Source organism: Carboxylicivirga agarovorans (assembly GCF_050589845.1).
GTDB lineage: Bacteria > Bacteroidota > Bacteroidia > Bacteroidales > Marinilabiliaceae > Carboxylicivirga > Carboxylicivirga agarovorans.
In genome coordinates this window covers 1-94543 of record NZ_JBNGPA010000024.1, presented here as the reverse complement: position 1 = coordinate 94543, position 94543 = coordinate 1, and the positions used below count along the sequence as shown (strand labels likewise).

The 94543-nt window shown below is 39.9% G+C and carries 64 protein-coding genes and 1 tRNA gene; 47 read left to right on the top strand and 18 right to left on the bottom strand.

Features of this window, described 5'->3' with window-relative positions; translation table 11 throughout:
* Positions 1-476: 476 nt before the first annotated feature.
* Positions 477-550, bottom strand: a tRNA-Arg gene (locus ACRD69_RS18865).
* Positions 551-989: 439 nt separating this feature from the next.
* Between ACRD69_RS18865 and ACRD69_RS18860 the strand changes: the two genes are divergently transcribed.
* From ACRD69_RS18860 to ACRD69_RS18830, 7 genes are all read left to right on the top strand, one after another.
* On the top strand, positions 990-1886 hold the full coding sequence (locus ACRD69_RS18860) for an ABC transporter ATP-binding protein (RefSeq protein ID WP_430816688.1): 897 nt from the start codon (positions 990-992) through the stop codon (positions 1884-1886).
* Positions 1883-5215 (top strand): golvesin C-terminal-like domain-containing protein, encoded by a 3333-nt coding sequence (locus tag ACRD69_RS18855; RefSeq protein ID WP_430816687.1) that lies wholly within the window; start codon positions 1883-1885, stop codon positions 5213-5215. The genes ACRD69_RS18860 and ACRD69_RS18855 overlap by 4 nt, the downstream gene beginning before the upstream one ends.
* Positions 5216-5236: 21 nt before the next feature.
* Entirely contained in the window at positions 5237-6712 is a 1476-nt protein-coding gene (locus ACRD69_RS18850; RefSeq protein WP_430816686.1) for a TolC family protein, read from the top strand.
* A 38-nt stretch (positions 6713-6750) separates the two neighbouring features.
* Positions 6751-7827, top strand: coding sequence for an efflux RND transporter periplasmic adaptor subunit (locus ACRD69_RS18845; protein WP_430816685.1), 1077 nt, complete (start codon positions 6751-6753; stop codon positions 7825-7827).
* A gap of 99 nt (positions 7828-7926) precedes the next feature.
* Positions 7927-11028 carry an efflux RND transporter permease subunit gene (locus ACRD69_RS18840; RefSeq protein WP_430816684.1) on the top strand — a complete coding sequence of 1034 codons (3102 nt, stop codon included), beginning with the start codon at positions 7927-7929 and terminating at the stop codon, positions 11026-11028.
* Positions 11029-11037: 9 nt separating this feature from the next.
* Positions 11038-15753, top strand: a complete 4716-nt coding sequence (locus tag ACRD69_RS18835) for an efflux RND transporter permease subunit (protein WP_430816683.1) — start codon at positions 11038-11040, stop codon at positions 15751-15753.
* 4 nt (positions 15754-15757) lie between these two features.
* Entirely contained in the window at positions 15758-16483 is a 726-nt protein-coding gene (locus tag ACRD69_RS18830) for a hypothetical protein (protein WP_430816682.1), read from the top strand.
* 114 nt (positions 16484-16597) lie between these two features.
* Here the strand turns inward: ACRD69_RS18830 and ACRD69_RS18825 are convergent, their stop codons facing one another.
* Positions 16598-16867, bottom strand: coding sequence for a DNA-binding protein (locus tag ACRD69_RS18825; RefSeq protein ID WP_430816681.1), 270 nt, complete (start codon positions 16865-16867; stop codon positions 16598-16600).
* 262 nt (positions 16868-17129) lie between these two features.
* Between ACRD69_RS18825 and ACRD69_RS18820 the strand changes: the two genes are divergently transcribed.
* The 3 genes from ACRD69_RS18820 (at position 17130) to ACRD69_RS18810 (ending at position 20029) form a co-directional block, all read left to right on the top strand.
* Complete coding sequence (locus tag ACRD69_RS18820; RefSeq protein ID WP_430816680.1) at positions 17130-17564, top strand: VOC family protein; 435 nt, start codon at positions 17130-17132, stop codon at positions 17562-17564.
* A 132-nt stretch (positions 17565-17696) separates the two neighbouring features.
* Complete coding sequence (locus ACRD69_RS18815) at positions 17697-19031, top strand: DEAD/DEAH box helicase (RefSeq protein ID WP_430816679.1); 1335 nt, start codon at positions 17697-17699, stop codon at positions 19029-19031.
* 20 nt (positions 19032-19051) lie between these two features.
* Positions 19052-20029, top strand: coding sequence for a diacylglycerol/lipid kinase family protein (locus ACRD69_RS18810; protein WP_430816678.1), 978 nt, complete (start codon positions 19052-19054; stop codon positions 20027-20029).
* Between the two features lie 236 nt (positions 20030-20265).
* Here ACRD69_RS18810 and yidC read toward each other — a convergent pair whose 3' ends face one another.
* Both yidC and pyrG read right to left on the bottom strand, forming a co-directional pair.
* Positions 20266-22110 carry a membrane protein insertase YidC gene (gene yidC, locus ACRD69_RS18805; RefSeq protein WP_430816677.1) on the bottom strand — a complete coding sequence of 615 codons (1845 nt, stop codon included), beginning with the start codon at positions 22108-22110 and terminating at the stop codon, positions 20266-20268.
* A gap of 21 nt (positions 22111-22131) precedes the next feature.
* Complete coding sequence (gene pyrG / locus ACRD69_RS18800) at positions 22132-23733, bottom strand: CTP synthase (RefSeq protein ID WP_430816676.1); 1602 nt, start codon at positions 23731-23733, stop codon at positions 22132-22134.
* A gap of 291 nt (positions 23734-24024) precedes the next feature.
* On the opposite strand from pyrG, the gene ACRD69_RS18795 reads away from it, so the two are divergent.
* A complete protein-coding gene (locus ACRD69_RS18795; protein ID WP_430816675.1) occupies positions 24025-26592 on the top strand; it encodes a phosphoenolpyruvate carboxylase in 2568 nt (855 codons plus the stop codon).
* Positions 26593-26663: 71 nt separating this feature from the next.
* On the opposite strand, the gene ACRD69_RS18790 is transcribed toward ACRD69_RS18795, so the two are convergent.
* The 5 genes from ACRD69_RS18790 to ACRD69_RS18770 form a co-directional block, all read right to left on the bottom strand.
* Entirely contained in the window at positions 26664-27917 is a 1254-nt protein-coding gene (locus ACRD69_RS18790; protein ID WP_430816674.1) for an alginate export family protein, read from the bottom strand.
* Between the two features lie 84 nt (positions 27918-28001).
* The gene (gene nrfA / locus ACRD69_RS18785; protein ID WP_430816673.1) at positions 28002-29516 is read right to left on the bottom strand and encodes an ammonia-forming cytochrome c nitrite reductase; all 1515 of its coding nucleotides are present in this window, start codon (positions 29514-29516) and stop codon (positions 28002-28004) included.
* A gap of 107 nt (positions 29517-29623) precedes the next feature.
* Positions 29624-30208 carry a cytochrome c nitrite reductase small subunit gene (nrfH, locus tag ACRD69_RS18780; protein ID WP_430816672.1) on the bottom strand — a complete coding sequence of 195 codons (585 nt, stop codon included), beginning with the start codon at positions 30206-30208 and terminating at the stop codon, positions 29624-29626.
* 190 nt (positions 30209-30398) lie between these two features.
* The gene (gene hcp, locus ACRD69_RS18775; RefSeq protein ID WP_430816671.1) at positions 30399-32030 is read right to left on the bottom strand and encodes a hydroxylamine reductase; all 1632 of its coding nucleotides are present in this window, start codon (positions 32028-32030) and stop codon (positions 30399-30401) included.
* 169 nt (positions 32031-32199) lie between these two features.
* On the bottom strand, positions 32200-33171 hold the full coding sequence (locus ACRD69_RS18770; RefSeq protein ID WP_430816670.1) for an ATP-binding protein: 972 nt from the start codon (positions 33169-33171) through the stop codon (positions 32200-32202).
* Between the two features lie 118 nt (positions 33172-33289).
* Between ACRD69_RS18770 and ACRD69_RS18765 the strand changes: the two genes are divergently transcribed.
* The 9 genes from ACRD69_RS18765 to rimO all read left to right on the top strand — a co-directional run bounded on the left by ACRD69_RS18765 (position 33290) and on the right by rimO (position 41505).
* Positions 33290-33955, top strand: coding sequence for a Crp/Fnr family transcriptional regulator (locus ACRD69_RS18765; RefSeq protein WP_430816669.1), 666 nt, complete (start codon positions 33290-33292; stop codon positions 33953-33955).
* 2 nt (positions 33956-33957) lie between these two features.
* Positions 33958-34659 (top strand): N-formylglutamate amidohydrolase, encoded by a 702-nt coding sequence (locus ACRD69_RS18760; RefSeq protein WP_430816668.1) that lies wholly within the window; start codon positions 33958-33960, stop codon positions 34657-34659.
* 216 nt (positions 34660-34875) lie between these two features.
* Positions 34876-36114 carry a M48 family metallopeptidase gene (locus ACRD69_RS18755; protein ID WP_430816667.1) on the top strand — a complete coding sequence of 413 codons (1239 nt, stop codon included), beginning with the start codon at positions 34876-34878 and terminating at the stop codon, positions 36112-36114.
* 108 nt (positions 36115-36222) lie between these two features.
* The gene (locus tag ACRD69_RS18750) at positions 36223-37470 is read left to right on the top strand and encodes a competence/damage-inducible protein A (RefSeq protein WP_430816666.1); all 1248 of its coding nucleotides are present in this window, start codon (positions 36223-36225) and stop codon (positions 37468-37470) included.
* Positions 37471-38021: 551 nt separating this feature from the next.
* The gene (gene rpmB / locus ACRD69_RS18745) at positions 38022-38264 is read left to right on the top strand and encodes a 50S ribosomal protein L28 (protein ID WP_430816665.1); all 243 of its coding nucleotides are present in this window, start codon (positions 38022-38024) and stop codon (positions 38262-38264) included.
* A 12-nt stretch (positions 38265-38276) separates the two neighbouring features.
* Positions 38277-38465, top strand: a complete 189-nt coding sequence (rpmG, locus tag ACRD69_RS18740) for a 50S ribosomal protein L33 (RefSeq protein ID WP_200465062.1) — start codon at positions 38277-38279, stop codon at positions 38463-38465.
* A 12-nt stretch (positions 38466-38477) separates the two neighbouring features.
* Positions 38478-38630, top strand: a complete 153-nt coding sequence (locus tag ACRD69_RS18735) for a DUF4295 domain-containing protein (protein WP_200465063.1) — start codon at positions 38478-38480, stop codon at positions 38628-38630.
* 493 nt (positions 38631-39123) lie between these two features.
* Entirely contained in the window at positions 39124-40074 is a 951-nt protein-coding gene (gene ftsY / locus ACRD69_RS18730; RefSeq protein WP_430816664.1) for a signal recognition particle-docking protein FtsY, read from the top strand.
* Positions 40075-40200: 126 nt separating this feature from the next.
* Positions 40201-41505: a 30S ribosomal protein S12 methylthiotransferase RimO gene (gene rimO / locus ACRD69_RS18725; RefSeq protein WP_430816663.1), complete on the top strand. Its 1305-nt coding sequence runs from the start codon at positions 40201-40203 to the stop codon at positions 41503-41505.
* 33 nt (positions 41506-41538) lie between these two features.
* Here the strand turns inward: rimO and ACRD69_RS18720 are convergent, their stop codons facing one another.
* From ACRD69_RS18720 to gldB, 3 genes are read right to left on the bottom strand one after another with little or no spacing between them, the layout of a single operon-like run.
* Positions 41539-42081, bottom strand: coding sequence for a 5-formyltetrahydrofolate cyclo-ligase (locus tag ACRD69_RS18720; RefSeq protein WP_430816662.1), 543 nt, complete (start codon positions 42079-42081; stop codon positions 41539-41541).
* On the bottom strand, positions 42074-42871 hold the full coding sequence (locus ACRD69_RS18715) for a nitrilase-related carbon-nitrogen hydrolase (RefSeq protein WP_430816661.1): 798 nt from the start codon (positions 42869-42871) through the stop codon (positions 42074-42076). The genes ACRD69_RS18720 and ACRD69_RS18715 overlap by 8 nt, the downstream gene beginning before the upstream one ends.
* Positions 42872-42882: 11 nt before the next feature.
* Positions 42883-43884, bottom strand: a complete 1002-nt coding sequence (gldB, locus tag ACRD69_RS18710; protein WP_430816660.1) for a gliding motility lipoprotein GldB — start codon at positions 43882-43884, stop codon at positions 42883-42885.
* Between the two features lie 129 nt (positions 43885-44013).
* Between gldB and ACRD69_RS18705 the strand changes: the two genes are divergently transcribed.
* The 3 genes from ACRD69_RS18705 (at position 44014) to ACRD69_RS18695 (ending at position 47143) form a co-directional block, all read left to right on the top strand.
* Positions 44014-44655, top strand: coding sequence for an outer membrane beta-barrel protein (locus tag ACRD69_RS18705; RefSeq protein WP_430816659.1), 642 nt, complete (start codon positions 44014-44016; stop codon positions 44653-44655).
* Between the two features lie 35 nt (positions 44656-44690).
* Positions 44691-46340 carry an NAD+ synthase gene (locus tag ACRD69_RS18700; protein ID WP_430816658.1) on the top strand — a complete coding sequence of 550 codons (1650 nt, stop codon included), beginning with the start codon at positions 44691-44693 and terminating at the stop codon, positions 46338-46340.
* Between the two features lie 95 nt (positions 46341-46435).
* Entirely contained in the window at positions 46436-47143 is a 708-nt protein-coding gene (locus ACRD69_RS18695; protein WP_430816657.1) for a Crp/Fnr family transcriptional regulator, read from the top strand.
* Between the two features lie 65 nt (positions 47144-47208).
* Here ACRD69_RS18695 and fdxA read toward each other — a convergent pair whose 3' ends face one another.
* From fdxA to ACRD69_RS18680, 3 genes are all read right to left on the bottom strand, one after another.
* Positions 47209-47376 (bottom strand): 4Fe-4S ferredoxin, encoded by a 168-nt coding sequence (gene fdxA, locus ACRD69_RS18690; protein WP_430816656.1) that lies wholly within the window; start codon positions 47374-47376, stop codon positions 47209-47211.
* A gap of 177 nt (positions 47377-47553) precedes the next feature.
* Entirely contained in the window at positions 47554-48738 is a 1185-nt protein-coding gene (locus ACRD69_RS18685; protein WP_430816655.1) for a M20 metallopeptidase family protein, read from the bottom strand.
* 130 nt (positions 48739-48868) lie between these two features.
* Positions 48869-51187 carry a family 20 glycosylhydrolase gene (locus tag ACRD69_RS18680; RefSeq protein WP_430816654.1) on the bottom strand — a complete coding sequence of 773 codons (2319 nt, stop codon included), beginning with the start codon at positions 51185-51187 and terminating at the stop codon, positions 48869-48871.
* 329 nt (positions 51188-51516) lie between these two features.
* On the opposite strand from ACRD69_RS18680, the gene ACRD69_RS18675 reads away from it, so the two are divergent.
* From ACRD69_RS18675 to lpdA, 5 genes are all read left to right on the top strand, one after another.
* Positions 51517-52602 (top strand): DUF1573 domain-containing protein, encoded by a 1086-nt coding sequence (locus ACRD69_RS18675; RefSeq protein WP_430816653.1) that lies wholly within the window; start codon positions 51517-51519, stop codon positions 52600-52602.
* A 77-nt stretch (positions 52603-52679) separates the two neighbouring features.
* Positions 52680-53792, top strand: a complete 1113-nt coding sequence (gene meaB / locus ACRD69_RS18670; protein WP_430816652.1) for a methylmalonyl Co-A mutase-associated GTPase MeaB — start codon at positions 52680-52682, stop codon at positions 53790-53792.
* Positions 53793-53926: 134 nt separating this feature from the next.
* On the top strand, positions 53927-55027 hold the full coding sequence (locus ACRD69_RS18665; protein ID WP_430816651.1) for a redoxin domain-containing protein: 1101 nt from the start codon (positions 53927-53929) through the stop codon (positions 55025-55027).
* A gap of 152 nt (positions 55028-55179) precedes the next feature.
* Entirely contained in the window at positions 55180-56277 is a 1098-nt protein-coding gene (locus ACRD69_RS18660) for a redoxin domain-containing protein (protein WP_430816650.1), read from the top strand.
* A gap of 197 nt (positions 56278-56474) precedes the next feature.
* Complete coding sequence (lpdA, locus tag ACRD69_RS18655; RefSeq protein WP_430816649.1) at positions 56475-57866, top strand: dihydrolipoyl dehydrogenase; 1392 nt, start codon at positions 56475-56477, stop codon at positions 57864-57866.
* A 49-nt stretch (positions 57867-57915) separates the two neighbouring features.
* Here the strand turns inward: lpdA and ACRD69_RS18650 are convergent, their stop codons facing one another.
* On the bottom strand, positions 57916-59391 hold the full coding sequence (locus ACRD69_RS18650; protein ID WP_430816648.1) for a sensor histidine kinase: 1476 nt from the start codon (positions 59389-59391) through the stop codon (positions 57916-57918).
* Between the two features lie 187 nt (positions 59392-59578).
* Here ACRD69_RS18650 and ACRD69_RS18645 point away from each other — a divergent pair, with 187 nt between their 5' ends.
* From ACRD69_RS18645 to ACRD69_RS18605, 9 genes are all read left to right on the top strand, one after another.
* A complete protein-coding gene (locus ACRD69_RS18645; RefSeq protein ID WP_430816647.1) occupies positions 59579-61354 on the top strand; it encodes an alanine/glycine:cation symporter family protein in 1776 nt (591 codons plus the stop codon).
* Between the two features lie 7 nt (positions 61355-61361).
* Positions 61362-61889, top strand: a complete 528-nt coding sequence (locus ACRD69_RS18640) for an RNA polymerase sigma-70 factor (RefSeq protein ID WP_430816646.1) — start codon at positions 61362-61364, stop codon at positions 61887-61889.
* Positions 61890-61967: 78 nt separating this feature from the next.
* Entirely contained in the window at positions 61968-62954 is a 987-nt protein-coding gene (locus ACRD69_RS18635; RefSeq protein ID WP_430816645.1) for a FecR family protein, read from the top strand.
* Between the two features lie 167 nt (positions 62955-63121).
* The gene (locus ACRD69_RS18630; RefSeq protein WP_430816644.1) at positions 63122-66493 is read left to right on the top strand and encodes a TonB-dependent receptor; all 3372 of its coding nucleotides are present in this window, start codon (positions 63122-63124) and stop codon (positions 66491-66493) included.
* Positions 66494-66512: 19 nt separating this feature from the next.
* The gene (locus ACRD69_RS18625) at positions 66513-68015 is read left to right on the top strand and encodes a RagB/SusD family nutrient uptake outer membrane protein (protein ID WP_430816643.1); all 1503 of its coding nucleotides are present in this window, start codon (positions 66513-66515) and stop codon (positions 68013-68015) included.
* Between the two features lie 49 nt (positions 68016-68064).
* Positions 68065-68886 carry a DUF4843 domain-containing protein gene (locus ACRD69_RS18620; protein ID WP_430816642.1) on the top strand — a complete coding sequence of 274 codons (822 nt, stop codon included), beginning with the start codon at positions 68065-68067 and terminating at the stop codon, positions 68884-68886.
* A gap of 142 nt (positions 68887-69028) precedes the next feature.
* The gene (locus ACRD69_RS18615; protein WP_430816641.1) at positions 69029-69349 is read left to right on the top strand and encodes a LysO family transporter; all 321 of its coding nucleotides are present in this window, start codon (positions 69029-69031) and stop codon (positions 69347-69349) included.
* A gap of 2 nt (positions 69350-69351) precedes the next feature.
* On the top strand, positions 69352-69957 hold the full coding sequence (locus tag ACRD69_RS18610; RefSeq protein WP_430816640.1) for a LysO family transporter: 606 nt from the start codon (positions 69352-69354) through the stop codon (positions 69955-69957).
* 146 nt (positions 69958-70103) lie between these two features.
* Positions 70104-72731, top strand: coding sequence for a M6 family metalloprotease domain-containing protein (locus tag ACRD69_RS18605; protein WP_430816639.1), 2628 nt, complete (start codon positions 70104-70106; stop codon positions 72729-72731).
* Positions 72732-73083: 352 nt separating this feature from the next.
* Here the strand turns inward: ACRD69_RS18605 and ACRD69_RS18600 are convergent, their stop codons facing one another.
* Entirely contained in the window at positions 73084-73539 is a 456-nt protein-coding gene (locus ACRD69_RS18600) for an META domain-containing protein (protein WP_430816638.1), read from the bottom strand.
* Between the two features lie 82 nt (positions 73540-73621).
* Here ACRD69_RS18600 and ACRD69_RS18595 point away from each other — a divergent pair, with 82 nt between their 5' ends.
* On the top strand, positions 73622-74161 hold the full coding sequence (locus tag ACRD69_RS18595; RefSeq protein WP_430816637.1) for a DUF8685 domain-containing protein: 540 nt from the start codon (positions 73622-73624) through the stop codon (positions 74159-74161).
* A 558-nt stretch (positions 74162-74719) separates the two neighbouring features.
* Here the strand turns inward: ACRD69_RS18595 and ACRD69_RS18590 are convergent.
* The gene (locus ACRD69_RS18590; RefSeq protein ID WP_430816636.1) at positions 74720-77536 is read right to left on the bottom strand and encodes a helix-turn-helix and ligand-binding sensor domain-containing protein; all 2817 of its coding nucleotides are present in this window, start codon (positions 77534-77536) and stop codon (positions 74720-74722) included.
* A gap of 389 nt (positions 77537-77925) precedes the next feature.
* Here ACRD69_RS18590 and ACRD69_RS18585 point away from each other — a divergent pair, with 389 nt between their 5' ends.
* The 9 genes from ACRD69_RS18585 (at position 77926) to ACRD69_RS18545 (ending at position 94131) form a co-directional block, all read left to right on the top strand.
* Entirely contained in the window at positions 77926-80994 is a 3069-nt protein-coding gene (locus tag ACRD69_RS18585) for a SusC/RagA family TonB-linked outer membrane protein (RefSeq protein WP_430816635.1), read from the top strand.
* 19 nt (positions 80995-81013) lie between these two features.
* A complete protein-coding gene (locus tag ACRD69_RS18580; protein ID WP_430816634.1) occupies positions 81014-82582 on the top strand; it encodes a RagB/SusD family nutrient uptake outer membrane protein in 1569 nt (522 codons plus the stop codon).
* A 19-nt stretch (positions 82583-82601) separates the two neighbouring features.
* Positions 82602-83681: a LamG domain-containing protein gene (locus ACRD69_RS18575; RefSeq protein ID WP_430816633.1), complete on the top strand. Its 1080-nt coding sequence runs from the start codon at positions 82602-82604 to the stop codon at positions 83679-83681.
* A gap of 202 nt (positions 83682-83883) precedes the next feature.
* On the top strand, positions 83884-85848 hold the full coding sequence (locus tag ACRD69_RS18570) for a glucoamylase family protein (RefSeq protein ID WP_430816632.1): 1965 nt from the start codon (positions 83884-83886) through the stop codon (positions 85846-85848).
* 24 nt (positions 85849-85872) lie between these two features.
* Positions 85873-87213, top strand: coding sequence for a glucoamylase family protein (locus ACRD69_RS18565; RefSeq protein WP_430816631.1), 1341 nt, complete (start codon positions 85873-85875; stop codon positions 87211-87213).
* A gap of 47 nt (positions 87214-87260) precedes the next feature.
* Positions 87261-89585 (top strand): beta-glucosidase BglX, encoded by a 2325-nt coding sequence (gene bglX / locus ACRD69_RS18560; protein ID WP_430816630.1) that lies wholly within the window; start codon positions 87261-87263, stop codon positions 89583-89585.
* 290 nt (positions 89586-89875) lie between these two features.
* Entirely contained in the window at positions 89876-90979 is a 1104-nt protein-coding gene (locus ACRD69_RS18555) for a DNA polymerase III subunit gamma/tau (RefSeq protein WP_430816629.1), read from the top strand.
* Positions 90980-91227: 248 nt separating this feature from the next.
* The gene (locus ACRD69_RS18550; RefSeq protein WP_430816628.1) at positions 91228-91605 is read left to right on the top strand and encodes a DUF8493 domain-containing protein; all 378 of its coding nucleotides are present in this window, start codon (positions 91228-91230) and stop codon (positions 91603-91605) included.
* 297 nt (positions 91606-91902) lie between these two features.
* On the top strand, positions 91903-94131 hold the full coding sequence (locus tag ACRD69_RS18545; protein WP_430816627.1) for an NADP-dependent isocitrate dehydrogenase: 2229 nt from the start codon (positions 91903-91905) through the stop codon (positions 94129-94131).
* Positions 94132-94543 lie beyond the last annotated feature (412 nt).

Here is a 94543-nt window from a genome sequence, read left to right as displayed (position 1 = left end):
TCTCCTTAATCTTTGATTCGGCACTTTGCTTCTTCTGTTTCATTATTGAACTTTTATTGGTTGATAAATTAAGAATTCATCTCTTAACTTTTATACCAATCTGTCCAAATTAAGCTGAAGACCTACATCGGTTTTTATATAATTCGCTTAGTAATTCATCAATTTTATCGAATCTTGGCATGCTATTTTTTAACTTAAAGTTTGTGTTTACCGCAAAACTTATTGGACAAATCGAAGCTTAAAAATAAAAGATAGTTTTAGTTCTGCAAATAGCTAAATTATGTTGATAATGAAGAACTGTTGGAATTGTTGAAAACTCAAAGCGTGTTCAATAGCTGGCAGAAAGTAGTTTAGGCGTGACAGATGTGAAGTTCTCCCACCATCGTTCGTGTAAAATTTACGACTGAACCCAGAATCAAGTTGATATCACTAAAACGCAAAAAGCCTGTAAATCAAATGATTTACAGGCTTTCTTGTGATCCCGGCGGGATTCGAACCCACGACCCACAGCTTAGAAGGCTGTTGCTCTATCCAGCTGAGCTACGGGACCATCCTTAGTGCTTTTTCTCAAAAGCGATGCAAAGATAGTTATTCAACTAGTTCTATCAAATAAAAAGGAATGTTTTTCTAATATTTTTTTCTGATGAAAGCCAGAGCAGATGCTAATTATCACAGATTCAGTATATAAAGATTTTAATAAAAAATGTGCGCCGGAAAGTCATTTTTCTGACGTCTATTTAATAGTTGAAAGGGGATAAGTACCAATTGTCAAAACTTGGATAATGTTCATATTCGAACAGTAAATTGGACTTATTGACCTTTATTTAAGATATTTAATGGAAGTAGTCAATAAGTGTACGTAAACGTGCAATTTGTTACGAATCCGAACACATTGATGTTTACGCTTTGGTGTTAATGTCTTTATTATTAGTGAAATGATTATATTGGTATGTTTTTGGATGCATGCCAACAACCTAAACTCATATATTTTGAATATTCAGATTAAAGATCTCAGTCAGGTATATAAAAACGACTTCAGAGCACTTAATAAGGTTAATTTAGATATAGAACCAGGCATGTTTGGTTTGTTGGGCCCCAATGGTGCCGGTAAATCAACCTTGATGCGTATTCTGGTTACCCTTCTTAAGCCAACTCATGGAGATGTGTTTGTAAATGGAAAGCCTTTATCGGCCAACAGGTCAGAGGTTCGCTCCATGCTCGGGTATTTACCCCAGGACTTTCGTTTTTTCGCTAAGTTACGTACATGGGAGTTTTTAGATTATGCCGCATCCCTGGCTGGAATAAAGCGTAAAAAGGATCGTTTACATGCCGTTGATGATTTGCTGGAGCAGGTAGGCTTGTTTGATGTCCGCAACCGTTATGCCAATAAGTTGTCAGGCGGTATGAAAAGGCGCCTTGGTATTGCACAGGCATTGATTGGTGATCCTAAAATTGTAATAGTCGATGAGCCAACCACGGGTTTAGATCCTGAAGAGCGTATCAGGTTCCGTAATATTCTTTCTAACCTTAGTCAAAAGGAAGTGATTATTATATTATCGACGCATATTGTGGGTGATATTTCATCAACGTGCCGGCAAATGGCCTTGCTGAACAGGGGACAGGTGCATTTTCAGGGCTCTCCTGAAGACTTTATCAATCAATCGTCGGGACATGTATTTAAAACCAGTGTATCATTTGAACAAATGAAACTGATCAGTGAGCAGTATCCGGTTATTACATCTGTTCCGGGAATGAATGGTTATGAGATAGAATTTGTGGCTAACGAGGTGAACGGTTGGGAAACAACCCTTGTTGAGCCAAATCTGGAGCATGCTTATGTGTATTTTATGGAATATGTAGCTAACGAAAAATTCCAGTATCAATGATTTCTTTCTTTAATATATCTACCGTCTCTCGCTTCGAATCCAAAACATTATTCAGAAGCTGGTTCTTTCGCATTTTTGCCATCATTATCCTGGGATTCATTTTAATGTTCAACATCTTTGGTGTTGCAGCTGTGGCCGATGGTGGCTGGCCGGGGCGCGTACTTCCATCAGGAGCACCATATTTTAATATGTGGTTGCTCAATATAGCACAGGCTATTATTGCCGTCTTCTTATCAGCCGATTTTCTGGGGCGTGATAAAAAGCTTGATACCACAGAAGCCTTTTATGTGCGAAGCATGTCAAATGTGGAGTATGTCATAGGAAAAACCTTTGGTGTTCTCAAGGTATTTGTTGTTTTGAACATCCTGGTCTTGCTTAGTGCCATGTTATTTTCACTGATCGGTAATGAAGCACCCATTAACTTGACGACCTATATTTATTATCCCTTGCTGATCTCACTGCCTACACTTGTGTTTATCCTGGGGTTCTCATTTTTTACCATGACCCTGATACGCAACCAGGCAGTAACATTTGTATTGCTTCTGGGTTTTATCGCTTTGTCTTTATTTTACCTGGGCAATAAACACTTCAGGTTGTTTGATATTCTGGGTTTCTATACTTCTTTTATGCGATCTGACTTCACAGGGTTTCAGGATGCATATGGACTTATTCAGCACCGTATGTTGTACCTGGTATTAGGAGTCGCTTTTATCCTGGCAACGATATGGCGCTTACCCCGCCTTGAACAACAGAAGTTTAGTCGCCCATTGTTAATGACAGGTATTTTAGCTTTAATGGGTGTATCAGGATTAATTATTGGAGATATACTGGTTAAATCAACCGAAACAAGAGATATGCAGGAGCATATTATTCAGTTGAACAAGCAATTGACACCATCCGATTTCAGTATTGAAACTGCTGATCTTGAATTGATCCACAAGGAGTCTTCCATTGAATGCAGGGCGCTTATGCAGGTGTCCAAAATCAGGGAAGGAAACAGAGAGCTAAAACTGGTCTTAAATCCGGGTTTAAACATAACAAGCTGCAGCATCAATTCCAGTCCTGCGACTTTTAAACGCGATGCTCATATAGTTACGGTTGAAACAGGAATGCTAAAACCGGGTAAATTTACACTTCAACTCAGTTATGCTGGTGGTATTAACGATGATGCCATGTACCATGATATTACTGAAGAGACGAAGATGTCCGAAAACCGCTTAGACCCTTTGTTAGCAGGCAAACAATACAGTTTTGTGCAGGATAATTACCTGTTGTTAACGCGTGAAGCTGCCTGGTATCCTGTGATCGCAACGAAGCAATACTGGGTTAGCTATCCCTTTTTACCGATGGACATGCAGGTTACAACAAAACCTGGTTTAGAAATAATTACCCAGGGGAAAAAGGATAGTTTGAGTGCTGGGTCCTATAGTTTTACGGCTGAAAATCCTTTAAATGCCTATAGTATAATAATTGGGGATTATGAGCGGCATACCACATTGGTTGACAGTGTTGAATTTAACCTGTATCATCATAAGAACCATGTGTTCTATAAAGATTATTTCAATGAAATAGGAGACACTGTATCGCATGTCATCAAAAACATAAAGGATGATCTGGAGCGTAAGCTGGGTGTCAGTTATCCCTTTGAACGATTCACAGTGGTTGAAACACCAATTAATTTCTATAGCTATTTGCGAAACTGGTCGTTGGCTACAGAAAGTGTAATGCCCGGGATTGTCTTATTCCCCGAAAGTGGTGGTGGAACATGGCAAAATGACCTTGAAAACGTGCGAAGAAGAGTAGATCGCAGAACAGATCGTTCAAATGAGGAGCGTTCGGAGAAGGATTTGCAGGTAGAGGTGTTTAAAAATTATGTTGGCGATAACTTTATTTCGCCTTCCCGATTCTTTTTTGGCCGCCGGCAAGAAGGTGAGCGACACGTTGATAATTGGGGACGACACCAGGTGTTTCCCATGTATTTTACCTATAGTAATCGAATTGAAGAAGATGGTTATCCTCTGTTGACAATAGCCGTTGAGAATTATTTACACCAACGTATGGGAGAAGCTGGCAGAGGTGATTTAGGCGGCTTATCCAGTAATGATGAAGTGATTCTCAAGCTGAGGGATAATAGTCTGAAAGAATTAATCGAGAAGGAAGATGTCAATACCTTAGGAAACGTTTTTGCTTCAAAAGGGAGCCAGTTATTCTCTAACCTGAAGGTCAATGTCGGCCAAACCAGTTTTGATTCTCAGCTGGACGAACTGCTGAGCGATACCAGGTTCAAAAATCAGCAGGTAACAGAGTTCAATAGTTTATTGAGTGACATTAGTAATACCGATTTCTCTACCACATACAGTAACTGGCTCAACGAAGCCTATAACGCCGCTTTCCTGTTCAGCTCAGTTGATGTATACGAGGTAAAGGAGGGGAACCGCATGAGGTACTTTTTGAAGTTAAGCGTAGCCAACAATGGCGATGCTGATGGCATTATCAGTTTTACCGTTCGTGAAGGTATGCAGCGCGGAGGCAGGGGACGATTCCGCTCACGCTTTCAGATGGATGCAGAACAGGATAACCAGCAGAGTTACCAGGTAAAGGCCGGTGAAACAATCGATATAGGCTTCTTACTTGATGAAGAGCCGCGTGATGTGCGGGTCAATACCTTTTTGGCCGCCAATATTCCTTCCAATCAAACCTTAACACTTAATGATGTTAACAGGAACAATAAGAAGGTGAAGTTTTTCGAAGGTCCGCTTGAATCATCTAAAAAACTGAGTTACAAAAGTTCGTCAGAAGTTATTGTTGACAATGAAGATGAAGGTTTTGAGCTTATTAATACCGGTGAAAGCCGCACTGTAAAGGATTGGTGGGTGTCAATGCAAAATGAAGAGGAAGAAGATGAAAGTTATGGCATGGTTCGCTTCTGGAATCCTCCTGTGAGTTGGAAGCCTGTTGCAGGTGATCAGTTTTTTGGTAAATATCTGAAATCGGCTGTATACAAGCGCAAGGGCAGCGGTGAAGGATATGTTAACTGGAAAGCTGAATTGAAGGAATCGGGTATGTATGAAGTATATGCTTATGTGCCAAATGTTACAACACGTTTCAGGCGTCGTCGTGATTCAAATAATAAAGATGTTAACTATAATTTCACAGTATACCACGATGATGGGGAAGAACAGGTTGAAGTACTGGTTAACAATGATAATAATGGCTGGATGTACCTTGGGGAATACTACTTTTCAGAGGGTGCAGCCAATATAAAACTATCTGACATTACTAATAATGAATATGTTATTGGTGATGCTGTTAAATGGGTGAAAAAATAACTTGACAATAATATCTAATTCATGAAGAAGATACTTTTTACTTTGCTTATGATGCTGTTGATGGTGCCCTCGCTGTTGGAAGCTCAGCAACTGATGACTCTTTCACAATCGGTGGAAGAAGCTCTGAAAAACAGCCCGCAAATAGTGCGTTCACGCCTGGGTCTGGAGCGTACTCGTGAGCTTTTAAATGCACAACGTGCAGCCTTACGTTCCAATTTCAGATTAAACCTTAATCCTTATGTGTATTCCAACAACAGGCAATATGATGAGTTTAACCAGCAATGGTTTACATCAGAAAGTACGCAGAGTAACGGAACCTTGAGTATTACACAGCCCGTTATATGGACCGATGGAACCATTTCACTGGATAACACCTTTGGTTACCGTGATAACTACAGTACATCATCAGCCAATTCTTTTGAAGGATTCAGTAATAATCTGCGCCTTTCCATTGATCAGCCCTTATTTACATATAACCGCACAAAAATGACGCTTAAAGAGCTGGAGTTTGATCATGAGAACGCCAAACTTAATTACGCACTGGAAGCTTTAAATGTTGAACAGCAAATTACCCAATACTTCTACCAGATATATCAAAAGCAGATGGAACTGATCACCTCGCGTGAAGAGTGGGAAAATCGCAAAAAGAGTTATGATATTATTAGTAACAAGGTAGCGGCCGGATTAACAGCTAAAGAAGAACAGCTTCAGGCTGAGCTGGATATGATGACGAGTGAGTCAACCGTTCAGAATAATGAAGTTGAGCTTGAAAATATTAAGGATAACTTCAAGCAAATGTTGGGACTACCATTGTCGGAAGAGATAATGGTCATTGCTGAAGTATCTGTGTTGCCGGTTGATATTGATCTTAGCATGGCCACTAACTTTGCACTGGCTAATCGCATGGAGATACGCCAGCGTCAGATCGATATTGAAACGGGAAAGTTTGAGTTGATTAAAACCAATGCAACCAATGAGTTTAAAGGTAACTTTAACGTTTCGGTAGGTTTGTTTGGTGAAAGTGAAGAGATAGGAAATATCTACCAAAACCCAACTGACAATGAAGATTTGAGGTTTAGCCTTGAAGTACCACTCTTTGATTGGGGAGAAAAGAAAGCACGCATGCGGGCTGCTGAGGCTTCGTTAAAAACAAGTGAGTACAATCTGCAGGATGAGCAAAAGAACATTCGTTTGAATATTCGTAAAATTGACCGCAGTATTAGAAATACCCTTATACAGATTGATATCGCCCGTAAGAATGAGGAAAATGCTCAATTAACCTATGAGATCAACCTGGAGAAGTATCGCAACGGAGACCTGACCAGTATGGATCTGAACCTGTTTCAGAATCAGCTTACACAAAAGAAAAACGCCCTGACCACAGCTTTGATCAATTATAAGTTAGAGTTGCTGAACATGAAGCTGCAGACCCTTTATGACTTCGAGTTTCAACGAAGCATCATTGATGATGTGATGAAATATGAAATGATACAGTAAGACCAGATATACTAACCGAAAATTTAAAGATGACAACCATGATAGTTCATAAACAAGCAATAAAATATTCAAAGATCCTGGTCTTTACTTTAGGCCTTTTCTCAATCGTTTCATGTCAAAATGAGGCGACCAGTTTTAATACTGACGTTGCTGTTAACGTAAGTGTTGAAGAAGTGAAAAAAAAGCCCATTGAGCAAACCCTAATTACAACCGGTTCGATAAAGCCGGAGTTTGAAGTTAACCTGAAAACAGAACTGGCAGCTCAATACCATCTTCAAAAGAATCCTCGCACGGGTAAGCCTTATAAAATGGGTGACCTTGTTAAGAAAAATGAGCTGATTATTTTGCTGGAAGATCAGGAATATACCAATAATGCCAATTTAGAAGGTGCTGAGCTGGATATGGAGATATCGGAGATGGAGTATGAAAAGCAGCAGGCTTTGTTTGAAAAGGGAGGTGTAACAAAGCGGGAGCTGGTAAACTCTGAGAAAACACTGCTGACCTCAAAACAAACTTATGAAAATGCTGAGCTTAGCATTGAAAAGTTAAGTATACGTGCACCTTTCAATGGTATTATCACCGACTTGCCATATTTCTCGCCGGGTATACGCGTTGATAACGGACAAGAAGTATTCAGCATGATGAACTATTCTACCATGCTGATGGATTTGAGTATGCCTGAAAACCTATTGGGACAGGTTGAAATAAATCAACAGGCCAATATCATGAATTATGCTTTACCCAATGATACATTGAAAGGTCGTATTACTGAATTATCACCGGCTATTGATATGGAGGCACGCACCTTCAAAGGACGATTAAAAGTAAATAACCGCGATGAACTGTTGAAGCCAGGTATGTTTGTAAAAGCTGAAATTGTGGTCGATCAGCGCGACAGTGCTTTGGTTATTCCCAAGGATGTGGTTCTGACAGAGGGAAACAGGAAGGTTGTTTTTGTAGCTGTAAACTCGGCTGCTCAAAAGCGCTATATCAGGACTGGAATTGAAACACTGACTGAGGTAGAAGTGCTGGAGGGAATAAAATCCAATGAACGATTGATTGTTAAAGGCTTTGAAACGCTAAAGGATCGCTCCAAGGTAAAGGTGGTAAAGTAGTTATAAATCAGATTGTTGATTTGGTAATTTGTTGATTAATTGTGTAAACACCATCAATCCGACAGGATCAATCCAACATCATAAATCATATATGAAAATATGAAAGCAATCTCACGCTTTTCAGTTAATTACCCGGTTACAGTGCTGATGATAGTATTGGGCATCATCTTACTGGGCGCTATTTCCCTTTCGCGCTTAGGAACCGACTTATTTCCTGATTTACAAAATCCAAGAATATATGCCGAAATCGTATCAGGTGAACGTTCGCCTGAAGAGATAGAAAAACGATTTGTTGAACAGGTCGAAGGACTGGCAGTCAGGCAAAGTGGTGTGCTTAATGTGTCATCGGTCAGCCGTGTTGGTTCTGCTGTTGTAACCGTGGAGTATGACTGGGGTAAGGATATTGATGAAGCGTTTCTTGACCTTCAGAAAGCACTGACACCTGTAAGTCAGGATGAAGATGTGGAAGAATTGAACATCACCCGTTTTGACCCCAATGCGTCGGCCGTTATAAAAGCTGCCTTTAGCAACGATGATATTAGCGATATGAACAGTCTGCGTAAAGTAGCAGAAAACTACATTCGTAACGAGTTAATACGAATTGAAGGAGTGGCCGATATCCGTATTTCGGGTGAAGAAACTGCAGAGGTAATGGTGGTCGCTGACCCGCAATTATTAAGTGCCAATGGCTTAACCACGTCTTCTCTGTTAAATACCATTACGAGCTTTAACCAGAATGTGTCGGGTGGTTCGATAGAAGAAATGGGGCAACGTTATATCATAAAAGGATTGAGCTCCTTAACACAAATACATGACGTGGAGAACCTGGTTGTGAAATTAAACCAGTCTTCCACTGATGAAACAGCAATGTCGTCCTCATCGCAAGAGGCATCGCAGCAAACATCACCAGTATTGCTGAAAGACGTAGCAACGGTACAATTGCAAAACAGAGAACCGGAAAGCATTGTTCGCCTCAACGGTCAGCGTTGCCTGGGGATATCAATCTATAAAGAAACACGTTACAATACAGTAGCAGCTGTTGAAAAACTGGAAGAGGCTTTTGTTGGTATTCAGCAACGATTACCCGGTTATAAATTGCAGGTGGTCAATAACCAGGGAGCTTTTATTCAAAGTGCCATTGGTGAAGTACAGGAAAGTGCTTTGTATGGTATTATCCTGGCTGTATTTGTTTTATTTATCTTCCTGCGTCGTTTTGGTGTAACGCTGATTGTCAGCCTGGCTATCCCGGTTTCAATAATTGCAACCTTTAACCTGATGTATTTTAATGGTTTGACTCTCAATATTATGACTTTGGGAGGCCTGGCGCTTGGTGCCGGTATGCTTGTGGACAATGCCATCGTGGTGGTTGAAAACATAGTGAGGAAAATAGAAGAAGGTATTCCGGTTAAACAAGCTGCCATTGAAGGGACATCTGAAGTGGGAGGTGCTTTAACGGCTTCCACATTAACAACAATAGTTGTTTTCTTACCTATTGTCTACCTTCATGGTGCATCGGGCGAATTGTTTAAGGATCAGGCCTGGACAGTGGCTTTTTCATTATTGTCATCATTGGTGGTCGCCTTATTGGTGATTCCTGTATTAAGCAAATTTGTTTTTAAGAACAGCAAATCGAATGTGCCTGCCGAACCCAAAGAAACAGGTTTTAAAGCCTATCATAACTTCCTGACAACCATGCTTGAGAAACGGGTGTTGGTGTTAATGGGAGCGCTTGGTGTTATTACCTTGACAGCATTGATTGTTCCGCGTGTTGGTAGTGAATTTATGCCCGAGGTTCAGTCAAATGAAATAACCATCGAGACTGTTTTTCCGGCAGGTACTGCATTGAGCAGAACCGATGCCACGCTGAATCAGATGGAACAAATGGTGATGGATGCATTTGGCGATAAGCTAAAATGGATTTATACGCATGCCGGTCCCGAATCATCAGGAGAAAGCGTGTCAACATCTGAGCAAGGTGAAAATACTGGTTATATAAAATTGGTTCTAAACGATGATGTTAATGCTTCATTTGCCGATCTGGTAACTGCTTTGAATAATTTGTACGGAGGTATAAAAGATCTGGAAATGCGTTTCGTTCAGGAGCAGTCAGCTATTCAAACCCTACTGGGTACAGATGAGGCACCTCTGGTGATTGAAATTGAAGATAATAACAGTGAAAACCTTGAAGAGTCAGCCTTGATCCTGACCGAAGCTGTTCGTCAGAATGCGGAGATCTACAATGTTAAAAGTTCCTTTGAAGATGGGGCTCCTGAAGTGAATGTTGTGATAGACCGTGTGAGAGCGGGCATTTTCAACCTGGACGTGTCAACCATCATGTCAAACCTGTCGGATTACCTGTCAAAAAAGGATGGAGGCAGTATGGAACTGAAGGGTGATCTGACGGATATTAGCCTTGAAACACCTGATGTCAGACTGGAAGAGCTGGCTGACCTGAAAATATCGCAGGGAGATAAGGATGTTTTATTATCAGAAGTATCAACAATAACAGTAGGAAGAGCACCGCGCGAAGTATTGCGCAATAATCAAAAGCGTGTTATTCGTATAAGTGCAATGGTTGCTGATAAGCGTCCTTTTGATCACTTTGTGGCAGATCTGGAGGAATCGATCAGCCAGTTGAATATCAACCCGACATCGACGGTTAAAATTCTTGGGGAAGAAGAAAAGCGGAAAGATGCCTTTGGTAACCTTCAGTTTGCCTTGATCCTTTCCATTGTTTTGGTATACATGGTCATGGCATCACAGTTTGAATCACTCTTACATCCCTTTACCATTATGCTTACGATTCCTTTAGCCGGAGTGGGGGCGGTATGGGCTTTTTATATGCTGGGTCATACATTTAATATCATGGCCTACATTGGTATTGTAATGCTGGCTGGTATTGCCGTTAATGACTCCATCATATTGGTTGACGCCATTAATCAATACAAAAAAGCAGGTTTAAAACTCAAAGAGGCCATTGTGGCTGCAGGACAGCAACGCGTTCGCCCTATTTTAATGACCAGTTTAACAACTATACTTGCCCTGGTTCCATTGACATTTGGTTTTGGTGATAGTGCTTCTTTAAGGGCTCCCATGGCCATTGCGGTAATTGGTGGATTGGTGACGTCAACTTTACTGACATTGCTTGTTATTCCGTGTGTTTACTTTGTGTTTGACCGCTTGTTTAATTCCACCAAATAACATTAGAGTATGAGAGAATTGATAAACCGCAAGGTGCTCGTCAGTATGTTATTTGTTGCCTTAACAATGCTTGGGGTGATCTCTTACCGGCAATTATCCTTTGAGTTAATACCGAATACAGAATACCCGTTGCTTTTTGTTCGGGTACAGGCAACGTCTGAACTGGATCCCAAGCATATGGAGCAGGAAGGGGTAATACCTGTTGAAGGACTGGTGAGTACACTTGAAGGTATTGAAAAGATAGAAACCCGTGTAGGGCCCGGGCAGGCAATGATATTTGTTTACCTGAGCAGAAGTGCTGACATTAAGTATAGTTACCTGAAATTAGTTGAGAAAATAGAAGGTGCCTCCAATGTATTGCCAGAGAATATCATGGCGCAGGTGTTCAAAGCTGACGTGGAGCAGATGAACAGCCAGTTTATGACGCTTCAAATGCGTGGTGAGGGAGGCGTTGATCGCGTGCGTAATATTTTTGAGCAGGATATTAAAGCATTGCTTGAGAGTGTAGATGGTGTATCCTCTATTCAGGTTTCAGGAGGTCGGCAAAAATCAGTGGAGATCATTTGCCGGCAGGATGTGCTGGATAGTTATGGCCTCACATCAGGACGTATACGTCAGTTGATTTCATCAGGACAGAATGAAAAGGTATTTGCAGGTACGGTTGTGGATGGTAAAATGGAATACTATGTCACTGCCGAAGCCGACTATAACCACATTAGCGATGTTGAAAACATTGTGGTTAAATCAGAAGGTCCTGTTCTTTTGAAAGATGTGGCACAGGTCAACCTCAGTGTCAAAGAAGAAGACTCTTACAGTCGTGTTAACGGTATGGAATCGGTATCGATTTCTGTGGCTAAGGATGCACAGGTTAATATGATTGAGTTATCGGACAATATTATAAAGTTAATTGACGAAATTAATGAAGATTACAGGTCAAAAGCCATCGAGCTGTCGGTGATGACTAATCAGGCTGAAACCATGGAAAGTAATCTGGACTCGATTATTGAACTGGCTTTTATAGGTGGAATACTCGCTATCTTTGTCCTTTGGATCTTTCTGAATAACATACCCCTGGTTGGAATGGTGATGTTGTCGGTACCCTTATCGGTTTATGGCGCTTTTAATTTCTTTTTTGCTTCCGATATCTCTATAAATATGCTAACACTGGTTGGTCTTGCCCTCGCAATTGGTATGTTGCTCGATAACAGCGTTGTTGTAATGGAGAATATTTACCGGGTGGCCTCGTCAGGCAGGTATAAGGGAGAAGAAAGTGTAGTGAGAGGAACAAAGGAAGTATGGCGCTCCGTAACGGCTGCAACGCTGACGACCATATCAGTTTTTCTTCCTTTTGTGTTTTCTGAGGAGATGTTACTGCGCGAAGTGGCCAAACACATCAGTGTATCCATTGTATCTACGCTTTTAGTGTCTTTGCTGGTGGCTCTGATTCTTATTCCGATGTTATCACACCTGTTTTTATCGGGTATTGTCCGTCACCGTATTGATGCACTTGAAAAACTGGATTTACACAATAAGCTGGTGCAATACTATATACTGTTGTTGAAAGCTACTTTAAGACGACCGGCTGTAACCATTATAGGGATAATGTTTGTCTTCTTCGTTGTGCTTATTCTGAGTCTTGGTTTAAGCATGACCTCACAGGAAGAGGTGGAGACAACAGAGTTTAATATCAGCGTTGAAATGTCTGCCGGTTCCATGTTATCCAACACTGATAAGGTGGTTAGGGAGATAGAGAGCCGACTCGAAGATATTGAGGAAAAGAAAGATGTGGTTGCACAGGTGCAGGAAGATGAAGCTACAGTATCTGTTATTCTGCAAGATGATTATAAAGATATTGCTAAACGTTCTATTCCAGAAATACGTGCGGATATCATGGAGCGCATCAGTGAGGTTGAAGGAGGTGAGATAAGCTTAACACAGAGCTCCACATCAGCCATGGGAGGATCAGGAGGTTTTGGTTCCAACCCGGGACTGGGCATGATGATGTTTCTGGGACTCGGTGAGCAGGAAGAAAAGGTGGTGATAAAAGGAGAGGATTACGATCAGATGCTCCTGGCGGCCAATGATATTAAGTATTACCTCGAAAATAATATTGACAACCTGGAACGCGCCAGGATATCTACCGCTAATAAGCGACCTGAAATACATCTGGGCATGGATGCCTACTTAATGGGCTTGTTTAATATTTCACCCTCAAATGTTGTTTCCGAATTATTCACCTTTCGTTCTGAAGTGAGTTCGGGAGGACAGCTAAAGGTGAATAATGAGACTTATGATATCATCATGAAAACCGTTGATGATGATCGACTGGATGAAATACCGCCTAAAACAATGGAAGATTTGCAAAAGCTGAATGTCACCAATAATCAGGGTGCCATAGTGCCGTTGCGCGATTTCTCCGAAATTAATTATGCTTCTGGTCGAACGGAAATAAACCGAGTTAACCAGGAGAAACAGATAGAAGTAACCTATCGTTTTTCTGATGAAGTCAATAATTCAAATACATTGCTTGAAGATGCCCGCCTGCAGGTAGATGAAATGGTTGCATCAATACCCGTTTCATCAAAAGTATCCTTAAAGGTGGTACATGAGGAAAACATGTTTGCCGAGTTTAAGTTTTTAGGCTTAATAGGTCTTCTGCTTGTTTTTATGATTCTGGCTTCTGTGTTTGAATCCCTGACAGCTCCAATTGTTATGCTGTTTTCTGTTCCGTTGGCTGCCATTGGTTCTCTGCTGGCCCTGGTCTTGACAGGCAATTCATTGCTTAACTTCAATACATTCATCGGGTTTTTGATTTTACTGGGCGTCGTTGTCAATAACGGAATACTACTGATAGACTATTCAAGGCAGTTGAGGCGTGAAGGGTTCAATCATTCCAGGGCATTGATGTATGCCGGCATTTCACGTATACGTCCCATTACCATAACAGCCATTACAACCATAATTGCCATGCTGCCACTGGCCATGGGAAAATCGGAATACGTAGGAGTTTTGGGTGCACCATTTGCTATCACAGTGGTAGGGGGTTTAAGCTTCAGTACCTTACTGACTTTAGTATTTATGCCCACTTTTGCCTTTGGCATGGATTCGGCGCTTAACTGGATCAGAAGCCTGCATTTTGGCCTGCGGGTGTTAATCATTGGCAGCTGGATAGGGGGGAATGCTCTTGTTTATTTTTACTCGGATTCATCATTTGCATGGCAATTGTTATATGGTGTGCTTATCATTAGTGGAGTGCCTGCAATAGTCTATTTTATTAAATCTTCATTACGAATGGCCAATGTTCAACTGGTGGCTCAGGATGAGGAAGTTAATATTACTATTCGCAACCTGGTAAAGGTGTATGATCGTGACAGCAGGTTTATTCGGGAATACAAGTCGCGTCGCAATAAGCAAAAGGCGATAGAAGAAGCAAAGCAATTCTCACGAAAGAAGTTCATAAAGCAGTTAGTATGGCAATTACCCTTGCTTGGTTTTGCTGTGTATTACACCTGGTGGTATCTCGATTCCGAGATTTGGGGAATGCTTTTTACCATATTCAATTTTTTCCTGTTCATTCGATTATATGATGATTGGTTTTTGATCCGGGCTAAAGAAGAACAAAACAGCAGGCGTCGCATACTTCGTTTTAGAAGAATTATACGATTGGTTTATCCCATTAGTGCCATGGTCTTATATGTTTTAAGATGGGATGAATTACCATTGGCAATTATCGTAGGGGTCTTGTGGTATTTACTTTATATCCTGTCTTATTCAGGTAATAAGTTAAAGCAGGAAGGCCTTAATATTGAACGTATAACCGGACGGTTTGCAGGGTGGCGTCGCTCATATTATCGTATGCTTAGAAGCATCCCGGGTATTGGAAAGCAAAAGACACCATTTAAAGCCTTAAAAGGTATTTCACTTGAATTCAAGACAGGTATGATCGGGCTCTTAGGTCCTAACGGAGCGGGTAAAACAACACTTATGCGCATTATCTGTGGTATTCTTGAGCAAAGCTATGGTAAGGTTTATATCAATGGGATGGATACGGAAGAAAAGCGGGAAGAATTACAGGGAATCATTGGATACCTGCCGCAGGAATTTGGTACTTATGAGAATATGACAGCCTATGAATTTCTGGATTACCAGGCTATAGTCAGAGGTATAACAGATGAGGGGACAAGAATAGAGCGTCTTGACTATGTGTTGAAATCGGTTCACATGTGGGATCGGAAAGATGGAAAAATAGGTTCTTTCTCAGGCGGTATGAAACAGCGTATCGGTATTGCCATGATACTGCTTCATTTACCAAAGATATTAGTGGTAGATGAGCCAACGGCAGGTCTTGATCCACGCGAACGCATACGCTTCCGTAACTTGTTGGTGGAGTTAAGCCGGGAACGAATTGTATTGTTTTCAACCCATATCATTGAAGATATATCAAGTTCATGTAACCAGGTAGCGGTTATGAGCAAAGGTGAGCTTAAATATTGGGGTGTACCAAGTGAAATGGTGAACATAGCCAATGAGCGGGTATGGCAGTTCGATATTGAAGCTGATGAATTGGAGCAGGTAAGTAAAGAGCATTTAATTGTACATCACATGAACGATGGTGATAAGATAAGGGTGCGTTGTATTGCTGATGAAAAACCAGATGAGCGAGCTGTTGGAGTTGGTGCAGTGTTGGAAGATGCCTATATCTGGTTGCTTAAAAACAAAAAGTAGGAATATGCAGAAACATAATAATACCGTAATAGCAAAAAGCCGTTTGACCCTGCAGTTTATCAGGTACAATCTTAAAATTGTATTTGGTAATAAATTTGTATACTTCCTGGGCGCATCATTGATATTCTACCTCTTGATTACATCCATTAATTTATTTGCATCAGATTCTGTAAGTGTTGAAGGTGTTTATTTTCAGTTGATGTTCCCTGCATTCTTACTAATCTTCTTTCCCACAACATATGGAATTCAAAACGATGAAGATGCGCGCATATTAGAGATCCTGTTCGGGATTCCGAATTACCGCTACAAGATATGGCTGGTGCGACTGGTCATGGCCTTTTTTATGGTTTTTTGGTTTATCTTTTTAATGGCTAACCTGAGCGGTGTATTATTGATCAATGTGCCCGTATGGGAAATTACCTTGCGTTTGATGGTGCCTGTATTGCTGTTTGGAATGCTCGGTTTTTTCTTTAGTACAGTTGTGAAAAATGGCAATGGAACAGCTGTAATAGTTGTAATCATTGGATTAATTGTATGGTTATTCTCCGGCTTCCTGGAGGCAAGCCCCTGGAATATCTTTTTAAATCCCTTTGAATTGCCATCGGGTATGAGTGAGACAGTTTGGTCCAATGTTGTTCTTAAGCATATGCGTACATGGCTTATTGTGGCATTAGTTGCGGCTTTATGGGGCTTACTGAATCTTCAGCAGCGTGAGAAGTTTATTAAATAAACAGACTAAAAATAAACGCCTGGGATCTTATCTTTTGCACATAAGGTACCAGGCAGGTATTCAAGCAAAAAAAAAAGCGCCATTGGGCGCTTTTTTCGTATGTAGTTGTGAACATTAACTTTGTGCAACAGGCTTTCTGCCTTCTATTATGTCGCGGGCCATTTCCAGGATAGTTGAGTCGTCTAATTCTACAATTCCGCCGTCGGGTCCTTGCTCAAGATGTATCCCTACACTCTTCCCTCGATCATAGTTGGCACCGCCAAAGTAATTTCTTACTGTTTCTACGTCGAGGTTCAACTCTTCAGCAATTGTATGAATGCTTCCATCAGGCAGACTATCCTTAATCTTCCTGAGTTGATTAAATGTGATTGTTGTTGTACTCATATTGAAAAGGTTTAATAGTAAATATAAGTCTGTAATAAAAATAGAAAATTAATTCGAATATTAAAATTTAGATCACGTTAATTGTTATTAACGCCTGATTATTTAATGTTGCTTTAACGATGATATGCCTGATTTTTATAAGAGTCAATATTTTGCTGTGTACTGCTACCACAGATGCATGTGATTGATTGGATTGTTAGATGGATTTTAGTTATTTTTAATCTATCTAAATAAATTTAATTAAGAACCTAAAGATTGAATTATGGCAACAGTTAACGCATACATTAACTACAAAGGCAATTGTGAAGATGCCTTTCTTTTCTATAAAAGTGTATTTGGTGGTGATTTTGAACATTTAGCTCGTTTTAATGAAATGCCGTCCGAAGACCCTATTTCTGAAGAGGAAGGTAATAAGATCATGCATGTAGCACTTAGAATTAGTAAAGAAACAGTGTTGATGGGCAGTGATGCTTCGCCGGCTTTTGGCCCTCCATGTGAAATTGGCAATAATATAGCTATTTCTGTAAGTACAGATTCAGAAGAAGAAGCCAAAACTCTTTTTGATGGATTATCGGCAGGGGGGCAGGTTAATATGCCATTGGATAAAACCTTTTGGGGGGCATTGTTTGGCATGTTTACCGACAAATTTGGTGTTAACTGGATGGTTGGTTATGATTATGAGCAAAACAACATGTAGATCATTGAAGATAAGTAACGAAAAAAGTCCGTGTAATCCGGACTTTTTTCGTTACACATAGACCTTTTAATCGTTAAATAATAGTTTTACCAATAAACGCATTATTTTTGCAGGAAATTAAAATAGTTGACTTTGGAATTTAGCGAATTAAATATAAACACCGTTCTTCTGAACGCACTGGAAGATTTAGGATATACAGAAGCTACACCTATACAGGAAAAAGCATTTCCTGTTATTATGTCGGGTAAAGATGTGGTAGGAATTGCACAAACAGGTACAGGTAAAACCTTCGCCTATATACTGCCTATTTTGCGCCAGTTAAAGTTTTCACAACAGCGTCATCCACGCATATTGGTGCTGGTGCCAACACGAGAGCTGGTTGAACAGGTAGTAGGAGAGTTCAGGAAGCTGACTGAATACATGAGTGTTAGAATTGGTGGAGTATATGGTGGTACTAATATCAACACCCAGAAGGAAAAGGTTTATGAAGGGCTTGATGTGTTGGTTGCTACACCCGGGCGACTGATCGATTTAAGTCTGACTGGTGTTTTGCGTCTGAAAAATATTCAGAAGCTGGTTATTGATGAAGTTGATGAAATGCTAAACCTGGGTTTCCGTGCTCAATTGGAGCAGATTCAGGAGTTATTGCCGGACAGACGGCAGAATTTAATGTTTTCGGCGACTGTTACTGAAGATGTGGAGAAACTCATAAAACAGTGGTTTTACAATCCTGAAAGGGTTGAAGTGGCAGCAACCGGAACACCATTGGAGAAGATATTTCAATCGGGTTATATCGTACCTAATTTTTACACCAAACAAAACCTGCTGGTTCATTTGTTGAAGAATGATGAATCAATGGATAAGGTTTTGGTCTTTGTTCAAAGCAAAAGCATAGCAGATTTGTTATTTGATTTGCTGGCATCTGATTTCCCGGATGAGATTGGCGTGATCCATTCCAATAAATCACAGAACTTCCGCTTTAGAATGGTTGATGAGTTTCTTGAAGGGAAAAAAAGGGTTCTGATAGCAACCGACCTGATTGCCCGTGGAATGGATATCAGTCATGTGAGTCATGTTATTAATTATGATCTGCCAGAGACAGCGGAGTCATATATACACCGTATTGGTCGTACAGGTCGTGCAGATGCCGATGGTTTATCCATTGCTTTTGTTACTGAGAATGATGAAGAGATCTGGGCTTCAATTCAAAGATTGATGAAAAAGGAGGTGAGCCTGGATCCGATGCCTGAAAGCGTTAAGGTGAGTGAACGTCTGTTGGAGTCTGAAAAAGAAGTTCTGGCTGGTATGAAAGTGATTAAAACACCTAAGATTACCGTTCAGAAAGGTGCTGCATTCCATGAGAAGAAAGATAAGAATAAAAAGACCAACCAGGGCGGTTCGTATCGACGCAAGTTGGCGGCAAAGTACAAAAAGCCTAAGACCAGGGGACAGAAGAAAAGAAAATAAGCTTAGCCCATAATCCCATTATGAAGAACCGTGTTTTATTTATTATCAATCCCATATCAGGTATTGGTAAACAAAAAACAGTAGAGAAGGCTGTCGAAAGTGAAATTGATCATGACAAGATAAGTTTTAAGATTGCTTATACTGAATATGCCGGTCATGCACGAGAGTTAGCAAAAGAGGCTGTAGGGAAATTTGATGTGGTTGTTGCTGTTGGGGGAGATGGCACGGTTAATGAAGTTGGTTCGTCGTTGGTTAATACAACCACGGCACTGGCTATTATTCCGACAGGTTCGGGTAATGGGCTTGCCAGGTTTTTGGATATACCACTGAGGGTTAACAGGGCATTGCAGGTTATTAATCACATGGAAGTGAAGGACATTGATACCCTTCGGGTTAATGACCAGGTCTCATTAAATGTTGCTGGTATTGGATTTGACGGTCATATTAGTCATCGTTTTGCCAAACTGAAAAATCGTGGACCGGCAGGATATATGAGGCTTATTACAAGTGAATACTCCAAGTACAAATCATCTGTTTACCGAATTTCAATTGATGGAAAGACCTATGAGCTGCCGGCCTTTATGATTACCTTTGCCAATTCATCGCAATGGGGTAATAATATTCACATTGCTCCGCAGGCTAAAATTGATGATGGCTTAATAGATGTGTGTATCATCAAGGAATTCCCTATTTATGAAGGGCCTTCATTGTTAATTAGTATTCTAGACCAGAGTGTGGACCAGCGTCGTTATGATGTGGTTACAAAGGCCAGGAGCATTGTGATTGAAAGTGATGACAAATTAATCAGCCACATAGACGGGGAACCAATTAAATTAGGCAAGAAAGCAGAAATTAAGATTGATCCCTTATCCCTAAGAGTAATCATTCCCCCCAAGGACTTCAGAAAAAACATATTGGAGCCATTGATGGAATTAAAAGAATTATTGCCACCTCTGCCTAATTTACCAGGTCTTCCCAAAAAAAGAGGAGGGGAGTAAGCCTACAGAGTGCTATTGCGGATTTATCTATCTGTTATAAAGGAATGGAAGGTAGCTGTGTGAAAAGTTGTTGCTAATTGGCATTTATGGTGCCTTCTTTAGTAATTATCTATTAACTCGTCGCTTTGTTTTGCGTTTAGTTTTCCCTGACTGAATAATAAATCATCAGGAACCAGATATTAAAAAGGCCGTTCTGTTAATTCAGAACGGCCTTTAAATTTATCTAATAACAACTGTTATTTTCTTTTCCCTTTTTTAGCAGCCTGCGCTTGCTGGCGTTGCATATCTTCCAGACGCTGTTGGAATTTAGACTTCTTTACTGGCTTCTTTTTATTGGCATTAAGCTTTGCCAGTAAAGCATCTTCGTCAACAAAACGGCGGATCAATAAGGTCTGACCAATTGTAATCAAGGTTGAGATAAAGTAGTAGTAACTCAAACCAGATGCATAGTTATTAAAGAAGAACAGGAACATCACAGGCATCATATACATCATGCCTTTCATACCTGGCATTTGCTGACTGCTTTGAGTCATATCCTGATTGATCTTGGTATATACAATGTTTGTAATGGCCATTAACAAACAGAATAAACTTACATGATCGCCATAGAATGGGATTTCAAATGGTAATTGGAAGATCGAATCATAAGATGACAGGTCATCTGCCCATAAGAAAGCCTCTCCGCGTAACTCAATAGATGCGGGGAAGAACTGGAACATGGCAAAAAGGATAGGCATCTGCAGTAGCATTGGCAAGCATCCACCCATTGGGTTAACACCAGCTTTACGATACAATGCCATGGTAGCCTGCTGGCGTTCCATTGCCTTTTCTTTCGGAATCTTATTGTTAATCTCTTCAATCTGTGGTTTCAATACCTTCATCTTGGCTGTAGAAACATAAGATTTATAGGTAAGTGGGAAGAGGATTAGTTTTATTAAGATGGTTAACAGCAAGATAATTAAACCATAATTGCTGATAAATCCTTCGAAGAAATGGAATACTTCAATAACACCCAGGTTGATAATACGTAATGGTCCCCAACCCAAATAAACCAATTCGCGAAGCTTCAGCTCCTCTTCATATGGTTTAAGTGTTTTAAAGTCATTGGGGCCGAAGTAGAATCGAAAACCTAAATTATCATTACCTGTATATGGCACATTCAATTGTGCACTGGCGTTCATAATAAGGCGATCGTTCTTATCTTCCGGACCTTCTGTTGCAACCTCACCACTAATGAAATTATTATTGGCGATAAATACAGATGAGAAGAATTGATCTTTAAAAGCTACCCATTGAACTTTGGTACTAAGCTTTTCAGTATCAGAGCTGGCTGCATTAATATGATCCACATCTTCCTGGGTAAACTTGAAATAAACACCAGAGCGCTGACGTTCAAAATCCGGAGCTTTCTCTTGTGCATCCATACGCATGTTCCACTCAAGAGCCAGTGAACCGGTACTTGTTGACATGATGCTACCCATGTCACGGGTGCTGATATTAAAATCAGCCATGTAGCTGTTATCTGGCAATTCATAAGAAAATACCATCTGCCCCTCTTCGGCATTGATAACAAAGTCAGCTTTGTTGGCTGATGTTGATGCTACATCAAAATACAGGTCGTTAGTATGGAAGTTGCGGTTACTGTGAGTAAAGTAAAAACCAAAACGATTCTGATCACCATCCATTAATACAACCGGGTTTCCTTCAAACGTATTATACTCTTTTAGTTCAACAGAGTAGATACGGGCACCCCTGGTTGATATTTTTATTTTTACAAGGTTATTTTCAAGTGTAACAAATGACTGCTGACCTTCTGCAGAATTGGCGAAGAAACCATAGCGATTGCTTTTTTCTTCAGCTATTATTGCCGAGTCTTTTGTAGCCTCAATTTCCTGTTGTTGTATTTTCCTGGCCTGTTCAGCTTGCGCTTCAGCTTCAGCACGTGTCTTTTCTACCATTGCAATAGAATCTGCGCGACGTTGCTGTTCTGCTAACTGCTCTTCAGATGGTTTGTTAACCCACCAAAAGAAAGCCAGAATAACGGTTATTAATATAATACCGGTTATCGAATTTCTATCCATTTTATTTCTTTGAGTGTTAGATTATTCTTGAATTGCGGCTTTAATAAATGCCATAAAAATAGGATGTGGTTTTAATACTGTACTGCTGTACTCCGGGTGAAACTGAACACCTACAAACCATTTGTGTTCAGGTATCTCCATAATCTCAACAAGCCCTGTTTCCGGGTTGCAACCAGCAGCCTTCATACCTGCCTTCTCATAGGTGTCAAGGTATTCATTATTGAATTCATAACGGTGGCGGTGACGCTCTTTAACATCAGCTTTGCCATAAGCATCATATGAATTACTGCCTTTTTTAAGATTACAATCATAAGCTCCTAAACGCATCGTACCACCCATGTCAGTAATATTCTTCTGATCCTCCATCAGGTCAATAACAGCATCTGGTGTACGTTCATTCATTTCTCGTGAATTGGCTTCTGTTATATTTAACACATTACGTGCATATTCAATAACAGCACATTGCATACCCAGGCAAATACCTAAGAATGGAATGTTGTTTTCACGAACATATTTGATGGCGGTTAATTTACCATCAATACCTCTGTGTCCAAAACCGGGAGCTACTAAAACACCATCAAGGTTTTTCAGTTTTTCAGCAACATTATTATCATTGATTTCTTCAGAATGAATTAACTCCACACTGGCTTTGCGATTGTTGTATGTACCTGCATGATGCAGAGCTTCTATAATAGACTTATAGGCATCGGCCAACTCGACATACTTTCCTACCAGACCGATCTTAACAGTCTTTTCTGCTTTATATAATTTATTCAGGAAACCTTTCCAGTCTTTTAAAGCAGGCTTCTCAGCAATAGGAAGTTCTACTTTCTTCAAGACGATCTCATCTAAACCTTCCTCCTGCATTTTTACAGGAACTTCATAGATGGTTTTAACATCAATTGACTGAATAACTGCTTTGCTGTCAACGTTACAGAACAATGCTACTTTACGACGGATATCCTGTGATAATTCCTTTTCAGTACGCAGTACCAAAACATCCGGTTGAATACCATTCTCTAACAATTGTTTAACGGAGTGCTGAGTTGGCTTGGTCTTTAACTCACCCGATGCATTTAAGAATGGTACAAGTGTAAGGTGAACAACAGCAGCATGGTTACCAAGTTCCCACTTTAACTGACGAACAGCTTCAACATATGGTAAGGACTCAATATCTCCAACCGTACCACCAATTTCGGTGATCACAAAGTCATATTTGTGTTTATTACCTAATAATTTGATGTTACGTTTAATTTCATCAGTGATGTGAGGAATGATCTGAACGGTTTTTCCCAAATAATCACCTTTACGTTCTTTGTTGATCACGTTTTGGTAAATACGTCCTGTCGTAACATTGTTGGCTTGAGAAGTAGGAACATTTAAGAAACGCTCGTAATGACCTAAATCCAGGTCTGTTTCAGCACCGTCTTCAGTTACATAACATTCTCCATGCTCGTATGGATTCAATGTTCCTGGGTCTACATTTAAATATGGATCTAGTTTCTGAATCGTTACTTTATAACCTCTTGCTTGTAATAATTTTGCCAATGAGGCTGATATAATTCCTTTTCCTAATGAGGAGGCAACACCTCCGGTTACAAATACATATCTTGTTTCCGGCACAACAATAATTTTATTAGTTTTTCAATAACTCAATACGAGCCCAAAATTACAAGCTACAAAGGTAGAAAAATACCCTAAAACTCAGCCAAGATATTTTTAAATTAATAAGAAGATAGCTTTCATTAAAACGAAATCATTAAAAGCTTAAAAAAATATAAAGAAATATTTCGTGATAGTATTGCTTTTAAAAACATATTATCTTTGTTTTTGTTAGGAAATATGGGTTTTCTGTATTAAATTATAAGGTAACCCTGTGGTTATGTAATCAATACACAAATAAGAATAAAAAGAATGAACCAGATTGAGAAGTCATACCGTGAGTTGGTTGAGTTGAAGTATCAGCTTTATAACAGTTTATTTCTCACATTGCCTTTACATGGCGTTCAACAAACGGGCTTGTTGTTACCATTGTTGAATGAAGCCTGTGTTAAAGGACTTGAAAATGGGAAGTCGCCAACAACCATTATCGACGATTTTTTTAAGGAGCATAAGCCTGACCTGTCAGAGCGTGAACGTATATCGTTCCTTTTCAAAATTATTCAGTATGTTGAACGTCAGATAGTATTAATTGATGCTCTTGAAGAGGCTGCATATACAAAGATTCACCGTATAAATGATTCTGACTCCTGGGGACGAATCAAACAAAAGGTGGAGAACAGGAAACTTGAAGAGCAAATGGATGAGTTGCTTGATACTTTTGGAATCAGGACTGTTCTTACGGCACACCCTACACAATTCTATCCAGGTCGTGTTTTGGCAATTTCAACTGATTTAACCGAAGCCATTACCAATGATGAAGTAGGCTATGCAAGGGATTTGCTTCAGCAGCTTGGTAAAACACCATTTTACCGCAAAAAGAAACCATCGGCATATGATGAAGCCATGGCTTTAACCTGGTACCTTGGTAATATTTTTTATCCTGCTGTTGGTCAGTTGCTTGATCGAATTGATGAATTCTTTCCCGGTAAAATAGATCATAATAAAGAGTTGATAACGATGGGTTTCTGGCCTGGCGGCGACCGTGATGGTAACACATTCGTCAAGGTAGGGACCACGTTAAAAGTGGCAAGAAAGCTGCGTTATACTCTGGCAAGCTGTTACCATGCCGAACTGAAGTCTATTAAGCGACGCATGAGTTTTGAAGGGGTTTATGATATCTTGAATGAGTTGGATGAACTGTTTACTGAAGAATTAACCAATGCTACAGGTAATAAGAACGTTGACCTGAACTACCTGCTGACTCAATTGGATAAAGTTGAAAAGGTACTTAAGAAAGACCATCAAAGTTTATTTATAGACAAGGTAAAATCCTTTAAGCGTAAAATTAAGCAATTTGGTTTTTTCTTCGCCAGCATAGATATTCGTCAGGACAGCCGTGTAATTGGAAAGGCCTTTAATGAAGTAATGCGTGTTAACCCTGAATTATTTCCTGAAAATATGTGGGAATTACCTGAAGAGAAGCAATTGAACCTGCTTCTTAAAGTTAAGGGACGTATTGATACAAGTGTATTTGAAGATGAGTTGGTACGTGATACCTTAGAATCAATGAAGGCGATTCGAACCATTCAGAATGAAAATGGTCATCGTGCAGCGCATCGTTATATAATTAGTAATTGTCGCGGAACAATCGATATTGCTAAAGTAGTCGCTTTGGCACGTTTATGTAGTTGGGGCGATGAGCCATTATCATTAGATGTGGTACCATTATTTGAAACAGTAGATGATTTAAAAGGTGCCGGTCAGTCGATGAAAACGCTGTATAATCACCCGAAATATAAAACACATCTGGCTAATCGCAAAAATCGTCAGACTGTGATGCTTGGATTCTCCGATGGAACAAAAGACGGTGGTTACCTGATGGCAAACTGGGGTATATATCGTGCCAAGGAAGATATATCACTTATCTCACGTGAAAGCAATGTGGAAGTAGTTTTCTTCGATGGCAGGGGAGGACCCCCGGCCCGTGGAGGAGGTAATACACATTTATTCTATTCTGCTTTAGGTAAAACCATCGATAGTCATCAGATCCAGTTAACTATTCAGGGGCAAACCATTAGCTCTCATTATGGAATAAAAGAGGCGGCGACCCATAACCTTGGTCACCTGCTGACTGCAGGTTTTGAGAACAATTTATTTAATCGTACAGCCTCTGATCTAAGTGAAAGTCAACGTGATTTAATTCAGATGATGTCGGAGAGTGGATATCAGAAGTACGCCGATTTAAAGGCACATCCTCTGTTTATTCCATTCCTGGAGGAAAGGAGTACCCTGAAATATTACGGTTTGGCGAATATAGGCAGCCGTCCTTCAAAACGAGGAGCAAGTGACAAGCTTGAGTTTGATGATCTGCGTGCTATCCCGTTTGTTGGTGCCTGGAGCCAGTTGAAGCAAAATGTACCAGGTTTTTATGGCCTTGGTACTGCCTTAAAGGAACAGGAAGACGCTGGTAAACTGGACGATTGTAAAGAGCTGTATAATTCGTCAATATTCTTCAAGGCTTTAATATCGAATAGCATGCAGAGTATGAGTAAAACCAACTTTGCTTTGACAAAATACATGGAGAATGATGAGAAGTTTGGTGAGTTCTGGAAGATTATCTACAATGAGTACTTGCTGACCAAAGAAATGGTCTTAAAAGTGTCTGGTGATACTGAATTACTGGCCGATAATGCCAGAAGCAGGAACAGTATTCGTCTGCGCGAAGGTGTTGTTCTTCCATTACTGGCTATTCAACAATATGCATTAATTGAAATTCAAAAGTTGAATGACAAGCCTGAAGATGAGCACTTAGCATTGTATGAAAGAATGGTGATGCGTTCTTTGTTCGGAAATATCAATGCCAGTCGCAACTCTGTCTGACAAAACATTTAAGATAACTAAAAGAGCCGCCTTTTTGTAAGGCGGCTCCTCTTTTAATATAGACATGTAATTTAGTCTTTCTTAGATTCAAATAAGGTAGGTTTGAAGGTTAACATTACCCATGCCCAGTTATTGCCTGCATCGTTATTTTCAACGCCTTTTACCTCGTATAGCCCGTCGCCGGCAAACATGTGTGAATAGCCGAAGTCAAGTTGTACCTTGCCTTTATGCGAATAACCGCAGAACAAATCAATTTCAGTACCTAACCCCTGGTTACCTGAAGTCATCTCTCCGTGTGCACTGAAGAAATGGATAGCAGCATTAAACTTGACCTTACCAGGTTTAGCATTGGCTTTGACATAGATATCATGCAAACCAACATTGTTAATGTGGTTACCTACAAAGAAGTAGTCCATTAAGCCGTTGAATTTATGGTTGGTACCGAAAAACGGATTAAAAGAATTGTTTTTATCAGCACCATCCTGGTCGGTTCCTGATAATAGTTCGTAACCACCACCAACATTAACTTTTTCACTCAAAGCGGCAGTTGCATCAATAGATACATTAAATGCAGAGATGTCGCTGCCATTAACTGCCGGATTTTCTCCAAACTGATAATATAAATTACCTGCGAGATTAATGCCGCCAAGGCTCGTTTTTAAGTGAGTACCAATAGTGGTAGTGTTATTTGTTTCCTGATCAGTACCAGTATCATCGGTAAAATAAGGACGGGCAAGATTCATCAACAGGAAACTGGCTGAATATGAATCGCCTTTACGGTTAAGCCAAAGGTATTGCATGGCTTTATAAGCGTCGGGACCAGTGTAAATGTCACTGTTAAGTGATGAATTGTGGTAGGCGAGACCTAAATGTACTTTTACTCCACCTGTGTATTTTAATAACGCTACATCGTGTGAGCGAGCCTGCTGAGCCCAGCCAACACTACCTAACATACGATGATCATCGTAAACCAGTTGCTGACGACCTGCTTTAATAGAAAATTTAGGATCTATAAACCATTCAGCCCAAGCCTGGTGAAGGTAAACAACATTATTACCATTGGTCGTTAATTGTCTTTCCTGTCCCCAGTTACGTACATCCTGCATAACAATTCCAACGGCAAAATCTTCATTTTTAAAGTCAAGATTCAGGCGTGTTCGCTGGCTTGTTATAATTGATCCATCAGTATTTTCAGTAGCCGGTGTTTTGCTTCCATGGCTGTATTCTGTTCGTGGTCTTACTTCGGCCGATATTTTGACCTGTGCATACAAAGTGCTACCTGCTATTAATAACATAGCAAGCACCAATATATTTTTGATTTTCATAAACTTTTGATTTAGATAGTGATAAATAAATAATCAATCTGGTTAATATAACGAGTTATACTAACCAGATTGAGTTAAATTCATTTATTTCATTGAAGTGGCATAACCAGCTTCACGTGCTTTAGCTTCCTCTTTCCATTTTGGAAGTAGTGTTTTCAGGAATTCATCTTTTTCTTCCTGAAGCTTCTCAACAGGCAAACCAATATATTCCTGAGCTTTGGCTTTGGTTGAGATGTCCGGATAAGGAACTTCCTCATTATGGCCAAGGTCGGCTAATAAACGTGCCAGTTTAATACGACCTTCCTGGGCAACAGTAATACCAGTTGAAATAACACGACCGGTTTCGACAGGTGAGTGGAATGAACCTCCGTGACTGGCAGCTGCATAATCCCAGCGCCACTGTGCATGACGAATATCCTGCAATATGTCTTTCATCTGCTCTTCCTTAGCACCCAGATCCCAGGCCAGCTTAGCTTCAACATGCATGCGAACGATTAACTCTTCCAGTTTATCGCGGTTTTCAATAATGCGGTCCTGACGCTCGTAAACATCTTCTATAAGACTTGCGGTTTCTTCGCGGTGACATACCTGACAAGAATTGGCAACATTGTTCAATGGACTTTGGATGTGGTGATCTGTAAATTTCATACCACCTTCGCTCTTATATGGCATGTGACAGTCGGCGCATGAAACACCTCTTTTAGCATGAACACCAGTCAGGTATACTTCGTATCCAGGGTGCTGTGCTTTAAGCATAGGAGCTCTACTCAATTTATGTGTCCAGTCAGAAAACTCTATTTCATCATAATACTCTTCCATAGCCTCAACCGACATGCCTTTATCCCATGGGAAAGTCAGGTAAGGTGAACCAGGATGAGATTTTTTATTGAAATAATACTCTACGTGACACTGAGCACATACCAGTGAACGCATTTCCTGGTGAGAAGCCTGGTTAATGTCTTTACCCATTCGTTCAAAAGCCTCAACCAAAGCAGGGCGGGTGATTTTCAGATTCATTGTTTCTGAATCGTGACAATCGGCACAACCAATGCTGTTCATTACTTCGGCACCCTTTTCATCCCATTTGCCTTTATAAAATTCAGCAGGTCCCATTTCGGCCATTAAGCGAGGTACGTCAGGGCTTTTACAAGTCCAGCATGTGTTAGGCATTGGACTGTGTTTGTCCTCGGTAGGACCGCCAGTACGTAATGTCTTATGAATATCTTCAACTGCATATCCATGTCCACGACCCTGATTGTAGTCTTTTGCAAATCCATAGCCTGCCCAAAGAACCACTAAACGGGGATCCACTTCAAGCATATCGATCATTGCACTACCATTGTATTTACTGGCAAAAGTAGTGTCTTTTGTTTTCATGTATGATTGGTATTCCTTAGGGAAATTTTGTCCCCATACTTCATTGCGAGGTTCAGTTGGCGAATGTTCAACTTTAGGTGTATAGGCAAAAACGGCTTCAGCACGACGTTCCATAACAGATGACGCCAGCAAGCCTAAAAGAAATACTACAACTATTGTCACGAAAAATATTGCCCAGCCTAGCCAGGGATTTTCCTTTATTTGTTCTCGTATCGGTTTCATGTAAATAAATTTTTTCATTTGTCACATGTCTCATTGAATAGTATACATTCTGAATGTTTGTAAAAGCTTAAAATTCAATTTCGACTCATGTGATTTTTTGATTTAGGTTATTTTTCTTTTAAATCTTTTAGCCAGTCGGGAAGCGGACTTTCCGGAACCGGGACTCTTGCATTAGGTACACTTGATAAACTGTTGACGCGTCCATGCGGAGTCTCACGATGGCAGTCAACACACAGGCGGCCGTCAATATCACGATGAACGTCCGGCTTATGAGCCAGCAATTTATCATCTGTGATAAGTTGTTCGTGACAACGGATGCAATTTTGTTGCACAACATTACGTCCTTCTTCCTGAATAAAGATAACCTGAGGTTCGGCTCTCATCGTAAAAATGGTTGCGTGTCGCATTCCATCTTTAGCTTTAAAGAAGTAGGTGTTGAATACATTGTCGTGTGGAACATGACAATCGTTACAAGTTGCTACTTCACGGTGTGCACTATGACTCCAGGTTGCAAACTGTGGTGCCATAATATGGCAGTTAACACATGTTTTGGGGTCATCCGACAGGTAGGAATGAGCCCTGGATACATAAAACACATAAAAGCCTAAACCTACAAAGACACCAGCGGCCAGTATAACCGGTACTTTCCAGTGTTCTGGAGGTTTAAGAAAGTCAATTAGCTTTTTGCTCATATAAATTCGATTTAGATTAGTGAAAAAAAGATAATTTGATTTTAAGGGTTTTTCAACGGATTAGAGTAATTAAATACTTATTAATATTTGTTCTAAATAACTATGATGCAGGTAATTGTAAACAATAAAGCCTGCACCTCTAATGAGGTGCAGGTATAACCATTAATTATTCAGTGAATTCATGAGGCTGTTAATTGATCCACTTTTCAATATCTTCTTTAACTGTACTGATTCCGCCAATACCAAAGGTTTCAACCAATATTTTAGCAACGTTAGGAGATAAAAATGCCGGTAATGTAGGCCCAAGGTTGATGTTTTTAACGCCCAGGTGTAAAAGAGCCAGTAAAACAATTACCGCCTTTTGCTCATACCATGCAATGTTGTATACAATTGGTAAATCATTGATATCATCCAATTCAAATACTTCTTTAAGCTTAAGTGCTGTCACGGCAAGACTGTATGAATCATTACACTGACCTGCATCCAGAACTCGTGGGATACCACCAATATCGCCTAAAGGCAGTTTGTTATAACGGTATTTAGCACATCCTGCAGTTAGAATAACGGTATCCTGAGGTAACTCATTGGCAAAGTCGGTATAGTAGTTACGGTCATTCATGCGTCCGTCACAACCCGCCATCACAACAAATTTCTTAATGGCACCACCTTTTACTGCATCAACAACTTTGTCGGCCAGTTGAAGTACCTGGTTGTGAGCAAATCCACCAACTATTTCACCAGTCTCTATTTCGGTTGGAGCCGCGCATTTCTTAGCATGCTCGATAATGGCGGAGAAATCTTTTGCTTTTCCTTCAACACGATCAGGGAAGTGAACACAACCGTCAAATCCTGAAGCACCTGTTGTGTAAACACGATCTTTATAAGATGCTTTTGGTGGAACAATACAGTTTGTCGTAAATAGAATAGGACCATTAAAGGTTTCAAATTCTGTAGTTTGTTTCCACCATGCACTACCATAGTTTCCTACAAAGTTTTCGTACTTTTTGAATTTAGGATAGTAGTGAGCGGGCAACATTTCACTGTGGGTGTAAACATCAACTCCCGTTCCCTGTGTTTGTTCCAATAGCTCCTCTAAATCTTTCAGATCATGACCAGAGATCAATATACCAGGATTTTTACCCACGCCAATGTTTACTGAAGTGATTTCAGGATTACCGAAAGATTCAGTATTAGCCTTATCGAGCAAAGCCATAACATCAACACCAAACTTACCACATTCAAGAACTAAACCAACTAACTCATCGGCCGAAATGTCATCCGATAAAGTGGCTACCAATGCTTTCTTAGCGAATGTGTATATCTCTTCATTTTCATAACCAAGGTTCCATGCATGCTCACCATAAGCAGCCATTCCCTTAAGTCCATATGTCAATAGTTCTTTTAACGAGCGGATATCTTCATTTTCGATTGATAATATACCGATCAATAAAGCTTTGGATTCCATTTCGTTTTCATCGGCAGCGCGAAAAACAGCACTGTCATGAAGATTGGCAGGAAGGTCGATCTGTCCTTTTATTTCATCCTGTAAAGCATAACCTTCTTTAATCTTTGCAACGATTTTATTACGATCAAAGTTGGCATTGGTGATGGTAATAAACATTGCATCGATGATATATTTATTAGCTGCTGCACCATTCAGTCCTTTTTCATCAGCCAATTGGCTTAAAACGGCTACACCTTTGGTGGTGTACATTAGCAAATCCTGAAGATTAGCTACATCAGAAGTTTTTCCACAAACTCCTTTAATTTCACAGCCAGTTCCTTTGGCTGCTTCCTGACATTGGTAACAAAACATACTCATGATTACTGGTTTTTAGTTATATTGATTATTAATACATTAAGCTTCTAAAAAAAAGTGGGAAATGTCAATGCTGAGGCGACTACCCCGGAAAGCTTGGACGGTTCCGACATTCCCCACTGCTACCTAACCCAAATTATATTGTTGATTAGCTTCAGTGAGTCTTTAATGATTATACCCACTCTTCGCTAAGGATTTCACCTTCAATAGATACGATGGCTGCCTTAATTGGTATTTTGCGCGTTGCCTGGTCAACTGCGGCTTTTGCCAACTGTAATAATCCACCACAACACGGAACCTGCATAATAGCCACTGTCAAGGTGTTGATCCTGGCTTCGTCAATCAGCCTTACTAGTTTGTCCAGGTAGGAATTTTGTTCGCTATCTAATTTTGGACAAGCAATACCGACGCTACGACCGCGTAAAAATTTGCTGTGGAAATTACCCATTGAAAAAGCTACACAGTCCGCAGCCAATACCATGTCAGAATCTCTGAAAGTAGGCATCATCGGATTGATCAAATGCATTTGAACAGGCCACTGGCGTAATTCTGACGGGGCTTCTGCACCAGTTGCTTCAGCTGAATCAGAAGAAGGTCTTTCTATTGTTTTTGGGGCTGATCCCGGACATCCGCCTCCCATAGGAGCAACTGAAGGACGTTCGATAACCCTAGGTGCCGACCCTGGGCAACCACCACCGGCATGACCCGTTTCAAGTACAGAAGGTTTGGTTGTTTCTTTCTGTTCAGCTCCAGGCTGATGTCCATGTACTTCACTGATTACATCTTTTAGAGGGAAGCTTAAATTAGCCTCATTTTCCCTGAGCCATTTAACAGCTTGCTTTAAAAATGTAAACTCGTTATGGTCTTTTAGGTGTTTTAAATGGGCAATAACGGTATTAATACCTTTGTCAACCATTATTTCCATCACCTTTATTTCATTATATGGTTCTGCCTCTCTTTTTTCTATTGTCATAGCATCCTGAGGGCAGTGATTTAGACATGCACCCAAACCGTCGCACATTAAGTCGCTAATTAATCTGGCTTTGCCATCAATAATCTGAAGGGCGCCTTCGTGACACGAGGGTATACAAACTCCACATCCATTACATTTGTCCTCGTCTATTTTTATCATGTCTCTTATCATCGCACAAGCTTTTTTATCAATTTTACAATGCAAATGTAGAAAGAGGGCAACAGGCAGGCTGTAACAAATGTTACAAAATCGAAATTAATTTATAATTTGGTACAAAATTACTTAATACATGGAAGCACTAACTAAATGTCCCTTATTTAAAGGTATTGAATATCAGGAATTAAGTCAATTATTGGAGAAAATTCCTTACCAGATTAAAAAATATGAGAAAAACCATATGATCGCTCAAAGTGGAGAAGAATGTCGCTCATTAATGATCATGTTAAAAGGAAGTGTTAAAGGTGAGATGATAGATTTCTCGGGTAAAGCGATTAAAATTGAAGATATTGAACCACCAAAACCACTGGCAATTGCTTTCTTATTTGGTGAGAATAATACTTGTCCGGTCAATATTGTGGCTAACAACTCTGCTGAAATTTTTCACTTGCCCAAAAAGTCAGTTATCTCTTTGATGCAATTAAGCTCAGCATTCCTCAACAATTTTATGAATATGATATCGAGCAAAACACAGTTTTTATCAGATAAGATACGCTTTTTATCATTTCAGACGATCAGGGGTAAAATAGCCCATTATTTATTGCAGCTTGCAGGTCCGGTTGATGGTGAAATACTATTGAAGAAAAGCCAGGAAGAGTTAGCCAATATGTTTGGTGTTACAAGACCATCTTTAGGAAGGGCTTTGCGCGATTTGCATAATGAAGGAGTGATTGAGGCCAGGGGTAAGAGTGTTAAAATCCTGGATCGAGAATCGTTGATAATGCAACTAAAGAAATAAAAATGAGTAGTGCTAAGACGGTCGTAGTTTCATGTGAACACGCGAGGAATAATATACCGAAAACGTATATAAAACTATTTGAAAAGGCAGGAAAAGAGCTAAAAACACACAGGGGCTACGATATTGGAGCTTTAGAGTTGTTTGATGTTTTAGATTGTGATTATATAGCACACAAACAGGCTGCTACGACTAGTCGTTTACTGGTTGATGTTAACCGTTCGCTGTATCGGCGGAGTTTATTTTCAGAGTTTACAAGGGAATTGACTAAAAAAGAGAAAGCACAGATACTTGAAGATTATTATTATGCTTATAGGAGACCATTTGAAAAGGAAATTGAGCAATTGTGGCAACGTGGAAAGAAAGTACTTCACCTGTCGGTTCATTCCTTTACACCCGAATTAAATGGTGAAATCAGACAAACAGATTTTGGTATTTTATATAATCCGGAAAGGGAGGAGGAGAAGCAGTTTGCAAAACTCTGGAAAGCCGAGCTAAAGAAGATTATGCCTGATTACCGTACCCGTTTCAATTATCCGTTTAGGGGTAAGCCCGACGGTTTTGTGCGATATTTCAGAGACCTTGAGCCACTAAATTACCTTGGTATTGAGTTTGAGATGAACCAGAAGTATGCAGCTGATAGTGCTTTGAAAAATAAAATTGCAAAAGCTTTTAATCAGGCTGTTGATATATGGATGAATAGCTAGCGTAAACTCATTGATAACGATCGGAATGTTTAATTCCTTAAGCGATGAACTATGTATGTTGTTAATGCCTTAAATTTTGTAATATTAGTTGTTGTGTAAGCCTGCTCAATCACTCTAAATGAGTATGGCAAGGAAGTCGATTGATTCTTGTTTGTTCTAATCGATGGAAGATATTTTATTTTGCAGCTTATATTTGTGCTTTAAAAAAACGACTAAATGAATTCAGATCAGATTTTCTACATTATAATCGCTATAGTTACATGGCAGTTTATATTCGATCAATGGCTCGATTATTTAAATAATAAAACAGTTAAAACTAAGATTCCTGAAGAGCTTGAAGGAATTTATGATGACGATAAATACCGCAAACAACAAGATTACAAAAAGGCCAATTACAGCTTTGGAGTCTTAAGTGAAATAGTGAGTTTTGTTGTGATGATGAGCATGTTATTCTTTGGTGGGTTTGCCATTATCAATAGCTGGGTTACTGAGATGAGCTCCAATGCCACAGTTCAGTCCTTATTGTTTTTTGCCATTATAGGCCTTGGATCTTCCATCATTAGTCTGCCTTTCAGTATCTATGGCACATTTGTCATTGAAGAGCGTTTTGGGTTTAATAAAACAACGCCTTTGACCTTTGTTACAGATATGATCAAGTCCACTTTATTATCAGTGTTGATTGGAGGGCCATTAATGGCCCTGGTCATTTGGTTATACGGAATATCCGGTGATCTCTTTTGGTTATATGCCTGGATGGTTATCAGTGGGTTTACCATCTTTATGACCATGTTTTACACCTCATTGATCTTACCATTGTTTAATAAGCAAACACCCTTGGCCGAAGGCGAGTTACGTGATGCTATAGAGTTTTTTTCATCTAAAGCAGAATTTAACCTTGATAACATATATGTGATGGATGGATCGAAGCGAAGTACCAAGGCCAATGCCTTTTTTAGCGGATTAGGCAGTCGGAAACGTATTGTCCTTTACGATACACTGATCAAGGATTTAAAGACAGATGAGATTGTGGCGGTATTGGCACATGAAATTGGCCACTATAAACTAAGGCATACATTATGGGGTACAATAACAGGTGTCATTCAAATGGGTGTTATCTTATTTGTTTTTGGTCTGGTAGTAGGCTCACCGTTGTTGTCAAAAGCACTGGGAGTTGAGGAGCCTAATTTTCACATTGGCATATTGGCCTTTGGTATTTTATACTCACCTGTATCATTTGTTGCCGGTATATTTATGACCATTCTATCGCGCAAGAATGAATATGCAGCGGATGCATATGCCAATGGTTTTGGTTTGGGCTCAGCTCTTATTGGTGGTTTAAAAACCATCTCGTCCAATGCCTTAAGCAACCTGACACCGCATCCTTTGTATGTGTTTTTTCACTATTCACACCCACCGTTATTGCAAAGAATTCGCGCAATTAAGGGGAACAAGTAAGTTTATTACAATGGTCATATATGTATTGTGAATGGTTGATGTAACCGGGATGTTTTCAGTTACTAAGGCTGTTTCCTTCTAAGCTTTTAAACTCTTCAACTAAAAAAAATGCAAGTAGAAATAATTACAATAGGCAATGAGCTCTTGATCGGACAGGTTATTGATACCAACTCTGCCTGGATGGGTCAACAGCTTAATCAAGCCGGATTTGATATAACACGTATCACATCGATCCAGGATACCCGTGAGGCCATTACATTTGCTGTAAAGGATGCTATGTCACGGGTTGATATCATACTAATGACAGGAGGTTTAGGACCAACCAAGGATGATATTACAAAAGAAACACTTGCCGCTCTGTTCAATTCTAAACTTGTGTTTAATAAGTATGCTTATGATGCCATGAAAAATCTGTTAAAGGGGCGTGTTAAGGGCATTAATAAGCAAAATGAGAGCCAGGCATATGTACCCGAATCTTGTGAAGTTATAATGAATCCTGTTGGGACCGCACCTGTAATGTGGTTCGATGAAAACGGAAAGGTAATCGTGTCGATGCCCGGGGTACCTGTCGAGATGAAAACGGCCATGGAAAATGAGATTATTCCTCGTCTGCAAAAGCGATACGATACCGGTCACATTATACATAAAACAATTCAGGTTTTTAATATACCAGAAGCGGTTTTGGCAGAAAAGCTGGAAGAATGGGAAAATAGTATTCCCGGTTACATAACACTGGCATACTTGCCTAATCCGGGTAAGATCCGTCTGCGTCTTACTGCGAAAACAGATAACGAAAATCAGGCGAATAAAGATCTTTCTTCATTGATAAAGGGTTTATATGAGATCGTAGGAGAGCATATATTTGGGGAAGAAGATCTGCCCGTTCAACAACTGTTGGGTAATGTCTTGAAAAAGAATGGCCAAACAGTTTCAGTAGCAGAGAGCTGTACTGGCGGTAATATAGGTCATTTGCTGACTGGTATCCCTGGTAGTTCGGCTTACTTTAAAGGTGGGGTAATAGCTTATGAAAACGCCATAAAAGAACACGTTCTTGGAGTCAGCAATGATGCACTGGAACAGTTTGGAGCTGTAAGTAAGAAAGTTGTTGAGCAAATGGCAACAGGCGTCAGGTCTTTGATGAATGCCGATTTTGCAATAGCAACATCGGGCATTGCCGGTCCTGACGGGGGAACTGATGAGAAACCTGTTGGTACTGTTTGGATTGCCATAGCTGGTGCCTTTGGTGTTAAAAGTGAGTGTTTTAATTTCGGCAAAATCAGGGCCAGGAACATACAACGCTCTTCTGATGCCGGATTAATTTTATTATTACAACATCTGAAAAAGACAGAAGTATAGGCCTGGAAGGAAAGTGCATGAAAAAATAGTCGATGCATTTTGTTAAGCAATTTAATGAACATACTATCTGCAAAGCCTGAAATTATGAGGACCTTGGTTATTTTGTGTTTTATCATTAAACATAAGCGAGCGATAAGTCGTATGCTAATGATCTGATTGCCCATGTCGTTTTAAATGGTTTCAAAAAGAGGTGATTCATATAGGTATGAGCGTAATAGATTCCCTGATTTGGATAAAATTAGCTTTATATAAGGGTGCTGATCAAAACAATTGAGGGGATGTTATTGCAGATAAGGTGGCTGTTTGCTGATGCATAGATATATATGGCCATGCAGACAGGAAGTTGAATAAAATAATAATAGATTTGGGACAATCTTTCAGAAGCTGATGTTAAATGCTTAAATTTGCAAATGGAATGCAAAGGTCATATCGCAGATCAATAAAAAATGAAAAAACTATTGAATTATAAGTTTCAATATTTGTATTATCCGATAAAAATGACTTATTTTGCGCTCTGTTTGAAAAATGTATCCGAAAAAAACTGTTGAGCGATGTCAAGAGTATGTCAAATAACTGGTAAATCATTCATGGTGGGAAATAATGTTTCTCACTCAAAAAGAAGAACCAAGAGAAGATTCGATATCAATCTTTTCAAGAAGAAGTTCTACTTACCTGAAGAAGATCGTTGGGTAAGCATTAGAGTATCTGCATCTGGTTTGCGTATGATCAACAAAGTTGGTTTGTTAGCAGCCCTTAAGCAGGCAAAAGAAAAAGGATTTATTGCTAACTATTAATAAGGAGTAGAAATGGCAAAGAAAGCAAAAGGTAATCGCGTTCAGGTTATTTTGGAGTGCACTGAGCACAAAGAAAGCGGACAACCAGGAACTAGCCGATATATTACCGTAAAGAACAGAAAAAATACTCCTGATCGCATGGAGTTAAAAAAGTATAATCCGATTTTGAAGCGTGTTACTTTACACCGCGAAATCAAATAAAACTGATTAACCATGGCAAAGAAAGCAGTAGCATCATTGCAAAAAGGTGAAGGTAAAGGTCACACTAAAGTGATTAAAATGGTAAAGTCTGAGAAAACCGGAGCTTATACATTCCGTGAAGAGATTGTACCAAACGAAATGGCAAAAGAATATTTCAAGAAGTAATTTTTGAAATTCAACTAATAGCACAAAAGCTTCCTTGTTTACAGGGAAGCTTTTTTGTTGGTAATAACTGGATTTAAAAAAGCATTGCATGCAAATTCCTGTTTCCGGGTATATAGTTTACACAAAATGCCCATAGTGACATCTGCTGGCTGGCTTATAATATATCGCAATAAAGCAATGTCACGATAGCTAATATGAGAATGCGCTGTAACTTTAGTTCAAATAAAATACCAGAGATAGCTACGAACTAATACATCAGGTAGTGGCAGTATTTTTCCCTCAAGCACTTTTTGCCGGATATACCTTCAGAACTACTGTTTTTCGCATACTCTCATACTCTTAATTCAAGCTTTATTTGTGAACGATCAATGCCTTTCATGGCTAATATTTGAGCGGGATACAAAAAACTACTTAAAATCAGTTCTAATACCCTTGTCTTTTATCTGGCGTATATATCTTTTTTATATCTTTAGGCCCTTAAAAATTAATATTCATGGGTTTATTCGGGAGCTTTAACAAAGCCAAGAAAGAAAGTCTTGATAAAGGACTGGCCAAAACAAAAGAAAGTGTACTTAAGAAGCTGACGCGTGCTGTAGTTGGTAAAACAAAGGTTGACGACGAAGTGCTTGATGAATTGGAAGAAGTGTTGATCACCTCTGATGTAGGTGTTGATACCACCCTTAAGATCATTGAGCGTATTGAAGAGCGCGTTGCCAAAGATAAATTTTTAAGCACGTCGGAGCTCAATGATATTCTTCGTGAGGAAATTGCAGAACTATTAGCCGAGAACAGATCCGGTGATGTAAGTCAGTTTGAATTGCCCAAAAGCGAACATCCATATGTCATTATGGTGGTTGGTGTTAATGGTGTTGGAAAGACGACCACCATTGGTAAATTGGCCAATAAGTTTAAGCAGGCTGGTAAGAAAGTAGTGTTAGGCGCTGCTGATACTTTCCGTGCTGCTGCAATTGATCAGTTAGTTGTTTGGGCCGATCGTGTTGACGTACCGATTGTAAAGCAAAGTATGGGTTCTGATCCTGCGTCTGTAGCTTTTGATACCCTGGAATCGGCTAAAAACCAGGGAGCAGACGTTGTGATCATAGATACAGCGGGTCGATTACACAATAAGGTCAACTTAATGAATGAGCTGACGAAGGTAAAGCGAGTGATGCAAAAGATTGTTCCTGACGCACCCAATGAGGTATTGTTGGTGCTTGATGGTTCAACCGGACAAAATGCCTTTGAGCAGGCGAAGCAGTTTACTCTTGCTACAGAGGTTTCTGCCTTGGCAATTACCAAGCTTGACGGAACTGCAAAAGGCGGTGTTGTTATTGGTGTATCAGACCAATTCAGCATTCCGGTAAAGTATATTGGTATTGGAGAAGGTATTGAGGACCTTCAGGTATTCAACCGTGACGAGTTTGTTGATTCGTTATTCAGATAAGAAATTGTACAGGCTGTTATTATAACAGCCTTCTTTTGTAATGTATTTAACTAATTAAGTACCTAAATTAATAGAGGGCTTTTACTATAACAGAAACTCTCTGCATATAAATAAGATAAGATGTCTGTGCCAAAAGGAAAGAAAGTAGATGTTGTAACCCTTGGGTGTTCAAAGAATCTGGTGGATAGTGAGTTTCTTATTCGTCAGTTTAAAGCCAATGGGATAGAGGTAGCACACGATGCAGAAACACCAGACGGTGAAGTAGCCATTATTAATACGTGTGGCTTTATTGCTGATGCAAAAGAAGAGTCAATTGATACCATTTTAGAGTTTGCCGAGGCAAAGAAACGCGGTGATATAAAGCAGTTATATGTGATGGGCTGCTTGTCTGAACGTTATCCGGGACAGTTAAAGAAAGAGCTTCCTGAAGTGGATAAGTTTTATGGTAAATTCGACTGGAAAGAGATTGTTGGTGAAATAGGGGCAACCTATCGCCGTGATTTAATGAATGAGCGTTCGTTGACGACTCCTGCTCATTATGCATACCTAAAGATTTCAGAAGGATGTAATCGTACCTGCAGTTACTGTGCAATCCCAATCATTACCGGAAAGCATGTGAGTCGTCCTATGGATGACCTGTTAGATGAAGCAAAACGATTACGAGATACCGGCGTTAAAGAATTACAGGTAATTGCACAGGATCTGTCATTCTATGGTTACGACTTATATAAAGACTATAAACTGGCCGAATTAACTGATAAACTGGCTGCTATTGATGGTATAGAGTGGATTCGCCTGCACTATGCTTATCCTGCTGGTTTTCCACTGGATGTATTAAAGGTCATCAATGAGAATCCGAAAGTTTGTAATTATCTTGACATAGCATTGCAGCATATTAGTGATAATATGTTGGGTATTATGCGTCGCAGGGTAAGTAAGAATCAAACGTATCGTTTGATGGAAGAAATGCGTACTCAGGTACCCGATATTCATTTACGAACGACATTTATAACAGGTCATCCGGGTGAAACAGAACAGGATTTTGCTGAAATGGAGCAGTTTGTAAAAGATATTCGTTTCGAGAGACTGGGCGTTTTCCCTTATTCACATGAAGACGATACTTATGCTCATAAGAAATACCAAGATGATATTCCGGAGGAAGTAAAGCAGGAGCGTGCAGATCGTATAATGGAAATTCAAAACGGTATTGCCAAAGAAATAAATGCTGAGAAAGTCGGTAAAACCCTAAAAGTGATCATTGACAGGGAAGAGGGGGAATATTTTATTGGTCGAACTGAATATGATTCTCCTGAAGTTGATCAGGAAGTTCTGTTGCATAAAGATGAAAATGAAGTACTGAATGTTGGTGATTTTTACAATGTGGAGATTACTGATTCAGAAGACTACGATCTTTTTGGTATAGCAAAATAGATACCATTCAAAAATACAAAACCCGCATTGTGATCAATGTGGGTTTATTATTATATCCATTTTGATATCATGCTCTTCAACAGGCACTGTATCTACCATTTGAAAATCAAAGGCAAATGCAATTTTGTTAGCGAATGGTATTCGCTTTAATATGCGGTCATAATAGCCTGCACCTCGTCCCAAGCGATTATTATTGGTATCAAAAGCAACTCCGGGAACAATAACAATTTCAATGCTTTGTTCATCTTCTAATACAGGTCCGTCAGGCTCTGGAATGCCGTACTTATCACCGGCGACCAATGAACTTTCTCCTGTATATTGAACGATTTTTAAATCATCACCATCAATAACAGGTAAGTATATCTTCTTATCTTTAAACCACTTATTGACCAGACTTTCAGTAGGCACTTCATCAGGTAATGACCAATACAAAAGAATTGATCTGGCGCTTTTGAAAAGGGCTGTTTCTTCCAGTTTCCGATGAATTATTTTGGACTGTCTGTTTCTTTCCGCAGTGCTTAATAGCTTTTTTAACTCCCTTACATTCTTTCTGAGTTCTTTCTTTTGCTCAATCATTAGTACCGATATTTAAATCGCCGTAAACATCATTTCTTCTGTCCTCGAATACATGGTTACGTGCGGTCACATATTTAGAATCTGCCAAACTTATATCAATTTCTGCAGATAATAACTGACTTTCATCCTTACTGCCTTTAATAACTACCTTGCCGTTAATATCAGACAGAACAGATTGCCCTGTGAAAGTTAAATCTCCTTCAGTACCAATGCGATTGGCGGTAGCTGTATAGCATCTGTTGACCAAAGCATAGGAGGGGGTTACGCCTTGGCAATAAGGTAATACTAAATTGGAAGGGTGCGCTATTATTTGAGCTCCTTTTAAGGCCAGTGTACGCCAGGCTTCAGGAAACATCCAGTCGAAGCAAATAAGCATGCCTATTTTACCTATTGGAGTATCAAATACAGGTAATCCTTTATTGCCAGGTTCGAAATAATCTTTTTCGTTAAGAAATAAATGCAACTTACGATAAAGGCCTGCCACACCTTCAGAATTGATCAAAACTGATGAATTATACAGTTTATCATTATCACGTTCGCAAAAGCCGCTAACAATATGTGCATTCTTGTTTTTGGCCAACGCCATCAGTCTTTGAATATATATGCTGTCTTCGATCGACTCTGAATTATCAAAAGCGTTTTGCCTGTCAATAAAATTATAACCTGAGTTTGACAATTCAGGAAGAACATAAAGGTCGCTGTCTGAAGGAGCCATTAAAGCAGAGATAGCGTCCAGGTTGGCTTGTAAGTTATTGAGCTGAGGAGCGTATTGTAATAGGCTTATTTTCATGCTTCAACTATTTACGGACGATACCTGGCTTCCTGTAAAATTAGATGCCCGTCTTTGATATTTAACAGATCCTCAAGGGAAGTATCAGGGTTATTCTTCATGTAGGCTTCAATGATCTTATAGCCTAAAAATACTGCTGCTTTTCCGGGCGATTCATTGCCAAAATAATAGGTAAACGGACTGTCTCCAACGTATTTTTGTATCACCATACGATTTGTTTCGTAAAGGTGTTTTTGCTCTACCATACTGGCCCAGATGTCAGCTTCATAATTTTCACACCATTTGAATTGAACTTCAGAAAAATCAAACAATAAAGTATCTTGAATATCCGGAATCATTTGTTTAATGAAGTAATGTACTTTTCCTTGTGATATCATTTTACTGATAACGTCTTCGTTCTTTGTTTCAAAAGAAAAATTACCAATGGCCATGGCCTTCATAATATCAGGCACTAACTTTTCTGGAATCATTTTTTGTCTTAAGTAAAGAGGTTTAGCCAGCCACTCATAGAATTCACAATCAGCGCCTAAATAATTCTCAACACTTATTGACACCCAACCTGAATCCATTGCCAGGTTTTGATGAAAATAGGAGGTGTGTAAATAAACTTGCGGAATTTCCGCTTCAGGAAAGTAGTATTTATAATGTTTGAAAGCCTCTGTTAAATCTTCAGCCACATTCTTAGTGTCTGAATATTGTTCCTTACAGGCTTTAAAAACATCTTTGTTGTCTTCATAGTTTAAAAAGCTGGATAAGTAATTATTATAGTTAGGGCTTGAGGGGCTGCCGATCTTTATGATTTGCTGACTGTAGGCATCAAGGTAAGTGCCATATTTTTGGTGTAGCCTGATGATTTCATTATCAAGATCGTCTTCGTTCATTTCAAAAAGATCAATGAAAAACAGCTGAGGTTCAACTGATAAATGGATATGGCTGACGTCGGGTCCTTTACTTGAGTTACACGCACCCAAAATCAAAGCGAATACCGTTAGGATAAATAATACTTGTTTCATGGTTATAAATTCAAATATGAGGTAAAAATACGAAAGCTTCGAAAATATGCAGTTAGAGACAAAAAAAAGTGGATGAAATCCATGTTTTAACTATGTTTGTACTGAAATTTCAACCTAAATAGAATTATAATGAGACATTCGACCCTTCTTGTATTACTGGGATTAATTTTAGCAACAAATATAAGTGCCCAGGACAATAAAAGAACACGGTTATCATTTGTTTTAAGCCCACAAATATCTTGGTTATCCTCCGATAACAGCTCAGTTGATGGCAATGGCAACTTATTTGGATATAATTTTGGTGTGGTAATGGATCGTTTTTTCGATACGAACTATGCTTTTTCAACAGGTTTAACGATTAATACCACAGGGGGTAAGTTAAGCTACCCTGCTGACAATCCGGTTGAAATAGGTGGCAATTTAGAATACCCCGGAGATGTTACCTACCGCTTAAAATACATAGAGGTGCCAATTGCATTAAAACTGATCACCAATGAATTCCATCGCTCACGCTATTACGGGCAGTTTGGTTTGTATACTCAATACAATATTAAAACCAATGATGGCGAAGGTAACAACCTGAAAAATGAGGTTAACTTTTTTGATTTAGGTTATCAATTAGGTGGAGGAATGGAATATTCGCTTGGCGGAGATACGTACATGATGCTGGGATTAATATACAGTGGTGGTTTTCTGGATGTAACAGATAATGCTATTGATGATAAAACCACATTAAACCGATTTACATTTCAATTTGGAATCATCTTCTAAGAGTTAATAATAAATAAAGCAACAGGAAGGAAGTAATGAAAATTGTATTAGCGCAATTAAACTATCATATTGGCAACTTTGAGGCCAATGCTGATAAGATGATCAACAGTATTGAAGCTGCTAAAAAAGAAGCAGCTGATTTAGTGGTTTTTTCTGAATTGTCAGTTTGTGGATATCCACCTTATGATTTTCTAGAGCGAAAAGAGTTTATTCAAAGCTGTATTGACACGATTGATCGTATAGCTAAACATTGTGTGGGTATATCGGCAATTGTTGGTGGCCCTGAAATTAATCCTGAACCGCAGGGTAAAAACCTGTTTAATACAGCTTATGTTCTTGAAGATGGAGGAATAAAGCAAATTGTGCGAAAAACACTTCTTCCTAATTATGATGTATTTGATGAGTACCGCTATTTTCAACCAAATATTCTTTTCGAATTAGTAAAGATCAAGGGTAAGAAGATCGCATTAACAATTTGTGAAGATATATGGGATGATCAGCCGGTTGCCAATGCTTTTGCACGCGACAAACTGTACACTTTGTCTCCAATGGACAAATTAATGCAGCAAAAGCCTGATTTCGCCATTAATATTGCAGCTTCACCATTTTCTTATACCCAGGTTGATATCCGCCGTGATATTGTTCGCAATAAGGCGCGTCAGTATAAAATTCCGTTTATATATGTGAACCAGGTGGGAGCCAACACCGAACTTATCTTTGATGGTAATAGTATGGTTGTTAATAGCAGGGGAGATATTACGCAGCAAGCCTGTGCCTTTAACGAAGATCACCTGACTATTGACCTGAAAATGGTTGATTCTGATGCAGTAGCGCCTCCAAGGCCAACAAAACCAATTCAGTTGATCAATGATGCGCTGGTTGCCGGCGTGCGTGATTATTTTCAGAAAATGGGCTTTACTAAAGCCACACTTGGACTATCGGGTGGAATTGACTCCGCAGTTACAGTTGCAATTGCAGCAGAGGCATTGGGTAAAGAAAATGTAAGGGTATTGTTGTTGCCTTCTCAATATTCGTCTGATCACTCCATTAAAGATGCGGTTGATTTGGCCGAAAATTTGGGTATACAATATGATATTGTTCCCATTAAAGAGATTTTTAACAGTTACAATTACCTTATGAGTCCGATATTTGAAGGTAAGGAAGCTGATGTGACAGAAGAGAATATTCAGGCACGTATTCGTGGTACATTGCTTATGGCATTATCGAATAAGTTTGGACACATTCTATTAAATACCTCCAATAAAAGTGAGGCTGCTGTTGGCTACGGAACCTTATATGGTGACATGAACGGTGGTTTATCAGTATTGGGTGACGTATATAAAACTGATGTCTTTAAATTGGCCCGATACATAAACCGAGACGAAGAAATAATACCTGAAAATACCATTGTTAAGCCACCTTCGGCCGAATTAAGACCAGATCAGAAAGATTCTGATTCATTACCTGATTACGATGTGCTTGATGCTGTATTATTCCGATATATTGAGAAGAACCAATCGCCCGACGAAATTATCAATGATGGTTTTGAGGAGGAAACCGTTAAAAAGGCTGTTCGCTTAGTCAATATGAATGAATACAAGCGTTTTCAAACGGCCCCAACTTTAAGGATCTCGGGTAAAGCGTTTGGTATTGGAAGGCGTATGCCATTGGTAGCAAAATACTAGGCACTCTTCTGTTGATTTTAATAGATTTTTAGTGCTGATTCAGCTTTTTTTTTAAATTTGTATGTTATACAACATAGTTTTATAACACCCCTGTAATGCCTGTTAAGAAAAATAATACCCCTGTAGAACCCACGATAAAAGATATTCCAAAGCTGTATAACATACTTACAGAAGAGGAAAAGGAATACCTGTTAGAGAATCATTCAACTGTCTATTATAAGAAGAATGATATCATATATCAGGAAGGCGAGAAACCAACAGGTTTGTTATGCCTTGGGAAAGGTAAAGTAAAGATTTTCAAGGAAGGTGTGAGTCGCCGTGAACAGATTGTACGTATGGCATCAGCTCCTGATTTTATAGGCTATCGTGCCTTATTTGCCGAGGAGATGCATATTGCAAGTTCTGAGGTAATTGAACCTTGCACAATATTTCACGTTCCCAAAAAGGTTATTTATAACCTGATGAAAACAAATCCGGCCTTATCCATGGCATTTATTAAGTCATTTGCCAGTGAATTAGGTTTTGCGCGATACAGAACCGTTACGCTTACACAAAAGCATATCAGAGGCCGTTTGGCTGAGAGTTTATGTGTGTTAAGAGATATATATGGTTATGAAGAAGATGAGCAAACGCTGGCCGTCTATTTATCGCGTGAAGATTTGGCGAATTTCTCTAATATGACAACCTCCAATGCTATCCGAACTTTAAGCTCGTTTGTTAATGAGAAAGTATTGGCAGTGAATGGACGGGTGATAAAGATTCTTGACCCGGAAACTTTGCAGCGAATTTCTCGATTAGGATAAAACCCAAATAAAGGATAATAAAAAAGCCCCGTTAAGGGGCTTTTTTATTTTTTGCTTGTAAAAGCTTATGCCGGGTGAATTGCCTCAGTAGGGCAAACATCAGCGCAAGTACCACAATCAGTACAAGCTTCAGCATCAATTGTATAAATATCGCCTTCAGCGATAGCTTCTACTGGACATTCGTCAACACAAGTACCGCAAGCGATGCAGTCTTCATTAATTACGTAAGCCATTTTTTTGTCTTTATTGGTTATTATTACATGAGCAAAATTATCTGCTTTTTTAATTAAAAAAAAGATTTCCTTTCGAAAGTAGTTTATTTTTAAACGATATAAATAAGGCTTTAAGGTCTTTTATTATTTAAACAGTTGGAGATTAGCTGGTTTTACAGGTGTTTAGAAGGTTTCTAATTAATCGGCTGTCATAAATTTATATCCCATATAGGCCAATAAACCTGCAGCAGTTTCTAAAGAATCTTCATTTAAGTTAAATTGAGGGGTGTGTAAACTGCCTGTCTGACCTTCTTTTTGTTCAACACCGAAGCGATAAAAAGTACATGGGTACTTTTGTGAATAGTAGCCAAAATCTTCAGCAGTCATTCGGGTATTCATAATTTCCGTTGCTTGTTCACCAATATATTCACGAGAAAAACTGATGGCTTTTTCAGTTACAAGCTCATTATTATGAACAACCGGATAACCGTCTTTAATATCAATTTCAACATCAGCACCCATTGATTGGGCAGTTCCTTTTGCAATTGCTCTTATTTTATCTTTTATAATGGCACGCCATTCCTCGTTCATGGTGCGCAAAGTGCCTGCAATTTCAACTTTTTCCGGTATAATATTGGTTGCTCCATTGGCAATGACTTTACCAAATGATAATACGGTTGGGATTTGTGCTGGTACAATCCGGCTCACAATTTGCTGCAAAGCAACAATAATATGCGAGGCTATCAGTACAGTATCAGTTAAGGCATGTGGCATGGCGGCATGACCACCTTTCCCTTTTACAGTAATATACACTTCATCACCAGAAGCCATGTACATGCCACTTTTAAAGCCAACATGTCCGGTTTTCATATTTGGCAGTACATGTTGACCGATAATTAGCTCAGGTTCATTGTTCTCAAAACAGCCCTCGTCCATCATAAGCTTGGCACCTCCGGGAAATACCTCTTCGGCAGGCTGAAATAATAGCAGTATTGTTCCTTCCCATTGAGTTTTTAGCTCATTTAGAACCATAGCAGCACCCAATAATGCAGCTGTGTGAGCGTCGTGTCCACATGCATGCATAACGCCTTCATTTCTGGATGTAAACTCTAAATTACCGGATTCCTGAATCGGTAATGCATCCATATCCGCTCTAAGGGCAATGGTTCTTTTACCAGGATTTTTACCTTTTAGATAGCCAATTATACCAGTTTTAACAAAACCTGCCTTAAACGGGATGTCCATATTCCTTAACTTTTCCTGAATAAATGCCGAAGTCTGATGTTCTTCAAATGACAATTCAGGATGTTGATGAATATGTCTGCGAATATCAATAATCTGAGATAGGTATTGCTTTGTTAATTCTTTAATACGGCTTTGCATACAAAACGATTTTGAGTAACTGATAAATCTGCTACAAAATGTTAATATTTTAAAACTTCGTTACAAAGATAACACGAATATGTTTAAACTTAAATATGGGAATAGCAGCAATTAAGTTTCACTCTTAGGTTTAATGGATGAAATCCTTTGGAGTCAAACGTTTATTGTTTTTATCAGGAGTGGTTAAGTGAATGTTAAAATGTTGGTATCCTGTCGTTTGAAAATATAGTACTTTAATTTTATAAACTCCCTTATTTAAAGCAATAGCCCCTCTTTCTATTTTCTTGCCATGTATTCCGTCATTATTGACTACCATTTCATTATTAATGTACAAGGCACTACCATCATCAGAATTGAGGGCAAATTCATAGATCCCCTTTTTCATGGCTTTAAAGTAACCGCTGTAAATAAGTCCAAAGCCTTCCAAACCAACGGAATCCGGAATGAAAGAATGTGTTACAACACCTGTTTGACTTGCACTGATATTCTGAATCTCCTTTACGCTCTTAAATCGACCATGGTGCAAAGAGAATATCAGGCCTTTATTTGTGGATCCTTTATATTTTTCAGCTTTTTGGAAAGTTAATTTGTTGAAATTGAAGATAGCTGTTTTACTTTGCTCTTCGGTAGCCTTGTTTATAGTAATAGCTTTGACAGTAGCCGACTGCTTGATTGCTGTTTTATTCGTAAAAAGATGCGATGCTTCATCTGGCTCTGAGCCATCAGTCGTATACCTGGTTTCATATTTATCTGAAATATTTGTAAAATCAAGGGCAGTGGTGTTTACAAAATTGAGTTCCTTATGGTTCAGGATCGGTTTTGGCACTTCGTAGAAGTAACTAATACCAAGTGTTCCAAGACGCTCTAAATGCTGATCAAGTTTTTGCATAAATACCGACCTGTCTTTTTGTTCAGTAGTTGTCCAGCAGATCTCTGAGAATGCGCATAGGCGTGGATAAAGCATAAACTCAAGTTGGTCACTGTCAGTCATGTATTCGGACCAGCAATTAGCCTGAAGGCCAATTATCGATCGTTCTTCATCATGACTCAGATCACCTGTTTCAGGTTCGTAAGAATAAACATCCTTCAAAGGGGTATAGCCACCTATAGCCAAGGGGTGGTTTTGTGGTTCACTTTGATAGTGATCAAAATACAGAAAGTTATTTGGTGATTTAACTATTTTATTGTTGTTGTGGATTGCCTGCTTTATCTCAGCATCATCTTGCCAGACAATAATTGTTGCATTGCTCAAAGTCTTATCAGTCATTACTTCATCCCATCCAGCCATTTTTTTACCAAGATCTTCTACAATTTGCTGAACTCTTCTTATAAAATAATTGGCAAGCTCGTTTTCTGTTGCCAGCATATTGTCTGTCATGCATTTTTGGCAATGATTACAATTCCTCCATCTTAATGTAGAACTCTCATCACCACCAATGTGTATATATTCACCCGGAAATAGTTGTGCAACTTCACTTAGAATGTCCTTTATTATGACATAACTCGATTCTTTACCAGCGCAAATGACATCATCAAAGCTACCCCATCGGGTCGCGACCTCATAAGGACCACCTGTGCAACCGAGCTCCGGATAAGAAGCAAGTGCGGCTAAGGCATGGCCAGGCATTTCTATTTCGGGGATAATACTTATATGACGTTCATTAGCATAGTTAACAATGTCTTTTATTTGTTCCTGGGTATAATAACCCTCATAAGGTTCATTATCGTATTTCTGCGGTATTGTTGCGGCATGACCAATAAGAGTTTTGCTTCTTCTCGAGCCAATAGAGGTTAATTGCGGATATTTCTTAATTTCTATTCTCCAGCCCTGATCATCAGTTAAATGCCAGTGAAATACATTTATTTTATACAAGGCCAATAGGTCAAGTTGCTTTTTGATAACTTCAACGGGGTAAAAATGTCGTGACACATCCAGGTTTAATCCACGATAACTATAACGTGGATAATCTTTAATTGAGAGGGCTGGTATAATCCATTTGGTATCCGCTGCTAACCGGGTTTGCCCTGGCCCTTCAGGTAATATTTGTCTGATTGATTGTATAGCATAAAATAACCCTCTTGCACTGGCTGCAATAATTTCTATCTTTTTCGATGATACTTCTAAAAAATAGCCCTCTGTATTATCAACTATGCCTGAATCTATTTTAAAAATAATATAGTTTTCAGATGGTTGATCATCAATTAACTCAAGGTTGAAACCTGCTGTACTATTAAGAAATGACTGAAAATATGAAACGGTGTTTAGAACAGATTTATCAAGCCCTTTATATACCAATAGTGTAGAACTGCTAATTTCAAAATATCCCTCGTTGAGTCTTAATTCATTGGGCTGTGGTATAATATTTAAATGGTGACCTGATTCCTTTTCAGGTTGCTGGCAACTGAAAGTAAATGCCGCTACTAATAGTATTATACAAAATTTATTCATGGCAGAAATGATCAACACACTTTATTAGGGTGAAAAAACAAGAATAACAAAAATAACTTTTAAAATTTCATAAGCTATAAAAAGATTAACGAAACCTTTTAAAAACAAAATTAAGGATGGCATCAATATGAACTTTTTGTCAGCGTATAAGTTTAATACAAAAAACAGGGGTATTAATGCCTTGTTAAAATAACTGAACTGGCTATAAACATTGTAATTTATTTATAGATTTGTCTTCAATTGGTGCAATACTTGTAACACTCATTACTGGTATTGCGTACGAATGTGTTGAAGTAACTAAATTATAGCACTTAAAACTTAACTTAACGATGAAGCAGTTTTTCATATTCACACTCTTTATTAGTTTTTTGGCAAGTCATGTATACGCCCAACATGCAAAACCCAATCTTGCATTTGACAAAGTCATTCACAATTTTGGAGAAGTTAAAGAAGATGGTGGAACCAAGGCTTTTCAATTTAAATTTAAGAATACTGGCGGACAACCACTCGTTTTGCATAACGTAAAAGCCTCATGTGGATGTACCACTCCGCAATGGACCAGAACTCCAATTCCTCCGGGAGGTTCAGGTATGGTTAATGTGACTTTTGATCCTCGAAATCGTCCTGGTAACTTTAATAAGACAATTACAGTTAGTTCAAATGCGCAAAATGCAACAGTAATTCTACGCATTAATGGTAAGGTTTTACCTCGTGAAATGACGATGGAAGATATTTATCCACGTAATATGGGTAAAATCAGACTTGAAACTTCGCACCTGGCTTTTACAAGTATCACTCCAGTGCAGGTTAAAGAAGAGAGTATAAAAATAATCAGCACTTCAGAAGAACCGGTTAAATTAGGTTTCGTAAATGTGCCTTCTCACATAAAAATTAAATGTATTCCTGAAGTTGTTCAGCCGGGAAAAGCGGCTGTCATCACAGCAACATATGATGCAAAACTAAAGAATGACTGGGGATTTGTAACTGACAATATCTTCATCATTTTCAATGATGTTCGCAATTATTCTAATCGGGTCACCGTTAGTGCATCCATTCAGGAAGATTTCTCAACATGGGACGCTGAAAAGCTTAAAAAAGCCCCTGTTGCAACCATTGAAGAGAAAAACTGGAATTTTGGTGATATAAAACAAGGAGATGTGGTTAAGCACCAGTTTGAAGTTAAAAACACAGGTAAAACACAGCTGATAATACGTAAAGTTAAAGCATCATGTGGTTGCACTGCTATTAAGCCGGCAAAAACAATTCTTGAGCCGGGAGAAACAACTTTAATAGCTGCCCAATTTGATTCAAAAGGTAAAAGCGGACGCCAGACTAAAACCGTGAGGATAGTTACAAATGATCCTAAAACAACCACTCATACCTTGATGATCACTGGTAATGTGAAAATAAACTAGAATTATAAAAGATTTGGAATAAGGAGAGTTAGCACATGATTAACTCTCCTTATTCTATTATAAATACCAACTGTTGCATGAAAAAAGCGGATGATCATCATCACATAGAGAATGATCCGAATTTTAAAGGTTTAAAAGTAAATAAGGGGGTTGAGGATGCTCCTTCAATTAACCCTAATGCTGCTAAACGAATTATAAAAAGAAAACGTCAGCTTTCGATAGATGAGTACGTTAATGGTATTCTGGAAGGAAACGTTACGGTTTTAAGCCGTGCAGTTACCATGGTGGAAAGTTCACTTCCTGAACATCAGAAAGTTGCGCAGCAAATTATTGAACGATGCTTACCACATGCCGGTAAAAGTATTCGTTTGGGAATTACAGGCGTTCCGGGTGCAGGTAAAAGTACTTTTATTGAATCCATGGGAATGCACATTATTAAAAATGGCGGTAAGCTTGCCGTATTAGCCATTGATCCTTCAAGTGAGCGTTCAAAAGGAAGTATTTTAGGCGATAAAACCCGTATGGAAAAACTTTCAGGTGAAAAGGATGCATATATTCGTCCTTCACCGTCTGCCGGTTCCTTGGGAGGTGTGGCCCGAAAGACGCGCGAAACAATTATACTTTGTGAAGCAGCCGGGTTTGACACCATATTTATCGAAACGGTTGGGGTAGGGCAATCAGAAACAGCTGTACATTCGATGGTTGACTTCTTTCTGCTGCTGATGCTGGCTGGTGCAGGTGATGAACTGCAAGGTATAAAAAGGGGTATTATGGAAATGGCTGATGCCATTACTATAAATAAAGCGGACGGGCAAAATGTGGAACGTGCAAAACTCGCTCAGGCTGAATATCGCAGTGCTTTGCATTTGTTTCCGCCAACTAAATCGGGCTGGACCCCCGAAGTTAAAACATGTTCCTCATTGTACCATAAGGATGTTGATAAGATCTGGGATATGATCCTGGAATATGTGCAGTTAACTAAACAAAATGGCTATTTCGATGCAAACAGGCGTTCACAGGCCAAATATTGGATGTATGAAAGTATTAATGAGCAATTGCGTAATAATTTCTATCATCATCCGTTGATTAAAAAAGCGTTAACGATCAATGAAAATCAGGTGTTGAATGATGAGAAGAGTTCGTTTATGGCCGCTAAAGATTTATTGGATAGTTATTTTGAGAATATATAAATAATATATATAGCTTTAGGCATTATTATTAAATCACATTGTTCAATCCGTTTTTACATTCTTGAATGACACATTACAGAATGAATTATTCTCGAGGTTGTTGTATGTGACAAATGAAGATAAATTATAATCACATGAAAAAAGTTTTGTTAGCCATCTTTGGTGTTGCAATGTTGGTTGCTTGTCAACCAAAATCTTATGAAGTTACAGGAACACTTGAAGGTGCTACATCTGAAAGAGTTATCCTAAAAAGAATTGAAAAAGGTCGTCCGGTTGATGTTGACACAACGGTAATGGATAATGGAGTATTCCAGTTCACAGGAAGTGTGGATGCACCTATGTTGTACATTGCAGTGGTTGACGGAAAACAACAGCCGGCTGTATTCTTTATTTCCAATAATAAAATTACAATTACAGGTAACGTTGATAAACTATCTGAAATTGAAGTAGAAGGTTCTGAATTGACTGAATTATTAATGAAATTTAATAATGAAATTCCAGGACAGGAAAGACAGGCAGAGCTGCAGCAGGAGTTTCAGATGGCTTATATGAGTCAGGATGCAGATAAGCAAAAAATGCTGCAGGAAGAAATGCAGGCACTTCTCGAGGATCAACGTGCTTACTTCAAGAACTTCATTAATGAAAATGTTTCCAATGAGTGTGGATTATTTTTCGCATTAAATATGGCTGGTTCCCTGGATCTTGAAGAGCTTCGTGAGCTAATAGCTCAGTTTGAGCCATCAATGTCGACGCATCCGTATTTTATTGAAATGAAAGAATTATTAGGTCCCCTGGAAGAGTATGAAAAGGCACAGGCTGCTACAGCTGAAGGAGCAGTAGCTCCTGACTTTACGCTGAATACGCCTGCCGGAGAAGCTGTCTCATTGAGTAGTTTTAAAGGTAAATATGTACTGGTTGACTTTTGGGCTAGCTGGTGTCAGCCATGTCGTAAAGAAAATCCGAATGTAGTTAAAGCTTACAAGGCATTCAACAGTAAGGGTTTTGAAGTTTTAAGTGTATCTGTTGACCGCGATGAAGCTGCCTGGAAAAAAGCGATTGTAGAAGATGGCTTAACATGGACTCAGGTATTAGCTACTGAAGAATCGGGAGTGGCAGAAGCATATGCTATTCAGAGTATTCCAAGTACCTTTTTACTTGATCAAGAAGGTAAAATTATTGCAAAGAACCTGAGAGGTTCTGCTTTAGAAGAGAAATTGGCAGAGTTGCTGAACTAAGATATCAGTAAGATGAATTTTGAAGAAGCCACCTTGTTCAAGGTGGCTTTTTTAGTATACATATTTTGATATCTACATTTGTGCAAGTATATTTATCGTCTCATATTAAACAACCCAGACTATTGATACAATAGTCTAAAAACATTCATCAAATGAAAAATCTATTATTCTTTGCCTTTGCAGCTTTAGTGGCCTTGGCATCATGCCAGCCTCAGGCGGCAAGTTTTAAACTAACTGGTCAGCTTGAAGGCGCTGCTGATAAAGTTGTTGTTATTAGCATTTATGACAAAGACGGAGTTAATGTAAAAGATACTTTAACAATTACCGAAGGTGTGGTAAATTATTCGACTGAGTTAACTGAACCGGTATTTGTATTGCTTGGAGAAGCTGACTCTCGAAATACCATAAACTTTTTCGCTGACAATGTAGAGTATACAATTAATGGTTCTCTTGATAAAATAGCAGAAGCTGATCTGACCGGAGGTGCTGTTTTTACTGTGTACAAGTCGGTAAGTGATGCCCTAAAAGAAGTGGGTGAGAAGAATGATGAATTGAAAAAGGCTTACGGTGAAGCTGGCCAGGCTGGAGATACAGCTAAGCAAAAAGCAATTTACGAAGAATACCAGGCCAACCAGGAGTCTGTAGAAAATATTCAAATGGATGTGGTGAAAGCTAATCCAACATCTCCTGCCTCAGCATTTATAGTAAATAATGTTTACAGACACAAAACAGTTGAGGAAATGAAAGAAGGATTGGCATTATTAGATCCAACTTTAAATACTTCGACCTATTATGTTGCTTTAAGCGAGAAAATTGAAAAGCTTGAAGCTGTTGCTGTTGGTAAAATGGCTCCTGATTTCACTATGAATGATACTGAAGGTAATCCGGTTGCATTATCTTCATTTAAAGGAAAATATTTGTTAGTTGATTTCTGGGCTAGCTGGTGCGGTCCTTGTCGCCGTGAGAACCCTAATGTTGTTAAATTATATGCAGAGTTCAAAGACAAAGGATTTGATATTCTTGGAGTCTCTCTTGATCAGAAGGAAGATGCATGGTTAAAAGCGATTCAAGATGATCAATTAACATGGAATCATGTTTCAGATTTAAAAGGTTGGGGTTGTGAAGCTGCTAAATTATATGCTGTTTCGGGTATTCCTCACACTGTTTTACTGGACAAAGAGGGAATGATTATTGCTAAAAACCTTCGCGGAGAGGAGTTACACGCAAAAATTGCAGAACTGCTTAATTAAGGTAATCTGTTACATATAAGATAAAAAGGAGGCTTTTTGCCTCCTTTTTTATTTTCAATACTTGATATTTGTCGTTTTATTTCAAACTCTTGGCCTCTAATTTTGTTTATGTAATCGATGTGTCATTTTTAAGGCATTGAATTTTTTTTACATTTGTTATTTGAACTTTGTCTAAATAAGAAACAAAACATAATAAAATGAATTACGATTTAATAGTAATTGGTAGTGGACCAGGAGGATATGTCGCTGCAATCAGGGCTTCTCAATTAGGTCTTAAAGTAGCTGTTGTAGAACGTTCTGAGTTAGGTGGAATTTGCCTTAACTGGGGATGTATACCAACAAAATCTTTACTTAAAAGTGCCAATGTTTTTGAATATTTAAAGCATGCCGCCGATTATGGTGTTAAAATAGAGGGTGAAACCAGTGCAGATTTCGAAGCAATGGTGACACGCAGCAGGGGTGTTGCTGATGGTATGAGCAAGGGTATTCAGTACTTATTCAAAAAGAATAAAATCGAGGTTATTCAGGGTAATGGAAAGCTACTGGGTAACAAACAAGTTGAAGTATTAAACGAAGCAGGAGAGAAAACGGTCTATACTGCAGAACACATTTTACTGGCAACAGGAGCTCGCAGTCGACAGTTGCCTAACTTACCCCAGGATGGTGAGAGAGTTATAGGATATCGTAAGGCTTTAACTCTGGATAAGCAGCCTGAATCAATGATCGTTGTTGGTTCTGGTGCCATAGGTAGTGAATTTGCCTATTTTTATAACGCCATTGGTACTAAAGTAACTTTGGTTGAATACATGCCAACTATCGTACCTGTCGAAGATGAAGAGGTTTCCAAGCAATTGGGGCGTTCTTTTAAAAAGGCCGGAATTAAAGTTATGACAGGAGCTGAAGTTACTCAGGTGGATACGTCGGGCGATAAAGTGAAAGTCGTAATTAAAAACAAAAAAGGAGAGGAAACACACGAGGCTGATATTGTATTATCAGCTGTGGGTATTACTCCTAATATCGAAAACCTTGGTCTTGAAGAAACAGGTGTACAGCTTGAAAATGGCCGTGTGAAAGTAGATGAATTCTACCAGACAACAGTACCGGGCGTATATGCTATCGGTGATATTGTTCCTGGTCAGGCACTGGCTCACGTTGCTTCAGCCGAAGGCATTATTTGTGTTGAGAAAATTACAGGTCATAATCCTGAACCGTTGGATTATGGTAATATTCCAGGTTGTACATATACATCGCCCGAAGTAGCTTCGGTCGGTATGACTGAAAAAGCTGCGAAAGAGGCTGGTCATGAATTGAAAATTGGTAAGTTCCCATTTTCAGCTTCAGGAAAAGCCAGTGCGGCAGGACACAAAGATGGGTTTGTAAAACTGATTTTTGATGCGAAATATGGTGAATTGCTTGGAGCACACCTGATTGGTGCCAATGTAACTGAAATGATTGCCGAATTGGTAACAGCCCGTAAGCTGGAAACAACCGGTCATGAAATTATCAAAGCAGTACATCCACACCCAACAATGTCAGAAGCGGTTATGGAAGCTGCCGCAGCTGCATATGATGAAGTGATTCATATCTAATAAGAGATATAAAATGAAGCTAAAAAGACTGTCCAATAAGGCAGTCTTTTTATTTTTCCTGACTTTCTGTTTCGAGGTTTAATCGTGGAAAAGCAATTGTAAAGGTACTACCTTCACCAACTTTACTTTCAATGCGTATTTCAGCCTTATTCTTCTCAGCCAGTTCTTTGCATAGCAAAAGTCCCAAACCTGTTCCGGGTTCATTATTTGTTCCTGGTGTAGAAATATTATTCTCAATATTATATAAGCGACTTATCTGATCTTCGGTCATTCCAATGCCTGAGTCTTTAATTTTTAGCAGATCAAAATTACCCTCAGTATTACTGGTTATTTGAATAGTACCATTGTTGTTGGTGTACTTTATGGCATTACTTAAGATATTGCGAAGAATTGTTTTAATCATATTGCCATCTGCACAAACCGTGGCCATTGAATCAACTTTGTTGATTAAGGTTATTCCCTTATGTGCTATATTATGCGAAAGAAGCGCTTGCGCATCATTTACCATTGTTGACAAGCGTACCGGTGTCAGCTGGTGCTTGATCAGATTGTTTTGTTGTTTCGACCAATCCAGAAGATTGCCTAAGAGATCAAGTCCCTGATGAGCAGAATGCTTTATGGTTTTTAGTATGTCCTTTATTTCTTCCTTATTGTATTGGCTGTAGTCAGCCAAAATTAACTCAATAATTGACGTTTGTGCTGCAAATGGCGACTTTAAATCATGTCCAATTATGCTAAAAAGCTTGTCTTTGGTCATATTGGCATGCTGTAAAGCCTCTTTTTGCTGCTCAATTAACGACTTTTGATCTGCTAGTTTTTTATTCAGGCGTTTTTCCTTGTGTAGCTGTAAAACGGCAAGTTCATTCTTTTGCTTCTCAAGAGCGAGGTTTAACTCCGAACTTCTTTTTAATTCAATGGTTGCCTGATGCTTGGCGTTCAAACGATTAATCATCTTTGGTATACTGTATAGGAAGTAACCCATAACAAGCATGTATGCGCTTTTGTAAATCTGTCCCGCCCAGTTGGCTGATGCCACCTTATCAAACAATTCGGGTTCAATATAAGGATACCTGATGCTATAGATGATATTAAAGCATAAAACAGAATAGAGAGCCGAAAATACGACCAGTCGTCTGTCGTATCTCAATACAGATAACAGGATCAACACCGGATATAAAAACACCGAAGCTGCAGTAGTTACCGCAATAGGCTTAAAGAGAAAGGAATAATTAAATATGTGAATGGAAAGTATTGTAATATCAATAGTTGAAGACAAAAAGCGTATCCATGTAGCACTACCATACTTTCGCAGTAAGATGTTTAATACTGCATTATAAAAAATATAAACAGTAGCCAGTAAAAGAGAAGTCAATGCTCTGTCGGTCTCTCCTGAATAATAGATATATCCGATAAATACAAGAATAACAGAAATCAAGACCCATCGGAATTTTATCACTTCCTGTTCGCCCCAAACTGCATCTTCTTTAAAAAGCCTATCGAATTGTTCAATATTAGGTTTGTGCATAGTTAATAGTTAGATAAACAAAAATAAGTCATTTTTCCATTCTGGCAATAAAGATATTATGCTTCTGTTGCTTGCAGGAATAATTGTTTTTTAAGCGTTATACCCCTTAAAAATTTGGTTATATCGCAGTCAAAACCAATATTTGTTGTTGAAAATCTACAAACACAGAATAATTAACCATAAATCTATGCAGGCATTAAACGACTTTTTGCTATTAATCGACTCTTATATAGGTAGCCATCTTTGGTTTGTTTTATTACTACTTGGCACCGGTATATTTTTTACTATATACCTTAAGTTTCCTCAGGTCAGATATTTTAAATATGCTCTGAGAATTGTAAGAGGTAAATTTGATAAGGAAGATGACGAGGGTGATACTTCCCATTTTCAGGCTCTGACGACGGCCTTGTCTGGTACCGTTGGTACTGGTAATATCGCGGGAGTTGCTTTTGCTGTGCACCTTGGTGGACCTGCTGCCTTATTCTGGATGCTTGTTACCGCTATGTTTGGTATGACAACAAAATTTGTTGAAGTTACCTTGTCTCATAAATATCGTGAGAAAGCTGAAGATGGCAGTATTGCAGGTGGTCCTATGTATTTCATGCGTAAGCGCCTTAATATTACAACGTCATCAGGCAAAACTATTAAAACCGGGTACTGGATAGCAGCCATCTTTGCTGTAGCAACCGTTCTTTCTTCGTTTGGGACGGGTAGTTTACCTCAGATTAACAGTATTTCAAATTCATTGTTTTCAACCTTTGGCGTACCTCACATGGTGACCGGTTTGGTACTGGCTATTTTACTTGGTTTTGTCATTATTGGTGGTATTAAACGTATTGCTAAAGTAACCTCGCGTCTTGTACCTGCAATGGCAGCTATTTACTTCGTTGGTGCAATGGCAGTTATTCTTTTCAATTACGAAAATATATGGCCTTCACTGCAGGCAGTGGTTGGCGATATTTTTACCGGTTCATCTGCTACAGGAGGATTCCTGGGAGCCAGTATTGCATTTGCTTTTAACAGAGGTGTGAATCGTGGGCTGTTTTCCAATGAAGCCGGACAGGGATCCGCCCCTATTGCTCACGCTGCTGCCAAGGCTCATGAACCTGTATCTGAAGGTTTGGTTGCACTACTGGAACCTTTTATCGATACCATTATAATTTGTACACTTACAGGCTTTGTTCTTTTGTCATCAGGAGTGTGGAGTGAGAAACTGGATAACCGCTTTCAACTGGCCGACTTACAGGTCGTGAATAGCATTGCAATTACTGATCAGACAGATGAAGGTAAAACAGAGCTTTCAAAACATATTAGTGGGGAAGAAACCTTACCGTTATTTACCGGTACCATGGGTGTGAAAGATGGAAAAATCAGTACTCCTGTGCGTTTAATACATGCACGTTCCCTGGCCGAAAACGTTACAGTAAAACAAGGAAAAGAATTATATAACGGAAGTATTGATGTTGTTGATGGTAGCATTATTATAAAAGATGAAGAGATCGGGTTGCTTGAGCGTATTAAATCCCAGTTCAGTCATTCCGGTAATAATAAAATTATCATTGAAGGGCAGTCACTTATTCATAGTGCCCCGCTTACGGCAGTTGCTTTCACCAAAAGCTGGTTCGGGCACTGGGGACAATACATTGTTTCAATTGGATTATTGCTTTTTGCATTCTCAACAGCTATTTCATGGTCTTACTACGGAGACAGAGCCATTACTTATTTGTGGGGATCAAAGTACGTTGTGTGGTACCATGTGGTGTATGTAATCGGTTTCTTTGTTGCTTCATTTGTTGATACAACAATTATCTGGACTTTATCAGGTATTACCATTGCTTTGATGACCATTCCAAACTTATTTGGTTTATTATTCCTTCATAAAGAAATGAAAGGTGATGTGAAACTGTTCTGGAAAGAATACAGAGAGCGTTTCCCTGAAGAGAAAAGTGTACCAAAGGATTAATGTAAGCATGTCGCAAACAGTCAATATTAAGTCTGCAAAAGAGTTTGAACATTTCTTCAAAACACATTTTGATGACATGGTGCGATACGCAATGAAATTTGTGTATCGCTCCGATGTGGCATCAGATATTGTACAAGAGGCATTTGTAAAACTGTGGGAGGTGCGTGATAAACTTTTGGTCACTGTATCAGTAAAGGCTTATTTATATAAGAGTATTTATAATCTTTCACTCAATCATATTGAACAATTAAAAGTCCATTCACAACATCATAATTCAATCTATACCGAATTGATGGAGATGGAGTTGGATTACTATAAGGAAGAAAAAAGCCTTTTACAGCAAGAGAAAATAAAGCTGTTAAGGGATATGCTCAAAGAATTACCAAAGGGCTGTTATGAAGTAATTGATCTCAGTCGTTTTCAGGGCTTAAAAACGATGGAAATTGCACATAAATTACATGTTCCTCCAAGAACGATTGAGACTCGTATATATAGGTGTATCAATAAATTAAAAGAGTTAGTGGGACGTGCCTGAAACTTTTCTTTAATTTTTTTTCATATTAATTGACGTAGTTTTAACTTTTCACTTGTCATCCATATACAAGAGCGACAAATGAAAGATTTAAACGATATAGAAGCACTGATCATCCGTAGTCTGGACAAAACAGCTACAGAAGAGGAGTTGACCACCCTCAGAGAGTGGATTGACAAGTCGGGTGAGAATAAACAATTATATTTTGAATTCAAGGATGTATGGGATGCTTCGGCTATAGCAGACATGCCTTCCCAAAAGCAGGCGTGGCAAAAATTAAAGCCTCAGCTCAAGAGTAGAAAGGTAATTCCGGTATGGGCGCTTGAAGTAGCCAAAATAGCAGCTGTTGCGCTGTTGGCAGTATTTGCCACATACAGCATTTTTAAATTACCACAATCAGGCAACGACCAGCTTAGTTATGTAACATTTACTGTTCCCAATGGCTCACAGTCATCAGTTAAGTTATCTGATGGTACATTGGTTAAGCTTAATGCAGGATCAGAACTTGTTTATCCATCGGTATTTTATAAGGAAGCACGTAATGTTACTTTGAAAGGAGAAGCTTATTTTTCGGTCCACCACGATAAAGAACATCCCTTTATCGTATCTGTCGGCGAAATTGAAGTACGTGTCCTTGGTACAGAGTTCAATGTAATGGCTTACCCTGAAACGAACAGAATTGAAACAACCCTGGTGGAAGGAAGTGTATCCTTAAATAAAAAAGGAACTGACCACACGAAGGGTATCATCTTAAAACCTGGTCAAAAAGCAATTTATGCAGATGGTCAGATGAATGTTGATCAGGCCGATGTAGATTTTGAAACGAACTGGACACAACGTGGATTCAATTTCAGAAATACAAGCTTTGATGACTTGATAACTCGTCTGGAACGTTGGTATGATGTTGATATCATAATACTTAGTGACGAAGTTCGGGACTTATCTTTCACAGGGAAATTCAGAAATAACGAAACAATATGGCAAGTGTTGGATGTTATAAAGATGACGACACCAATCGATTACAGATCAGATAATGATAAAATATATATAACTCTTATAACAGACTAGCCTATGAGATAGGGATAAAACAAAACGACCGGAAAGATGCGGCAACATCACTCCGGTCAGACAATTTTTAAAACAAGTTTAAAAGTAAATCATTCAAAAGTATGAAAAAAAAATTGAATGGCATGAGGTATAGTGCATCATGTCTAAACACTAAATTTTGGAAGATTATGAAACTGACAATAGTTTTAATGATTTTCGGAATGGTTCAGATTTCTGCGTCAAGCTACTCGCAGAATGTGAAACTAAACCTGAAGCGTGGACAAAACACTCTGCAACACGTTTTTAACGAAATAGAAAAGCAATCTGCATACACCATTTTTTATCAGGACGACCAGGTTAACTTAGATAAAGAAATCGCACAAGGCTATCAGGGGGGAGAGCTTGTCGATGTGCTTGATAAGGCGCTTGAAGGAACAGGATTGACCTATAAAATAAATGATAAGATCATTATAATTCTGGAGGAAAATACGACACGTTCTGTTCAGCAGGATGTTTCGATAACAGTTAAGGGGAAGGTGATAGGTGTTGACGGTGAGCCTTTGCCCGGCGTGAATGTTTTTATTGAAGGTACAACAAAAGGTACGATTACTAACATTGATGGTGAATATGAACTGACGATCGAAGGTTCGGGTAAAAATATTGTGTACTCTTTTATTGGCTTCCAAACGCAAACGATTGCGGTAAGCGGTCGTACTCAAATAGATATAACGCTGGTAGAAGAGTCAATTGGCTTGAATGAAGTGATTGCCGTGGGTTATGGTGTTCAAAAGAAAAGTGACCTGACAGGTGCTGTAGCAAGTGTTAAGAGTGATAAGCTAACCAAGGTAGCGGTTTCTAACCCGGCTGAAGCCCTTCAGGGACGTATGGCAGGTGTTAGTATCACCGCCATTGGTGGTGGTCCTGGCGCCGGAATGGATATTAAAATTCGTGGAGCCAGTACTTTAAATGATAATGATCCATTGGTTATTATTGATAATGTACCAGGTAGCCTTTATATGCTTAACCCGGCCGATATCGAATCAATTGAAGTGTTGAAAGATGGTGCAGCAGCTGCTATTTATGGTACGGAAGCAGCCAATGGTGTTATCTTAATTACAACCAAAAAAGGTAAAGAAGGTAAGATGAGCGTTGATGTCTCTGCAAAATGGGCGAACCAGGTTCAGACTTCTGAATTGAATATGGCTAATTCGGAACAATACATGAAAATTGCCAACATGATGTATGACAATAATCCCGACGAAGCTAAGCCAAAATATTTATCAGAGCCTTATTACTATGATACTGACTGGTTAGGAGCTGTTTTCCGCGAAGCTCCAATGCAGGAATACAATGTTAACTTCAGAGGTGGAACAGAAAATGTTCAGTATTATGTTTCAGCAGGCTGGTTAGATCAGGAAGGTACTATCATTGGTACCAACTTTCAGAAAGCAAACCTTCGTTCAAAAGTTGATTTTTCTGGTGAATGGCTGAGTGGTGGTATCAACATCAGTTATAATGAAACAGATCAGGATAATCGCTCATTAAGCATTAAAGAAACCTATGAGATATTACCAATGGTTCCTGTTTATGACGATTCCCGTGAGGATGGTTTTGGTTACCCCGATACTGAAGTATTAGGTATGCCCGCCAATAATAACCCTGTTGGACAGGAGTATTTTATTGACAGCCAGTACCGCGATGAATATTTAACAGCCAACGGCTACTTAACCTTCGATATTATTGAAGGATTGAACTTCCGTTTTGAAGCCGGTTTGAATAATAGCAACCGCCATAACTTCTCACATAATCCATCATACAATATCAACGATAAGCAAGAGGTATTTTACCCAACAGTATGGGAGAGACGCTATAATTGGCGCGAAATTAACATCAATAATATCTTAACCTACGACAAAACCATTGGTAAGCACAAAATTGGATTAATGGCCGGTTATATCACAAAAAAGGCCACGACTGATTATGTTTCTGCCAGCATAACTGGTGTAAAAGATGTTTACAGTGCTGAATTAAACGATGATGGCGACGGCGCAGTTTTGATTAAAGATGAAGAGCCTACAGGTTTCCTTGATGAGTACTTTAATACCCTGGATGCCGGCATGGACGGTACCAAAGATGTGGGAGGCACAAGAACTGAATATACACGTGCTTCTATCGTTGGTCGTATCAACTATTCATATAACGACCGATACTTAATTCAGGCAACTATTCGACGCGACGGTTCTTCTAAGTTCGGTCCTGATTCCCGCTATGGTACTTTCCCTTCTGTAGCACTGGGATGGCGCATGTCAGAAGAAGGATTCCTGCAGGGACAGGATTTCCTTAGTAATCTTAAGTTAAGAGCAAGTTATGGTATCTTAGGTAACGAAGGTAGTTTAAGTTTATACAGGTACCTGCCTTTAATGAGTAGCTATACTTCCGAGTTCGGATCCTATTCACAAGGATCAGGTGAAACGGTTTGGACAGGTACTATCTCAAGAGACCTTGAAAACAGAGAGTATCGTTGGGAGAAAACTGCTACCATGAACATTGGTGTTGATTTTGGATTTTTCAATAACAAATTGACAGGTGCACTTAACTATTATGACAATACAACCTCTGATATGTTGGTTGCCAAGCCTATTCCTCCATCAGCCGGACTAAGAACACCAACTGTAAACTTTGGTGAGATGGAAAATAGTGGTGTTGAACTTGAGTTAAACTACCAGAACAATATCGGAGAATTCAATTATTCATTATTCGGTTCCTTGAGTACAACGAAAAATGAAGTAACAAAAATGGGTACGGTGGATGAAAGTATCCCGGGCGCTTCATTAAACTACGGAGAGCATTATGCACATCAAACTAAAGTTGGTTATGCGCTTGGTTCGTACTGGTTGTATAAAGTAGATGGTATTTTCCAGACTCCTGAAGAAGTATTGGCACACACTAACAGTGAAGGTACAGTGATACAGCCTGATGCCCAGCCTGGTGACATCCGTTTTAAGGATACAAATGATAATGGTACCATTGATGATGATGATAAGGTATTTAGCGGAGTTGGTATACCTAAGTACAATTACAGTTTTAGTATTGATGCTTCATATAAGTCATTTGATTTGTCAATATTAATGCATGGTGCTGGTGGGCATAAGATCTATAACGGTAACCGTTACTACTATGAATCAATGCGAACAAACCGTAATATGTTTGCATCAACGTTAAATTCATGGACACCTGAAAACAGGAATACGAACATTCCAAGAGCTGTATATGGCGACCCAAGTCGAAACAGCCGCGAATCAACGCGTTTCCTTGAGAATGGTGATTTCATGAGAATTAAGAACATTCAATTAGGTTATACTTTACCTGAGAATCTTACACAGCGTATCAAGATCAACAAAGCAAGAGTTTATGTAAGCGGACAGAACCTGTTCACTTTTACCGATTATTCTGGTCAGGATCCGGAAATCGGAAGAGGAGATGTGTGGAGTCCAGGACTAGATACAGCTTTATACCCGATATCTAAGATGTATATCGTTGGCGTTCAAATGAGTTTCTAATCCCCAAAAGAATAAAACAATGAAGAAATATATTATATATAGCTTATTAGCACTAATGCCATTCACTTGGGGCTGTGAGGATGATTTCCTTACAACAACACCCGATGATCAGTTAACTGTTGAAGCATTTTACAGAAATGTTACAGATGCAGAAGGCGCGTTAGCAACTGTATATGCACAGATAGGTGCATCAGACCGTTGGGATGTGACGGAAGTAAATTTTGTGGTTGAGCATTTCCGTTCAGATATGTGTATGCCAGGCCCTGACCGTTACGCAGACTGGACAGCCATTTCAACCTTTACCAATACAGCTGGTAATTCTCGTTCGACCATATACTGGGAAGATGCGTATCGTGGATTGAATCATGCCAATCAGGTGATTGAAAAAGTTGGTGCCATGACCGACGATAAAATTAAACCGGAAGAACGTGAGCAAATCGTTGCTGAAGCAAAATTTCTAAGAGGCTTGTTACACTTCCGATTGTTAAATAACTGGGATAAGGTGATTCTTCAGGAGGCGGCGCCTACCAGTGAAGAAGAACTGGAAAAAAGCCTGAGCGAGCGTGAGGCTGTATGGGCACTTATTGAGCAGGATTTTAGCGATGCGGCAATGGGATTACCGGTAGTTCACGAAAAATCTAACCTTGGCCGTGCTACAAAAGGCGCAGCAATCGGATTTTTAGGAAAAGCATTGTTACACCAGGGTAAATTTGGAGAAGCAGCTGCCGAATTTAAAAAGATAGTTGAAGATGGTGTTGGAGGAGAATATGCTTTGGTTGACAACTTCATGAGTAATTTTGATGGTTCCAATGAGAACAACAAGGAATCGGTTTTTGAAATACAATACTCTTCAGTTCGCGTTAATGGTCGTCATATCGGCCATGTGAGCGGGAAATTCGCTTCAGCACCTGAAACTGGTGGATGGGGTAATATTGAAGCTACTCAAAACCTTGTTACAGAGTTTAAATCGGAAGGTATGATCGCTACTACCGGCAAATACGATTCAAGATTATATGCGACATTATTCTTTGATGATCCTGATGTTGATGTTTTCGGAGAAAGTTTTGAAGATGTATTTGGTACTGGTTCTGAACGAGCAATATTCCGCAAATTTACATTAAGTAATATTCCCGAAAGTGATAATGCCGCATGGTACTCATCTCAAAACATACCTCTTATGCGTTATGCTGATGTTTTACTGATGTATGCTGAGGCTTTAAATGAATCAGGTTCAGCTAGTGCTGCCAAGCCATTCATTGATGAAGTTCGTCAACGTGCTGACATGCCCGCTCTTCCTTCAGGTCTTAGCCAGGAGGAGATGCGTAACCGCATTATGCATGAGCGTGCTGTGGAATTGGCATTCGAGGGGCATCGTTTCTTTGATTTACGACGTTGGGGAAATTCTGTACTTGAAGATAAAATGCAAAACAGTGGTAAGCCTGGTGCCGGCAATTTTAAACTGGACGCGCATGCTTTCTTCCCGGTTCCTGAATCAGAAACCAATTCAAATGGAGCTTTATAAGAAATAATCAATTGGAGTCACGTCATGTGGCTCCTTAAAAAGTTAAACTATGAAGACATTTAAAAAATATATATACCTACTTTTTATTCTTCCATTGTTCGTTGCCTGTGAGGTAGATGGTCTGCTTGATATGGACCAGGAGAAACCTGTGGTAATGTGGGAGAAAGATCAAAGTACAGTTAAAATAATCAAGGAAGGTTCAGTTGTTGAGATTCCAACCATTAACCTAAGGTTGTTTGGACAAGCGCTTTCAAGCGATGTAACCGTTAATATCGAAGTGGACGAGGCTAATACTACCGCAGTTGAAAACGTTCATTTTACTCTTAGCGAAAAAGCATTACTTATGCCGGCAGGTATTAACCTGTTGGAGGTACCAATTGAATTTGATACAGAAGCTTTTACCAGTACAGATCCCTTGGATGTGGTTTTGAAGATCACGACTATTAATGGTGACGCCCGTAACAGTAGTACCGCGTCAACCATCACGATCAAGCCACGTCTGTTAAACCTTTCATTGTGGGAAGGCGCATACACATTTCTTGCTGATGGCTGGTCAAGAGACGCATCTATGACTGCTTCTGATAACGGTGAGGATATGACCATGAATAATTTCTGGGGCAATGGTTTGGATATGACCGGTAAAGTCATTGAAACCAACCCTGAAAGTATCAAATTTGTAGTGCCAGAGGGAACTAAGTTAGACAATGGCTGGGATGATCGCGGTGCCTGGTTTTTAAGCACTGATCTGATTGGAGTATTTGATTTGGAAAACCGCCTGATCGACTTTATTCAGTTTGACTATGTATGTGAGGATGGATCAACAGGATCATTCCCTTGGTGCTCAGAAACATGTCAAATGGTGCAGAATTAAATTTAGTGTGTGATTTGGATTTATATTTGATGCGGGCCCGTTCAGGCGGGCTCGCTTCGCTTTATCCGAATGATAATACCTAATATCTTGACTTCCTATTTGTTGAATGATTGATTAAGGAATAATTTATGTCAATCATTTGATGATATTTTTGGTAAATATTACTTTTGACGCCATGACTTCATACATTGTTATTGCCTTATTTGCTGTTGGTATTGGAATTGGTTGGCTGATACGCGAAAAAGATAAGATCCGCAAAGGTGTTGACTCGGCTGTTACATGGTCGGTATACCTTTTGTTGTTTTTGCTTGGAATATCCGTTGGTGTTAATGAAGATATCATCAATAATTTTTCAAGGATAGGCTATAAAGCCTTTTGGCTGACAATTGGTGCTGTTGCTGGTAGTGTTGTGCTGGCAAAAATAGTTTATCAGTTCTTTTTCAAATCAAATAACGAAGAGTAGCAATGAAGGGAAGTTTAATCATATTAGCGTTTTTTATTGTTGGATTAGCTGGTGGAATTTATCATTTCTTTCCTGAATGGTTGCTTAACGAGAATCTGACAACCTATGCACTGTTTATTCTAATGTTTTTGGTTGGCGTAAGTATTGGCAGTGATAAAAGTGCCTTTTATGTATTGCGAAAACTGAATATTAAGGTTCTTCTGGTGCCTTTGGTTGTTGTAATAGGCAGCCTTGTAGGTACTTCTGTTGCTTCCATATTATTAAGCGATATCAACGTTAAAGAGGCTATGGCTGTTGGTGCAGGATTCGGTTACTATTCATTATCCAGCATATTTATCGGTCAAATGCATAGTCAGGAGTTAGGAGTGATTGCCTTACTATCAAATATATTCCGCGAAATAATTACTCTATTGGCAGTTCCTCTCTTGGTTAAATATTTTGGTAAGCTTGCCGGAATCGCATCAGGAGGTGCAACAGCAATGGACACAACATTACCGGTCATTGTTAAATTTACAGGCAAAGAATATGGCATTATTGCTATTTTCAGTGGAATTGTATTAACGATCCTGGTACCAATTCTGGTTACTGTTATACTTGAGCTTTTATAAGTTCTTTGTGACCAAAGGTCACACCCATTCAACTTAATGATCTGAGCCGGATTGACAGATAAGCTTCTGTTTATTAACCATGACAGCCTTACAGCTTTATGGCTGATTGTCAATGTGACTCAGCATAACTTACTTAACTTTTAAGGATGCAAAAACATTTACTCCTTTGCTGCCTCTTACTGGCCAGTGCCTTAAGTTACGGGCAATCCAAATTTGTTATAGGCTCACCTGTCAACTCTGAGCCATTTACATATGTCAATTCAGAGGGTTTCGAGCTTACTCTGTTTCCCGGCGGAGACAATACCTTTCATTATATTCTCACAGAGGATAATTTACCGTGTATAAAAGCTGGTAATTCATACTTCTATGCCATTTACAAAGATGGTAAGGGCAGGGCTTCAAAATATGAAATTGGTACTGAGGTATCTTCTGCCTTCATCAATAAAATAAGGCGATCTTATGAAGACCATTTATTGCAGGTTGAGCAAATACAAACCCGGTTAAAATCCATTCAGCTGGCACCATCTGTTCAGTCAACAGGAACCATTAATGCGCTGCTAATCCTGGTTGAATATTCAGATCAAACGCACTCCACATCCAAAACGGAAATCGAAAACTTGTTTAATCAACCAGGATCGGCTGATAAGGCGGGCTTTAAAGAGTTTTTTCAGCGTGCCTCACATGGTAAACTGACTGTAAATGTAGATGTGGCAGGCTGGTACAATTGCGAACAGCCTTATAGCAATTTCTCCGAATCAAAAGGTATGTACCTGACTGGTAACCTGGTTAGAAAAGCTGTCGATGCCGCTGAAAACGATGGTATTGATTTCTCTAAGTACGATAACAATAACGACGGTAAGGCCGATGCTATTATTGTAATGCATGCCGGTTTGGGTGCTGATCACAGGGGGGAAGAAGAGTATATCTGGCCGCATTCATGGAGTTTATCAGGTACGGTTAATAAAGCTGTAACTTATGACGGAGTTAAGATTGACCACTATGTAATTGCTTGCGAACGTCGTGTTTATGGAGGGCTTAACCAGGCTGCAGGTATTGGCACGTTTGCGCATGAATACGGACACGCCTTAGGTTTACCTGATATGTATGACGGAACAGGAAAATCCAATGGTCTGGGGCATTGGGCACTCATGTCTGCAGGCTCATGGCTCGATGGAGGCTATCAGCCATCTAATTTTTGTGCATGGTCGCGATATGAATTAGGATGGGAAGAACCCCAAATAATCAATTATACCGATAAAGGAAGCTACACCTTGTCTTCCATGAATGCTGATGCTGATCAAGTGGTCCGAATTAATACAAAAAGCGACGATCAGTATTTCCTGCTTGAAAACAGACGTGCCGAGAATAACGATATTCGTCAACCATCATCAGGATTGGCCATTTATCAGATATCAAAAAATAAACTGGCCCTTGAGCGTGGTATTAATGATAACCGCGATTTTCCTGCAATACGCTTACTCGAAGCTGACTTCGATGAAAATGGCGGACTATACGGGGCCAAAGACAGGGGAGTCGCTGGCGATTTGTTTGCCGGCGATGATCAATCAGTCACCATTGGTGCAAGCACAACACCATCAACGAACTTGTTTAGTGGCAATTCCTCTGGAGTAGAACTCTCTGATCTGAAGTTGGAAAGTGATAATCGCTTCTCATTCACAGTTGAGGGGCCATTGCCACTTATCAGCTGGCCCAAAGCAGTATTCATCGAATCGCCAATTAATGATGGCTCAATTGATCAGAGCATGAGAATAGTGCTCGAAGGTGATGAATTTGTTTTTACTGATGACGTATTGCCGGCTGAAGCCTGGCAGGTCAGTAATTTGCCCGAAGGCCTCAGCATTGTATTAAAAAAAGTGGACGCAAACTCATTGGATATGGTCATTGAAGGTAAGGCTGCCGTGCACGAATCACACAATAATGTTTACGATGTACTTTTCTCCTTTACAAATGATGCATTTACAACGCTTGCAGCTGAAAACATTCAGAAGGCCACTGGTATCTACATCAATATTAAATACCACAATGAAGATGACGGGATACGTTTATTTGTTGAGGACTTTGAAAATGTTACTCCTCCTGCATTACCGCAGGGCTGGGAAGCTCCTGCAGGTGCCGGTGGTATAACGCACTGGGAAACGGTTTATGGGTCCAATCATACCAAAGGAGGTCTTGTTGGCGTGCAGTTTTACGATAAAAACAGCAGCAACAATGAATATTGGCTGGTTAGCCCGTCAATAGATCTTAAGGATTTTAAAGAGGTATCTCTATCATTCTGGCAGAAATTTGACCTGAACGGAGACGCTAAAAATAAGGTTGCTGTTTCAAACGATAAGCAAAACTGGACGATTATCTATAATGATCACCCTGAAAAGAGCGACCAATGGGAAGAAGCCCTGGTAAAAATACCGGCTGAGTTTACCGGACAAAAAATACACCTTGGTTTCTGCATTTATGAAGAACAGGCCTGGGGCTGGTTTTGGGATGATGTAAGCCTGATAGTCGACGATTATAATGCTGTCTACGAATTATCGGCTGATAAGGATCTGCGGGTGAGTTATGATGATGTGTTGCAAACAGTTAGTATTAAAGCAACAAAGCTTATTAAAGATGTGACAGTTTTAAACATCGCAGGCCAGAGTGTAATTCAGGCTGTAAATGATCAAATATCAGTTAGTCATTTAAAAAGGGGTATGTACCTTGTTCATGTTCGAATGACCGATGGATCAGAAACCGTTTATAAGTTTAGAAAGTAACGAAAAACCAGGTGCAAACCTGATGTTTTATAATTATACCATTGACTAAGGGTGTTAACGCAGTTGAGATAGGACAATAAGATTCTCAAAAAGTTAACAAACAAGAGGGTGTCCGAAATTTAAGTTTCACGCGGAGGTCGCCAAGAATTATGCAAAGGCAGCAAAGTATTCGGTTTTATAACTTAATACTTTGCAGACTTTCTTTTTTGCGTTCTCTGAGAGAAGTATTTTTAATTTGGACAGCCTCTTTAGTATATCTAATTCAACAGAAATCTGAATCCCCGATGAACAACATATTGAGTATTGAGGCCTACGCTCGGGCTATTTAAACTTGAAAACAAGTACCATCAACTTATTCAACTGATTTCAACTTAAACTCAAGAATCAGTACACCATCTTTTTCAAATTGCAGTAAATCGCCTTTCGTTTTAAATTTTAAAGCTTGTTGCAACATTTGAAAGAATTCATGCTCAGGCACGCCGTCGCAATACATCTTTGTTGAGAATATTTTACTTAAAGTAATGGTATCACCCTGTATATCAACCTCGCCGCCGAAAGAATTACAGCCGCTGTTACCACCTACCTGATTTTTAGCTTCATTAATAACAAGGGTGGGGATTCGATCTGTAAAACCCGCTTCAGCTGGTGTCTGGCCCTTATAACTGGTTAATTCCCAGGTATTGCTTTCTACAAAATTTTCTATGCTTGTCTTTTCTTCTTTAGCAGTCTGTGCATTTGAGGCGCTCTGCGTTGATTTGCAGCTTAGCATAAAAGCAAATGCCGCTATTGCAATAATTAGTTTCTTCATCATCGTTAATATTAATTTTTGATTGGTTAAATTAGACAATAAATATCGTGCCAATAAACATACAATTTAAATAAATACTTATATGGATTCAATAGATATCAAAGTTGGAACACGGGTTGAACACCCCCGATATGGTGAAGGTATCATAGCCCAGGTTACTTTAGGGGCTTATATCGTTTACTTTGAAGATGGTGGTAAAATGGAGATTCCTAAGACCAGTACAAACCTGACGATAATAGAAAGTCCCGATGAAGGTAAACCGGAGACTATCACCGTGCGTGATCTGCGCTATGCCATTGCCTCTGTATTAGACGAATATGGTTCATTGCCTGCAGAGGTGGAACTGGGACAAAAATGGATACATGGTAAAGTCGTACTGCACCCATCCAATGACTCGCTTCAGCCCAAAGAAATTCCAATGGATACCTTCTTTAAAAAGATTGTGATGGTACGCGACAGACTAAGGGTACTGGAACAAAATATAAACTCGTCTTCATCTCTTAACGATGAAGAAAAGGTTCACATGCAACAGTACATCACACGTGCTTATGGTAGCTTGACCACTTTTAATGTCCTGTTTGCCGAAAAAGAGGATTACTTTAAAGGCAGTGGGAAAAAGTAAATCAAAGGAGAATCTTATTGGTATTAACAATACTTACACATGCAACATTTTTCCCTTTTTGCACAGACTAAAAGGGAAAAATTGCTGTCAGAAACAGCAGTGATCAAAGGTTTATGATCCATCGCTGTCAAAATCAGGTAATCAATTGAGAATGCCTTCCAATGGTAAGCGGACCACCAGCCCGTTATTTACAGCTCTATTCCGAAGGAATTAATTCGTATAATTAGTGCAATCCGTGGTTATTGATTAAAAGCTGTCAATCAACATGCTATCCTTTAACCAAACAACTACCTATTCCGCTGCAAACAAATTCCCACATTATCATATTCGCGGTTGCAGCGGGTTGATGGAGATGACTAGTCCTGGGGTGTCGCTGCGCTTTACACCAGGTTATGATGATGTGGGCCTTCAGCCCGTTATCTATAGCTTGGTAATCAATTCCGCAGGAATACAATTTGTGTGCCCTGATAACCATCGGGGTGTGGGTGAAATATTAAAAGCTGCAAATCAACATTATACCCTCAATCATGCAACTGCTTTAATAACTGACTCAAACAACTACTTACTCAGAATAAAGTCAATAAGGTTATCCTCAGCCGACAGGCCTAACTTTTTCCGTAACCTGTAACGGTGGTTCTCAACACCACGAACCGTTATGCCTAATAAGGGAGCAATATCCTTGGAGGTCAGGTTAATGCGCAAATAGGCACATAAACGCAAGTCGCTGGATGTCAGATCTGGATACGTTGCTTTCATTGTCTTCAAAAATGTTTCATGGGCTTGTTCAAAGTTGGCTTCAAACAACTGCCAGTCATCCTGACCCGAAATATTGCTGTCAATCTTACTGATTAAATCCTGATAATACTTATCAGGGTAACGATTGCCAAGCGTTTCCTTTTGCTTTTTAATTTTAGCCTTTAACGAGAGCAGGAATTCATTTTTCTTAATGATGCTCATGGCTGAACTTGCTAACTTTTGGCTTTTGAATGACAATTCATTGCTTAACTTTTCATTTTTAAGCTGAATGAGTTCTTTCTCTTTGTCTTCACGTTTACGCTTTTCTTTCAATTTAATTTTACGACTTGTTATATGCTTTAAAAATAGCATTAAGCCTATAAACATAAGAAGGTACATCAACAAGGCCACATTATTTCGGTACCATGGGTCAAGAATTTTCAATTGCACCACCTGCATTCCTGAATCCTTATTCCAATGGTTAACAGCCCTTATTCTTATCGTATAATCACCCGATGGAATACGGCTTAACTCAATAGTGGGGGACGCGGATAGCTCTGACCAGGTATCTGTCAAACCCTCAACTATATATTGGTATTTAAGCTTTTCTCCATTAATCACCGGAAAAGAATAGCGCAGGTGTATGTTGTTCAGACTATGTGGTAATTCAATGTTTTCGTTTGTCAGTGGCAGAAGATTACTTTCGGCCTTTCGATTATAAGCAGTGGCTTGCTGTAGCTCAGGTTGAAACCAGCTAATGGTATCAGTGTAACTCTGCCCGTTCAGGTTCAGGAGGGAATAACCGTTTTCCATACATACCAAAGCCAGTGAGTCATTTATCTGAACGATGTTTTCATGTTGTGGTATGAGGTGGTTCTCAAAAATAGAGCTTGGATATTCCCTGATCAACTCAATATCATCAGCATATATTTTATAGTAGGCCAGTCCTTCAGAGCTGATAAACCAATAGTGATGATTCGTACCTTCAACTATTCGTATGGCGTTCTTGTATATACCTACAGCCTTATTTAAAAGTGTATATGGAACTATTTTATCATTCAGGTCATCATAGGTATATAGTTCTTTTCCGCTTGTTATAACGATCTGATTTTCGACCTTAAAAGCCCTGATATGTCCTCTGTTCTGCAATTCAGAACCAATTTGATCATAATGAACAAGTGATTCTACTGCAGTCAGGTCATCGTTTAGACGGATCTTGTGCAGACCACCGTAAAAATGAGTGGCCCATAAATTCCCCTGGTGATCAAACTCAATAAACCGAGTCAGGTTATTAAAGCCTTTAATTATATTGGAAAATTGCCAGCCTTGTGAACTTTGTTTGTAGATGATCAGATCATTATAGGTTCCCTGTATCAGAATGTCGTGATAGTAAGGATGGCGTTTAATGGTATAGGCTCCGGCAAAACCAGATAAGTGCTTAAAACCTGTTCCATCATTTGTCATTGTGCCCGAGTTAAGCCCGATAAATAAGGTTTTATCAATTGTGCTGCAGTCCCAAACCTGCCCCTGGGTATTGTCAACCAATGTAAAAGGATCGTTTGCATTCTCCCATTTCCTGGTATATAGCCCCTGGTTAGTGCCAAGATACAGGTAATCATTATAAAGGGCTGCCGAATAAACAGCTCCCAGTTCTTCTTCATTGTATGTTGTATAAGAAAGGTCGTTGTTTAGGGTAATCAGGTCAATGCCCTTATCCAGTGCCAGCCATATGTTATTAAAATTGTCCTGATCGATGCCCAATACAGTATTACTTTGCAAGCCATTATCATTGTTATAATGGAACTTTACAACCCCATCGTTAGAAAAACCGATAATGCCATCTAATATGGTACCTATAACAATATCTCCGGAAGGACTTATAAGCCCGTGGTTTATTTTATTCTTGATAAAGAAGTTCTGCAATGCCTTGGCAACGGGCTTAAATTCCCCTGTTCGTGAATTGAAATAATACAATCCATTCGATTCGGTTCCTATATAGTATTCATCCGGTTGGGGTGTCTTAGATATAAAACGCAGGTAATTGCTTTTAATAAAGGGGTGATCAGAGATAAGGATCAGTTGTTTATTACTTAAACGATACAAACCATCGTTATGAATAGCTACATAAACGTCATTACCTGACTGTGTCGCGAAATTAATAAAGCCGCCGGGTTTAATAATGTTAAAAGCATTATCCTCATATATATAAATGCCGGCAAACGAATGAAACATTACTTGTTTGCCATTGACAAATATGTTCCAGAACTCTTCATTGGTATCAAACTGATCTTTTATACTATCTGTTAATGAACTATATTGTAACTGTCCGGTTTCATTGCGTTCCCAGTAACCAATCTCACGATAACCTCCGGTATAAATACGTGCAGAGTCATGTGCTACAGCTCGTATGATGGAAGCGTTGGCAGAAGGGTACAATTGCCAGTTAATACCATCAAATTGCAAAAGCCCGCTGGTATTGCCAAAATAGATGTAATCTGTGTCATCGCATTTAACCGACCAGTTTTGACTGCTTGCGCGGTAATCGCTTTTATAAAAGTTATGAAGCGCTTGCGAGTGCAAACAAGTAGAACTATTGATTACGTAGATAAGAATGCTGATAATGGCAATGCGTTGCTTCATTAAAGGAATAAGATTTATAAGATTGGTCAGAAGGATTAACGCTGTAAATTTAATTTATTCTTAGATGCTTGTTAGCAATCCTCTTAACAAATTTTAGTAAATCCTTTATATTGCTGTTAAATCAGGCTTAATTATGGGGTGTTTTGGTATGAATGCAACTCATCAACTTGAAAAAGAGTGCTGACTGACGAAAGTGGGTATGTTAAATTGTGTATTTGTTACGTTTCTGAATATGTGACACATACAAATATATGACAGGCTAAAGTGAGGTGATTGTGCAAACCCTTTTTAAGACATTTTAACAGTGAGAGGTCGTAGTGTGGGCATATTTTTTTGGAGGAAACAAGTCCTCCATACTTTTGACCATACGAACTCAAAAAAATTGTAATATGAAAAAATTCATTTATTCATTATTTCTATCGTTCGTATCCATGTTAATGATGGCACAACAAGAACAACAGTTGTCCGGAAAAGTGACGGGTACAGACAATATAGGAATACCAGGTGTATCAGTTGTTATTAAGGGGACCTCCACAGGTACCATAACTGATATTAATGGTGATTTTAGCATTAATGCAGCACCGGAAGATATTATTGAATTCAGCTTTATCGGATTCCAGACACAGGAGTTATTGGTAGGATTGCAGACAGAAGTATCGATTGTGCTTCAGGAGTCGGTGGAGTTGGTTGATGAAGTAGTGGTTGTTGGGTATGGTACTCAAAAGGTAAAAGACTTAACATCATCCATAACCACGGTAAAATCAGAAGAACTGGCCAAGACACCTGCTGCCTCAGCTATGCAGGCCTTACAAGGTAAAGTGGGCGGACTTCAGGTGGTCAGTTCCGGTCAACCTGGCAGCCAACCAACGGTGCGTGTAAGAGGTATTGGTTCATTTCAATCAGCTGGTCAAAATCCTTTATATGTGGTCGATGGTATGTTTTACGACAATATCGATTTTCTTAACATCTCTGAAATAGAATCTGTCTCTGTTTTGAAAGATGCTTCTGCATCGGCCATTTATGGGGTGAGAGCTGCAAATGGTGTCATCTTAATTGAAACAAAAGGTGGTGATAAAGGCAAAACGGAAATTGAGTACGATGGTTACTTTGGTTACCAGGTAGCGCAAAATGTATTGCAAATGGCCAACGCCGAGCAGTTTACCAACATGGCTATAGAATCTGGTTCAGATGCTGATTACACGTATATACTGAATGCTATGCAAAAGTATGGCAGAAGCCGTATCAACCCTAATGTTCCGGATGTCAATACCGATTGGTATGATGAAATACTACGTCCTGCACCTATTCAAAACCATAGTTTAAGTGCACGTGGAGGTACTGAAAAGGTTAAGTACGCTTTGGGTACCAGCTATTTTAAACAAGATGGTATCATGGATGTTGAGAATTACTACGAGCGTTTTAACCTGACAGCTAAAATTGATGCCAAAGCCAGTGAGTGGTTGTCCTATGGTGGTAATGTGGTGTTCAGTAACGCGACAAAAAAAGATCCAAATAATGAGGTGTGGAAGCAGGCTTATCACGCTGTTCCTGTTTTGCCAAAGTATGACGAGGCATTTAAAGATATTTCAACACCCCACAATTTTGCCGATGCAAAGCTTCTGGGATATCGTGATCACCAGAATCCTTTCCCGGCGATGCTTTACAATGACAAGCAGCTTGATATTATGAAGGTGAATGCCAATTTCTACGCGCAAATTGACCTGATCCCTTCTAAGCTGTCATTTAAAACTTCGTACAATCATGCCTATACAGATCTGAATGAGCGTAATGTTGATTTTCCTTTCTACATGAACGATAACTGGTTCAGGGAATTTTATACCGAAGGTGAAGATGAAGCGGTGAAGTACAGAGCCGATTTTGTTAAGGTTTTCAAGAAAAACAGCACCTATTCCAATAAGATATGGGACAATGTGTTGACCTATACCGATAGCTTTGGAGCCCATAATATTTCATTAATGGCCGGTTCTTCATACCGCTATGAAAAGAGCCATAACCTATGGGGATCAGCCGAAGATGTACCGGCAGAAAAAGAACAATACTGGTATATTGATGCCGGACAAAACAAAGACTCCCATCTAACAGGCGATGGCGGGGCTAAATATTATGGACAATCGTACTTCAGTCGTTTGTCTTATAATTTTGATGGTAAGTACATGCTTTACGCTACAATGCGCGCCGATGGCAGCAATAAGTTTGAAAATACCTGGGCTTACTTTCCGGCTATCGGAGCTGGCTGGGTTATTTCTGAAGAAAACTTTATGAAAAACATTGATGCGATCAATTTTCTGAAACTGCGATTTGGATGGGGACAGTTAGGAAATGATAAAATTCCTCGTTCAGACGGTTCAGCTGCTACCTATATTAACTATGTAGCGCTTGCCGATGAGCGCGTTGGCGGAACGGTAACAACAAACAATATCAATATTTTACGTTGGGAGGTAACAGAGGAAACGAACATTGGTTTTAGCGCCAATTTATTTACCAACCGCTTAAGTGTAGAAGCTGATTACTACTCAAGGGATACAAAAGATGCCGCCATTTATGTCAATACTCCTGTAATTATGGGAGGTGGCCTTAAAAGCTCTGGTGTGATCCGTAATTCAGGCTTTGAGCTGGCAGTGAGTTGGAATGATAATATCACAAGTGATCTGAGTTATATGATTGGAGCTACCTTATCAACCAATAAAAATGAGGTGCGTGAGCTCTTTGGCCAGGAATACATTGATGGTGGTACAGCCGAATTCCGTCAGCGTACCATGGTTGGTGAGCCGCTAATGGCTTTTTATGGCTGGGAAGTAGACGGTGTGTATCAAAATCAGGCTGAAATTGATGCTGATCCTGTTGCCAAAGCCAATGGACTTGAGCCTGGAGATTTCCGCTATAAGGATCAGCAAAAAGAAGGTGAAGAAGGTTATGGTGTGATCGATGATAATGACCGCACTGTACTGGGCTCTTATTTTCCTGATGTCATGTATGGCGCCAACCTTGGTATTCAGTACAAGAATCTGCAGCTAACGACCAACATTATGGGACAGGCAGGAAATAAGATCCTGAACCGTAAGCGTGGCGAAGTTATCTGGACCAATGATACCAACTGGGATGCTGATCTGGCTAAAAACCGCTGGCACGGTGAGGGTACATCGAATAAATACCCGTCGTCAAAAGGATTGCGTAAAGGATGGAACCAAAAGATGAGTGACTATTTGGTTGAAGACGGTGCTTTCTTCCGGATTCAGAATATTCAGTTGGCTTATACCCTTCGCAATAAAACGATCTTTGGCACGAATATGCCGGACGCACGTATTTCATTTACAGCAGAACGACCATTGACTGTATTTAGCTACAATGGTTTCAGTCCTGAGGTGAGTAACGGTATCGATAACCAGGTACATCCAATACCTGCTGTATATACCGTCGGCTTAAACCTGAAATTTTAATCGTAAAATGTAATTCGACATGAAATTGATTAATATTGATATAATAAAAAAACTGGCACTGATCCTTGTAGTACTTACAGCAGTGTCTTGCCATGATAACCTGGATGAGCCTTTTGAAAACAGAGTTCCCACAGAAGATGTGGATTATACTGTTTCTCAGGATATGATATTACCGCTTTATGGTGCCTACTCAGAATTTTATATGAAAAGAGGGTGGGAAGGTATCCCTCTGATGTCCGTAAGAGGAGATGATGTTAACGCTGGTGGATATGGCGATCAACAACCATTCTTTATGACCGATCGTTACGTGTATGATCAGGGCTTCTGGATGTATAATTCATTGTGGCAGCTGGAGTATACCACCATCTTTCGTATGTTTGATGCAGTCGAGCAGATCGAATTGTATCGCGAGCATTCGGGCAATCCCAATGCTGACCAGTATATTGCAGAAACCAAGGTGATCAAGGGATGGCTATTGCGCAACCTGGCACTCACCTGGGGCGATATTCTGATTCCTGAAACATCTGATCCGGCGGATATGCTGCTAACAGATGTGTCAACTTATGCCGAAGTGATGCAATATGTATCCGACCTGATGGATGAAGCTATTCCTGACTTGCCTGATATGCTTCCTGCCGACCGTAGTGATGTTCCGGGTGGTGTAACCCGTTATACAGCGCTGGCTATTAAAGCAATGGTTAACCTGGAATTGAAAGAATATCAGAAAGTAGCTGATGCCACTTCACTGATTATCGCTTCGGGTAAATTTAGTCTGTACGACGATTATTATAACTTATTTAAAAAACCGGGTGAACTGTCTTCTGAAAGCTTGCTTGAACTGCAATTTTCAGACTATAACCAGAGTACAGGGCCACAGGAAACCTACTTATTTGGTTTTTACGGGCCACAAACCTGGACACCAAAAGTGGAAGGTGCACAAGCGGGCTGGGGATTTTATGAGCCTAGCGTAAAATGGATCAAGTTCATGCTCGACCGCGATGACAATACCCGTTTGCAAACCAGTGTATTGTTTACAAATAAAGGGATCAATGAAATAAAGGCTGATCCAGCTTATGCTACATTGCCGGCCTGGATAAGTAATGCTACACCTTCAGGTGATATTATTCAGGACTATCCGCGTGCTAATTTTGCCAGTGGTAAGCATTACTTACCTACTGATCAGCTAACACCGGGACGTAACAATTATGGTAATGGAAAAAACTATAGCCTCATACGTTATGCCGAGGTCTTACTGATCCATGCTGAAGCCTTGGTTAACGGAGCATCCAGTTCTGCTATGACGGCCGATGCAGCCCTTAATGAAGTGAGAAGAAGAGCGGGTCTGGATGCCATAAGTGGTGCCGGACTTCAGGAAGTGCTGGACGAGAAGTTTGCTGAACTGGCAATGGAGCACGGAGCACGCTTTTACGATATGGTTCGTTACAGCAGGTACGATGAATTGAGCTATAGTGATCGTTATGATGACTCAGACGGTGTTCGCGCATTTAATGCCGATAAGGTGTTTTTACCATACCCGCTGGCACAACTTGATCAGCTGCCTAATCTGAAAGCTCATGCCAACAATTAATCCTTTAAACGCTGGAAAAATGAATACGATAAAAACGATTTTATATAGTCTTGGGATCTTATTGAGCTTTGCCGCTTGTAATGATGGCATTGATGACATAAGGCCCGAGGAACCGGGTACTGATGAATTGGCACCGGTTGTGACAATAATGTCTCCACAGGATGGCGACCAACTGATTGTAGCGGCTGACAGTCCTGTTCCGCTAATGCTTGAAGTGGTGGATGACATTGAGCTGGACAAGGTAACGATAAGTATCAATAATGAGGTGCTTGAAACCATTGCAGATTTTACTGACTACCGTCGTTATGCACCATTACAGGGGCATGGCCTGAAATTGGAGAACGGCAGTTATACCATGCAAATTGAAGGAACGGATAAAACCGGCAAAAGCACATTGTCTGAAACCATTAGCTTCAGTGTAGTTAAAATGGGTGATTTTGAGCCGCTCTACGGAGAATCATTCTACATGAGCTTCCAGAATCACTATTTGGACCATGCATCTGTAGAGAATGCAGCTATAAACGGGTTCCCTGGCTTTGAGGAGAATGGTGTTGTTGGTGCGGCCTATCAGGGAGCAGAAGGCGCAAGCCTCTCATTTCCGGTGGCTGATGTATTCAGTGGAAGGGAAATGACCGCTGCTTTCTGGTATAATATTGCTCAACAGGGGCGTTCAGGTATCTTATCAGCAAGTCCGTCAGGCAGTAATAATAACCGTGTGGCAGGTTTCCGTTTGTTCCGTGAAGGTGGTGACGATGCTCAAACCATTAAGCTGAATATTGGTAATGGTAGCTACGATCAGTGGTTTGATGGTGGTGCAGCCGCAACAATTAACCCACAAACAACAGAGTGGGTGCATGTGGCAATAACAATTTCCGAATCATCGGCAGCCGTTTATATCGATGGAGAAGTGGTTTCTCAGGGTGATCTGGGAGAACCGATCAGCTGGGATAATTGCGAGGACCTGTATATCGCATCGGGAGGTCCGCATTTTAGCGAATGGGATCATAAAGAGGACCTGAGCCTCTATGATGAGCTGAGAATTTTCCAAAAGGCATTGAGCCAGGACGAAATCAAAGCCATAATTGCCAATGAGCAATAATGGGTGTGCCTTATAAACAGTATATTACCAAATGACTAAGATGTCTGAAGTTATTATTTCATACTAACACCGATTAGGGAAGCGCAAAGGTCGTAATATGCCGACGATTGTTATGATCCTTTGCGCCCTTTGCGTTTTCTTCCTTTGGGTGCTTGGTGGGAAATAGTTCAAGCCTCGACAACTTAATTGATAAACGATAACGATGAACCGAAGATTCACAATTTATATTTTACTGGCACTACTGGTTTTAGCCTGTAAAAAGGATGAACAGTCAGCACCGCTTAACCTTAATAAGGTCTACTTTGATTCACAGGAAATAGACCCCGATGGCAATACTATTTTAGATGTAGGTGTATCACCAATCATCCGTCTTGTTTTTTCTGAATCACTTGACGAATCATCGTTAAATGAGAGCATTCAGCTATCAGCTGAAGGTGAATTAGTTCCGGTTAATATCAGCCTGTCATCCGATGATAAAGTGGTCAATATTACACCTGCTGATCAACTGGCATATTTTACCCCTTACGTGCTAACAGTTAGCAGTGAACTGACGAGTGAAAATGGCAGTGAATTTGATGGCACAGACATCCAATTTACGACCATTCAGGGGACATTGGTATTGGAGAGCATGCTTATCAACGAAAACGATGTAACGCACGCCGGTTTTATACAAGACGTGCCTTTAACGCTGGATATTACAATGCGTTACAGTGAATCTGTTGATCGCAGTTCACTGGAATCAGCTATTAAGGTTACAGGGGATATCGCCCCGGAACTGTCCTTTACCTACTCCGATAATGATCAGGTGATAACTATTAGTACCCAATCGCCACTGAGTTACTACAGAAGCTACGACCTCACCATTTCAGACCAACTGGAAGGTGCTGACGGTGCTAACTTTAGCGGTTATGCTACTCAACTGTTTACGACCCTTGATGAGACAAATAAGTTCCCTCCGTTAAGTGATGAAGAGCTATTGACATTAGTGCAAAGGCAGACGTTCAGGTATTTCTGGGATTTTGCGCATCCGGTCAGCGGATTAAGTCGTGAACGCAATACATCAGGTCACACTGTGGCTTCTGGTGCAAGCGGATTTGGTTTAATGACTATTCCTGTTGCTATTAAACGTGGTTTTATAACACATACAGAAGGGGTGGAGCGATTAACCACAATGATCCATTTTCTGGGTGATAAGGCCGATCGCTTTCATGGCGCCTGGTCTCATTGGCTGCATGGAGAAACGGGAGCTGCTATTGCTTTCAGTGAAAAGGACAATGGGGGTGACTTGGTTGAAACATCATTTGTGGCCATGGGATTAGTGACTGTACGTCAATACCTCGATGCTATGGTAGCTGAAGAAAAAGCTCTTATCGATAAAATAAATACCATTCTTGAAGATATTGAATGGGATTGGTATCAGCAGAATAATCAGGATGTGCTGTATTGGCACTGGTCACCTGACTATGCCTGGGAAATGAATCATCCGATCAGGGGATGGAATGAAGCATTGATTACCTATGTTATGGCTGCATCATCGGCAACTCATGGCATAACAAAGGAGGTATACAACCAAGGTTGGAAAGCTGGTAAGTTCGTCAATGGTAAGTCGTTTTATGATATCACATTACCCCTCGGACCCGATTATGGAGGACCACTGTTCTTCGAGCAGTATACCTTTTTAGGTCTGGACCCAAGGAACTTAAGCGGCAACCAGGGTGAAAGTTACTGGGAGCAAGTGGTCAATCATACATTAATCAATCGGGAACACTGCGTCAGAAATCCCAATAAACACATTGGTTACAGCGCCAGTTGCTGGGGCTTGACCGCCAGTGATGGTTACAATGGCTATTCGGCACATTCGCCAACCAACGACAGAGGCGTAATAACTCCAACAGCTGCACTTTCATCCCTTCCATTTACACCCGATCAGTCAATGGAAGCCATGAAGCATTTTTACTATGCCATGGGAGATCGTCTCTGGGGACCTTACGGGTTCTACGATGCCTTTAGCGTCAAAGACGAATGGTATGCAACATCTAATATTGGCATTGATCAGGGACCAATCATCCTAATGATCGAGAATCATCGCAGTGGCTTATTATGGGATTTATTTATGTCGGCACCTGAAGTGCAAAACGGGCTCAATACTTTGGGCTTTACTTATTAAGCAAGATACAAACAGATAAAAACAATGAAATCTATATATTTACTAATAGTGCTGACAGCCCTATATAGCTGTGGGCATAAACGAACAGATACAGCTGGTTCCGACGCGAGTAATTGGAACGATGAGCAGTTGCTGGATACGGTTCAGTATCAAACCTTCCAATATTTCTGGGAAGGAGCTGAACCCAATAGTGGAATGGCCCGTGAGCGTATTCATACAGACGGCGTATATCCTCAAAATGATGCCCATGTGGTAACACTGGGAGGTTCTGGCTTTGGTGTCATGGCTATTCTATCAGGCGTTGAGCGAGGGTTTATCAGTCGTGAGGAGGCCTTTCAACGCTTTCAAAAAATCGTTCGTTTCCTGAAAGATGCTGATCGCTTTCACGGGGCCTGGCCACATTGGCTGGACGGCAATACCGGTAAAGTAAAACCTTTCAGTGCCAAAGATGATGGTGGTGACCTGGTTGAGACAGCTTTTATGATACAAGGGCTGCTTACAGTGGCGGAATATTTTAAAGAAGGTACAGCCGAAGAGCAACAACTGGTAGCAGATATTCAGCAGCTATGGCATGATGTGGAGTGGGATTGGTATACCAAAGGTGGAGAAGATGTATTGTACTGGCATTGGTCGCCAAACCATGGATGGGATATGAATTTTGGGGTGAGTGGATACAACGAATGCCTGATCATGTATGTACTGGCAGCTTCTTCACCTACACATCCTATACAGCCAACAGTCTATCACAAAGGCTGGACAGCCAATGGTAATATCACTAAAGGTTCGACCTATTATGGCTTACCAAGCGTATTGAATTACTATGGTGACGAACACAAACCAACCGGTCCCTTATTTTGGGCGCATTACTCTTACCTGGGGCTAGACCCTCAGGGTTTAAGCGATCAATATGCCAATTACCATGAACTGACACGTAATCATGCGACCATGCATTACCGCTATTGCGTTGATAATCCCAAAGGGTATAAAGGATATGGTGAGAAGCAATGGGGTTTAACCTCAAGCTATTCTATGAACGGTTATGCCGGACATTGTCCTGGTGAAATGGATCTGGGGGTTATTACACCTACAGCGGCACTTAGTTCATTTCCTTATACTCCTGAAGAATCCATGAAAGTATTAAAGTATTTATACATGGAAGCAGATTCACTGGTGGGGCAATATGGGCCGTATGACGCCTATAGCCATGAGGCCGGGTGGTATACGCCCCGTTACCTGGCCATTGATCAGGGGCCTATACCTGTAATGATCGAAAATTACCGAAGCGGACTGCTATGGAAGCTGTTTATGGCCAACGATGATGTACAAAGGGGTCTGCAGGCTCTTGGCTTTACAATTGAAGAGTAAGATGAGTTTACCGGTTCAGGCTAAGGGCTCATAAAACAATAGACAAAATGAAGATGATAAACATACTTAAGTATTACAGCGTACTTGTTTTGGCCATACTGATGGCCGCCTGTCAGGCTGATAAAAACAGCACTGAATGGGTAAGTTACAGTGGAGACAAAACCATTGAAGCCAGGGTGGATTCTGTATTGCGCCTGATGACTTTAGAAGAGAAGATTGGGCAGATGAACCAGTATTCAGGGAACTTTGCCACAACAGGAGCACTTAGTGATAACCAGTCGGGCGAATACCTGAAAAGGGGAATGATCGGCAGTACTTTCAATGTATTTGGTGCTGAGCATGTGCGTATGCTACAGGAGCAAAACCTCAAGCATTCACGTCTTAAAATACCAATGCTGTTTGCCGCCGATGTGATTCATGGCCTTGAAACCACCTTTCCAATACCCATGGCTGAAGCCTGTTCATGGGATCTGGATCTGATGGAACAAACTGCACGGGCTGCTGCTGAAGAAGCAACTGCTTCGGGTGTTGCCTGGAATTTTGCACCGATGGTAGATATAAGTCGTGATCCCCGATGGGGACGGGTTATGGAGGGGGCCGGCGAAGATGTTTACCTGGCGTCTGAAGTGGCAAAAGCCCGCGTGAAAGGCTTTCAGGGCATCAGCCATTACAGCGATCTGTCCAAAGCAAATACCATGATGGCATGTGCCAAGCATTTTGTTGCTTATGGTGCGGCACAGGCTGGTCGCGATTACCATACGGTCGACTTGTCAGATCACAGTCTGTACCAGACTTATCTGCCACCTTTTAAGGCAACTGTTGATGCTGGTGTAGCGTCGTTTATGACGGCCTTTAATGATCTGAATGGCGTGCCATGTACTGCCAATGAATACCTCTTTAAAGATATTTTGCGCGAGCAATGGAATTTTGGCGGTATGGTCGTGACAGATTATACAGCTATTATGGAGCTGGTTGAACATGGAGTAGCCAAAAACCTGAAAGACGGTGCTAAGCAAAGTCTTGATGCAGGAATCGATATGGATATGATCAGTGAGGCCTTTGTGACGCACCTCAAAGAGTTGGTGGAAGAGGGGGAGATCTCTGAAGATCAGATCGATGTTGCTGTGTCACGTATCCTGGAGATGAAATTCCTGCTTGGATTATTTGATGATCCCTATCGTTATTGTGATCCTGAACGAGAAAAAAAGGTGGTGATGAAGCCTGAATATGTGGAGTTGGCTCATGAAGCAGCCAAGGGCTCGGTTGTATTACTTAAGAATAAGAACAATACACTGCCTTTGCAAAAGAATGTAAGCAAAAAAGTGGCTTTGGTCGGACCGTTCATTAAAGAACGCGAAAGCCTTAATGGCGAGTGGGCCATAAAAGGGAACCGTGATAAGTCCGTTACCTTGTATGAAGGTTTAACGGAGAAGTATAAGGGCTCAGCAGTAAAGTTGACTTATGCCAAAGGTACTGACTTACCTTTAATTGACAGAGCTACCATGAAAGAGTCAGTCATCAATATACCTGATGAAAATGGCTTTGCAGAAGCAGTCGGAATTGCCGGTTCAAGTGATGTTATCCTGGTGGCTATGGGCGAGCATTATCATTGGTCGGGCGAGGCTGCATGTCGGACAGATATCCGTTTGCCGGGCAATCAGCGTGCTTTGCTTAAGGCGTTGAAAAAAACAGGTAAACCCATTATCCTTGTTTTGTTCAATGGCCGTCCTCTTGATCTTTCGTGGGAAGCGCAACATGTCGATGCCATTGTGGAGGCCTGGTATCCTGGTTTAATGTCAGGTCATGCTGTTGCCGATATTATAGCAGGAGATTATAATCCATCAGCGAGATTAGTCATGTCATTCCCCAGGAATGTTGGACAAATACCTGTCTTTTATAATGCCAAAAACACGGGACGTCCCTTTGATGCAAAGCATCCCTCTGATTATAAGTCGTCTTACATTGATGTGGACAATTCACCACTGTACCCCTTTGGATATGGTTTGAGTTATACCAGCTATGCCTATTCTGAAGTTCATTTAAGTGCTTCTGAAATGGCGATGAATGGCAAAGTGACTGTAAGTCTGAATGTCACTAATACGGGGGATATGGCTGGAGAAGAAGTGGTGCAATTGTATATCAGGGACAAAGTAGCATCAATATCGCGACCGGTTAAGGAGTTAAAAGCTTTTCAAAAAATTGCTCTTAAAAAAGGTGAAACTAAACAGCTCAGCTTCACCATCGATAAAGAAATGCTTGCCTTTTACAACAGTGACCTGCAATGGGTAAGTGAACCCGGGCAATTTGATATTTGGGTGGGATCAAGTTCGGCAGATGAAAGCAATCACCTGGTTCTGGATCTCCTTGAATAAAGACCTGCTCACCCTCTGAAGGAATAACTATAAGCAATAAATTGACCACCGGTAAAGCCGGTGGAAGAACAAAGCAACGCACACCAGCCTGCAGGGGCTGCACTACCACAGTCAGCCCCTGCAATTATAAACACATACCATAGCTTAGGTATGGAATTATACATCACCACCATACAATCCACCCATCAGAACTTTAATACCCTTTGTTAATAACTTCTCGGGCTCCAAATTGGCAAGGGCTCAAAGAAATTATATATTTGCGTGCAGAATTTAATTATAGTTCTATCTGAATGGAATACATTGTTTCAGCAAGAAAATACAGACCGGCAACATTTCGATCGGTAGTAGGGCAGGGCAATATTACGACCACGCTAAAGAATGCTATTAAAAGCAGTCACCTGGCGCATGCGTATTTGTTCTGTGGCTCGCGAGGTGTGGGTAAAACCACCTGTGCGCGTATTTTTGCCAAAACAATCAACTGTTCCAATATAAACGATGATTTTGAAGCATGTAACGAATGTGAATCATGTCAGTCATTTAACGACAACCGTTCATACAACATCCACGAACTGGATGCTGCCAGTAACAACTCGGTTGATGATATTCGTAGCCTGATTGACAAAGTTCGTGTTCCGCCTCAGCTTGGAAGTTATTCTGTTTATATCATTGACGAGGTTCACATGTTATCACAGGCTGCCTTTAACGCCTTTTTGAAAACACTGGAGGAACCACCTCGTCATGCTATTTTCATTTTAGCGACTACCGAAAAGCATAAGATACTGCCTACTATTTTATCACGCTGTCAGATATTTGATTTTAATCGAATTACGATTGCTGATGCGGTTGGACACCTGAAGTATGTATCAGAAAGTGAAGGAGTGAAAGTTGAAGAGGAAGGTTTGGCAGTTATTGCGCAAAAGGCTGATGGAGCCATGCGTGACGCCTTATCCATATTCGATCAGATTGTCGCTTTTTCAGGTAAAGAAATATCCTATCAACAGGTTATTGAGAACCTGAATGTACTGGACTATGACTATTACTTTAAACTGACGGATGCCTTTCTGGCAGAAGATTATAAGCAAGGCTTACTTACTTTTAATGAAATCCTGTTAAAAGGATTTGATGCGCAGCATTTTATGGCAGGATTAAACAGCCATATGCGTGATTTGTTGATGTGTCGCGATGCATCAACTGCCGATTTGCTTGAAGTAGGACAAAGTACTAAAGAAAAATACCAGCAACAGGCTGCCCAGTGTTCAGTTGACTTTCTGTATGAAGCACTGAAGATAATTAATGACAGTGAACAACAGTACAGGGCGGCAAAAAACAAGCGTTTACACATTGAGTTTGCGCTTATCCGCCTGGCGCGTATCGTTACCGAAAAAAAAAACTAAAATCGTCTGATGAGATACCCATCATCACGGTAGGTAAAGTACAGCCAAAGGCCCCAACAACAAAAACTCCCCAACAAAATTCCGGCAATAAAGGTGGTGTAACCAAAATTCCGCCGCCCCCAAAAGTAAATGGAGGTGGTAGCGTTGGCCTGAAGTCTATTTCGCTTAAGAACCTGGCACAAAAGGTACAGCAACCGGGTACACCTTCGCCTAAAAAGGAAGAGGTCAAGGTAGAAGAGCCGATTGATATGTCCTGGAACGATGCATTCGACCAGGAGAAGCTGGATGGTGTTTGGAGGGCATTTACCCGTCAGTATGAGCGACAACCTCGTATTCATACCATTTACAAAAACCATCGACCGGTATTAACAGCTGAAAACAAGCTGCTCATCAAGTTGCGTAATCAAACACAACAACATGAGCTGGGCAAAGAGCGCTCTACCATCATTTCCTTTTTAAGACGAAGCCTTAAAAATGCAAGGATTGAATTAAGTTTTGAAATTTCACAGGAAGAGGACAGCGGACCGAAAAAAGCGTTTACAGTGGCTGATAAATACAAGGTGATGTCTGAAAAGAATCCGGCACTGGCACTCTTTAGAAAGGAATTTAATCTCGACCTGGAATAAATAAGGAAAATTAGTAATACAATGAACTGTTGTGTAGCATATTATTAAGTATTAATATGTCGCATATACATGACTAATATCAGTGCTTAGTTAAGCTAATCAGATAGCTTTGTAGTAACAATTATCCTTTAGTTAAAATTGTGACCTTGATAAAGCAGGTTTCCATTAAACACATTGCTTTGTCAAATGTTACAAGAATGCCAAATGTATTACTGAATGATTGATGAAGAAACAATTTATATCAGCCATTTAATGATATCTTTGGTATAATCACGTATTCATTTATAACAATTTAAAATGAGAACACAGACCCCTAAGATTATTTACACCCAAACGGACGAAGCTCCGGCTTTGGCAACTTATTCATTTTTGCCAATTATTGAGGCTTACACAAAGTCAGCTGGTGTTGAAGTTGAAACCCGTGATATTTCATTAGCTGGTCGTATTATTGCTAATTTCCCTGATCATCTGACAGAAGAGCAGCGTATCGCTGATGCACTGGCAGAATTGGGACAATTGGCTAAAACACCTGAAGCTAATATAATCAAGCTGCCTAATATCAGTGCATCTATTCCTCAAATGCAGGCGGCTATCAAAGAACTACAGGAAAAAGGCTATGCCTTACCAGACTATCCTGAAGATCCGCAAAATGAGGAGGAAGAAGCTATTAAGGCTCGTTACGATAAGGTTAAGGGTAGTGCCGTTAATCCGGTTTTAAGAGAAGGAAACAGTGACCGAAGGGCTCCACGCGCCGTTAAGAACTATGCCAAAAAGAATCCGCACTCAATGGGTGCATGGTCAGCCGATTCCAAATCAAATGTATTAAGCATGCCTGAAGGTGATTTCTTTGGTAGTGAGCAATCAACCACCATAGAAAAGGCAGGCAGTGTAAGAATCGAATTACACGATGCTAATGACACTATTACTGTTTTGAAGGAAAAGGTTGAACTGCAGGAAGGTGAGATCATTGATGCAGCAGTAATGAGTAAAAAGGCGCTTCGTACTTTCCTCGAAACAGCTATTGACAGGGCTAAACAAGATAATATTCTATTCTCTGTACACTTGAAAGCTACCATGATGAAAGTCTCTGATCCTATCATCTTTGGTCAGGTTGTAGAGGTTTTCTTTAAGGAAGTGTTTGAAAAGTATGCCGGTGTGTTCCAGGAGCTGGGAATATCAGCCAACAATGGTATAGGTGATCTGTATGCCAAGCTGGAGAAGTTACCTACCTCACAAAAAGAGGAGATTATTGCAGCTATCGACGCCTGCTACAGTGAGCGACCCGCCCTGGCCATGGTTAACTCTGATAAAGGTATTACCAACCTGCATGTGCCGAGTGATGTTATTATTGATGCGTCTATGCCGGCTGCTATACGCACATCAGGACAGATGTGGAACGCAGAAGGTAAGTCACAGGATGCTATCTATACTATTCCCGATCGTTCTTATGCAGGTGTTTACCAGGAAACAATGGATTTCTGTAAGAAACATGGTGCTTTTGACCCAACTAGCATGGGAAGTGTATCCAATGTTGGTTTGATGGCGCAAAAGGCTGAGGAATATGGTTCACACGATAAAACATTCCAGGTAGCCAGTGCCGGTACAGTGAAAGTAATCGATCAGGATAATACAGTTCTGTTGGAACACAAAGTTGAAGAAGGTGATATCTGGCGCATGTGCCAGGTGAAAGATGCACCTGTTCGTGACTGGGTGAAACTAGCTGTAAACCGCGCCAAAGCTACAGGCTCACCGGCAGTGTTCTGGTTAAACGAAGAGCGTGCCCATGACAATCAGTTGATCAAAAAAGTGAATCAATACCTGCCTGAGCACGATACTTCAAACCTGGAGATCCATATTTTATCTCCCGTTGATGCGACACGCTTTTCATTGGAACGTATCATTAAAGGTGAAGATACCATCTCTGTTACAGGTAATGTATTACGTGATTATTTAACTGATTTGTTCCCTATTCTGGAAGTTGGAACAAGTGCCAAAATGTTGTCTATCGTTCCATTGATGAATGGCGGTGGTTTATTCGAAACAGGGGCAGGAGGCTCGGCTCCAAAACACGTACAGCAATTTGAATACGAAGGACACCTGCGTTGGGATTCACTGGGTGAGTTCCTGGCTTTAGCAGTGTCATTGGAACATTTAAGTGTCAATAGTAATAATCCTAAGGCTAAGGTACTAGGCGAAACACTGGACGAAGCAACCGGTATGCTGCTTGACAATCGCAAGTCACCATCACGTAAAGTGAATGAGCTGGATAACAGGGGCAGTCATTTCTACCTGGCAATGTACTGGGCTCAGGCATTGGCAAATCAGGATAAGGACGCTGAATTAAAAGCCATATTTACACCTGTTGCCAAGGCAATGGCTGATAATGAAAACACAATTGTAGATGAATTAAATGCTGCACAAGGTGCTGCCGTTAATGTAGGAGGCTACTATGCTCCTGTATTTGAATTAGCATCAAAGGCCATGCGCCCAAGTGCTACCTTAAACGCTATTATTGAAAAGTTATAGCATTTATTAATATAACAGGGCGGCCTTAAGTTAACACTTAGGGCCGCTTTTTTATATACCAGCATTTGTCTAATCCCACATTACACGCCCTGGTAACAATCGGGGTACACGTTTTATTGCATCATATACAAAAGTTGGGTCTAATCTGAAAATTTTAATTTTGTGGTAAATTAGAATTAAACTAAAGAGCTTATTAAGGAAGTTATCAGCTTTTTTCTATAAGCATAATACACCAGCTTGTATCTAAGATATTTCTTAGGCTGAAGGCCTAAAACATCACAACAAGGGGCAACGCCCACGAGTGTTCGAAAAGATTCAAACATTCACATATATAGTGTTTTGCAAGCTGTAAATCAGCTCTCCTCCTGGCAAGGAGGAGTACCTCGACGAAGGAGAGGGGAGGTGGTTTTAA

Bases quoted from the DNA above. Each gene is read 5' to 3' on its own strand.
- ACRD69_RS18565 (WP_430816631.1), top strand. From the start codon at position 85,873: ATGAAATCTATATATTTACTAATAGTGCTGACAGCCCTATATAGCTGT.
- ACRD69_RS18595 (WP_430816637.1), top strand. From the start codon at position 73,622: ATGGATTCAATAGATATCAAAGTTGGAACACGGGTTGAACACCCCCGA.
- ftsY (WP_430816664.1), top strand. From the start codon at position 39,124: ATGGGTTTATTCGGGAGCTTTAACAAAGCCAAGAAAGAAAGTCTTGAT.
- nrfA (WP_430816673.1), bottom strand. From the start codon at position 29,516: ATGAAACCGATACGAGAACAAATAAAGGAAAATCCCTGGCTAGGCTGG.
- ACRD69_RS18660 (WP_430816650.1), top strand. From the start codon at position 55,180: ATGAAAAATCTATTATTCTTTGCCTTTGCAGCTTTAGTGGCCTTGGCA.
- ACRD69_RS18575 (WP_430816633.1), top strand. From the start codon at position 82,602: ATGAATACGATAAAAACGATTTTATATAGTCTTGGGATCTTATTGAGC.
- ACRD69_RS18795 (WP_430816675.1), top strand. From the start codon at position 24,025: ATGAACCAGATTGAGAAGTCATACCGTGAGTTGGTTGAGTTGAAGTAT.
- meaB (WP_430816652.1), top strand. From the start codon at position 52,680: ATGAAAAAAGCGGATGATCATCATCACATAGAGAATGATCCGAATTTT.
- nrfH (WP_430816672.1), bottom strand. From the start codon at position 30,208: ATGAGCAAAAAGCTAATTGACTTTCTTAAACCTCCAGAACACTGGAAA.
- ACRD69_RS18545 (WP_430816627.1), top strand. From the start codon at position 91,903: ATGAGAACACAGACCCCTAAGATTATTTACACCCAAACGGACGAAGCT.
- ACRD69_RS18820 (WP_430816680.1), top strand. From the start codon at position 17,130: ATGGCAACAGTTAACGCATACATTAACTACAAAGGCAATTGTGAAGAT.
- ACRD69_RS18615 (WP_430816641.1), top strand. From the start codon at position 69,029: ATGATATTTTTGGTAAATATTACTTTTGACGCCATGACTTCATACATT.
- gldB (WP_430816660.1), bottom strand. From the start codon at position 43,884: ATGAAACAAGTATTATTTATCCTAACGGTATTCGCTTTGATTTTGGGT.
- ACRD69_RS18715 (WP_430816661.1), bottom strand. From the start codon at position 42,871: ATGAAAATAAGCCTATTACAATACGCTCCTCAGCTCAATAACTTACAA.
- ACRD69_RS18610 (WP_430816640.1), top strand. From the start codon at position 69,352: ATGAAGGGAAGTTTAATCATATTAGCGTTTTTTATTGTTGGATTAGCT.
- bglX (WP_430816630.1), top strand. From the start codon at position 87,261: ATGAAGATGATAAACATACTTAAGTATTACAGCGTACTTGTTTTGGCC.
- ACRD69_RS18760 (WP_430816668.1), top strand. From the start codon at position 33,958: ATGAGTAGTGCTAAGACGGTCGTAGTTTCATGTGAACACGCGAGGAAT.
- ACRD69_RS18620 (WP_430816642.1), top strand. From the start codon at position 68,065: ATGAAGACATTTAAAAAATATATATACCTACTTTTTATTCTTCCATTG.
- yidC (WP_430816677.1), bottom strand. From the start codon at position 22,110: ATGGATAGAAATTCGATAACCGGTATTATATTAATAACCGTTATTCTG.
- ACRD69_RS18665 (WP_430816651.1), top strand. From the start codon at position 53,927: ATGAAAAAAGTTTTGTTAGCCATCTTTGGTGTTGCAATGTTGGTTGCT.
- ACRD69_RS18645 (WP_430816647.1), top strand. From the start codon at position 59,579: ATGCAGGCATTAAACGACTTTTTGCTATTAATCGACTCTTATATAGGT.
- ACRD69_RS18570 (WP_430816632.1), top strand. From the start codon at position 83,884: ATGAACCGAAGATTCACAATTTATATTTTACTGGCACTACTGGTTTTA.
- ACRD69_RS18590 (WP_430816636.1), bottom strand. From the start codon at position 77,536: ATGAAGCAACGCATTGCCATTATCAGCATTCTTATCTACGTAATCAAT.
- ACRD69_RS18845 (WP_430816685.1), top strand. From the start codon at position 6,751: ATGATAGTTCATAAACAAGCAATAAAATATTCAAAGATCCTGGTCTTT.
- ACRD69_RS18825 (WP_430816681.1), bottom strand. From the start codon at position 16,867: ATGAGTACAACAACAATCACATTTAATCAACTCAGGAAGATTAAGGAT.
- ACRD69_RS18855 (WP_430816687.1), top strand. From the start codon at position 1,883: ATGATTTCTTTCTTTAATATATCTACCGTCTCTCGCTTCGAATCCAAA.
- hcp (WP_430816671.1), bottom strand. From the start codon at position 32,030: ATGAGTATGTTTTGTTACCAATGTCAGGAAGCAGCCAAAGGAACTGGC.
- rpmG (WP_200465062.1), top strand. From the start codon at position 38,277: ATGGCAAAGAAAGCAAAAGGTAATCGCGTTCAGGTTATTTTGGAGTGC.
- ACRD69_RS18735 (WP_200465063.1), top strand. From the start codon at position 38,478: ATGGCAAAGAAAGCAGTAGCATCATTGCAAAAAGGTGAAGGTAAAGGT.
- ACRD69_RS18700 (WP_430816658.1), top strand. From the start codon at position 44,691: ATGAAAATTGTATTAGCGCAATTAAACTATCATATTGGCAACTTTGAG.
- ACRD69_RS18600 (WP_430816638.1), bottom strand. From the start codon at position 73,539: ATGAAGAAACTAATTATTGCAATAGCGGCATTTGCTTTTATGCTAAGC.
- ACRD69_RS18720 (WP_430816662.1), bottom strand. From the start codon at position 42,081: ATGATTGAGCAAAAGAAAGAACTCAGAAAGAATGTAAGGGAGTTAAAA.
- fdxA (WP_430816656.1), bottom strand. From the start codon at position 47,376: ATGGCTTACGTAATTAATGAAGACTGCATCGCTTGCGGTACTTGTGTT.
- ACRD69_RS18585 (WP_430816635.1), top strand. From the start codon at position 77,926: ATGAAAAAATTCATTTATTCATTATTTCTATCGTTCGTATCCATGTTA.
- ACRD69_RS18580 (WP_430816634.1), top strand. From the start codon at position 81,014: ATGAAATTGATTAATATTGATATAATAAAAAAACTGGCACTGATCCTT.
- ACRD69_RS18840 (WP_430816684.1), top strand. From the start codon at position 7,927: ATGAAAGCAATCTCACGCTTTTCAGTTAATTACCCGGTTACAGTGCTG.
- ACRD69_RS18770 (WP_430816670.1), bottom strand. From the start codon at position 33,171: ATGATAAGAGACATGATAAAAATAGACGAGGACAAATGTAATGGATGT.
- ACRD69_RS18810 (WP_430816678.1), top strand. From the start codon at position 19,052: ATGAAGAACCGTGTTTTATTTATTATCAATCCCATATCAGGTATTGGT.
- ACRD69_RS18630 (WP_430816644.1), top strand. From the start codon at position 63,122: ATGAAACTGACAATAGTTTTAATGATTTTCGGAATGGTTCAGATTTCT.
- ACRD69_RS18705 (WP_430816659.1), top strand. From the start codon at position 44,014: ATGAGACATTCGACCCTTCTTGTATTACTGGGATTAATTTTAGCAACA.
- ACRD69_RS18675 (WP_430816653.1), top strand. From the start codon at position 51,517: ATGAAGCAGTTTTTCATATTCACACTCTTTATTAGTTTTTTGGCAAGT.
- ACRD69_RS18765 (WP_430816669.1), top strand. From the start codon at position 33,290: ATGGAAGCACTAACTAAATGTCCCTTATTTAAAGGTATTGAATATCAG.
- ACRD69_RS18680 (WP_430816654.1), bottom strand. From the start codon at position 51,187: ATGAATAAATTTTGTATAATACTATTAGTAGCGGCATTTACTTTCAGT.
- ACRD69_RS18650 (WP_430816648.1), bottom strand. From the start codon at position 59,391: ATGCACAAACCTAATATTGAACAATTCGATAGGCTTTTTAAAGAAGAT.
- rpmB (WP_430816665.1), top strand. From the start codon at position 38,022: ATGTCAAGAGTATGTCAAATAACTGGTAAATCATTCATGGTGGGAAAT.
- ACRD69_RS18550 (WP_430816628.1), top strand. From the start codon at position 91,228: ATGTCCTGGAACGATGCATTCGACCAGGAGAAGCTGGATGGTGTTTGG.
- ACRD69_RS18640 (WP_430816646.1), top strand. From the start codon at position 61,362: ATGTCGCAAACAGTCAATATTAAGTCTGCAAAAGAGTTTGAACATTTC.
- lpdA (WP_430816649.1), top strand. From the start codon at position 56,475: ATGAATTACGATTTAATAGTAATTGGTAGTGGACCAGGAGGATATGTC.
- ACRD69_RS18830 (WP_430816682.1), top strand. From the start codon at position 15,758: ATGCAGAAACATAATAATACCGTAATAGCAAAAAGCCGTTTGACCCTG.
- ACRD69_RS18755 (WP_430816667.1), top strand. From the start codon at position 34,876: ATGAATTCAGATCAGATTTTCTACATTATAATCGCTATAGTTACATGG.
- ACRD69_RS18750 (WP_430816666.1), top strand. From the start codon at position 36,223: ATGCAAGTAGAAATAATTACAATAGGCAATGAGCTCTTGATCGGACAG.
- ACRD69_RS18850 (WP_430816686.1), top strand. From the start codon at position 5,237: ATGAAGAAGATACTTTTTACTTTGCTTATGATGCTGTTGATGGTGCCC.
- ACRD69_RS18695 (WP_430816657.1), top strand. From the start codon at position 46,436: ATGCCTGTTAAGAAAAATAATACCCCTGTAGAACCCACGATAAAAGAT.
- ACRD69_RS18605 (WP_430816639.1), top strand. From the start codon at position 70,104: ATGCAAAAACATTTACTCCTTTGCTGCCTCTTACTGGCCAGTGCCTTA.
- ACRD69_RS18685 (WP_430816655.1), bottom strand. From the start codon at position 48,738: ATGCAAAGCCGTATTAAAGAATTAACAAAGCAATACCTATCTCAGATT.
- ACRD69_RS18635 (WP_430816645.1), top strand. From the start codon at position 61,968: ATGAAAGATTTAAACGATATAGAAGCACTGATCATCCGTAGTCTGGAC.
- ACRD69_RS18835 (WP_430816683.1), top strand. From the start codon at position 11,038: ATGAGAGAATTGATAAACCGCAAGGTGCTCGTCAGTATGTTATTTGTT.
- ACRD69_RS18790 (WP_430816674.1), bottom strand. From the start codon at position 27,917: ATGAAAATCAAAAATATATTGGTGCTTGCTATGTTATTAATAGCAGGT.
- ACRD69_RS18555 (WP_430816629.1), top strand. From the start codon at position 89,876: ATGGAATACATTGTTTCAGCAAGAAAATACAGACCGGCAACATTTCGA.
- ACRD69_RS18625 (WP_430816643.1), top strand. From the start codon at position 66,513: ATGAAGAAATATATTATATATAGCTTATTAGCACTAATGCCATTCACT.